102 protein-coding genes (2 of these 102 running past the window's edge) are annotated in these 113,126 nt (G+C 73.0%); 57 read left to right on the forward strand and 45 right to left on the reverse strand.

All coding sequences use genetic code 11. The features are described from left to right. The 4 genes from uraH to IE096_RS04980 all read right to left on the reverse strand — a co-directional run. Positions 1 to 139, reverse strand: partial view of a hydroxyisourate hydrolase gene (gene uraH / locus IE096_RS04965; protein WP_189448697.1) — the beginning only. It extends 212 nt beyond the left edge of the window; only the first 139 of its 351 coding nucleotides appear in the window; it begins with the start codon at positions 137 to 139; its stop codon lies beyond the left edge, outside the window. Then, the gene (gene uraD / locus IE096_RS04970) at positions 136 to 666 is read right to left on the reverse strand and encodes a 2-oxo-4-hydroxy-4-carboxy-5-ureidoimidazoline decarboxylase (protein WP_189448698.1); all 531 of its coding nucleotides are present in this window, start codon (positions 664 to 666) and stop codon (positions 136 to 138) included. Before uraD ends, uraH begins: the two co-directional genes overlap by 4 nt. Positions 667 to 737: 71 nt before the next feature. After that, positions 738 to 1,076 carry a helix-turn-helix domain-containing protein gene (locus tag IE096_RS04975; RefSeq protein ID WP_189449615.1) on the reverse strand — a complete coding sequence of 113 codons (339 nt, stop codon included), beginning with the start codon at positions 1,074 to 1,076 and terminating at the stop codon, positions 738 to 740. 44 nt (positions 1,077 to 1,120) lie between these two features. Further along, positions 1,121 to 1,381 carry a thiamine-binding protein gene (locus tag IE096_RS04980; RefSeq protein WP_189448700.1) on the reverse strand — a complete coding sequence of 87 codons (261 nt, stop codon included), beginning with the start codon at positions 1,379 to 1,381 and terminating at the stop codon, positions 1,121 to 1,123. 57 nt (positions 1,382 to 1,438) lie between these two features. Between IE096_RS04980 and IE096_RS04985 the strand changes: the two genes are divergently transcribed. The 4 genes from IE096_RS04985 to IE096_RS05000 all read left to right on the forward strand — a co-directional run bounded on the left by IE096_RS04985 (position 1,439) and on the right by IE096_RS05000 (position 6,047). Next, a complete protein-coding gene (locus IE096_RS04985) occupies positions 1,439 to 2,266 on the forward strand; it encodes a TIM barrel protein (RefSeq protein WP_189448702.1) in 828 nt (275 codons plus the stop codon). Between the two features lie 169 nt (positions 2,267 to 2,435). After that, positions 2,436 to 3,326: a 2-hydroxy-3-oxopropionate reductase gene (locus tag IE096_RS04990; RefSeq protein WP_189448704.1), complete on the forward strand. Its 891-nt coding sequence runs from the start codon at positions 2,436 to 2,438 to the stop codon at positions 3,324 to 3,326. A gap of 11 nt (positions 3,327 to 3,337) precedes the next feature. Next, on the forward strand, positions 3,338 to 5,125 hold the full coding sequence (gene gcl, locus IE096_RS04995; RefSeq protein WP_189448706.1) for a glyoxylate carboligase: 1,788 nt from the start codon (positions 3,338 to 3,340) through the stop codon (positions 5,123 to 5,125). 157 nt (positions 5,126 to 5,282) lie between these two features. Then, the gene (locus IE096_RS05000; protein ID WP_189448708.1) at positions 5,283 to 6,047 is read left to right on the forward strand and encodes a hypothetical protein; all 765 of its coding nucleotides are present in this window, start codon (positions 5,283 to 5,285) and stop codon (positions 6,045 to 6,047) included. Positions 6,048 to 6,288: 241 nt separating this feature from the next. On the opposite strand, the gene IE096_RS05005 is transcribed toward IE096_RS05000, so the two are convergent. Then, entirely contained in the window at positions 6,289 to 7,935 is a 1,647-nt protein-coding gene (locus IE096_RS05005) for an AMP-binding protein (RefSeq protein ID WP_189448709.1), read from the reverse strand. Continuing rightward, positions 7,932 to 9,629 (reverse strand): AMP-binding protein, encoded by a 1,698-nt coding sequence (locus IE096_RS05010; RefSeq protein WP_189449618.1) that lies wholly within the window; start codon positions 9,627 to 9,629, stop codon positions 7,932 to 7,934. Before IE096_RS05010 ends, IE096_RS05005 begins: the two co-directional genes overlap by 4 nt. A 530-nt stretch (positions 9,630 to 10,159) precedes the next feature. On the opposite strand from IE096_RS05010, the gene IE096_RS05015 reads away from it, so the two are divergent. Together IE096_RS05015 and lysA are read left to right on the forward strand one after the other, a co-directional pair. Then, positions 10,160 to 10,567 carry an SAV_915 family protein gene (locus IE096_RS05015; protein WP_189448712.1) on the forward strand — a complete coding sequence of 136 codons (408 nt, stop codon included), beginning with the start codon at positions 10,160 to 10,162 and terminating at the stop codon, positions 10,565 to 10,567. 209 nt (positions 10,568 to 10,776) lie between these two features. Next, positions 10,777 to 12,060, forward strand: coding sequence for a diaminopimelate decarboxylase (gene lysA / locus IE096_RS05020; protein ID WP_229819992.1), 1,284 nt, complete (start codon positions 10,777 to 10,779; stop codon positions 12,058 to 12,060). Positions 12,061 to 12,093: 33 nt separating this feature from the next. On the opposite strand, the gene IE096_RS05025 is transcribed toward lysA, so the two are convergent. Next, a complete protein-coding gene (locus IE096_RS05025) occupies positions 12,094 to 12,582 on the reverse strand; it encodes a DUF1453 domain-containing protein (RefSeq protein WP_189448714.1) in 489 nt (162 codons plus the stop codon). A 78-nt stretch (positions 12,583 to 12,660) separates the two neighbouring features. Here IE096_RS05025 and IE096_RS05030 point away from each other — a divergent pair, with 78 nt between their 5' ends. The 8 genes from IE096_RS05030 to IE096_RS05065 all read left to right on the forward strand — a co-directional run bounded on the left by IE096_RS05030 (position 12,661) and on the right by IE096_RS05065 (position 23,548). Next, on the forward strand, positions 12,661 to 13,281 hold the full coding sequence (locus IE096_RS05030; RefSeq protein ID WP_189448716.1) for a TetR/AcrR family transcriptional regulator: 621 nt from the start codon (positions 12,661 to 12,663) through the stop codon (positions 13,279 to 13,281). 292 nt (positions 13,282 to 13,573) lie between these two features. After that, on the forward strand, positions 13,574 to 13,801 hold the full coding sequence (locus IE096_RS32065; RefSeq protein ID WP_373298010.1) for a hypothetical protein: 228 nt from the start codon (positions 13,574 to 13,576) through the stop codon (positions 13,799 to 13,801). Between the two features lie 463 nt (positions 13,802 to 14,264). Next, the gene (locus tag IE096_RS05040) at positions 14,265 to 15,791 is read left to right on the forward strand and encodes an AbfB domain-containing protein (protein ID WP_229819920.1); all 1,527 of its coding nucleotides are present in this window, start codon (positions 14,265 to 14,267) and stop codon (positions 15,789 to 15,791) included. A 44-nt stretch (positions 15,792 to 15,835) separates the two neighbouring features. Beyond that, the gene (locus IE096_RS05045) at positions 15,836 to 16,393 is read left to right on the forward strand and encodes an RICIN domain-containing protein (protein ID WP_189448720.1); all 558 of its coding nucleotides are present in this window, start codon (positions 15,836 to 15,838) and stop codon (positions 16,391 to 16,393) included. Positions 16,394 to 16,428: 35 nt separating this feature from the next. Then, positions 16,429 to 17,100 carry an RICIN domain-containing protein gene (locus tag IE096_RS05050; RefSeq protein WP_189448722.1) on the forward strand — a complete coding sequence of 224 codons (672 nt, stop codon included), beginning with the start codon at positions 16,429 to 16,431 and terminating at the stop codon, positions 17,098 to 17,100. 123 nt (positions 17,101 to 17,223) lie between these two features. Next, complete coding sequence (locus IE096_RS05055) at positions 17,224 to 18,327, forward strand: hypothetical protein (protein WP_229819921.1); 1,104 nt, start codon at positions 17,224 to 17,226, stop codon at positions 18,325 to 18,327. 193 nt (positions 18,328 to 18,520) lie between these two features. Then, positions 18,521 to 22,879, forward strand: coding sequence for a polymorphic toxin-type HINT domain-containing protein (locus tag IE096_RS05060; RefSeq protein WP_189448724.1), 4,359 nt, complete (start codon positions 18,521 to 18,523; stop codon positions 22,877 to 22,879). Positions 22,880 to 22,912: 33 nt separating this feature from the next. Then, complete coding sequence (locus IE096_RS05065) at positions 22,913 to 23,548, forward strand: hypothetical protein (protein WP_189448726.1); 636 nt, start codon at positions 22,913 to 22,915, stop codon at positions 23,546 to 23,548. Positions 23,549 to 23,612: 64 nt separating this feature from the next. Here IE096_RS05065 and IE096_RS05070 read toward each other — a convergent pair whose 3' ends face one another. The 12 genes from IE096_RS05070 to IE096_RS05125 all read right to left on the reverse strand — a co-directional run bounded on the left by IE096_RS05070 (position 23,613) and on the right by IE096_RS05125 (position 37,759). Beyond that, positions 23,613 to 24,227: a LysE family translocator gene (locus IE096_RS05070; RefSeq protein WP_126916616.1), complete on the reverse strand. Its 615-nt coding sequence runs from the start codon at positions 24,225 to 24,227 to the stop codon at positions 23,613 to 23,615. 48 nt (positions 24,228 to 24,275) lie between these two features. Beyond that, positions 24,276 to 25,067 (reverse strand): indole-3-glycerol phosphate synthase TrpC, encoded by a 792-nt coding sequence (gene trpC, locus IE096_RS05075; RefSeq protein ID WP_189448727.1) that lies wholly within the window; start codon positions 25,065 to 25,067, stop codon positions 24,276 to 24,278. 4 nt (positions 25,068 to 25,071) lie between these two features. Then, a complete protein-coding gene (trpD, locus tag IE096_RS05080) occupies positions 25,072 to 26,133 on the reverse strand; it encodes an anthranilate phosphoribosyltransferase (protein WP_189448729.1) in 1,062 nt (353 codons plus the stop codon). Further along, positions 26,123 to 28,264, reverse strand: a complete 2,142-nt coding sequence (locus tag IE096_RS05085; protein ID WP_189448731.1) for an oxidoreductase — start codon at positions 28,262 to 28,264, stop codon at positions 26,123 to 26,125. Before IE096_RS05085 ends, trpD begins: the two co-directional genes overlap by 11 nt. A 138-nt stretch (positions 28,265 to 28,402) precedes the next feature. Continuing rightward, positions 28,403 to 29,116 carry a YggS family pyridoxal phosphate-dependent enzyme gene (locus IE096_RS05090; RefSeq protein WP_189448733.1) on the reverse strand — a complete coding sequence of 238 codons (714 nt, stop codon included), beginning with the start codon at positions 29,114 to 29,116 and terminating at the stop codon, positions 28,403 to 28,405. Further along, complete coding sequence (locus IE096_RS05095) at positions 29,113 to 29,877, reverse strand: B3/B4 domain-containing protein (protein WP_189448735.1); 765 nt, start codon at positions 29,875 to 29,877, stop codon at positions 29,113 to 29,115. The genes IE096_RS05090 and IE096_RS05095 overlap by 4 nt, the downstream gene beginning before the upstream one ends. 126 nt (positions 29,878 to 30,003) lie before the next feature. Next, positions 30,004 to 30,594, reverse strand: coding sequence for a pyridoxamine 5'-phosphate oxidase (gene pdxH / locus IE096_RS05100; RefSeq protein WP_229819922.1), 591 nt, complete (start codon positions 30,592 to 30,594; stop codon positions 30,004 to 30,006). Positions 30,595 to 30,640: 46 nt separating this feature from the next. After that, on the reverse strand, positions 30,641 to 31,876 hold the full coding sequence (locus tag IE096_RS05105) for a diaminopimelate decarboxylase (protein ID WP_189448739.1): 1,236 nt from the start codon (positions 31,874 to 31,876) through the stop codon (positions 30,641 to 30,643). A gap of 304 nt (positions 31,877 to 32,180) precedes the next feature. Next, on the reverse strand, positions 32,181 to 32,822 hold the full coding sequence (locus tag IE096_RS05110; protein ID WP_229819923.1) for a phosphoribosylanthranilate isomerase: 642 nt from the start codon (positions 32,820 to 32,822) through the stop codon (positions 32,181 to 32,183). Positions 32,823 to 32,928: 106 nt separating this feature from the next. Further along, positions 32,929 to 33,732 carry an MgtC/SapB family protein gene (locus IE096_RS05115; RefSeq protein WP_229819924.1) on the reverse strand — a complete coding sequence of 268 codons (804 nt, stop codon included), beginning with the start codon at positions 33,730 to 33,732 and terminating at the stop codon, positions 32,929 to 32,931. A 44-nt stretch (positions 33,733 to 33,776) separates the two neighbouring features. Further along, positions 33,777 to 36,527 (reverse strand): magnesium-translocating P-type ATPase, encoded by a 2,751-nt coding sequence (mgtA, locus tag IE096_RS05120; protein WP_189448741.1) that lies wholly within the window; start codon positions 36,525 to 36,527, stop codon positions 33,777 to 33,779. A gap of 557 nt (positions 36,528 to 37,084) precedes the next feature. Then, positions 37,085 to 37,759 (reverse strand): hypothetical protein, encoded by a 675-nt coding sequence (locus IE096_RS05125; protein ID WP_189448743.1) that lies wholly within the window; start codon positions 37,757 to 37,759, stop codon positions 37,085 to 37,087. A gap of 384 nt (positions 37,760 to 38,143) precedes the next feature. On the opposite strand from IE096_RS05125, the gene IE096_RS05130 reads away from it, so the two are divergent. Further along, positions 38,144 to 38,851 (forward strand): hypothetical protein, encoded by a 708-nt coding sequence (locus tag IE096_RS05130; RefSeq protein WP_189448745.1) that lies wholly within the window; start codon positions 38,144 to 38,146, stop codon positions 38,849 to 38,851. Positions 38,852 to 38,876: 25 nt separating this feature from the next. Further along, positions 38,877 to 39,446: a hypothetical protein gene (locus tag IE096_RS05135; RefSeq protein WP_189448746.1), complete on the forward strand. Its 570-nt coding sequence runs from the start codon at positions 38,877 to 38,879 to the stop codon at positions 39,444 to 39,446. A gap of 23 nt (positions 39,447 to 39,469) precedes the next feature. Here IE096_RS05135 and IE096_RS05140 read toward each other — a convergent pair whose 3' ends face one another. From IE096_RS05140 to IE096_RS05160, 5 genes are all read right to left on the reverse strand, one after another. Beyond that, on the reverse strand, positions 39,470 to 40,597 hold the full coding sequence (locus IE096_RS05140) for an XdhC family protein (RefSeq protein ID WP_189448748.1): 1,128 nt from the start codon (positions 40,595 to 40,597) through the stop codon (positions 39,470 to 39,472). An 11-nt stretch (positions 40,598 to 40,608) separates the two neighbouring features. Continuing rightward, positions 40,609 to 42,069 carry an NCS2 family permease gene (locus tag IE096_RS05145; protein WP_189448750.1) on the reverse strand — a complete coding sequence of 487 codons (1,461 nt, stop codon included), beginning with the start codon at positions 42,067 to 42,069 and terminating at the stop codon, positions 40,609 to 40,611. A gap of 190 nt (positions 42,070 to 42,259) precedes the next feature. After that, positions 42,260 to 44,638, reverse strand: coding sequence for a xanthine dehydrogenase subunit D (gene pucD / locus IE096_RS05150; RefSeq protein WP_189448752.1), 2,379 nt, complete (start codon positions 44,636 to 44,638; stop codon positions 42,260 to 42,262). Positions 44,639 to 44,642: 4 nt separating this feature from the next. Next, the gene (locus IE096_RS05155) at positions 44,643 to 45,122 is read right to left on the reverse strand and encodes a (2Fe-2S)-binding protein (RefSeq protein WP_189448754.1); all 480 of its coding nucleotides are present in this window, start codon (positions 45,120 to 45,122) and stop codon (positions 44,643 to 44,645) included. Further along, positions 45,113 to 46,000 carry an FAD binding domain-containing protein gene (locus tag IE096_RS05160; protein WP_189448756.1) on the reverse strand — a complete coding sequence of 296 codons (888 nt, stop codon included), beginning with the start codon at positions 45,998 to 46,000 and terminating at the stop codon, positions 45,113 to 45,115. The genes IE096_RS05155 and IE096_RS05160 overlap by 10 nt, the downstream gene beginning before the upstream one ends. A 230-nt stretch (positions 46,001 to 46,230) precedes the next feature. Between IE096_RS05160 and IE096_RS05165 the strand changes: the two genes are divergently transcribed. Both IE096_RS05165 and IE096_RS05170 read left to right on the forward strand, forming a co-directional pair. Then, a complete protein-coding gene (locus IE096_RS05165; RefSeq protein ID WP_189448758.1) occupies positions 46,231 to 47,913 on the forward strand; it encodes a PucR family transcriptional regulator in 1,683 nt (560 codons plus the stop codon). Between the two features lie 196 nt (positions 47,914 to 48,109). Beyond that, positions 48,110 to 48,922, forward strand: a complete 813-nt coding sequence (locus IE096_RS05170; protein ID WP_373298011.1) for a hypothetical protein — start codon at positions 48,110 to 48,112, stop codon at positions 48,920 to 48,922. Here IE096_RS05170 and IE096_RS05175 read toward each other — a convergent pair whose 3' ends face one another. Next, complete coding sequence (locus IE096_RS05175) at positions 48,923 to 50,485, reverse strand: IucA/IucC family protein (protein WP_189448760.1); 1,563 nt, start codon at positions 50,483 to 50,485, stop codon at positions 48,923 to 48,925. 42 nt (positions 50,486 to 50,527) lie between these two features. Here IE096_RS05175 and IE096_RS05180 point away from each other — a divergent pair, with 42 nt between their 5' ends. From IE096_RS05180 to IE096_RS05190, 3 genes are all read left to right on the forward strand, one after another. Further along, positions 50,528 to 52,033, forward strand: a complete 1,506-nt coding sequence (locus IE096_RS05180) for an IucA/IucC family protein (RefSeq protein ID WP_189448762.1) — start codon at positions 50,528 to 50,530, stop codon at positions 52,031 to 52,033. A gap of 91 nt (positions 52,034 to 52,124) precedes the next feature. Further along, the gene (locus IE096_RS05185) at positions 52,125 to 53,621 is read left to right on the forward strand and encodes an AlkA N-terminal domain-containing protein (protein WP_189448764.1); all 1,497 of its coding nucleotides are present in this window, start codon (positions 52,125 to 52,127) and stop codon (positions 53,619 to 53,621) included. A 2-nt stretch (positions 53,622 to 53,623) separates the two neighbouring features. Then, on the forward strand, positions 53,624 to 54,115 hold the full coding sequence (locus IE096_RS05190) for a methylated-DNA--[protein]-cysteine S-methyltransferase (protein ID WP_189448765.1): 492 nt from the start codon (positions 53,624 to 53,626) through the stop codon (positions 54,113 to 54,115). Between the two features lie 125 nt (positions 54,116 to 54,240). Here IE096_RS05190 and IE096_RS05195 read toward each other — a convergent pair whose 3' ends face one another. Further along, positions 54,241 to 54,801 (reverse strand): helix-turn-helix transcriptional regulator, encoded by a 561-nt coding sequence (locus IE096_RS05195; protein ID WP_189448767.1) that lies wholly within the window; start codon positions 54,799 to 54,801, stop codon positions 54,241 to 54,243. A gap of 275 nt (positions 54,802 to 55,076) precedes the next feature. Between IE096_RS05195 and IE096_RS31235 the strand changes: the two genes are divergently transcribed. Both IE096_RS31235 and IE096_RS05205 read left to right on the forward strand, forming a co-directional pair. Then, positions 55,077 to 57,557, forward strand: a complete 2,481-nt coding sequence (locus tag IE096_RS31235) for a protein phosphatase 2C domain-containing protein (protein WP_229819926.1) — start codon at positions 55,077 to 55,079, stop codon at positions 57,555 to 57,557. Positions 57,558 to 57,807: 250 nt separating this feature from the next. Further along, on the forward strand, positions 57,808 to 58,290 hold the full coding sequence (locus tag IE096_RS05205) for an ATP-binding protein (protein WP_229819927.1): 483 nt from the start codon (positions 57,808 to 57,810) through the stop codon (positions 58,288 to 58,290). A 75-nt stretch (positions 58,291 to 58,365) separates the two neighbouring features. On the opposite strand, the gene IE096_RS05210 is transcribed toward IE096_RS05205, so the two are convergent. Beyond that, positions 58,366 to 59,424, reverse strand: a complete 1,059-nt coding sequence (locus IE096_RS05210; RefSeq protein ID WP_189448770.1) for a DUF2637 domain-containing protein — start codon at positions 59,422 to 59,424, stop codon at positions 58,366 to 58,368. 349 nt (positions 59,425 to 59,773) lie between these two features. On the opposite strand from IE096_RS05210, the gene IE096_RS05215 reads away from it, so the two are divergent. After that, positions 59,774 to 60,520 (forward strand): GntR family transcriptional regulator, encoded by a 747-nt coding sequence (locus IE096_RS05215; protein WP_189448772.1) that lies wholly within the window; start codon positions 59,774 to 59,776, stop codon positions 60,518 to 60,520. Between the two features lie 281 nt (positions 60,521 to 60,801). On the opposite strand, the gene rsgA is transcribed toward IE096_RS05215, so the two are convergent. Together rsgA and IE096_RS05225 are read right to left on the reverse strand one after the other, a co-directional pair. After that, a complete protein-coding gene (rsgA, locus tag IE096_RS05220) occupies positions 60,802 to 61,899 on the reverse strand; it encodes a ribosome small subunit-dependent GTPase A (RefSeq protein WP_189448774.1) in 1,098 nt (365 codons plus the stop codon). A gap of 188 nt (positions 61,900 to 62,087) precedes the next feature. Continuing rightward, the gene (locus IE096_RS05225; RefSeq protein ID WP_229819928.1) at positions 62,088 to 63,269 is read right to left on the reverse strand and encodes a YihY/virulence factor BrkB family protein; all 1,182 of its coding nucleotides are present in this window, start codon (positions 63,267 to 63,269) and stop codon (positions 62,088 to 62,090) included. A 234-nt stretch (positions 63,270 to 63,503) separates the two neighbouring features. On the opposite strand from IE096_RS05225, the gene IE096_RS05230 reads away from it, so the two are divergent. The 12 genes from IE096_RS05230 to IE096_RS05290 all read left to right on the forward strand — a co-directional run bounded on the left by IE096_RS05230 (position 63,504) and on the right by IE096_RS05290 (position 74,921). Then, entirely contained in the window at positions 63,504 to 64,763 is a 1,260-nt protein-coding gene (locus IE096_RS05230) for a GAF domain-containing protein (RefSeq protein WP_229819929.1), read from the forward strand. Between the two features lie 24 nt (positions 64,764 to 64,787). Next, positions 64,788 to 65,384, forward strand: a complete 597-nt coding sequence (locus tag IE096_RS05235) for a GNAT family N-acetyltransferase (protein WP_189448779.1) — start codon at positions 64,788 to 64,790, stop codon at positions 65,382 to 65,384. 341 nt (positions 65,385 to 65,725) lie between these two features. Beyond that, positions 65,726 to 67,426 (forward strand): nitrite/sulfite reductase, encoded by a 1,701-nt coding sequence (locus tag IE096_RS05240; protein WP_189448781.1) that lies wholly within the window; start codon positions 65,726 to 65,728, stop codon positions 67,424 to 67,426. Beyond that, the gene (locus IE096_RS05245) at positions 67,423 to 67,599 is read left to right on the forward strand and encodes a hypothetical protein (RefSeq protein WP_189448783.1); all 177 of its coding nucleotides are present in this window, start codon (positions 67,423 to 67,425) and stop codon (positions 67,597 to 67,599) included. The genes IE096_RS05240 and IE096_RS05245 overlap by 4 nt, the downstream gene beginning before the upstream one ends. Then, the gene (locus IE096_RS05250; protein WP_189448784.1) at positions 67,586 to 68,269 is read left to right on the forward strand and encodes a phosphoadenylyl-sulfate reductase; all 684 of its coding nucleotides are present in this window, start codon (positions 67,586 to 67,588) and stop codon (positions 68,267 to 68,269) included. The genes IE096_RS05245 and IE096_RS05250 overlap by 14 nt, the downstream gene beginning before the upstream one ends. Next, positions 68,266 to 68,850, forward strand: a complete 585-nt coding sequence (gene cysC, locus IE096_RS05255; protein WP_373298012.1) for an adenylyl-sulfate kinase — start codon at positions 68,266 to 68,268, stop codon at positions 68,848 to 68,850. Before IE096_RS05250 ends, cysC begins: the two co-directional genes overlap by 4 nt. Continuing rightward, positions 68,847 to 69,758: a sulfate adenylyltransferase subunit CysD gene (gene cysD / locus IE096_RS05260; RefSeq protein WP_189448786.1), complete on the forward strand. Its 912-nt coding sequence runs from the start codon at positions 68,847 to 68,849 to the stop codon at positions 69,756 to 69,758. Before cysC ends, cysD begins: the two co-directional genes overlap by 4 nt. A gap of 2 nt (positions 69,759 to 69,760) precedes the next feature. Continuing rightward, a complete protein-coding gene (locus tag IE096_RS05265) occupies positions 69,761 to 71,086 on the forward strand; it encodes a sulfate adenylyltransferase subunit 1 (protein ID WP_189448788.1) in 1,326 nt (441 codons plus the stop codon). Between the two features lie 168 nt (positions 71,087 to 71,254). Continuing rightward, positions 71,255 to 72,358: an aliphatic sulfonate ABC transporter substrate-binding protein gene (locus IE096_RS05275; protein ID WP_189448791.1), complete on the forward strand. Its 1,104-nt coding sequence runs from the start codon at positions 71,255 to 71,257 to the stop codon at positions 72,356 to 72,358. Between the two features lie 55 nt (positions 72,359 to 72,413). Then, a complete protein-coding gene (locus IE096_RS05280) occupies positions 72,414 to 73,226 on the forward strand; it encodes an ABC transporter ATP-binding protein (RefSeq protein ID WP_229819930.1) in 813 nt (270 codons plus the stop codon). Beyond that, positions 73,213 to 74,145: an ABC transporter permease gene (locus IE096_RS05285; RefSeq protein ID WP_229819931.1), complete on the forward strand. Its 933-nt coding sequence runs from the start codon at positions 73,213 to 73,215 to the stop codon at positions 74,143 to 74,145. The genes IE096_RS05280 and IE096_RS05285 overlap by 14 nt, the downstream gene beginning before the upstream one ends. 11 nt (positions 74,146 to 74,156) lie before the next feature. Continuing rightward, positions 74,157 to 74,921, forward strand: a complete 765-nt coding sequence (locus IE096_RS05290) for a sirohydrochlorin chelatase (protein ID WP_229819932.1) — start codon at positions 74,157 to 74,159, stop codon at positions 74,919 to 74,921. On the opposite strand, the gene IE096_RS31770 is transcribed toward IE096_RS05290, so the two are convergent. Further along, entirely contained in the window at positions 74,911 to 75,039 is a 129-nt protein-coding gene (locus IE096_RS31770) for a hypothetical protein (protein WP_268248278.1), read from the reverse strand. The two genes, IE096_RS05290 and IE096_RS31770, sit on opposite strands and share 11 nt — an antisense overlap. Before the next feature lie 57 nt (positions 75,040 to 75,096). Between IE096_RS31770 and IE096_RS05295 the strand changes: the two genes are divergently transcribed. Next, complete coding sequence (locus tag IE096_RS05295; protein ID WP_189448794.1) at positions 75,097 to 77,883, forward strand: NACHT domain-containing protein; 2,787 nt, start codon at positions 75,097 to 75,099, stop codon at positions 77,881 to 77,883. On the opposite strand, the gene IE096_RS05300 is transcribed toward IE096_RS05295, so the two are convergent. After that, positions 77,880 to 78,512 (reverse strand): LysE family translocator, encoded by a 633-nt coding sequence (locus IE096_RS05300; RefSeq protein WP_189448795.1) that lies wholly within the window; start codon positions 78,510 to 78,512, stop codon positions 77,880 to 77,882. The genes IE096_RS05295 and IE096_RS05300 overlap by 4 nt on opposite strands. A 209-nt stretch (positions 78,513 to 78,721) precedes the next feature. Here IE096_RS05300 and IE096_RS05305 point away from each other — a divergent pair, with 209 nt between their 5' ends. Continuing rightward, positions 78,722 to 79,588 carry a phosphotransferase enzyme family protein gene (locus tag IE096_RS05305; RefSeq protein ID WP_229819933.1) on the forward strand — a complete coding sequence of 289 codons (867 nt, stop codon included), beginning with the start codon at positions 78,722 to 78,724 and terminating at the stop codon, positions 79,586 to 79,588. Positions 79,589 to 79,614: 26 nt separating this feature from the next. Here IE096_RS05305 and IE096_RS05310 read toward each other — a convergent pair whose 3' ends face one another. Continuing rightward, complete coding sequence (locus IE096_RS05310; protein ID WP_229819934.1) at positions 79,615 to 80,553, reverse strand: zinc metalloprotease; 939 nt, start codon at positions 80,551 to 80,553, stop codon at positions 79,615 to 79,617. Positions 80,554 to 80,740: 187 nt separating this feature from the next. Here IE096_RS05310 and IE096_RS05315 point away from each other — a divergent pair, with 187 nt between their 5' ends. The 3 genes from IE096_RS05315 to IE096_RS05325 all read left to right on the forward strand — a co-directional run bounded on the left by IE096_RS05315 (position 80,741) and on the right by IE096_RS05325 (position 81,908). Continuing rightward, positions 80,741 to 81,055, forward strand: a complete 315-nt coding sequence (locus IE096_RS05315) for a hypothetical protein (RefSeq protein WP_189448800.1) — start codon at positions 80,741 to 80,743, stop codon at positions 81,053 to 81,055. A 17-nt stretch (positions 81,056 to 81,072) separates the two neighbouring features. Continuing rightward, entirely contained in the window at positions 81,073 to 81,582 is a 510-nt protein-coding gene (locus IE096_RS05320) for a metallophosphoesterase family protein (protein WP_189448802.1), read from the forward strand. Between the two features lie 125 nt (positions 81,583 to 81,707). After that, complete coding sequence (locus IE096_RS05325) at positions 81,708 to 81,908, forward strand: hypothetical protein (protein ID WP_189448804.1); 201 nt, start codon at positions 81,708 to 81,710, stop codon at positions 81,906 to 81,908. A gap of 51 nt (positions 81,909 to 81,959) precedes the next feature. On the opposite strand, the gene IE096_RS05330 is transcribed toward IE096_RS05325, so the two are convergent. The 3 genes from IE096_RS05330 to IE096_RS05340 all read right to left on the reverse strand — a co-directional run bounded on the left by IE096_RS05330 (position 81,960) and on the right by IE096_RS05340 (position 85,064). Beyond that, entirely contained in the window at positions 81,960 to 82,838 is an 879-nt protein-coding gene (locus tag IE096_RS05330) for a DUF4190 domain-containing protein (protein WP_189448805.1), read from the reverse strand. Between the two features lie 111 nt (positions 82,839 to 82,949). Continuing rightward, complete coding sequence (locus tag IE096_RS05335) at positions 82,950 to 83,684, reverse strand: exonuclease domain-containing protein (protein WP_189448807.1); 735 nt, start codon at positions 83,682 to 83,684, stop codon at positions 82,950 to 82,952. A 129-nt stretch (positions 83,685 to 83,813) separates the two neighbouring features. Then, the gene (locus IE096_RS05340) at positions 83,814 to 85,064 is read right to left on the reverse strand and encodes a DUF5919 domain-containing protein (protein WP_189448810.1); all 1,251 of its coding nucleotides are present in this window, start codon (positions 85,062 to 85,064) and stop codon (positions 83,814 to 83,816) included. A 284-nt stretch (positions 85,065 to 85,348) separates the two neighbouring features. Between IE096_RS05340 and glgX the strand changes: the two genes are divergently transcribed. From glgX to IE096_RS05360, 4 genes are all read left to right on the forward strand, one after another. Further along, the gene (glgX, locus tag IE096_RS05345; RefSeq protein ID WP_189448812.1) at positions 85,349 to 87,496 is read left to right on the forward strand and encodes a glycogen debranching protein GlgX; all 2,148 of its coding nucleotides are present in this window, start codon (positions 85,349 to 85,351) and stop codon (positions 87,494 to 87,496) included. A gap of 125 nt (positions 87,497 to 87,621) precedes the next feature. Beyond that, positions 87,622 to 89,991 (forward strand): malto-oligosyltrehalose synthase, encoded by a 2,370-nt coding sequence (treY, locus tag IE096_RS05350; RefSeq protein WP_189448814.1) that lies wholly within the window; start codon positions 87,622 to 87,624, stop codon positions 89,989 to 89,991. Between the two features lie 44 nt (positions 89,992 to 90,035). Continuing rightward, on the forward strand, positions 90,036 to 91,775 hold the full coding sequence (treZ, locus tag IE096_RS05355; RefSeq protein WP_189448815.1) for a malto-oligosyltrehalose trehalohydrolase: 1,740 nt from the start codon (positions 90,036 to 90,038) through the stop codon (positions 91,773 to 91,775). 123 nt (positions 91,776 to 91,898) lie between these two features. Then, positions 91,899 to 92,195: a DUF3303 family protein gene (locus IE096_RS05360; protein WP_189448818.1), complete on the forward strand. Its 297-nt coding sequence runs from the start codon at positions 91,899 to 91,901 to the stop codon at positions 92,193 to 92,195. A 2-nt stretch (positions 92,196 to 92,197) separates the two neighbouring features. Here the strand turns inward: IE096_RS05360 and msrB are convergent, their stop codons facing one another. From msrB to IE096_RS31775, 4 genes are all read right to left on the reverse strand, one after another. Then, a complete protein-coding gene (gene msrB, locus IE096_RS05365; RefSeq protein WP_189448820.1) occupies positions 92,198 to 92,605 on the reverse strand; it encodes a peptide-methionine (R)-S-oxide reductase MsrB in 408 nt (135 codons plus the stop codon). A gap of 26 nt (positions 92,606 to 92,631) precedes the next feature. Continuing rightward, the gene (gene murC, locus IE096_RS05370; RefSeq protein ID WP_189448821.1) at positions 92,632 to 94,026 is read right to left on the reverse strand and encodes a UDP-N-acetylmuramate--L-alanine ligase; all 1,395 of its coding nucleotides are present in this window, start codon (positions 94,024 to 94,026) and stop codon (positions 92,632 to 92,634) included. A 68-nt stretch (positions 94,027 to 94,094) separates the two neighbouring features. Next, a complete protein-coding gene (locus IE096_RS05375) occupies positions 94,095 to 94,745 on the reverse strand; it encodes a response regulator (protein WP_308430315.1) in 651 nt (216 codons plus the stop codon). Beyond that, entirely contained in the window at positions 94,742 to 95,959 is a 1,218-nt protein-coding gene (locus IE096_RS31775) for a sensor histidine kinase (RefSeq protein ID WP_189448823.1), read from the reverse strand. The genes IE096_RS05375 and IE096_RS31775 overlap by 4 nt, the downstream gene beginning before the upstream one ends. 174 nt (positions 95,960 to 96,133) lie before the next feature. Between IE096_RS31775 and IE096_RS05385 the strand changes: the two genes are divergently transcribed. Both IE096_RS05385 and IE096_RS05390 read left to right on the forward strand, forming a co-directional pair. Beyond that, positions 96,134 to 97,198 (forward strand): ABC transporter permease, encoded by a 1,065-nt coding sequence (locus IE096_RS05385; RefSeq protein ID WP_189448826.1) that lies wholly within the window; start codon positions 96,134 to 96,136, stop codon positions 97,196 to 97,198. Further along, positions 97,195 to 97,872 carry an ABC transporter ATP-binding protein gene (locus IE096_RS05390; RefSeq protein ID WP_189448833.1) on the forward strand — a complete coding sequence of 226 codons (678 nt, stop codon included), beginning with the start codon at positions 97,195 to 97,197 and terminating at the stop codon, positions 97,870 to 97,872. The genes IE096_RS05385 and IE096_RS05390 overlap by 4 nt, the downstream gene beginning before the upstream one ends. Positions 97,873 to 97,893: 21 nt before the next feature. Here IE096_RS05390 and IE096_RS05395 read toward each other — a convergent pair whose 3' ends face one another. Together IE096_RS05395 and IE096_RS05400 are read right to left on the reverse strand one after the other, a co-directional pair. After that, positions 97,894 to 98,397, reverse strand: coding sequence for an indole-3-glycerol phosphate synthase (locus tag IE096_RS05395; RefSeq protein WP_189448840.1), 504 nt, complete (start codon positions 98,395 to 98,397; stop codon positions 97,894 to 97,896). A gap of 179 nt (positions 98,398 to 98,576) precedes the next feature. After that, positions 98,577 to 99,353, reverse strand: coding sequence for a pyrimidine reductase family protein (locus IE096_RS05400; RefSeq protein ID WP_189448842.1), 777 nt, complete (start codon positions 99,351 to 99,353; stop codon positions 98,577 to 98,579). Between the two features lie 128 nt (positions 99,354 to 99,481). On the opposite strand from IE096_RS05400, the gene zapE reads away from it, so the two are divergent. Next, a complete protein-coding gene (gene zapE / locus IE096_RS05405; protein WP_229819993.1) occupies positions 99,482 to 100,552 on the forward strand; it encodes a cell division protein ZapE in 1,071 nt (356 codons plus the stop codon). Next, on the forward strand, positions 100,549 to 101,445 hold the full coding sequence (locus IE096_RS05410; protein WP_229819936.1) for a polysaccharide deacetylase family protein: 897 nt from the start codon (positions 100,549 to 100,551) through the stop codon (positions 101,443 to 101,445). Before zapE ends, IE096_RS05410 begins: the two co-directional genes overlap by 4 nt. Here IE096_RS05410 and IE096_RS05415 read toward each other — a convergent pair. Next, positions 101,442 to 102,368 carry a GNAT family N-acetyltransferase gene (locus tag IE096_RS05415; RefSeq protein ID WP_189448850.1) on the reverse strand — a complete coding sequence of 309 codons (927 nt, stop codon included), beginning with the start codon at positions 102,366 to 102,368 and terminating at the stop codon, positions 101,442 to 101,444. The genes IE096_RS05410 and IE096_RS05415 overlap by 4 nt on opposite strands. A gap of 237 nt (positions 102,369 to 102,605) precedes the next feature. Further along, positions 102,606 to 104,024: a dihydrolipoyl dehydrogenase gene (gene lpdA, locus IE096_RS05420; RefSeq protein ID WP_189448852.1), complete on the reverse strand. Its 1,419-nt coding sequence runs from the start codon at positions 104,022 to 104,024 to the stop codon at positions 102,606 to 102,608. Between the two features lie 107 nt (positions 104,025 to 104,131). On the opposite strand from lpdA, the gene IE096_RS05425 reads away from it, so the two are divergent. The 6 genes from IE096_RS05425 (at position 104,132) to IE096_RS05450 (ending at position 109,062) form a co-directional block, all read left to right on the forward strand. Next, complete coding sequence (locus tag IE096_RS05425) at positions 104,132 to 105,073, forward strand: LysR family transcriptional regulator (RefSeq protein ID WP_189448854.1); 942 nt, start codon at positions 104,132 to 104,134, stop codon at positions 105,071 to 105,073. After that, a complete protein-coding gene (locus IE096_RS05430) occupies positions 105,070 to 105,792 on the forward strand; it encodes an aminoacyl-tRNA hydrolase (RefSeq protein ID WP_189448856.1) in 723 nt (240 codons plus the stop codon). The genes IE096_RS05425 and IE096_RS05430 overlap by 4 nt, the downstream gene beginning before the upstream one ends. Before the next feature lie 273 nt (positions 105,793 to 106,065). Then, positions 106,066 to 106,269, forward strand: a complete 204-nt coding sequence (locus tag IE096_RS05435; RefSeq protein WP_189448857.1) for a cold-shock protein — start codon at positions 106,066 to 106,068, stop codon at positions 106,267 to 106,269. A 168-nt stretch (positions 106,270 to 106,437) separates the two neighbouring features. Further along, positions 106,438 to 106,752 (forward strand): SCO5918 family protein, encoded by a 315-nt coding sequence (locus IE096_RS05440; protein ID WP_189448859.1) that lies wholly within the window; start codon positions 106,438 to 106,440, stop codon positions 106,750 to 106,752. Positions 106,753 to 107,294: 542 nt separating this feature from the next. After that, positions 107,295 to 107,645 (forward strand): MerR family transcriptional regulator, encoded by a 351-nt coding sequence (locus tag IE096_RS05445; RefSeq protein ID WP_189448861.1) that lies wholly within the window; start codon positions 107,295 to 107,297, stop codon positions 107,643 to 107,645. A gap of 160 nt (positions 107,646 to 107,805) precedes the next feature. Beyond that, positions 107,806 to 109,062: a polysaccharide deacetylase family protein gene (locus IE096_RS05450; RefSeq protein ID WP_189448863.1), complete on the forward strand. Its 1,257-nt coding sequence runs from the start codon at positions 107,806 to 107,808 to the stop codon at positions 109,060 to 109,062. A gap of 107 nt (positions 109,063 to 109,169) precedes the next feature. On the opposite strand, the gene IE096_RS05455 is transcribed toward IE096_RS05450, so the two are convergent. Then, entirely contained in the window at positions 109,170 to 111,281 is a 2,112-nt protein-coding gene (locus IE096_RS05455; RefSeq protein WP_189448866.1) for a transglycosylase domain-containing protein, read from the reverse strand. Between the two features lie 155 nt (positions 111,282 to 111,436). Between IE096_RS05455 and IE096_RS05460 the strand changes: the two genes are divergently transcribed. Then, complete coding sequence (locus IE096_RS05460; protein WP_126916543.1) at positions 111,437 to 111,841, forward strand: BlaI/MecI/CopY family transcriptional regulator; 405 nt, start codon at positions 111,437 to 111,439, stop codon at positions 111,839 to 111,841. A 25-nt stretch (positions 111,842 to 111,866) separates the two neighbouring features. Here IE096_RS05460 and IE096_RS05465 read toward each other — a convergent pair whose 3' ends face one another. Next, a complete protein-coding gene (locus IE096_RS05465; protein WP_189448868.1) occupies positions 111,867 to 112,532 on the reverse strand; it encodes a nuclease-related domain-containing protein in 666 nt (221 codons plus the stop codon). Positions 112,533 to 112,903: 371 nt separating this feature from the next. Between IE096_RS05465 and IE096_RS05470 the strand changes: the two genes are divergently transcribed. Then, positions 112,904 to 113,126: the 5' portion of a DUF4142 domain-containing protein gene (locus IE096_RS05470; protein WP_189448870.1), read on the forward strand. Its footprint extends 635 nt past the window's final position; the window shows 223 of its 858 coding nt (coding positions 1-223); the start codon lies at positions 112,904 to 112,906; its stop codon lies beyond the right edge, outside the window.

Here is a 113,126-nt window from a genome sequence, read left to right on the forward strand (position 1 = left end):
CCGCGTCGGTGCGCGCCGTGCCGAGCACGGCCCACTCGCCGTCCGCGCCGCCGCGTACGGCCAGTTCCACGCCGACGCCGGCGGCGGGGCGGCCGGCGCCGGTGTCGAGGACGTGGGTCGAGACCGTGCTGTCGCTCATGGCCGGGACGTTCCTTCGGTCTCGGGGCGGACGGCGAGCCGGGCCAGCCGGATGCGGTTGATCCTGCCCAGTTCCTCACGGACGATCTCGCGCTCGCGTTCCGGGGGGTTGTCGATCCTGTTACGGACGGAGTCCCGCATCTGTTCGGCGGTGAGGCCGGTGGCGCAGATGAGGAAGACGTGCCCGAACTTCTCCTGATAGGCGAGGTTGAGTTCGAGCATCTCGGCCTTGAGCCGGTCGGTGGCGCCCGCCATGCCGCGCTGTTCCCGGGCGGAGACCGGGTCGCCCGGCCGGGGGCGGCCGATGGGCGGGTGCGCGGCCATGGCCTCGGCCAGGTCGTCCGGCGTGAGCCGGGCGACGGCCGTGTCGCTGGCGGCCAGCAGTTCCCCGGCGTCGCGGTAGGGGCGCCGGGTGAGGATCTCCTCGGCCCACGCGGCACTGGCGCAGATCGCGCGCAGCGCGGCCCGCGCGGTGTCGTCCTCGGCCGTGTTGAACCGGGTGAGCCCCGGTGTGGAACTCGAAGTCACGGGAACCTCCGTGGCGCTTCTCGCCGCACTCGGATGAGCTGCGCATAGCTAACGCCTCCGGCGAACGCGCGTCAACAGTTTGTTGAAGAACCAGAACCGTTCGCGTCCCGTTCGCGGTTCAAGTAGTTGTAGATGGTGAACCGGCTGACGCCGAGCGCGGCGGCGACCGTCTCGACGCCGTGCCGCAGCGCGAAGGCGCCGCGCGCCTCCAGGTTCCGTACGACCGACTGCTTGGTCCTGCGGTCGAGTTCGGCGAGCGGGGCGCCGTGCCGGCGTTCGAGGTCGGCGAGGATGCTCTCCAGCGAGTCCGCGAGGTGCGGGAGGCGTACGGCCACGACCGGGCGGCCCTCCCAGCGGAGGACGACGTCGTCGCCCTCGGCCTGCTCGGGGTCGAGCAGCCGGCCGCCCATGGCGTCCACGAGCGGCCTGACGGCGGCGCGGAAGGCGTCCTCGCTCACGGGCCGTCCCCGCCTTCCGCGTCGAGGACGTTGACCTGCAGCGACACCCGTGTGGCACCCGCCTCCAGGGAGGCGCGCAGCAGGGTGTCCAGCGTCGCGAGCACGGAGTCGGCCCGGCCTTCGACGGTGTTGCCGAACGGGCCGACGTCGACGGCGTCCAACTCCGCCGCCTGGACGACGTCCCGGGCCGCCGTGGCGTGGGGCGGGGGCTCGTCGAGATCGAACGGTTCGGTCGTGAACTCCACTCTCAATCGCACACCGTCAACGTACCGGGCCCTTGACAGGACCGATGGGCGGGAGCAGCCTTCCTTGTCATGGAAGTTTCTTTCCGCAATACGGAATTCGACGTGAATCTTTCCATCCTCTTCACCGAACTGCCGCTGCTCGCCCGGCCCGCCGCCGCCGCTGCGGCCGGGTTCACGGAGGTGGAGCTGTGGTGGCCCTGGCCGGACGACCCGGAGCCGCCCGAGGCGGAACTCGCGGCGCTGCGCGACGCGTTGGCCGCCGCCGGAACCCGTTTGGTCGCCCTCAACTTCTACGCGGGCCGACTGCCCGGGCCGGACCGGGGCGCGCTTTCCGTGCCCGGCGAGGAGTCCGCGCGCTTCCGCGCGAACGTCGACGTCGCCGCCGGTTTCGCCGCGTCGGTGGGCTGCCGGGCGCTCAACGCGCTGTACGGCAACCGCGTCGACGGGGTGGCCCCCGGCGTCCAGGACGCGCTGGCGCTGGAGAACCTCGCGTACGCGGCGCGGGCGGCGGACCGGGTGGGGGCGATCCTGCTGATCGAGGCGCTCAACGCCGTGGAATCACCGGGGTATCCGCTGACGGACGTGGCGTCGGCCGTCGAGGTCGTCGACAAGGTCGACGCGGCGACGGGGCTGGGGAACGCGCGGCTGCTGCTGGACCTGTACCACGTGGCCATGGGCGGGGCGGACGTGCGGGAGGTCGTCGACCGGTACGCGGGGCGGGCGGGGCACGTCCAGATCGCGGACGTGCCGGGGCGGGGGGCGCCGGGGACGGGGGCGCTGGACTTCGCGGACCTGTTCTCGCGCCTGGACGCGGCCGGGTACGGCGGGCCGGTCGGGCTCGAGTACCGGGCCGACGGGCCGGGCGCGAACGCGTTCGGCTGGCTCGCCGAGTTCTGACGCCCCAGCCCCGCCCTTTCACCGTTTCCGAGGGGGCTCCGCCCCCTCGCACCCCCGCTGACAGCCCCTCCGGCGTTTGAGGAGCGGGGGCCCGGGGGCGGAGCCCCCGGAAGAAACGGTGAAAGGGCGGGACCGGGGCACAACCAACCACCCCGAAGGGAAACGACCCATGCCATCCCTCCCCCGCACCGCCTGGATCGGCCTCGGCATCATGGGCTCCCCCATGGCCGAGAACCTCCTCAAGGCCGGGTACCCCGTCACCGGCTACACCCTCGAACCCCACAAGCTCGCCCGCCTCGCCGCCGCCGGCGGCACCCCCGCCGCCTCCGTGCGGGAGGCCGTCGCCGGTGCCGACGTCGTCGTCACGATGCTGCCCGCCGACCGCGAGGTCGTCGCCGTCGCCCGGGGCGACGACGGCGTCCTCGCCCACGCCCGTCCCGGCGCCCTGTTCGTCGACATGTCCTCGATCAGCCCCCGCACCTCCGCCGCGCTCGCCGCCGAGGCGGCCGCTCGTGGCATACGGGCCCTCGACGCGCCCGTCTCCGGCGGTGAGGCCGGCGCTGTCGAAGGCACGCTGTCCGTCATGTGCGGAGGCGAGCGGGCCGACTTCGAGGAGGCCGCGCCCCTGCTGCGCGCGCTGGGCACGACCGTCGTGCACTGCGGCCCCCACGGCGCCGGGCAGACCGTCAAGGCCGCCAACCAGCTGATCGTCGCCGCCAACATCCAGGCGTGCGCCGAGGCCGTCGTCTTCCTGGAGAAGTCCGGCGTGGACCTCGTCGCCGCGCTGGACGTCCTCGGTGGCGGGCTCGCCGCCTCCGCCGTGCTCGCCCGGAAGCGGGAGAACTTCCTCAGCCGCGAGTACCCGCCGGGATTCCGGATCGAACTGCACCACAAGGACATGGGCATCGTCACCGCCGCCGCCCGCGAGGTCGGCGCCGCGCTGCCGCTGGGGACCCTGGTGGCCGCGCTCGTGGCCGCCGCCCGGGACCGGGGCGACGGGGCCCTCGACCACTCGGCCCTGCTCCGGGGCGTCGAGCGGCTGTCGGGAGCCGCCTCGTGAAGGTTCCCGCCATGCACGCCGTCGTGCGGATCCTCAAGGACGAGGGCGTCGACATCGTCTTCGGCTGCCCAGGCGCCGCGATCCTGCCGCTGTACAAGGCGCTGGAGACCGTCGGCGGCATCGAGCACCTGATCGTCCGCCACGAGGCGGGCGCCGCGCACATGGCCGACGGGTGGGCCCGTACCAACGGCCGGGTCGGGGTGGCGCTGGCGACCTCCGGGCCCGGGGGCACCAATCTCGTCACCGGGCTGTACACCGCCTTCGCCGACTCGATCCCCATGGTCTGCGTCACCGGCCAGGCGGTCTCCACCAAGCTCCACCAGGAGGCGTTCCAGGCGGTCGACATCGTGGGGATCGTCCGTCCCGTCACCAAGTGGGCGGTGCGGATCACGGAGGCCGCGCAGATCCCCTGGGTGTTCCGGGAGGCGTTCCGGATCGCGCGCGAGGGGCGGCCGGGGCCGGTGCTGATCGACATTCCGGTCGACATCGCCCGGCGCGAGATCCACTACGACGCGGCCACCGACACCCGGCTCCCCGTCCGCGTCCCGGTGCCGCACCCGCCGGGTGTCGAGGCCGCCCTGGATCTGCTGCTGGCGGCCGAGCGGCCGCTGGTGCTGGCGGGCGGCGGGGTGGTCCTGGCCGGGGCGGCGGACGAGTTGCGCGCGCTGGTGGAGCTGCTGGGCGTGCCGTTCCAGGTGACGCTGATGGGCAAGGGGGCCGTCGAGGACGACCACGAGCTCCACATGGGCACCACGGGTATCCAGACCTCGCAGCGGTACGCCAACGCCTCGTTCCTGGAGGCGGATTTCGTGCTCGCCGTGGGCGCCCGTTTCGGCGACCGGCACACGGGGGCGGACCTGGACGTCTACCGGGGCGGGCGGACCTTCGTCCAGGTGGACGTCGAGCCCACGCAGCTGGGCAGGGTCGTCGCGCCGGACCTGGGCGTCGTCTCGGACGCGAAGGAGTTCCTCGCGGCCCTGCTGGCCGCCGCCCGGCGGCGCGGGGTGCGGGCGGCCACCGGCCCCCGGCAGCCGGGACAGCCGTGGCAGCCGGGACAGCCGTGGCAGCCGTGGCGGGAGCGCTGCCGGCTGCTCAAGCGGACCCTCGTCCGGCGGGAGGACTTCGACACCGTCCCGGTGAAGGCCCCCCGCGTCTACAAGGAGATCAACGAGATCTTCGGCGAGGACACCTATTTCCTCACCGCCATCGGTCTGTACCAGATCTGGGGCGGCCAGCATCAGAAGGCCCACCGGCCCCGTCACTACCAGGTGTGCGGCCAGGCGGGCCCGCTGGGCTGGGAGGTCCCGGCGGCGATCGGGGCGAAGAAGGCGCTGGAGGGCATGGGGCGGGGCGCCACCGAGGTGGTGGGCGTCGTCGGGGACTACGGCTTCCAGTACACGGCGGAGGAGCTGGCCGTCGCGGCGCAGTACGGCATCCCGTTCGTCCTGATCATGCTCAACAACGAGTACCTGGGCCTGATCCGGCAGGCGTCCATCGGCTACGGGATGAACTACCAGGTGGACGTCCACTACGACGAGACGGGCACCGACAACGTCAAACTGATGGAGGCCTACGGCTGTTCGGGGCGGCGTGTCGTCGAGCCGGCGGACATCCGTCCGGCGATCGAATGGGCCCGCAAGGAGGCGGTCGCCACCTCCCGGCCCGTCCTCGTCGAGATCATGATCGAGCGGGAGGCGAACACACCGCACGGCGTGAACATCGACGCCGTTCAGGAGTTCGAGCCGATCCCCCAGGGGGATCTCCTGGCTTCACCCGCGCCTCCTGCTCCCCTCCCCTGACCTCCGGGCGGTGGCGCCGGTATCCATTCCGTTCGCGCCCCGGCGGCGCCGCCCGGAGCACTCCCCGCGCCCGCCTTGCCGATTCGCTCCCCCGCCGCGCCCACATCGTGGACGATGGGGTCCCACATCCCCTACGGACCCTACGCTGGAGCCGAAGATGGCCAAGAGCGTGCCGGTGCACTGCCCCACGTGTCACCGGGAGCACTCCTTCACCCCGCCCACCTTCCCCTGTGCCTGCGGCACCCCGCTGACGCTGCCGGTACCGCCCGACGCCAGCCCCGAGTTACTCGCCCACCGCACCTGGCGCGACTCCTGGGTGGCGGTGCGCTGCCCCTCCTGCGACCGTCAGGGCCAGTGGCCCCGGCCCGAACTCGGCTGCTCCTGCGGGACGGTCGTCCGGCTGCCCGTCCTGCCACCGCGCGACGCCGTGGAGACCCCCGAGCCCGAGGACGTCAAGGGCGTGACGGGCCCGGAGGAGTCAGCGCCCGAGGCGCCCTCCGACGCCGCTCCGCGCCCCCGCGCCATCTCGAAGCCGCCGTTCCGGCCGGTGGCCATCCGTACCGAGCGGGACGCGGTGATGTCCGCCGAACGCTATCTGCGCTGGCTGGGCTTCCCGGACGTACGCCGCCCCGGCAACTGCCCGGCGCCCGCGGCGAGCGGCGTGGACCTGTGCGCCACCGGCGTCGTCGCCCGCGTCGACCCCACGACCCTGCCGACCACCCTGCGCGACATCGAGTGCCTGTGGCTGTACGGCCTGCTGGACTCCGCGACGAGCGTCTGCTTCTCCCTGGCGGGCTACGCCGGGGACGCCCGCTGCCGGGCGGACGACCTGCGGCTCCCGCTGTTCGTGATGGACCTCACCGGCACTCCGCAGCCCCTCAACGAGTGGGCCGACGAACTGGTGCGGCGCGGCAGGAGGTGACCCGAAGCTCAATTCTTCCTCTGAACTTACCGCTCACCATGGCGACTTGGGCGCGTCAGGGCGGAGACTGGGCGCAGGGCCCGCGAGACACGGGGGACCGCCGGCCCGGCCACGGGGGAATATCGGGGGAGCAAGAGACCGTTCACGGGGGAACGGGGGATACGGGGGAACGGGGGGAACGACGGGGCGGGCCACCGTACGCGGCCCGCCCCGTCCGTCCGTCCGCCACTCATCTCATCCGTCAGCCCCGTACGGCGACGCCCGCGCCGTCGAGCAGCGCGGCGGCCTCCTCCCTCAGCTCCACCTTCCGCACCTTGCCGCTGACGGTCATGGGGAAGGCGTCCATCAGCCGCAGGTGGCGCGGCACCTTGTAGTGCGCGAGGCGGCCCCGGCAGTAGCGGGCGAGTTCGTCGCGCGTGAGGGTGTCGGCGGGGTCGCGCAGGATGACGCAGGCCATGATCTCCTCGCCGAACTTCTCGTCGGGGACGCCGATGACCTGGACGTCGGAGATCTTGGGGTGGGTGTGGAGGAACTCCTCGATCTCGCGCGGATAGACGTTCTCCCCACCCCTGATGATCATGTCCTTGATGCGGCCGACGATCCGGACGCAGCCGTCCTCGTCCATCACCGCGAGGTCGCCGGTGTGCATCCACCGGTCGGCGTCGACGACCTCGGCGGTGCGCTCGGGGTCGTCCCAGTAGCCGAGCATCACCGAGTAGCCACGGGTGCACAGTTCGCCGGGCTCGCCGCGCGGCACGGTGCTGCCGTCGGCCGGGTCCGTGATCTTCACTTCGATGTGCGGCAGCACCCGTCCGACCGTGCCCGTGCGGCGCGCCAGGTCGTCGTCGCGCCGGGTCTGGGTGGAGACCGGGGAGGTCTCCGTCATCCCGTAGCAGATGGCGACCTCGGACATGTGCATCTCCGTCACGACGCGCTTCATCACCTCCTCCGGGCAGGGCGAGCCCGCCATGATGCCGGTGCGCAGCGAGCCGAGGTCGTAGGTGGCGAAGTCGGGGAGGCCGAGTTCGGCGATGAACATGGTGGGGACGCCGTAGAGCGAGGTGCAGCGTTCGCGTTCGACGGCGTGGAGGGTGGCGGTGGCGTCGAAGGTGGGGGCCGGGATGACGACGCAGGCGCCGTGGGAGGTGGCCGCGAGGTTGCCCATGACCATGCCGAAGCAGTGGTAGAAGGGCACGGGCAGGGCGATGCGGTCCTGCTCGGTGTAGCCGAGGCCCTCGCCCACGAAGTAGCCGTTGTTGAGGATGTTGCGGTGGGAGAGGGTGGCGCCCTTGGCGAAGCCGGTGGTGCCCGAGGTGTACTGGATGTTGACGGGGTCGTCGCAGCTCAGCAGGGCTTCGCGGGCGGCGAGCCGGGCGGGGTCGACACCCTGGCCGACGCGGACGAGGCCGGTCCAGGTGGGGTCGTCGATGTAGACGACGTCGCGCAGCGCCGGGCAGCGACCGCGGACCTGTTCGACCATGCGTCGGTAGTCGCTCGTCTTGTACTCGACGGAGGAGACGAGGATGCTGATCCCCGCCTGGCGCAGGACGTAGGCCAGTTCGTGGACGCGGTAGGCCGGGTTGACGTTGACCATGATCGCGCCGATGCGGGCGGTGGCGTACTGGACCATGACCCACTCGGGGCAGTTGACGGCCCAGATGCCCACGCGGTCGCCCTTGGCCACGCCCTTGGCGAGCAGTCCGAGGGCGACCTCCTCCACCGCCCTGCCGAACTCCTCGTAGGTCCAGCGGCGGCCGCCCTGGACGTCGACGAGCGCCTCGCGGTCGCCGAAGAGCGCGACGGTGCGGGCCAGGTTGGCGCCGATGGTCTCGTCGCGCAGCGGGGTGTCGACGGGGCCTGCCGTGTGGGAGGGGGAGGGTGTGGTCACCGGTGGTCTTCCTCTCGGTACTCGGTCCCGCCGCCCTTCGCGGTGTGTTCGCGCAGTTCGATGCGGCGGATCTTGCCGGACACGGTCTTGGGCAGCTCGGCGAACTCCAGGCGGCGGACGCGCTTGTAGGGGGCCAGCACGGCGCGCGAGTGGGCGAAGAGGGCCTTGGCGGTGTCCGGGCCGGGCTCCCAGCCGGCGGCGAGGACGACGTACGCCTTGGGCACGGCCAGCCGCAGCGGGTCGGGGGCGGGGACGACGGCGGCCTCGGCGACGGCCTCGTGCTCCAGGAGGGCGCTCTCCAGCTCGAAGGGGCTGATCTTGTAGTCACTGGACTTGAAGACGTCGTCGGCGCGCCCGATGTAGGTCAGATATCCCTCTTCGTCCCGCGCGGCGATGTCACCGGTGCGGTAGTAGCCGTCCGCCATGACCTCGGCGGTGCGCTCGGGGTCGCCCGCGTACCCGGTCATCAGGCCGACGGGGCGGTCGCGCAGGTCGAGGGCGATCTCGCCCTCGTCTGCGGGCTCTCCGGTGCGCGGGTCGAGGAGGACGACGGTGAAGCCGGGGCTGGGGCGGCCCATGGAACCGGGCTTCAGGGGCTGGCCGGGCGGGTTGGCGATCTGGACGGTGGTCTCGGTCTGCCCGAAGCCGTCACGGATGGTCCGGCCCCAGTGGCGCCGGACGGCCTCGATGACCTCGGGGTTCAGGGGCTCGCCGGCGGCGACGACCTCGCGCGGCGGGTTGCACAGCGCGCCCAGGTCGGCCTGGATGAGCATCCGCCACACCGTGGGCGGGGCGCAGAAGCTCGTCACCCCGCAGCGGTCCATCTCGGCCATGAGGCGGGCCGCGTCGAAGCGGGTGTAGTTGTGGACGAAGACGGTGGCCTCGGCGTTCCAGGGGGCGAAGAGGTTGGACCAGGCGTGCTTGGCCCAGCCGGGCGAGGAGATGTTGAGGTGGACGTCGCCGGGGCGCAGCCCGATCCAGTACATGGTGGTCAAGTGACCGACGGGGTACGAGATGTGGGTGTGCTCGACGAGTTTGGGGCGGGCGGTGGTGCCCGAGGTGAAGTAGAGGAGCAGGGTGTCGTCGGCGTGGGTGGGGCCGTCGGGGGCGAACGCCTCGTCGGCGGCGTGGTCGGCGTCCTCGTAGGCGAGCCAGCCCTCTAGCGGCGCTCCGCCGACGGCGATGCGGGTGTAGTCGCCGGGGACGTCCGTGAACTTGCCGGTGTCCTCGGCCCGTACGAGCACGTGGCGGGCCCCGCCGCGTTCGATGCGGTCGGTGAGGTCGGCCGGACCCAGCAGCGGGGTGGCGGGGATGACGACGGCGCGCAGCTTCATGGCCGCCAGGGCGGTCTCCCACAGCTCGCGCTGGTTGCCGAGCATGACGACGATCCGGTCGCCGGCCCGTACGCCCCGCGCGCGCAGCCAGTTGGCGACGCGGTCGGAGCGGCGGCGCATCGTGTCGAAGGAGAGCTTCTCCTCGCGGCCGTCCTCCTCCACGATCCACAGGGCGGTGCGGTCGTTGTCGCGGGCGATCGTGTCGAACCAGTCCAGCGCCCAGTTGAAGGCGGTGGGCCGGGGCCAGGAGAAGCCTTCGCGGGCCGCCGCGTAGTCCTCGCGGTGCGCGAGCAGGAAGTCCCGGGCGGCCCGGAAGCCGTCCGCCGGTCCGGGTTCCGCGGTCACGTTCGCCGCCGTCACGTTCGTCGCCGTCACTTCGTTCTCCAGGGTCACTTCGTCCTCCAGAGCGCCCGGGGCTCGCCGCCCCCGCCGGTAAGCATCGTGCGGCAATGATCCACGTCTGACCAGCCCCGGAGGGGCCCGGTGCGCGCCCGGCGGGACTCGGGGCCGGTGGGGGTGCGCGCGGGGCGGATTGTTCCAAAGATTCCGGGCGGCCGGAGCCGGTGGTTCCGGGCCGGCGGTCTCTGAAACGTGCGGGTTGGTCGGGATGGCTGGGGCGGGTAAGGCGGCCGGTACGGCGGCGCGTCGGCGGATCGGACCGGCGCAAGGGCGCGTGGGAGCGCGAGGGCGGTTCCGGGTGCGTAAACGAGCCGTCAAGGGACTCCCGGGTGGGGTCAATGTGCTGTCAAGGAGGCGGTCGCCCGGGCGGGGGACGGGCATAGCGTGACCGAGGCACCTCACCGGGGTTCCTCGCCGACGCCTCCTCACCGACGCTTCTCACCGACACCTCCGCACCGAAACCTCCGCACCGAAACCTCCCAAGGACCGTCATGCATCTGAGCCGTACTCCCGCCGAGGCCGCGGCCATCGCCGCGGCGAACCGCCCCGACCGCCCCGACACCGCGGGGAGCCGCCCCGCCGACGACGGCGAGCCCTCCCATCCTGGCCCGGCGCGGCCGCTGTACATCCCTGTACGGCCCTGCCCCGTGGGCTTCGCCCTACGGGTCTTCCGCACCCCCCTCGGCGCCCGGACGGCCGTCGCCTTCACCAGCAGGCGGCGGCTTTCCGACTGTCTGGGGCCGGGTGTCCCCTCGGTCCGGCTGTCGCTGCCCGCCGTACGGGCCCTGGCCGCGCCGCTGGGCGTCGGGGAGGTGTCGGTCGACCCGCAGCTGACGGCCCGCCCCGCGCTGCCGGTGGCCGAGGACGCCGCGCCCCTGCTGCCCCCCTTCGCCGACTGATCCTTCCGGCCGGCCCTTCGGCTGGCCCGTCCTGCTGGCCCGTCCGGCCGGCCCTTCGGCTGACCCTTTCGGCTGACTCCTCGCGTCCCACCGATTTCCCCCGAAGGAGATCACCCGTGTCCCTCCCCCTCTCCCCCGCCGCCCTGTCCCCGCGGCCCGGGGAGCCCGTAGCGGACCCCGGTCCGTCGGACTCGGCGTGGCCGGGGCCCGTGTGGCCCGCGTCCGCCCGCGTCCTGCCCTCGGGCGGGCTGGCCGTCGGCGGGGTGCCCCTCGCCGAGCTCGCCGACCGCTTCGGCACCCCCTCCTACGTCGTCGACGAGGACGAGGTCCGGGCACGTGCCCGCGCCTGGCGCGCGGCGCTGCCGGACGCCGACGTGGCCTACGCCGGCAAGGCGTTCCTCACCCGGGCGATGGTCCGGTGGGTCGAGGAGGAGGGGCTCCACCTCGACGTCTGCTCGGCCGGCGAGCTCGAACTCGCCGCGCACGCGGGCTTCCCCGGCGAGCGCGTCGTCCTCCACGGCAACGCCAAGAGCCCCGACGACCTGCGGACCGCGCTGCGGCTGGGCGTGGGGCGCGTGGTCCTCGACAACACCGGTGAGATAGCCCGGCTCGCGGCACTGGTGCCGCCCGGTGCCCGGCAGAAGGTGCTGGTGCGCGTGGTGCCCGGCATCGAGGCCGGCGCCCACGCGGCGGTGCGGACGGGGGTCGAGGGCCAGAAGTTCGGGCTGTCCCTGGACGGCGGCGAGGCGGCGGACGCCGTCGCCCGCGTCCTGGGCCAGCCCCGGCTGGAACTCGTCGGCCTCCACTGCCACCTCGGCTCGCAGATCACCTCGGTCGACCCCTACCTCGCCGCCGTCCGCAAGCTGGTGCCCTTCCTGTCCGCCCTGCGGGACGTGCACGGCGTGACGTTCCCCGAGCTCGACCTGGGCGGCGGCTTCGGCATCCCCTACCGCGACGGTGAACCGACGCTCGACCCCGCCGAGTACGCGGCACGCGTCGCCGCCGAACTGGCGCTGCGCTGCGCCCACGTGGACCTGCCGGTCCCCCGGCTCGCCGTCGAGCCGGGCCGCTGGATAGCGGGCCCGGCGGGCGTGGCGCTGTACCGGGTGCTGGCGGTGAAGGTCTCGGGTGGCCGGACGTTCGTCGCCGTGGACGGCGGCATGAGCGACAACCCGCGCCCGGCGCTGTACGGGGTGCGCTACACGGTCCGTCTGGCGGGCCGCGCCGGGGCGGCGCCGACCCGGCCGATGACGGTCGTGGGGCGGCACTGCGAGGCGGGCGACGTGCTGGCGGAGGGCGTGCCGCTGCCGGGCGACGTCCGCCCGGGCGACGTCCTCGCGGTCCCGGCGTCGGGGGCGTACCACCTGTCGATGGCCTCGTCGTACAACCTCGTCGGCCGCCCACCGGTGGCGGCCGTGACGGACGGCCGGGCGCGGCTGCTGGTGCGCCGCGAGACACCGGCGGACCTGTGGAGCCGGGAGCTGCCGGACTGAGCTCTCGGGTGGTGTCCGGGCGGGCGCGGTCGCTCAGCGGCGTCGCCCGTCCCGCGCCTCCGGGGCGAACGGCACCCCTGCCATCAATCCACGCGCCCCCACCACCAGCGCCTCGCCCAGGAAGCCGACGCCGATCGAGAGCTGGACCGGGCGGGCCTGCGGGTGCATGCCCATCCGGCCGGCGAGCAGGCCGAAGCCGAAGGAAATCAGCGCGGACACCGCCATCACCGCGAACGTCCGTCCGGTGTAGCGCTGCCACAGCACGCCTTCCTTCTCGAAGACCTGGATGGTCAGCCCGCGCACCGCCCCCAGCGAGACGCCCAGCAGGACACCGCCCGCCACCCAGAACGCGTCCGCGACGCCGACGCCCTCGGCCTTCCACAGCGTCCACGCGCCGATGCCGGTCAGGATCAGCGGGGCGGCGAACAACTCGCGGGCGTTGAGGGGTTCCCCTCGCAGCCGCTTGACGACGACGGCCACGGCGACCGCGGCGATGAGGGCGGCAGACACCCAGGCGTTCACTAGGACTCCTCGCATGGCTCACTTTAATAGCTCACTCGTGCCAAATAGAATTTAGCCCGATCGTGCTATAACGGCAACATGCCAAAGATCGTCGACCCCGAGGCCCGCCGCCGGGCGGTCGCCGACGCCGTGTTCCGGGTCGCCCGGCGCGACGGCCTGGAGAACGCGTCACTGCGCAACGTCGCCCAGGAGGCGGGGCTCGCCGTCGGTTCCGTGCGGCACTACTTCGCCGACCACTCCGACCTGATGCTCTTCGCCATGCGGGAACTCGCCCGCCGCGTCGAGGGCCGAGTGCGCGACCACGCCGAGCGCCTCCTGGCCACGCCGCCCGCCGAGGACCGCGCCACGCTCGTCGAGGAACTCCTCGCGGAGTTCCTCCCCCTGGACCGGGCCCGCCACGACGAGGCCGTCCTGTGGCTGGCCTTCTGCACGGCAGCCCGCGTCCGCCCCGAACTCCGGCCCAGCGCGGACAGGATCCACACCGGCATGCGCGAGCTGATCGAACGCGTCCTGCACGAGGGCCGAAGCGCCGGCGGCTTCCCCGGGCACCTCGACACCCCCACGGAGGCCCTACGACTGCTCGCCCTCCTGGACGGCCTGACCCTCACGTCCGTCCTCCACCCGGACCGACTCCCGGCCGACGACATGCGACGAGTACTGCGCCTGCACCTGCGATCGCTGCGGGGCGAGAAGGACTGACCCCCGAACCGACGAAAGCCGGAACGGGGGATGCATGCCCTATTCCGCATCCCGCGACGAGCGAACGGGAGACAAACGATGCCCGAGCGCACTCAGCGCCACCGATCCGCCCCCAGGAAGCACGCATGACCGCGTGACCACCCCCACCTCGCCGGCCGAGACCTACCGGCGGCTGCGCGAGCAGCCCGACCGCATGGCCTGAATCGGCCTCCACCGCCCCCGAGGAGAAACTCCCCTCACTCACCGGGGAGTTGGAACTCCACCAGCTTCCCGACCGTCCGTCCGCCGCCGCATGGAGACCCCCCGGAGCTCCTCGCCCTCAGCCCTGAGGCCGTGCTCCACGCGATCGTCGACGCCGTCGTCGACGGCTACCGCCCCGGTCGTCGCGGGCGTCCAGAACGACCCCGACGAGATCGAGACCGAGGCCCTCGACCGCGACCCGGACCGCCTCGAACTCGCTCCCGACATCGTGGCGTTCAGCGCCCAACCCGATCCTTGGCCGGCATGCCGCACGGCCTGATGGCGGACTCGCCGACCACGTCGCCCACACCGGCGACCACCTACGGCGTGGACTTCGAGCAAATGCCGGAAACCGCACTGGGCGCTCGGCTACCCCTTCGCGATCCTGCTGATGGCGATGGTGTGCGTCAGCCTGAATTTCGTCTTCACGAAGCGCGACCGGCTCTGGCCGGACCCGACCGGAACGCAGGGTTCCACAAGACCTTCGGGCACATCACCCAATGCAATGTCAACCCACCGTTCCCCCAATTCCCCCTAAAGGGCAGGCCAATAGCGTCCGGAATCATATCAGGACACGGCCGGTTTGACTCCTATCCTCGGATCTTCAACACTGCGCCCAGACAACGCCCTCGTTCACCCGTTCGTCGGGTCACTCGAACGAGGCGCTACTGGGGGTACAACACAACATGCACAAGAGTCAGACCAACTCTGCGCGCACGCGAAAGATCCTTATGCGTGGGATCGTGACCACGACCGCGCTGGCCGCTGTCGCCGGCGTGGCCGCGCCGGGTCTCGCCGTCGCGGCGCCCACGGGGGCGGTGGCCGCGGCTGCCGGGATCGGGACCACCGACACGCAGCGCGTCGACGCCGCGGCCGTGGTCCACCTGGACCCGAGCCCGGACGTCCTGCTCCTCAGCGACCGCGACTTCGTCCACGCGCTGTGGCAGAAGGCACGGGACGGCGGCGAGCGGCTGGAGAACGTGCGCCTGGCCGCCGAGGGCGCCATGGTCAGTGGATCCGCCGAGGACCACGTGCGGTTCATCACCACCGGCATCCACGAGGCATACGAGCTCGACAAGCAGCGGGAGAAGGCCAAGGCCGACGCCGAGCGCGCGGCCCGCGACGCCAAGTCCCAGGCCCTGATCACGGTCGGCATCCCGAGCAGCCCCGACCTGCTGGGCCTCAGCGACGAGAACTTCATCCGCGCCGTGATGAAGCACGAGGCCGCCGGGCCGGAGGTCCGCAAGGCGGCCGCGAAGGCGCTGGCCGACGCCGACCCCAAGGCCTGGGAGGAGTTCATCAAGAACGGCGCCCGCGAGGCCCACAAGCTCGACGTGGCCAACGAGCTCAAGGAGCTCGAGCAGAAGAACCGCGAGGAGGCCGAGCGCCGCAAGGAGCTGGCAGCCCGCAAGAACGCCGCCGCGCTGTTCGGCGTCACGGCCTCCGACACGCTGCTGGCGCTGAGCGACGACAACTTCATCCGCGAGCTGCTGCGCGGCGTTCCCGCCGACGCGCGGAAGACCGAGCTCTACGCCGCGGCCCAGAAGGCCGTACTGAGCTCCAGCGCGGCGGACTGGAAGGAGTTCATCCACACCGGCGCCGAGCAGGCGTACAAGCGCGACGCCGAGGCCCTGCGCAAGAAGATCGCCGACGCCAACCGGAAGCTCGCGCTCCAGATCCAGGCATCGGCCGAGAAGACCGGGGTGAACCCGAACCTGGTCGCCGCGGCGAAGAAGGCGCTGGCCGGGACCGACGAGGCGGTCGCCGCGTTCCTCAAGGAGGAGAGCCAGTACCGGGCGAAGCGGCAGTCCTTCCAGCCCGCCAACGCGAAGCTGACCGGCTGGTACATCCGCCAGTCCAACGTGGACGCGGGCGAGGGCTTCATCGCCCCCCTCGACGCCAAGGACAAGCAGGCCGACCGTGAGGACGCCACCTGGGTCGTCGTGCCGGCGCTGGCCAACGAGGCCGGGTGCTACTCCTTCGAGTCCGCCCGCAAGCCCGGCCACTACCTGATCGAGAAGGACTTCCGGGTGCGGCTGGCCGCCAGCGACAACAGCGCGGAGTTCCGCAAGGACGCCACCTGGTGCGCCAAGAAGGGCCTGACCGGTTCCGGGACGTCCTTCGAGTCGGCGAGCCGGCCGGGCCGCTGGCTGCGGCAGTTCCAGGGCGATCTGTGGGCGGCCGACAAGAGCGGCAACCACAGCTGGGAGTCCGCGGAGGACTTCGCTCAGGACGCGACGTGGAAGATCTCCTCCCCGCTCGCGCGCTGACCCGCTCCCCGCGCAGTCCACTCTTGAGAAGAACGGAATTCCCCATGTCTCGGATCACCCGGGTCGCCCTCGCCATCGGCGCCGGTGTCGCCGCGCTCGCCGGCAGTGTGACCCCCGCCTCGGCCGACGAGGCCCCCCGCGCCGCCGCCCCCTCGGCCGTACAGCTCAAGCTCGAGCACAGCGGCAAGTGCCTCACCATCCCGAACGCCAGCTTCCGCAACGGCGTCGACGCCGTCCAGTCCACCTGCGTCGACGGCGCGGAGAACCAGCTCTTCGACGTGGTGTCCGCCGGCTCCGCCACCTTCGAGCTGCGGGCCAAGCACAGCGGCAAGTGCCTCGACGCGGAGAGCGCCGGCGTCAAGCCCGGCACCGTCGTCCAGCAGTGGTGGTGCGTCGACGCCGCACCGCAGGAGCGCTGGCGCCTGGTGATGGTCGACGTGGTCAACGAGCTGTACGAGCTGCGTCCCGCCCATGCTCTGGACAAGAACCTCTGCCTGGACATCTCGGGGGCGAGCAAGGACGACGGCGCGATCGCGCAGCTGTGGACCTGCAACGGCTCCGGCGCCCAGAAGTGGCGTCTCCAGCCGGCCAAGTCCGCCTGAGCACCCAGAACTTTCGAGAGGAAACCGATCCCATCATGTCTCGGATCATCCGGGCCGCCCTGGCCGTAGGCGCCGGCGTCGCCCTGCTGGGCGGCGCCGCGACCACCGCGTACGCGGACGGTGGCACCACCGCTGCCGCCGAGGCCGCCCGCCGGGCCACCGAGGCGGCTCGCGACGCGGCCGCCAAGTCGGCCGCGGAGCGCGCGGCAGAAGCGGCCCGCAAGGCGGCCGAGGCCGCACGAGCGGCCGCCGAACGCGCGCAGCAAGGGCCCCAGGCGGTCGTCACCCTGCAGCTCGCGGCCAGCGAGAAGTGCCTGGAAATCAACAACGGTGCCAAGGACAACGGCGCCAAGGCACAGCAGTGGACCTGCAACGGCGACAACGCCCAGCAGTGGCGCATGGTCCCCGCCGCGGACTCCACCTACGAGTTCCAGTCCGTGCCCAGCGGCAAGTGCCTCGAAATCCAGGACTGGGGCACCAAGGTCGGCGACGACGTCCAGCAGTGGGACTGCCACGGCGGCGGGAACCAGCGCTGGCAGGTCGTCCTGGTCGACCACGACAAGAAGCTCTTCCAGCTGCGTCCCCAGCACGTCCAGGACTATTGCCTGGACATCCCCGGGGGCAGCAAGGAGAACAACGTGAAGGCCCAGCAGTGGTACTGCAACCAGACCGACGCCCAGCTGTGGAAGATCCAGCCGGTCAAGTGACCTCGCGGTCCACGCCGCGCGGGTGCGGCGGATAGACAGCGCGGAGGGACAGCGTCTTGACCAGGGCGCTGTCCCTCTCCGTATGGGCGACTGCAATGAGTTACACGTTCTTGAGGGGGAAGAGTGAGTCGTCAGTGGTGGGTCGCGCAGGCGTTGGCGGTCGGCATGCTGACCGGCGGGGTCGCCGTGGCGGGGGTGGCGCCGGCATGGGCGGACACGCGTGTCGTGGCGGCCGTCGAGGCCGACCAGCCGACCGATGAGGCAGCGCTCGCGAAGGCCGCGGCGGCCCAGGAGGCACGTGACTACGTGCTCGGGCAGGCGAAGACGCATCCGGCGGCCGAGGTACGGACCTCGGCGTGGAACGCCCTGCGCAACACCCGGGGGGACGAGGCCATCGCGGAGTGGCTGGCGCCCGGCGGCGGCTTCGACTCCGCCAGACAGCGGGCGAAGGACACCCGGTCCCGCAACAGGGCCTTCTGCGAGCGGGTGGTGCGTACGCACACCGTGGAGTTCTCTCCCGAGGTGCGGTCGGCCGCCGAGCGCGCGCTGAAGGGTACGGCCGCCGACCAGGCGGCGTTCGTGAAGACCGGGTACGCGGAGGCGCAGCAGCGCGACCGGGCGGCCCGGGAGGCCGATACCCGGCACAAGCTGGAAGTCGCCGCGAAGGACCGGGGCTTCGTGTCGTCCGTCGCCGAGCACGACCCGGGTGAGCAGGTGCGGGTCGCGGCGCAGTGGGCCGTGCGACCCGGCGCCACGGACGCGGACATCGCGGAGTTCTTCGGCTACGGCTGGATGACGGGCGCGACGCTGGACGCGGAGGCCTTCCGGACGCGGATCGCGGATGCGGAAACGGTCCGGCAGGCCGCACTGTCGCGTCTGGTCAAGGAGGCCGACGCGGCGGAGAGGGCCGTGAAGGGGTCGGCGGACGCTGCGAAGGCCCGGGCCGAGGCCGAGCGGGCCTGGAAGGCCGTGGCCGACCACTCCGAGGCCGCGCGCAAGGCGTGGCTGGCCGAGCAGGAGGCGGCCGCGGCGCAGGCGGAGAACTGGAAGAACATCGCCAAGGCCGCCCAGGAGAGCTCCGACGAGCTCTGGAAGAACATCGGCCGGTCGGCCGAGACCACCCTGAGCACCTGGGCCCAGGGCCAGGAGGGCGCGCTCAAGTCGCTCACGTTCTGGCAGGGCATGTTCGACATCGCCCGCAGCGGCGAGGACCGCGTCAAGGGCTGACCTCTTCTTTTCATGTCTTCCGGCCGGCCTGACCCGCCGGCCGGATTTTCCCGACCGCTTCGGCGGCTTCGCCCTGCCCGCGTACGCGGGTTCAGGGGCATTTTCTGTTTCTTTTTTCCTATGGGGGGTTCTTCCCGTGATGGGCAGATTCCGGCCGAGGGCCGGACGGCTACGCGGTGACGTGGCCGGAGTGATGAGAAAGGCCGTTTCCACGGCCGTTGTCGTCGCGATATTGGGTGGTACGACGGGGGAGGCCACTGCGGCCACCAGGGCGCGTGCCGAGGCCGCGTCCGTATCGCCGAAGGAGGCGCTGGCGGCGCTGGACAAGCTGGCGGCGGCATTGCCGAAGCCGTCGTCCGGGCCGGCTCCCGCGCCGCGTACGGAGCTGGACAAGCTCAGTGCCGATCGTGACCGGCAGCTGGTCGAGGACTTCGCGGAGTTCGACGCGGAAGAGGAAGTCCGCGAGGCCGCGAAGAAGGCCCTCGCGAGCAGCGACCCGAACGCGATCCGGGAGTTCCTGGCGCACGGCGAGGCCGAGGCCCGCAAGCGCGCGAAGGAGAAGAAGGACGGCGCGGACGTCAAGAACCGTGCGGAGATCGAGAAACTCCGCGGGACGGGCGGCGCGTACTTCAACGCGGAGGTCGAGCGCGTCCTGGGACCGAAGGCGACCGCGAAGGACCGGGCCGACTTCCTGGCCTTCGGTGCGGCGATCGCCAAGCAGCGTGACGAGGCGGACAAGCAGAACGCGGCGAAGCGGGCCGAGGAGAACCGCAAGCGGGTCGAGATGCTCGCGGCCTCCGGTGGTCCGGAGGTGAAGAAGGCCGCGCAGGCAGCCCTGGACACCAAGGACGACGCGAAGATCGCGGAATTCCTGGAAAAGGGCTACCAGATCGCGGCCCAGAAGGACGCCGACGCCCGCGCGGCCATCGAAAAGGCCCAGAAGGAGGCGCAGGAAGCCGCGCAGAAGCTGCGCGAACTCGCCGAGAAGGCGGCGCGCGCGGCCGAGGCGCGTACGAAGCTGATCGCCGCACACGGCGATGCGGTCAAGGCGCTGAAGAACGCCTCGAACGCGATGACGCAGGCGGCGGCCGCCGCGCGGCAGGCGGACCGGATGCTGTCGGCCGACCGCGCCGGCAAGAAGCTGTCGTCCTACGACGACGTCAAGGCCGAGGCCGCCCGCCAGGTCGAGAACGCCGGTGTGGCGGCCAAGCAGGCGCAGGTCGCGGCCGCGCAGGCGAAGGTCCAGGCCGACGTCCTGGTCGAGACCGGCCTGACCTACGGCGCCCAGTGGTCCGAGGTCGCCTCCGGCATGGCCGCCGCCGCCGACGCGGCGGTGAAGGCGAGCGAGACCGCGCAGCACGCGGTGGACGCCACCGAGGCCGACGCCAAGGGCCTCAACGCCAAGAACCAGGCGGAGCTGCACGAGCAGCAGGCCAAGCAGTGGCGTGCCAACGCCGAACAGCACGCCGCCACCGCGGCGAAGCTCGCCGAGGCCGCCGAGAAGCAGGCCAGGATCGCCGCTGATGCCGCCGCCCGTGCGCGCACGGCGCGCATCGCGGCGGAGCAGGCCGAGGCCGAGGCGTGGGAGCACGCCAAGAAGACCCGCGAGGCCCGCCAGGAGGCCGAGCGCCAGGCGAGGATCGCCGCCGAGCAGCGCGCCATCGCCGAGCGGGAGCGCGACCTGGCGGCCGCGGCGCGTGCGCGCGCGGAGCGCGAGCGCGACATCGCGGCGGCGGCCCGGGCTCGTGCGGAGGCCGAGGCCCGTACGGCGTCCGCGGCACGGGCGGAGGCCCAGGCGGCCGCGGCCACGGCGGCGGCGGCCCGGGCGGACGCCGAGAAGCAGGACGGGATCGCCGCCACGGCGGACACGAACGCCCGCACTATGGAGACCGAGGCCCGCGAGGCCCGGGACCGGTCGTACGAGGCCAGGCGGAACGCCGACGCCGAGAAGTCCCGGGCCGAGGCCACCGCGTCGATGGCGGCTGCCGCCAAGGGCACCACGTACTCCGTCGAGGCCAAGGCCGCCGCGGCCGCGGCGCGATCGGATGCCGATACGGCCGAGGCCGCCGCCGGTCAGGCGCAGGGTGCCGCCGACACGGCCAGTGGTGCGGCGATCCGGGCGCGTTCCGCCGCGACGGAGGCCGCCGGTGCGGCCGCTCGTGCGCGTGCCGCGGCCGCCGAGGCCACCGCGCACGCCGCGCGGGCCAACGCCGCCGCCAACAAGGCCGAGGCCGCTGCCGCCGCCGCGAACGCGGCGGCCAACCGTGCCGAGGCCGAGGCCGCCGCCACCCACGCCGCCGCCCAGCGCGCGAACGCCCAAGCCGCCGAGGCCACCGCGCAGGAGGCCCGTGCCGGCGTCGCCGCCCACGAGGCCGCCCGTCTGGCCGGCCTCGCGGCGATCGAGGCGAACAACGCGCTGCAGGCCGCGAACCGCACCAAGGACGAGGCCGAGGCCGCCACCCGTGAGGCGGCGATGGCCCGTCTCCAGGCGGGCATCGCCGTTCAGGCGTCCACGGCCGCCAAGGCCAGCGCGGCGGGCATCGCCGACCCGGCGAACACCGCGATCGAGCTGACCGCGCCGTTCGCCGGCAAGGACGTCGACGCCGACTTCGCCGCCCAGGTCGCCACCGCCGCCCAGGAGATGGGCGCGGAGCAGGTCGCCTCCGCCCAGGCCAAGGCCGATGAGGCCGTCAAGGCGGCCGAGGCCGCCGAGGCCGCCGCCAAGCGGGCCAACGCCCAGGTGGCGCCGGCCTTCAAGGCCGCCGCCGACGCCGCCCGCTCCTCCGCCAACGCGACGCGCTCCATGGCAGCCGCCATGAAGTCCGCCGCCGAAGCGGCCGCCGACGGCGCCAAGGCCCGGGCCGCCGCGGCCCGCGCCAACCAGGCCGACGCCCAGGCCCAGGCCGACGCCAAGGCGGCCCGCGAGGCCGCCAACCGGGCGTACGCCGACGCGGCAGCGGCCCGCCAGGCCGCCAACGCCGCGGAGGCCGAAGCGGCCCGCGCCCGCGGTGCCGCGGCCGAGGCCGACCAGCACGCCGCGGCCGCCAACAGCGCCGCCAGCCTCGCCGAAAGCGAAGCCGCCACCGCCCAGGCCGCGGCCACCAAGGCGAAGGAGGACGCCGAGGCCGCGAACAAGCTCGCCGAATCCGCCGAAAAGCACGCCGCGTCGGCGAAGGAAGCGGCCGACAACGCCCTCAACTACGCCAAGGAAGCGGACGAGGTCGCCAAGAAGGCCGAGGCCGAGCAGAAGGAGCGTGAGCGCAAGGCCCGCGAGGAGGCCGTCAACGCCGACAAGGCCGGTGGAACCGACCTGACCGACGACGAGATGGAGGAGCTCGAGAAGGAGGGCATCACTCGCGAGGAGTACGAGAAGGCCCTGGGGCTCTCGGAGAAGGGCTTCGAGGACTTCCTGATGGAAATCGGCGGTGAGCTGCTCAAGGAGTACTTCGACGTCGACAACATCAAGAAGTGCTTCGGCGAGGGCAACGTCGAGGCGTGCTTCTGGACCCTGGTGAACAACCTCCCCTGGGGCAAGGCCCTCCGGGCGATCGAGAAGTTCCCGGAGATCGCCAAGGCCATCAAGCGCCTCGCCGGCATCGGCAAGATGATCGAGGAGTCCGCTGCTGCGAAGAAGCTGGTCAAGAAGGCCGATGACATCCTCGAAAAGGTCTACAAGAAGCTCGACTGCCCCAGGAAGCACAGCTTCCTACCCGGCACTCGAGTCCTGCTCGCCGATGGAACGCATCGCCCCATCGAGGACGTCCGCGTCGGCGATCGGGTGGTCGCCACGGACCCGGAGAACGGGCAGACCGACGCACGGCCGGTGACGAACTTCTTCACCACCGAGGACGACAAGGAGTTCACGCGGCTCACCGTCACCACGGCGCAGGGGTCCGCCACCATCACGGCGACCGCCAACCACCCCTTCTGGCTGATGGACCGCAAGGAGTGGGTGGACGCGGGCGAGGTGCGCGTCGGCAACAAGCTGCGCACCCCCGCCGGCTCGGCCCTCGCGGTGACCGGCGTCGTCAACTACCACAAGCGCCAGCGCACCCATGACCTGACCGTCGGGGAGTTCCACACCTACTACGTGGGTGTCGGAGCGACCGACGCCCTGGTCCACAACTGCACCGACATCGCGTCCGCCGAGCGCCGTTTCCCCGATCAGGCACACACCTACAAGGATCACATCAACCCCACCCCGGAGCGGATAGCGGCGAAGCTCGAAAAGGACGGCGTCGTCACCACGTGGGTGGACGAGAAGACGGCTCAGGATGCAATCATTGACGTCGTCAAGCAGAACTCGAAGTTCCTGCAGAACAACCTCCGAAAGATGCGTGACGGGGAAGTCAAGGCGCTACCCGTCAAGAATTACGGTGGAGATTCATTGGGTACCGTCATCAAGAAGGACCCCAATGATCCGACAAAGACGATCTCAACGCCGGCCGGCAGCCGGGTGCAGGTGCTCATCAAGAAGGTCGAGAAGGGTAAGTCACCGGACGGTAAGCCCGTCCCCGGCGGCTACTACATCTACACTGCCTACCCGGTGTAGCAAGAGCGGATGAGCACGAGAAAGGAACCGTCAGTGGAATTTGACTTCGGGTTGACAGCACTGGGGGAAAAGTTCCACATGGACTGGCGGTACGACGGGCCGAACCCTCAGGATGTGGTACGCCAGTGGGCCGGTCTCGTCGGAAGCGACGAGGCCGGTCTCGAGGAACTACGGCTTCTGCGGGAGGATGTACACCTGCTGCTGGCCTCGCCGCTCTCGGACGACGAAATCCATGCGTTGTGGAGAGTGTCGGCGATGTTCTACCCGTACTTTCCGGTGAACGAGGTGGAGCCCCCACGGGGCCGGGCATGGCTGATGGACATCGACCATGAGCTGCGGCCGTATGTACAGCGGTCGGCTGCCGAGTTCCCGACGACGGGAACGGCGCCTGAATCCGCGCGGTCCGCGGTCGTAGCGCTCGCCGAGAGACTGGCGCCCAGGGCGGAGCTCCCGCTCGAGCCCTTGTCCGTTCGGACCGTGATCGCGGCCGTCGGGCGTTGCGCGAGGGAAGTGAGTGCCGCACTCGCCTTCCGGTTCCTCTTGCGTGCCTACGCGGCATACGACAGCCCCGTGCCGTCGGATGCCTGGTCCTCTTTCGAAGCGCTCAATCATTCCTTCGGATACGGAGAGTTCGTACTCGAAACAATCGCGTTTCTCCGGGAGGTCTGACCCGCAGGAACAGCCGATGCCCCGCCGGATTCCTCCGGCGGGGCATCGGTGTTTTCGTTCGTCCTCAGATGTTCGTGAACGCCAGCTTCGCGCCCAGTGCCACGAACGCCCCCGCGAACGTGCGTCGCATCCACGTCATGACCTGCGGCCGGGATATGACGTGGTCGCGGACCGAGGCCGCGAGCAGCCCGTAGCCGATGAAGATGACGAAGGTCATCAGCATGAAGACCGCGCTCAGCTCGATCATGCGCGGCACCGGGTGGGCCTCGTTCGCGCTGACGAACTGCGGGAGGAAGGCCAGGAAGAAGATGGTCAGCTTGGGGTTGAGGATGTTGAGCAGGATGCCCGTCCAGATCACCCGCACCGGGGACGGCGGCTCGCCCGCCTGCTCCTCCACGCTGAGCGTGCCGCGGTCGCGCCAGGTGTTCCAGGCGACGTAGAGGAGGTAGGCGACGCCCAGGAACTTGAAGGTCTGGAAGGCCAGGGCGCTGGTGTGCATAAGGGCGGCCAGGCCCATGATGGTGGCCGCCATGTGGGGGACGATGCCCAGGGTGCATCCGAACGCGGCGACGATGCTCGGGCGGAAGCCGCGCGAGAGGCCGGTGGCCAGCGTGTAGAGCACGCCGGTACCGGGTGAGGCGGTCACGATTAAGGAGGTGACCAGGAATTCGATGCCCACGGGACATACTCCTCTTGCTGCTGTTCTGTGGCGAGTGACGATACGTTTCTACCGGGTCAGGAGGGCCCGCGTCGCCGCCTCGATGTCCGGAGTGCGCATCAGGCTCTCGCCCACCAGGTAGGCGGAGATGCCCACTTGAGCGAGTCGGGCCAGGTCGGCCGGGGTGGACAGACCGCTCTCCCCCACGATCACCCGGTCCTCGGGCACCTTGGGCGCCAGCCGTTCGCTCGTCGCGAGCGTCGTCTCGAAGGTGTGGTGGTCGCGGTTGTTGATGCCGAGGAGGCGGGAGCGCAGCCGGGTGGCTCGTTCCAGCTCCGCCTCGTCGTGCACCTCGACCAGGACGTCCATGCCGAGGTCGAACGCCGCGTCCTCCAGGTCCTTCGCCTCCGCGTCGTCGACCGCCGCCATGATGATCAGGATCGCGTCGGCGCCCCAGGCCCGCGCCTGGACGACCTGGTACGGGTCGTACAGGAAGTCCTTGCGCAACGCCGGGAGTTCCGTTGCCTCGCGGGCCGTCTTCAGGTGCTCCGGGCCGCCCTGGAAGGACGGCGTGTCGGTGAGGACCGACAGACAGGCCGCACCGCCCGCCTCATAGGCGCGGGCGATGAGCGGCGGGTCGAAGTCGGCGCGGATGAGGCCCTTGGACGGGCTCGCCTTCTTGATCTCGGCGAGCAGGGCGTACTCGCCCCGGGCCACGCGGTGTTCGACGGCCGTCAGGAAACCGCGTGGGGCCGGGGCGGCCGCCGCCTCGCGTTCGAGGGATGCGAGGGGGCGGTCGCGTTTCGCCTCCGCGATTTCCTCACGCTTGGCCGCTTCGATCCTTGAGAGGAAGTCCGGCATCCGATTAAGCCCCTTCGCTTCGGTTCGATTCCGTGCGGTTCGATTCCGTGATCAGTCGTTCCAGCCTGCGGTTCGCTTCCCCGCCGTCGATCGACTCCGTGGCGAGCTCCATGCCGTCCTTCAGGTCCTTCGCCCGGCCGCCGACCACGAGTGCCGCGGCCGCGTTGAACGCCGCGATGTCGCGGTACGGCCCCTTCTCCCCCGTGAGGACGCCGCGCAGCGCCTCGGCGTTGGCTCGCGCGTCGCCGCCCTTGAGCGACTCCGGGGCAACACGCGGCAGTCCGACGTCCTCCGGGCTCACGCGGAACACCCGCACCGTGCCGTTCTCCAGCGAGGCGACGGTGGTGGGCCCGGTGGTGGTGATCTCGTCGAGGCCGTCCGAGCCGTGGACGACGAAGGCGCGCTCCGAGCCGAGCTCGCCCAGCACCCGCGCCAGCGGCTCGACCCACTCCTCGGCGAACACCCCGACCATCTGGCGCCGGACGCCCGCCGGGTTGGTCAGCGGCCCCATCAGGTTGAAGACGGTGCGGGTGCCGAGCTCGACGCGGGTGGGGTGGACGTGTCCCGTCGCCGGGTGGTGGTCGGGGGCGAACATGAAGCCGATGCCGGCCACCGCGATGCAGCGCGCCACGTCCTCGGGCCGCAGGTCGATCCGGACGCCCAGGGCGCGCAGGACGTCCGCCGCGCCGCTGCGCGACGACAGCGCCCGGTTGCCCTGCTTGGCCACCGGCACCCCGGCCCCGGCGACGATCAGCGCCGCGCACGTGGAGATGTTGTACGAGCCGGACGAGTCGCCGCCCGTGCCGAGCAGGTCCATCGCCCCCGGCGGCGCCGCCACCCCGCGCATCCGCGCCCGCATGGCGATCACCCCGCCGGTGATCTCCTCCACGGTCTCGCCGCGCATCCGCATCGCCATCAGCAGCCCGCCCATCTGGGAGGGCGTCGCCCGGCCCGCCATCATCAGCTCGAAGGCGCGGGCCGATTCCTCACGGGTGAGGGTGGCGCCGGTGGCCACCTTCCGGACCAGGCCCTTGAACTCCTCGAACCGGGCGTCGTCAGCGTCCATGCCCCTGCCCCTCCCGCGGTCCCCGCATACCCCCGCTGCTCACCGGCAGCGGCTGGTCCCAGTCGAGCTCGACGTTCTCCCGCCGGTACGGCGTCTCATCGGTGATCGCGGTGTCCAGGGTGCGGGCGAAGAGGTGGCCGCTGTGGACGGCCGCCGCGATGATCCCCGGGCCCAGGCAGTCGCCCAGCCGGACGACGCGCCGGATGCCCGCCGCGCCCAGGACGTCCTCGCCGAGCGCGCGCAGCCCGGTGTACAGCTCGTCGCGCGGCACCATGCCGGTGACCATCACCAGCGCGTCCACGTTCACCGCCGTCTCGCGGCCCGTGTACACGCAGGCCAGCCCGGCCACGCCGGACTCGGCCCGGACGAGCGCCGTCGAGGTGTGCACGGCCGCGCACTTCTCCATCACGCGCCGCTGGACGCGCTTCTGCTCCGCCGTGAACTGTGTGAACGACGACACCAGGCTGTCCGGGGTGACGAACGTGACCTCGCAGCCGTGCTCGGCGAGACGCTCGGCGATCACCCCGCCCATGTAGTAGTGGTCGTCGTCGAAGACGACGACCCGGCCGGAGGGCAACCGGCCGGCCATGATGTCGTCCGGGGTGAAGACGGGGGTCTCCGCCGGTACGTCCATCGGGAAGCTGTGGTAGCGGCCCACGCCGTCCGCCCGCCACTCGGCGCCAGTAGCGACGGCGACGAGCGAGCACTCGGCCTCCAGGGCCATCTCCGCGGTGATCTCGTTGTCCGGCAGGAGCTGGACGTTGGGCATGCGGCGCAGCTGGGTGAGCCGCCAGTCGCGCACCCGCGCCCACTCCCCCAGCCCCGGCAGCCGGCTCTCCAGGGTGACGCGGCCGCCGAGTTCGCGGCGGCGGTCGGCGAGGAGCACGTCGTAGCCGCGCTGGCCCAGGGCCCGGGCGGCCTCCAGGCCGGCGGGGCCGGCACCGACGACGAGGACGGTGTCGTCCGTGTCCTTCGGCGGGATGTACTCGGGGTGCCAGCCGCGCCGCCACTCCTCGCCCATGGTGGGGTTCTGGGTGCAGCGCATCGGCACACTCGCCTTGTCGCCGGCGACGCAGATGTTGCAGCCGATGCATTCGCGGAGGTCGTCGAAGCGGCCTTCCTCGATCTTCCTCGGCAGGAAGGGGTCGGCGATGGAGGGGCGGGCCGCGCCGATGAGGTCGAGGGTGCCGCCCCTGATCATGGAGACCATGGTGTCGGGCGAGGTGAACCGGCCGACGCCGACGACCGGTTTGCTGGTGACGCTCTTGACGAACTTGACGTACTCCGCCTGGAAGCCCTCGTCGCTGAACCGGGACGTCTGGCCGTCGTTGTCGAAGTTGCTGAGGTTGACGTCCCAGAGGTCGGGGAGCTCGGCGAGCATCTCGACGACGTCACGGCCCTCGTCCTCGGAGCCGATGCCGCGCGGTCCCATCAGCTCGTCGACGCCGAAGCGGACGGCGACGGCGCAGGTGTCGCCGACGGCCTCCTTGGCGTCCTCGATGAGCTCGCGCAGCAGCCGGGCGCGGTTCTCCAGGCTGCCGCCGTACTCGTCGGTGCGGTGGTTGTGGCGCCGGGAGAGGAAGTGGACGGGCAGCGTCATGTCGTGGCCCGCGTAGATGTAGACGATGTCGAAGCCCGCGCGCTTGGCGTTGAGCGCGGCCGTGCGGTGCCAGCGGCGGGCGGCGCGGATGTCGTCCTTGTCCATGGCCCGGGCGGTGATGGGGAGGTTGCCCCGGACGGCCTTCAGGCTCGGGGCGATCGGTATGGTCCGGCTCTCCAGATTGCCGACGTAGGAGCCGTTGTGGGCGAGTTCGACGCCGGCGAGGGCGCCGTGGCGGTGGATCTCGTCGGTGGCCCGGGTGAGGTAGGGGAGGTCCTTCTCGTCCCAGATCCTGATCTCGCGCTGGTGGTTGCCGGAGTGGTGGATGTCGCACTGCTCGGTGACGACGACGCCCCAGCCCCCCTCGGCCTTGACGCCGCGCATCGCGGCCATCGAGCTGGGGAAGGCCCGGCCCATGCCGTTGCAGTGGGGTACTTGGTAGAAGCGGTTCTTCGCGGTGACCGGGCCGATCCGTACGGGTTCGAAGAGGACGTCGTAGCGGGCGGGGCGGCGGGGTGTGCGGTTCTCCATGCGGACGGTTCTCCAGGTGCCGGTGTTCCGTGGACGGAAGGGGCGCGGAAAATGGCGCGGAAAGGTTGCGGAAGGGACGCGGAAAAGGCAAGGTGCGGGCGGCCCGGTCAGGACTCGACCGGGCCGCCCGCATGCGCGTCAGGCCGTGACGGACCGGCCCGCGGCGGAAGGATTCAGCGGTGGCCTGGAGCCGAAGATCGCGCTGCCCACGCGCACATGCGTGGCGCCGTACTCGACGGCCGTGGCGTAGTCCGTGCTCATGCCCATCGAGAGCAGCTCCAGACCGTTGCGGGCCGCGATCTTCGCCAGCGTCGAGAAGTGCGGCTCCGGCGGCTCACCGGCCGGCGGGATGCACATCAGCCCCACGACGTCCAGGCCGTGGGTCTCCCGGCAGTCGGCCAGGAAGGCGTCCGCGTCGTCCGGCAGCACACCGGCCTTCTGCGGCTCCTTGCCCGTGTTGACCTGGACGAACAGCCGGGGCCTGCGCCCCTGCCGGGCGCACTCGCGCGCCAGCGCCGCGCTCAGGCTCGGCCGGTCCAGGGAGTGGATGACGTCGAACAGGGCCACCGCCTCCCGGGCCTTGTTGCTCTGCAGCGGCCCTATCAGGTGCAGTTCCAGGTCCGGACATCGGCCGCGCAGCTCCGGCCACTTGGCCTTGGCCTCCTGGACCCGGTTCTCGCCGAAGACCAGCTGGCCGGCCTCGATCGTGCGCTCCAGGACGTCGGCGGGCACGGTCTTGGACGCGGCGACGAGCGTCACGGAGCCGGGCTCGCGGCCCGCTCGTGCGCAGGCCTCGGCGACGGCCCGCCGTACGTTCTCGAGTCCGGTGGTGGGGTCGGGGTTCGGATTCATGCTGTCTCCTCATCTCCTCGCACGGAATCCCCTCGCCCGGAATCCCCTCGCGCGTACGAGAACTCCAGCCGGCGATCCGTGGTGTCGATCCGCCGCGCGGCCACGATCCGCACCCCGGCCTCCGGCAGCCCCGCCGTCAGCTCCCGCTCCAGCGCCGCGAGGTCCTCGGCGGCCGTGGGGTGCAGCGCCTCCGCCACGATGAGGGCGCGGTCCGTCTCCTTGGAGACGACGGACAGGGCGCTCTGGCGGAAGGTCCAGCGCCGGGAGTGGGCGTGGCCCGCCGCGTCCGTGAAGACGATCTCCTCGGGGGCGGGGTGCTCGGTCTCGCCCTGGAAGGTCCGGTGGACCTCCGAGCCGTCGGCGTGGCGGACCGTGATGCCGTCCGTGACCTTGTCGCAGTCGAAGACCGCGATGGGGATGGCGAAGGCCATGGAGACGACGTTGAGGTAGTCGACCAGCGGGTGGAAGCCCGGCAGGTTCCGCTCCTTGCGGTAGCGCCGGAGCAGCGCCTCCGAGGCGCACCGGTACTGGGTGGGCTTGAGCCCCATCCGGGAGAAGGCCTCGCGCCAGGCGGCGATCTCCGGCATCGCGGACTCGCTCGCCGCGGCCAGCCGCTCCTCGACGCGGGCGGTGAGCGCCTCCCGGCGCTCCCGGCCGCTCTCGTGGCCGCTGGTCATCGCGAGGACGCCGTCGACGGCCAGGGTGACCGCGCGCAGGCGCGGGTGGGCGTTCCAGACCGGATCGGCATGTGTGAAGTACATGGTTCTGTCCCTGCTCGCTGTACGGGGTGGAGCCGTACGGGTGGACCGGTGGGGCCGGAGGGCGGCGCCGCCGGTGGTCGCCGTCCGGGGACGGCGCCGCCGGCCGGCGCCCCACGGGTGTGCCCGCTACGGGTAGAACCGCTTCCGGTCCCACTCGCCCTCCGGCTTCTCCCTCGTGAATATCAGCCGGTCGTGCAGCCGGAACGGTTTTTCGGTCCAGAACTCCACGTAGACGGGCCGGACTCGATAGCCGAGCCAGTGCGGCGGGCGCGGTACCTCGCCGTCGCCGAAGCGGGCGCTCTCGCGGGCCACGGCGGCCTCGAGCTCGGCGCGGTCGGCCAGCGGCTGGGACTGGAGGCTGGCCCAGGCGCCGATGCGGCTGTCCCGGGCGCGGGACGCGAAGTAGGCGTCGGCCTCGGCGTCGGTGACCTGCTCGACGGGACCCCGGAAGCGCACCTGGCGGCGCAGGGACTTCCAGTGGAGGGCGCCGGCGGCCCGCATGTTGCCGGCGAGCTCCCGGCCCTTCTGCGACCGGCTGTTGGTGTAGAAGACGAACCCGTCGGCGTCGAACCCCTTGAGCAGCACGATGCGGACGTCGGGCAGTCCGTCGGCGTCGGTGGTGGCGATCGACATGGCGTTGGGGTCGTTCACTTCGGCGGCTTCGGCGTCCCGGAACCATTCGCGGAACAGTTCGATGGGGGCGTTCACATCGTGCACGGAATTCACTCCTCGGTTCATTCCTCGCCTCGCGGGAACGCGCGCGCTAGAGCTTCACTGCCTGCTTCTCGTCGAGCAGGTGGCGCCATTTGTCGAGGTCGCCACCGCGGGCGGTGATCAGGTGCGGCGTTCCGGCGGTGTCCACGAGGACTTCCGCCGCCGGCGGGATGTTGAGGAATTCCATGTGCTGCGTGGCGCAGTAGGCGCCGACGTCGAGGATCAGCATGTGGCTGCGGCCGTCGACGCCCTCGGGCACGAAGTACTCGCCGGGCAGGATGTAGTCGTGGCGCAGGATGCTGCGGCCGCGCAGCGCCGCGTTCACCCCGCTGGTGGCGTTCCCGGCGGGGATCTCCTTCATGTCCGCGTCGAGGAAGAGCACGTTGTGGCGCCGGTCGCGGAGCTGGGCGGAGGGCATCAGCATCCGGGAGCCGTCGGTGACGACGAGGCTGCCGACGGAGTTGGTGATGACGTTGCGCTCCACGCTGAGCAGGAGGGCCCCGGTGTCGGCCAGCACGTCCCGGGCCGGTTCGAAGAGGAACTTCACATGCTCGGGGATGCCCATCCGGTCGGCGCTCGCCCGCAGCGCCTTGAAGTACTGGCCCCAGTCGAAGTGCTTCTCCGTCTCGTCCCACTTCTCGTAGACGAAGCCGTGGCCGCCCGCGAAGTTGATGGAGTGGGCCTTGGGGAAGTGGGTCAGGAAGATGGTGAACATCGTCTCGATGATGCCGACCATGTCGTCCAGGGAGTTGCCGCTGCCGCAGTAGACCTCGAGGCAGTCGAGGTCGCGCCCGTGCCGTTCCAGCAGGTCCGCCAGGTTCTTCAGCTCGCTGAGCTTGATGCCGGGCTTCCCGGACTCGAGGCTGTCGATCCGGACGCTGATCGAGGGGGCGTCATTGCGCAGCGAGTGGGAGACCTCGTCCAGGCTGGAGAGGAAGGTGGGGTAGCCCGCCCGGTCCCAGAAGCTGATCTCGTCGTCGGAGACGTGTCCGGGGGAGACGATGAACTTGTCGAAGCCGAACTTCGTGAGGAGCTGGTACTCGCTGGGGAGCTGGAGCAGGACGCCCACGCCCAGGTCCTGGAAGGGGCGCAGGACGTGGGGGTTGGAGTTGGGGAAGAAGGGGACGTAGAGCTCGACGCGGGAGCCGATACCGGCCGCCTCCGCGGCGCTCTGTATCCGTCCTATGTTCTTGACGATCTGTGCTTCGCTGTAGAGGAAGACCGGTGTCCCCACTTGTTCGGCGATCGGTCGGAGATCGACCTCGCCGAGCCAGGTACCGGTCAATTTACAGTCGCTCTGACAGTCGTTCGCGGTCATGTGGCCGCCTCACTCTCGTGATACCGAAGTTCCTGACCGATGCTCTTGCCGTACACGGACGTGCGAAGTGCAAGGTGGTGCGAGGTTCTCTGGTGCTGGAGATGGTGAGCTTCCGGTTCGCGGACAGGCCGGAACCGCGCGGCGCGTCGAGGGCGCCGCGATCCGATGGAAGGTTGTCAGGGGAATATTCCAGGACAGGTGTTCGCACACCGCGCTGGCGTTCGAAGTCTACACGGGCAGGCCGGAGTTGGCCCTGTGCCGACGGCCGGAATCATTCCACCGAGCGGGCGGCCCGGATGAACTCCCTGATCAGACGCGGGTCCTTCACTCCGCGCCGGGCCTCCACGCCACTGGAGACGTCCACGCCCCAGGGGCCCGTGGTGCGAACGGCGTCCGCCACGTTCCCGGGGTGCAGTCCGCCGGCGAGGATCCAGCGGCCCGTCGGTGGGGTGAAGCTGCCGGCGGACCAGTCCCACGGCTCGCCGGAGCCGGGGGCCGGGGCGTCGAGCAGGAGGAGGTCCTCCCCCAGCTCGCCGAGGGCCGGCGACTCGCCCCGGCAGGAGGTGGCGCGGATCAGGGTCCAGCCGTCGGGCCGCAGCTCCGCGTAGTGCGCGGGCCCCTCGTCGCCGTGGAGCTGCACGGCCCGGACGCCCGCGGCCCGGGCCAGCTCGCGGACCTCGGCCACGGGCTGGCCGCGGAAGACGCCGACGGTCAGCACGTGCCCGGGCACCCGCTCGGCGAGCGGGCGGGCGAGGGCGGGGTCCACCGTGCGCGGGCCGCCCGGCGCGAAGACGAAGCCGATCGCGTCGGCCCCGGCCTCGACGGCCGCGTCCACGTCCTCGGCCGTGCGCAGCCCGCAGATCTTGACGAACAGCGGCGCACGCGACGCCTCCGACGCGCTCGAACCGTTCACGCCAGTCACGCTGCAACACTCCCATCGCCGGACCACCGCGAACGTACAGCACCCGGCGCCCGGTGCACAGGGCCGGACGCCCCCTTGCCCCCGGCCCCCACGGACGTCACCGCCCGGTGAAGAGGTTCCGCACCCGGCGCCCGGTCCGGCGCCCGGCCGGGTAGTCGTCGTCGCCGCCGTTGTCGTCGTCGTCCGGGCCCTGCAGCACGGTCCAGCTGACGGCGGAGACGGCGGGCTCCAGCGAGAGCCTGCTGACGGCCTCCTCCAGCAGGCTGTCGTCCCGGCGCTCGGTGCTCAGCTCCGCCGCGACGGTCACCTTCCCGGCCGTCTCCGCGTCCCGGCTGTGCACCGAGCGCAGGGTGAAGCCGGGCCGGGCCACGGCCTGGACGACGAGCGTCCGCACGTGCGCCTCCTCGGGCTCGGTGCAGACCACCTCGAAGTGGTAGTCCGTGACCACCTCGGCCCCGCCGGTGGCCCCCCGGTCCAGGCCCCGGGCGAGCGGGCGCAGCAGGGTGTTGGCCCCCACGACCCCGACCGTGCCGAGGGCGGCGATGACGTACAGCCCGGTGCCGGCGAGGGCGCCGACGGCGGCCGAACACCACAGCGTGGCGGCGGTGTTGAGGCCGCGCACGCTCAGGCCGTCGCGCATGATGACGCCCGCGCCGAGGAAACCGATGCCGGAGACGATCTGCGCGGCGACGCGCGAGCCGTCGTAGCCGGTGGTGCTGGTGGCGCTGCTGAAGCCGTAGGTGGAGAGGAGGACGAAGAGGGCGGATCCGGCGGCGACGAGCGCGTTGGTGCGCAGCCCCGCCATTCTGGCCCGCCACTGCCGCTCCAGCCCGATGATCGCACCGAAGCCCAGTCCGGCCCCGATGTTGGCCGCGAGCTGCCACTCGTGAACCATGGCCATGATCCGCCCCTCCTAGTCCGTTGTGTCGATCTCTTATCGGCCGCTCACAGCCAGGTGTTGAACCGGCGGATGTACCAGCTCTTCACCCCCTGGGTCAGCAGGCAGTAGGCGAGCAGGGTGCCGGCCAGCCACGGGAAGTACGTCAGGGGCAGCGCCTGCATCCCGAGCACCCCGGCGAGCGGGGAGAACGGCACCCACATGCCGAAGGCCATGACCAGCGCGGTCATCGCCAGCACGGGCGCCGTGGCCCGCGACTGCAGGAAGGGAACCTTCCGGGTACGCAGCATATGGACGACCAGGGTCTGCGTCAGCAGGCCCTCGACGAACCAGCCGGACTGGAAGAGCGCCTGGTGGGCCTCGCTGTTCGCCCCGAAGACGTGCCACATCAGCAGGTAGGTGGTGATGTCGAAGACGGAGCTGGTCGGCCCGAGGACGAGCATGAAGCGGCCGATGCCCCGGGCGTCCCAGGCGCGCGGCTCGCGCAGGTAGTCCTTGTCCATCCGGTCCCAGGGCGTGGCCAGCTGCGAGATGTCGTACGCGAGGTTCTGCACGAGCAGCTGCATGGCCAGCATCGGCTGGAAGGGGATGAAGGCGGAGGCGACCAGGACGGAGAAGACGTTCCCGAAGTTCGAGGAGGCCGTCATCTTGATGTACTTGATGGTGTTGCCGAAGGTCTGCCGGCCCTGGATCACGCCCCGCTCCAGGACCATGAGGTCCTTCTCCAGCAGGATGATGTCGGCGGACTCCTTGGCGATGTCGACGGCCGTGTCGACGGAGATGCCGACGTCGGCGTCGCGCAGCGCGGCGGCGTCGTTGATGCCGTCGCCGAGGAAGCCGACGGTGTGCCCCTCGGCCTGGAGGGCGCGGACGATCCGGGCCTTCTGCACGGGGTTCGCCTTGGCGAAGACCGTGGTCGCGGCGGCGAGGACGCGCAGCTCGGCGTCGTCCAGCCCGTCGACCTCCGCGCCGGTGACGACGCGGCCGACGTCGATGCCGACGTCCGCGCAGACCCGGGCGGCGACGAGCTCGTTGTCGCCGGTGACGACCTTGACGGCGACGCCGTTGTCGGCGAGCGCCTGCAGCGCGCGGGCGGCGTCCTTCTTCGGCGGGTCGAGGAAGGCGAGGAAGCCGATGAGGGTGAGCCCGGCCTCGTCGGCGACGGTGTACGTCTCCCTCTCGGCGGGCATCGTGCGGGTGGCGACGGCGAGGACGCGCAGGCCGAGCCGGTTGTTGGCCTCGGCGGTCAGGGTCGCCTCGCGGCGCAGCGCGTCGGTGAGCGGGACGCGGGCGCCGCGGTCGGTGATGTGGGTGCAGAGGGCGAGGACTTCCTCGACGGCGCCCTTGGTGACGAGACAGTGTTCACCAGCCGCGTGCTCGTCAGCGGACCCGTCGAGCTCGTTGCGCGCCAGCACGACCGACATCCGCCGGCGGGCGAAGTCGAAGGGGATCTCGTCGACCATCGTGAAGCGTGCGTCGACGACAACCTCCTCGGCTTCGAGTACGCGGTCGATGACGGCCTGGTCCAGCAGATTGCGCAGCCCGGTCTGGAAGTGGCTGTTGAGGTAGGCGTACTCCAGGACCTCGCTGTCCTCGCCGCCCCGGACGTCGAGGTAGCGGTCGAGGACGATGCGGTCCTCGGTGAGGGTGCCGGTCTTGTCCGTGCAGAGGACGTCCATGGCGCCGAGGTTCTGGATGGCGTTGAGGCGCTTGACGACGACCTTGTGGCGGGACATGGTGACCGCGCCGCGCGCCAGGTTGGTGGTGACGACCATCGGCAGCATCTCGGGGGTGAGGCCGACGGCCACGGCGACGGCGAAGGTGAAGGCCTCGGCCCAGTCGCCCTTGGTGAACCCGTTGATCGCGAAGACGAGCGGGACCATGACCAGCATGAAGCGGATCAGCAGGTAGCTGACCTTCTTCACACCCGTGTCGAAGCTGGTCTCCGGCCGCTCGCCGACGAGGGAGCCGGCCATCGAGCCGAAGTAGGTCTCCGAGCCGGTCGCCACGACCACGCCGGTGGCGGTGCCCGAGGTGACGGAGGTGCCCATGAGGGCGAGGTTGTCGGCCTCGACGGGGTCGGTGGTCGTGGACTGCCCGTAGTCGTGCGTACGCGTGTCGGCCTTGGGGGTGGGCAGCGACTCGCCGGAGAGCGCGGCCTGGCTGATCATGAGGTCCTTGGCCGTGAGCAGCCGCAGGTCGGCGGGGACGAGGTCGCCGGCGGCGAGCCGGACGACGTCGCCCTTGACGACCCGGTCCATGGGGATCTCGACGGTGGCGGGCGCGGCGTCCCGGCCGGCCCGGCGCTGGACGGCCGTGGTGGTGGTGACCAGGGCGCGCAGCGCGGTGGCGGCGGCGGAGGACCGGTACTCCTGCCAGAACCGCAGCAGGCCGCTGATCAGCACCATCGCGCCGAGGATGGGGATCTTGGGGTCGAAGGGCTCCTCGTCGGCGACCTGCAGCCACTGGACGTACATGATCACGACGAGGGCGGTCAGGATCAGGATGAACGGGTTCCGGAAGGCCCTGGCCAGCTGTGCGTACCAGCGGGGGCCGCGATCGTGGGCGACGACGTTGGCGCCGTCGCGCTCCAGCCGCTCCCCGGCCTCGTCCTGCCGCAGCCCCTGCGGGGTGGCGCGGACGTCCTGGAGCACCTGCGATCCGGGCAGGGCGCTGAACCGGGCGAGCCGCTCGGCGACGGCCCGGGTCCCGGCCTCGAGCTCGGCGGCCTTCCGCTCCCGGCGGGCACGGCCGCCCGGCGGGGCGAGCTTCTGGGGGGTGAGGGTGGTGTTGGTCATGGCGGAACCTCTCTCCGGGCATGACGGCATGGCGCGTGGCGACATGGCGGCATGAAGACATGGCCGAATGGCGGCATGGCGCGGGGACGTGCCGTCGCACGGAAAAGTGGACGTGAAGGTATGAGGACCCGACGCGCGGAGGGCAGCGGAAATCACCCGTGTCCGCGGGTTCAGGTGAAGAAAAAGGCCGACAAGGGCCGATGGAGAGGGGGAGTCACACGCGACAGCGGGGAGCGAACGGCCTACGTGTCAGCGGAAATACCGCGTCAACGAGCCGCGCGCGGGAGAGATGCGCTGTGGCGAGGACTTCCCTCGGGACTCCGACTGGTCATCCCGATCACCTCCTCGCTCGTACGGACAGCGCGGGTGCCGCCGACACCCACGTGGACGCAGGCCGAAGCGGCAGCACCTTCGGCACCCAGCATGCCACAGGTGCCCCAGAGGGCGACCATGCCCGGGCAATGGGCGCGCAAAGCCCGCCGGGGCGGCGGAGCGCCGCCGTCCGCCCCTCCGGAGGCCCGGTGGCGCGAGGCGCCGCTCCACGATCGTCCGTCCGATCACGAATGGGCATCACGGCGACGGGCGGAGCGGCGCGATCCGACGACGCCCACGATGACGCCCGGCACCGCCAGCACGAGCGCGAGGATCACGTCCACCACGCCCAGCTCGCCCACCAGGGACGTGTCCACGATCACGACGAACGGTGCGGTCAGCAGTAGCCAGGCACCGCCCAGGAAGGCCAGGGTCCGGCGGTGGGAAGCGATCAGCGCGCATATCGCCACCCCCGCGAGGAGCCACACGCCCGCCAGGCGCCACAGCAGTGAACTCCCGGCGGACGGGAGGAAGTCGGTGGTGTGGCCCCGGACCGTCACCCGGGTCACCGTGCCGTGCCACAGGCGGACGTCGGCCGGGGTGCCCCGCCGGGCGGCGTCGTACGTGCCGCCGTTCACCGTCAGCCAGACGGTGTCACTCCCGTAGCGGACGTGGAGTCGTTGCTCTTGGGGCGGGCAGCCGTCGCCGGGGCAGCCCCTGGTGGCCATGCCGACGACTTCGCCCTTCACCTGCTCGAAGCAATCGGCTCCGGCCGGGCGGCCGGCGGGGCACTGGGACGCCCGTTCGTACGCCGCCCGGTCCCGGTACGCGTCCTCCACCCACGACGGGGCGTGGGCGAGGCCGAGGACGGCGACCGCCAGAACCACCACCCGCACGCACCCCATGGCCCACTTGGGCATCGCTCGCCCCTCCCCCGTACAACCGATCACGCGACGCCGCTCAGCGTAGGAGAACATCTCCGGCCACCCATGGTGAGGTTTCGGCCACAGTCGAACATCCATCACTCCGCGCCACAACCATGGCCATAAATCGCCGTTACATGCGGCCTTAGCCCGCCCCTCCGCCGCGCCTCCACACCCCGCCCGCATCCGGAGGCCGTCGCCCCACCGGTGGACCGGCGCGCGAATCCCCCGGTGAGCGCCCCGCTTCGCTCCGCGCGCCACCACCGTTGCCGGAGCGACTTGTTCGGGCCCGTGCGGCTGGCCAGGGCAGCTGTCGGCTCGTAACGTCGCCTGCGCTCCGGAGCACGTCCTGTGGCAGCTCCGCACGAGGGGGAAAACGAGATGCAACCACTCCGAAGTGCCGTCGCGTCCGCCGTGGTGATGACCGCCTGCGCGATAGCCCTGGCACCCACCGCCGCCCAGGCGGACGAAGGACCGGCCGGCAAGGGCGACATGTCCTTCTCCGTCATCGACGCGAAGTCCGCCATCCCGCGTACCGGCACCTTCCAGCTGCGCGACCTGGCGCGGTACGGGGTCGAGCAGAAGGCCGTGAACCGGCTGGCCGAGGGCCGGACGTCCGGGGCGGCCGACACCGCAGAGAAGGCCGCACCCGCCGCCTCCGCCGCCCCCGCCGCACCCGACCCCGCCTACAGCATCGTGGGCGAGTGGAAGGACAAGGACGGCTGGGACACCACGATGCGCCAGGGCAAGTGGCCCGGCGGCGACTACGGCTTCGGCCTGACGAAGGTGGACCAGAAGCACAACCTCAGCCTGGCCGCCGTCAAGGCCACCACCAAGTACCCGCGTCCCACGGGCGGGAAGAAGCAGCAGGGCGGGACGAGCTACATCTACGTCACCGACGTGCTGCACGTGAAGTGCAGCGGCTGGTGGATCTTCCGCACGTGCCGTGTCGTGGACGTGAAGGCCGTCGACGCCGTGGTGAACTTCCGCACGTTGCGGGACAACAAGCCGTTCGGCGTGGTCACCGCCTACTGTGAGAACACGCCGGGCCGGTGCCCCGACTGGGTGCGGCAGGCGATCAACATCTGACCCCAGAGGTCGAGAGGGGTACGGCATGGGCGCCCGACCGGTACGACCGTCCCGCCGCTGGCCGGGGGCGGAGTGGTGGGCGCCCCTGCTCGCCGGCCTCGCCGCGATCCAGCGTGCCGGCGCGGCCTCCGGGCCGCTGCTGGCCGCCGTCGAGCTGACCGGCGAGGCTCCCACCGTCACCGCCGTGTGGCCGGACGGGAGCCGTACGACGGTCACCCCCGATCCGGAGGCGGACACGCAGGCCCTCCGGGACCTGCTGGCCGTGTCCGGGACGGACACGGACTACCCCACCCCCGGCGCGAGCGACCCGTTCCGGCTCAAGTACGCCTGGCTGCTGGAGGAGTTGAGCGGCGCGAGCGACGCGTGGTTCGCGTACACCGAGGAGCCGGTCCGTCTGCTGTCCGTACGTGCCGACGAAACCGCCGGCGCCGAGGACATCACCGTCGGCGTCGGGCGCCCCGGCCGGGGGGACGAGCTGAGCGTCGTCTTCCGGCTGGGGGACTGCGAGGACGTCATCGGTATCCCCTACGCCATCGCCGCGCAGGCGGCCGGCGCCGGACCGGTGCGCGTGGTGCCGCTCCGGCTGCCCGACTGACGCACCGGGGCCCGCCTCCCCCGTCACCGAGCCCCCGCCGGCTCGACGGCCGCGTCGTGGTGGATCGGAACCCCTCCTCCCGCCAGCGGAATCCCCGATCCCCCGCGTCGCAGCGCGATGATTTCCGCTGCGATGGAGAGCGCCGTCTCCTCCGGCGTCCGCGCCCCGAGGTCGAGCCCGATCGGCGAGCGCAAGCGGCACAGCTCCCTCTCCGACAGCCCCACCTCCCTCAGCCGCCCCAGCCGCGCCTCGTGCGTACGCCGCGAGCCCATCGCGCCCACGTACGCCACCGGCAGCCGCAACGCCCGTTCCAGCAGCGGCACGTCGAACTTCGCGTCGTGCGTCAGGACGCACACGACCGTACGGGCGTCCACCGCCACCCGGTCCAGATACCGGTGCGGCCAGTCGACCACGACCTCGTCCGCCTCCGGGAAGCGCTGCGCCGTCGCGAAGACGGGCCGGGCGTCGCACACGCTCACGTGGTAGCCGAGGAACTTGCCCGCCCGCACCAGCGCCGCCGCGAAGTCGATCGCGCCGAAGACCAGCATCCGGGGCGGCGGCACGCTGCACTCGACCAGGAGACGTACCGGCTCCCCGCAGCGCGAGCCGTCCGCGCCGACGTCGACCGGGGCGGTACGGCCCGCGTCCAGCAGGGCCAGCGCCTCCCGGGCCGCCGTCGCGTCGAGCGCGGGGCCGCCGCCCAGGCCGCCCTCGGCCGTGCCGTCCGGCCGGACGAGCAGGGCGCGGCCCGGCGTGCCGGGCGGGCCCGCCACCACCCGGGCCAGCGCCAGCGCCTCGCCGCGCGCGGCGGCGGAGAGCGCCGCGGCCAGCTCCGGGTGGCGACGTACCGGGGTCACCAGCACGTCGATCTCCCCGCCGCACATCAGGCCGACGGCGAAGGCGTCCTCGTCCGAGTAGCCGAACCGTTCCAGCACCGGCTCTCCCGTGCGCAGGGCCTCGCGGCACAGCTCGTACACCGCGCCCTCCACACACCCACCGGAGACCGAGCCGACGGCCGTGCCCCCGGCGTCGACGGCGAGGGCCGCGCCCGGCGGGCGGGGCGCGCTGCCCCGGACGGCCACCACCGTGGCCACCGCGAAGTCACGGCCCTCCGCGCACCACCGGTGCAACTCACCCGCGATGTCCAGCACGACAGAACCCCCTACTTCACGCCGAGCCACTGCTCGATCGGGTGCAGGGCGAAGTAGCCCGCGAAGACCAGGGTCAGCACCCACATGAACAGGCCCGGTTCGCGCCAGCGGCCCTGCCCGGCCTTGATGACGGTGTGGGCGATGACGCCGCCGCCGACGCCCACGGTGATGGAGTACGTGAACGGCATGAGCGCGACCGTCAGGAAGACCGGGATGGCGACCGCCCGGTCCGTCCAGTCGATGTGGCGGGCGTGGCTCATCATCATCGCGCCGATGACGACGAGCGCCGCCGCCGCGATCTCGCCGGGGACGATCCTCGTCAGGGGCGTGAAGAACAGGCACGCCGTGAAGAACAGCCCGGTGACGACGGACGACAGGCCCGTGCGGGCGCCCTCGCCCACGCCCGTCGCCGACTCGACGAAGACCGTCTGGCCCGAGGCCCCGGCCACTCCGCCGATCGCGCCGCCCGCGCCGTCGACCAGTAGGGCCCGGCTCAGGCCGGGCATCCGGCCGCGCTCGTCGGCGAGTCCGGCCTCGGTGCCCACGCCGATGATCGTGGCCATGGCGTCGAAGAACCCGGCCAGCACCAGCGTGAAGACGATCATTCCCACGGTCACCCCGCCGACCTTCTCCCAGCCGCCGAACTCGACCTGGCCGAACAGCGAGAAGTCGGGCATGGAGACGGCGCCTCCGGTGAGTTTCGGGGCGCCGTTCTGCCAGGTGCGGGGGTCGAGGCCGAAGGCCGCGTTCACGACGACGGCGAGCGCGGTGCCGGCGACGATGCCGATGAGGATCGCGCCGGGCACGTCGCGCGCCTGGAGCATGAAGATCAGCAGCAGGGTGACGCAGAAGAGCAGCACCGGCCAGCCGGCCAGCTCGCCCGCCGGGCCGAGGGTGACCGGTCCCCCGGCCTTCGCGGCGTGCACGAAACCGGCCTTGACCAGGCCGATCAGGGCGATGAACATCCCGATGCCCATGGTGATGGCGTGCTTGAGCTCCAGCGGGATGGCGTTCATGACGCGTTCGCGAAGCCCGGTGAGGACGAGCAGCATGATGACGACGCCGTAGATCACGCACATGCCCATGGCCTGCGGCCAGGTCAGCTGGGGCGCGACCTGGGTGGAGAGCACCCCGGAGACGCCGAGGCCGGCCGCGAGTGCCAGCGGAACCCTGCCGATCAGTCCCATCAGCAGGGTGGACAGCGCTGCCGCGAAGGCCGTCGCGGTGATCAGGCCCGTCCGGGCGAGAGTGTGCCGCCCGGCGTCCGGGCCGGAGAGGATCAGCGGGTTGAGCAGGAGGATGTAGCTCATCGCCATGAACGTGGTGACGCCGCCGCGCACTTCACGGGCGAGCGTCGAGCCGCGTTCGGAGATGTGGAAGTAGCGGTCGAGCGGGGACCGTCCGGCGGGCGGACGCGAGCCCGCGCCCGCGTCCTCCGCCGAGGTCCCGGGCCGCACGGGTGCATGGGTCATGGTGCCTGCTCCAGTCCAGATTCCGGTGGGGGCTGCACGACCCGGGGGACGGCCCGAGACGACGGGGGTCGCGCCCCTGAGGGGCGCGGGACTGCTTGCCTTGTGCGGCTCCGCCGCGTGGGCGCGACCAGCCACAGCCGGCCCGCAGGTGACGGAGCGCACGTCCCGCGGAACGCGTCCAGCGAAGCGTTCAGGTGCCGGTCAGGTGTTCCGGGCGGACCGGGACGCGGGTCAGGGCCAGGCCCGTGGCCTGCCGGATCGCCGCCACGACGGCCGGCGTCGAGGAGAGGGTGGGGGCCTCCCCCACGCCGCGCAGGCCGTACGGGGCGTGGTCGTCGGCGAGTTCGAGGACGTCGACCGGTATGGCCGGGGTGTCGAGGATGGTGGGGATGAGGTAGTCGGTGAAGGAGGGGTTGCGGACCTTCGCGGTCACCGGGTCGACGACGATCTCCTCCATGACCGCGAGGCCCAGCCCCTGCGTCGTACCGCCCTGGATCTGGCCGGTCACGGACAGCGGGTTGAGGGCCTTGCCGACGTCCTGGGCGCAGGCCAGCTCCACGACCTTGACCAGGCCCAGCTCGGTGTCGACCTCCACGACCGCCCGGTGGGCGGCGAAGGAGTACTGGACGTGCCCGAAGCCCTGCCCGGTGCGCCGGTCGAAGGGCCGGGTGGGGCGGTGCCGCCACTCGTCCTCGGCCTCGACGGCCTCGCCCTCCAGGACGTCCACGAGCGTGGCGAGGACCTCGCCGCCGTCGGTGACCACCTTGCCGTCCTCCAGCAGGAGTTCGGCGGTGGCCCACGCCGGGTGGTAGGTGCCGAAGCGGGCCCGGGCCAGCTCCAGGACCTTCTCCCGCACCAGCTCGCAGACGTGCTTGACCGCGCCGCCGGTGACGTACGTCTGCCGGGAGGCGGAGGTGGAGCCGGCGGAGCCGACGCGGGTGTCGGCGGGGTGGATCGTCACCCGGGCGACGCCGAGCTCGGTGCGGGCGATCTGGGCGTGGACGGTGACCCCGCCCTGGCCCACCTCGGCCATCGCGGTGTGCACGGTGGCCACGGCCTCGCCGCCCACCGCCTCCAGCCGCACGCGGGCGGTGGAGTAGTCGTCGAAGCCCTCGGAGAAGCCGACGTTCTTGATGCCGACCGCGTAGCCGACGCCCCGGACGACCGATTCGCCGTGGGTCGTGTTCGACAGGCCGCCCGGCAGCGCCCGGACGTCCGCCGCGCCGCCCGCCGACTCCCACTGACGGGCCGGCGGCAGCGGCATCGCCTTGACGCGCCGCAGCAGTTCGGCGACGGGCGCGGGCGAGTCGACGACCTGCCCGGTCGGCATCACCGCGCCTTGCGCCATGGCGTTGCGGCGGCGGAACTCGACCGGGTCCATGCCCAGGGCGGCCGCGAGCTTGTCCATCTGCGCCTCGTAGGCGAAGCACGCCTGCACCGCGCCGAAGCCGCGCATCGCCCCGCAGGGCGGGTTGTTGGTGTAGAGGGCGATCGCCTCGACGTCGACGTGGTCGACGACGTACGGGCCCACGGCCAGGGAGGCGGCGTTGCCGACGACGGCCGGGGAGGACGAGGCGTAGGCGCCGCCGTCCAGCACGATGCGGGCCGTCACGTAGAGGAGGTCGCCGTCGCGGGTCGCCCCGTGCTCGTAGCGGAGCTTCGCGGGGTGGCGGTGGACGTGGCCGAAGAAGGACTCGAAGCGGTTGTAGACCATCTTCACGGGCCGGCCGGTGCGCAGCGCGAGCAGGCAGGCGTGGGCCTGCATGGACAGGTCCTCGCGGCCGCCGAAGGCGCCGCCGACGCCGGAGAGGGTCATGCGGACCTTGTCCTCGGGCAGGCCGAGGACGGGGGCGATCTGGCGGAGGTCGGCGTGGAGCCACTGGGTGGCGATGTAGAGGTCGACGCCGCCGTCCTCGGCGGGGACGGCGAGCCCGGACTCGGGTCCGAGGAACGCCTGGTCCTGCATGCCGACTTCGTACTCGCCGGTGACGATCACGTCGGCGCGGTCCTTCACGGCGGAGACATCGCCGCGCACGATCGGCTGGCGGTGGACGATGTTGGGGTGGGGGACGTGGGGGGCGTGCTCGTCGGTGCGGCCGGGGTGGAGGACGGGGGCGCCGGGGGCGGTGGCGCTCGCCTCGTCGGTGATGACGGGCAGGGTCTCGTAGTCGACGTGGATCTTCGCGGCGGCGCGGCGGGCGGTCTCGGGGTGGTCGGCGGCGACGAGCGCGACGGGCTCGCCGTGGTGGCGGACGACGCCGTCGGCGAGGACGGGGGTGTCCTCGATCTCCAGCCCGTAGCGGGTGGCGGCGGGCAGGTCGGCGTGGGTGAGGACGGCGTGGACGCCCGGGGTGGCGAGGGCCTCGGCGACGCCGAGGGAGCGGATGCGGGCGTGGGCGTGCGGGCTGCGGAGCGTGACGCCCCAGAGCATGTCCTCGTGCCACAGGTCGGAGGCGTAGGCGAATTCGCCGGTGACCTTGAGGGTGCCGTCGGGGCGGAGGGTGGACTCGCCGATGCCGCCCTTGATGCCGCTCGCCTGGGTGAGCCCGGTGGGGGTGAGGTCGCGCATCGGGTCAGTCCGCCTCTCCGGTGCGGGCCGCCGCGAGACGGACGGCGTCGAGGATCTTCTCGTATCCGGTGCAGCGGCAGAGGTTGCCGGAGAGGGCTTCGCGGATGTCGGCGTCGGAGGGGTCGGGGCGCTGCCTGAGCAGGTCGTCGGCGGCGACGAGGAGCCCGGGGGTGCAGAAGCCGCACTGGACGGCGCCGGAGTCGACGAACGCCTGCTGGACGACGGAGAGTTCGCCGGTCGCCCGGTCGGCGAGGCCCTCGACGGTCTCGACCTCCCGGCCCTCGGCCTGGCCCGCCGCCACGAGGCACGCGCACACGGGGACGCCGTCGAGGCGTACCGTGCAGGAGCCGCATTCGCCTTGTTCGCAGGCGTTCTTGGAGCCCGCCAGGCCGAGCCGTTCGCGCAGCACGTACAGGAGGGACTCGCCCTCCCAGACGTCGTCGGCCCGCTGGGTACGGCCGTTGACGGTGAACGTCACGCGCATCGCGCTTCCCCCTCGCCCCTCGTGTACGTCTGCCACACCCAGCCGAGGGTGCGGCGGGCCATGACGCCGACCGCGTGCCGGCGGTAGCGGGCGCTGCCGCGCACGTCGTCGATCGGGTTGCAGGCGCCCGAGCACAGCTCGGCGAACTGCCGTACGGCGGACGGGGCGATGGGTCGCCCCGACTCCCAGAGGCCCTCCTCGTCCAGGACGGAGGCGAGGAAGTCCTCGGCGGCCCGGGCGCGCACCGGAGTGGGCGCCGCCGAGCCGATGCCGGTGCGGACCGTACGGCTGTCGGGGTGGAGGGCGATGCCGAGGGCGCAGACGGCGATGACCATGGCGTTGCGGGTGCCGACCTTGGAGAACTGCTGCGGCCCGGTGGCCTTGCGGACGCGGACGGCGCGGATGAGCTCGTCGGGGGCGAGGGCGTTGCGTTTGACGCCGGTGTAGAACTCCTCGACCGGTATCAGCCGGGTGCCGCGCACCGACTCCGCCTCCACCACGGCACCGGCCGCGAGCAGCGGGGGGTGGCTGTCGCCGGCCGGGGACGCGGCGCCGAGGTTGCCGCCGACGCTGCCCCGGTTGCGGATCTGCGGGGAGCCGACGGTGTGGGCGGCGAGGGCGAGGCCGGGCAGCGGCGTGCGGAGCTCGTCGAGGATGCGGGCGTAGGGGACGGCGGCGCCGAGACGGATGTCGGGGCCGTCCTCGTCCCACTCGTGGAGTTCACCTATCCGGGTGAGGTCCAGGAGGTGTGCCGGACGCCGGTGGTCGAAGTTGATCTCGACCATCACGTCCGTGCCGCCCGCGATGGGCACGGCCGTGGGGTGCGCGGCCTTGGCGGCCAGCGCTTCCTCCCAGGCGGCGGGGCGCAGGAAGTCCATGGGGGGTCTCTTCTCGAGAGGGCTGCGAGGGGAGCTCGGACCGGCTTCATGTGCTGTTCACGCGGCGCACCGCCAGTACAGCGACGCGTGACCGGGCCGGTGCAGTCACCGAAACCATGAAGCTGGTTGGCTGGCCAGGCCCCATGTCTTGTAGATTCGAACGAAAGACGGGATGCAGAAACCTCACTGCATTCCACGGGTTACCTGAGGACAGATCGGCGGCGACGAGGATGCGGCTGCGCGCACTGCTGGAGACGGACGCGCTGGGCCTTCGGCTGCTCGGCGGCGAGGACGAGCTGGACCGCACCGTGCGCGGCGTGATGACCACGGACCTCCGTGACCCCAGCCGCTATCTGTCGGGCGGGGAGCTGGTGCTCACCGGCCTGGCCTGGCGGCGCGAGCCGGAGGACTCCGAGCGGTTCGTCCGGATCCTCACGGCCGCCGGAGTGGCCGGGCTGGCGGCGGGCGAGGCGGAGATCGCCTCGACCCCCGACGACCTGATCGCCGCCTGCGCCCGGCACCGGATGCCGCTGTTCTCCGTGGACGAGACGGTCTCCTTCGCCTCGATCACCGAGCACGTCGTCCGGCAGGTCTCCAGCGAGCGCGCCGGGGACCTGGCGGCCGTCGTCGACCGCCACCGGCGGCTGATGACGGGCGGCCCGGCGGGCGGCGGCCCCGAGGTCGTCCTCGACCTGCTCGGCACCGACCTGGACCTGCGCGCCTGGGTGCTCTCCCCCACCGGCCGCCGGATCGCCGGCTCCGCGCCGGCGGAGGCGGGCCCCGGACTGTCGCCCGAGACGGGCGCCGTCCTCGCGGGCGAGCACCTGGCCGCCTCGCGCACCGGCCGGCGCGGCCCGCACCGGGTGACCACCGGCGGCAGCACGTACTCCCTGTTCCCCGTGGGCAACACCGCCCGCGCGGTGTCGGCGGCCGACGTGCGCGAGACCGTCCTGTCGGACTGGCTGCTGGCCGTCGAGGCCGACGCGGGCGACTGGCCGGCGGAGCGCCTGGACCTGCTCCACGGCGTCACCCAGCTGATCGCCGTCGAGCGGGACCGCCGCGACGCGGCCCGCACGGTGCGCCGCCGCCTCGCCCAGGAGGTGCTGGAGCTGGTCCAGGCGGGCGCCGCGCCCGCCGAGATCGCGGCCCGGCTGCGGGTGGCGGCCCCGGTGCTGCTGCCCGGCCTGGGCACCGCCCCGCACTGGCAGGTCGTCGTGGCCCGGGTGGAGTGGGAGGGCGGCGACGTCCCCGGCGGCCCGGTGGCGCAGGCGCTGCTGGAGGAGGTCCTGGTCGACCAGGAGAGTGCCGGCCCCGAGCCCACCGACCGGATCGCCGTCGCCCACACGGGTGATGAGGCGGTCGCGCTGGTGCCGCTGCCCGGCGTGGTCACCGGGCCCGACGAGCCGCTGACCGGCGCGGGCCTCCACGCCGACGCGCTGCTCGCCGCCGTCCGCGAGCCGCTGGAGCGCGGGCTCGACGGCGACGGTCGGCTCACCTTCGGCGTCAGCGCCGCCGTCCACTCGGCGGAGGGGCTGCGCGGCGCGCTGGAGGAGGCCCGGCACGCCCGCCGCGTCGCCGCCGCGCGCCCGGGCCGGGTGTGCGCCGCCGGTCACCAGGAGCTGGCCTCGCACGTGCTGCTGCTGCCGTTCGTCCCGGACGACGTGCGCCGCGCCTTCACGGCCCGGCTGCTGGACCCCCTGCGCGACTACGACCGGCGTCACCGCGCCGAGCTCATCCCGACGCTGGAGGCCTTCCTCGACTGCGACGGCTCCTGGACGCGCTGCGCGACGCGGCTCCACCTCCACGTGAACACGCTGCGGTACCGGGTGGGGCGCATCGAGCAGCTGACGGGGCGCGACCTGTCCCGCCTGGAGGACAAGCTGGACTTCTTCCTGGCGCTGCGCATGAGCTGAGGTCCCCCCTCTCGCGAGTCGCCCGGATGAGCGGACGGACGCTCATGAAGCCGATCTTCTTGGGTAGCCTTCGGGCCGGGAGTTTGTGAATTGGTTCACACCTGACCCTTGGCCGCGCGTGGTTCGCCGTGCTGTGATCGAGGCAGGCTTCCAGCTCGACGGCGCGCTTGGGGAGGGCACTGTGGCGGAGACCGCCATGCGGAATTCTGGGTTGTCGGAGCCACACGTCCAGGGGGAACCCGCCCAGGGGGAACCCGTACCGGGGGAGCACTTCCAGGGGGACGACCCCCTCGAACGCGCCGTCTGGCGGCTGCGGTCGCGGGCCTGCTGGGACGACGCGGCAGCGCTGCTCGCACCCCGCGCCGCGACCGAACCGGGGGTCGCGCTGCGGCGGACGGCGGTGCTGATCGAACGATGCCTGTTCACGGCGGAGGGCTGGGCCCCGGCGGAGGCCGCGCTCCGCGAGGCCGAGGCCCTCGCCGCGGACGACGAGGAGCGCGGCGCGGCCGCGTGCGAGCGCGGCCACCTCGCCTACGCCTCCACCCTGCTGGGCGTACGGGACCGGGCCGACGAGGCGCGGTCCGCGCTGGGCCGCGCGGCGGCCCTGCTGGCCCCGCACTCGCCGACCCGCCCGCTGCTGGACTTCCGGCGGGGCCTGATCGCCCAGCACCTGTCCGGCAACCCCTCCGACGCCACGGCCGTCTTCCAGCGCGCGCACGCGGGGGCCGCCGCCCACGGGCAGCACCTGCTGCTCTCCTTCACCTGGCGCCACGTGGCGGCGATGGCCGAGCACGACGGCGATCTCGCGGCGGCCCGGCACGGCTTCGCGGAGTCGCTGCGGATCCGCGAGGAGCTCGGCTATCTCGTCGGCATCGCCCCGGCCCTCGCCTCCCTCGCGGCGGTCGTGGCCGACCCGGAGGAGGCGGAACGGCTCCGGGAGGAGGCCCGCCGGCTGGTGCGGCTGCTGGGGGGCGTCCCGGGGTGGCTCGCGGAGCGGCTCCGGCACTGATCACGGCGTCCCCGGGCCGTCGCCCCCGCCGGGCGCCGGCCCGGCCAGCGGGTTGGGGAGGGGGACGTAGCGGGGCTCGGTGCCGTCCGCGTCGATCCAGCGGGAGAGCAGGCTGGCCTTGCACGGGACCGTCGGCGCGGCGAGCAGCGCCCCGGTCTCCGGGAGGCCGTGTTCCTTGTCGCACCGCTGGAACTCCCGCCTCGCCATGGGCCACAGGGCCCCGGCGGCCCGGGGGAAGCGGTGGGCGAGGACGTTCGCGATCTCGGTGAGGTTGTTGACGACGAGGCAGTACACCACGCGCTCCCAGGCGGCCTCGCGGGACGTCGCGGGAATCGCCTTGGCGCCCTCGGTGTCGCGGAAGACGGCCTGGACGGGCATGCCGTCCGGGCCGGCCGCGATCAGCGTGTTCTGCAGGTGGCACTCGACCGCGACGCCGTACCGGGCGTACGCCTCCAGCACGGGCGGGACGACGCGGTCCAGGTAGGCCGACCACCACGGCAGGGGGTCTGTGAGGCGGTCGAGCGGGTCGCCGTCGAAGCCCTCGGTGAGGGCCGCGGCCAGCACGGCGGTGGCGCCCGGCACCACATGGCGGTCCAGGCCGTCGCGGACGATGACGGGGAACGTCTCCTCCAGGCCGCGAACCGTGCGGTGCCCGCGTTCGCTCAGCCACGCCGCCGGGCCGTCCATGGCCCGGAAGGCCGCGGTGACCCGCGGGTCGGTGCGGCGCACATGGCGCAGCTCGTGCCGGCGGATCCGCCGGACGTCGTTGGTGATCTGCACTTCCAGGCTGAACTTCAGGAACAAGTCGCCGTCCGCTCCGGGCCGTTCGGGGCTGCCGGGGACGTGGACGGTGCGCACCGAGGCCGTGGCCCGGGCGTCCCAGGGCGTGTGGCCGAGGTGGACGAGGCGGCCCTCGGCGAAGGCGGCGCGCACGGCGGGCAGGTGGTGGGTGAGGTCGAGTTGCCAGGGGTGGACGGGTAACAGCCGGTGGCCGGGCGGGGCCTGGCCCAGGGCGTCGAGGGCGCGGGTGTCGCCGCCGTCGAGCACCGCGTCCTGGCGCACGCCCAGCAGGACGAGGGGGAAGCGGCCGTACGCCTCCGGCGCGTAGCGCAGCCAGGTGGGGGGCGGGCCGCCGCCGCTGCGGGCCTTGGGGGCCGGGTGGTAGGGGTGGCCCATGACCAGGGCCTGCTCGGAGCGCAGCCACGGGCTGTCACCCGGGGTGGCGCGAGCGCGGGCGGCCAGAAGGGCCTCGACGGCCTCGCGGCCGGCGGTCATCTCGGCGACCAGGGGGGCGTTGGAGCGTCCGGTGACCGCGCGCATCTCCTGGACGGTGAGGTCGACGAGGCCGCGGTGGCGCAGGGGGCGCCAGGTGCCGCCGGTTCGGAGTTCGGGTGCGGAGGGCCGGTGGCCGGTGCGGACGCGCAGCAGCCTGCCGGTGGCGCGCAGGCGGTGGACGGCCCGGCCGGCGACCGGTTCCCCGACCGGTGAGGATGCCTCCCTCAGCAGACAGTTGAGCAGGGGCACCACGGCCAGTGCGTCGGCTTCCTCGGCGAAGGCATTCATCGACCACCAGTATGTGTGTCGTGTGTTCTCCTGCGGTAGGACATGCGCGTGTGCGACACACCCGCCGAGCGGGAGCTTGCCGAGGAACTGGACCGCGTTCGCCCGGAGTCGGCGTCCGCCTACCTCGCCGCCCTGCCGGGGGCGCGGGCGGCGGTGCTGGCGCGGCTGTGGCGCGGGCTGGTCCATGAACCGCTGCCCTGGATCACGACCCGCTCCCCCACGAGGGACGGCGTCACGCTGGGGCTCGTCGACGGGCGACGGCTGCACGGTCCGCCGTCGGACCCGTGGGCGACGGGGACGGCGGTCGCCGCCGTGGAGCTGGACGGCGTCCCGTACGGCCATCCTGCCCGGCTGATGACGGCCCTGGGCGTACCGGGCGGCGGGCGACTGGCCGCCGAGCTCGATCACAGCGTCGCGTCCATGGCCCTGTCCCGGACGGCCCGACGTCCGGCGTCAGTGCCTTCGGTTCCCTGGGAGTGGGAGCAGCGGTCGCCGGACGGCCATCCGTACCATCCGGGCTGCCGCTCGCGGCCCGGCTTCTCGGCGGCCGAGCAGCTGGCCTACGCGCCCGAGCACCGGCCCGTGGTGGGCCTGCGGCTCGCGCCCGTGCCGGGAGCGACGGTACGGGGCCCGTGGCCCGCGGAATTACGGGACGGGGCCACCGTGCTGATCCCGGTCCACCCCTGGCAGGCCGAGCACGTCCTGGGCGACCGGACGCTGTTGCCGGGGCCGCGGGCTCATCCGCTGCTGTCCCTGCGGACCCTCGCCCTCGACACGGGACAGCACGTCAAGACCGCGCTGAGCACCCGGCTCACCTCGGCGGTCCGCGACATCTCGGCCTACGGGGTGGACCACGCCCTGACCACGTCGGACGTCCTCGAACGCGTAGCGGACCGGCTGGACGGCCGGCTGCACATCGCGCGGACGCTGACGGCGGCGGGCGCGGGCACACCCGACCTCGCGGCGATACTGCGGGAATCGCCGTACGGCTACGCCGGGACGGGGGAACAGGTGATACCCGTGGCCGAGCTGCCCGGGTACTTCGCCTCCCACAAGCCCCGCGAGCGGCCGGAGCGGATCACCGCGTTCGCGCGCCTGGCCCTCGGCGTGTGCCTGGACCTGCTCCGCCTGGGGGTGGCCCTGGAAGCCCACGGCCAGAACCTCCTCGCGGTCGTCGACGCGGACGGATGGCCCCTACGGCTGGTTTACCGCGACCTCGCCGACATACGGATCAGCCCGGCCCGGCTGACCCGGCACGGCTTCCCCGCACCGCCGCTGACCGGCCGGCTCCTCAACGACGACCCCACCGCCCTCCGCCGCAAGGTCCTCGGCTGTCTGATCACGGGCGCGCTGGGCCCCCTGGCCGGGAACACCGCGGCCCTGGGCGCCCTCCTCGAAGCCGCCGCCCAGGGCCTTCCCCCGGGCCCGGACCTTCGGGCGCTGCGCACGGAGGAGCTGCCGGTGAAGGCCCTCACGCTGATGCGGCTGTCGGCGGAAGGAGAACAGTGGGCGCTGCTGCCCAACCCGATGGCCGAGGGAAAGGAGTGAACGCCTCCGGGCTCCGGCGGGGGAAACGGGCCCCGAGGGCCGTGTCCGATTTCCGCCAGCCCGGCGGCGGGCACTCCCGCAGACTGGACTCATGGAACGCCCCGCGGACCACTCCGCCACCCTCGACGACGACACCCGCTACCAGGCCGTGACCAGCCGGGACGCGCGTTTCGACGGGGTGTTCTACCTCGCCGTCACCACCACCGGGATCTACTGCCGGCCGAGCTGCCCCGCCGTGACGCCGAAGCGGGCCAATGTCCGCTTCTATCCGTCGGCGGCGGCCGCCCAGCGCGCCGGGTTCCGGGCCTGTCGCCGGTGCCGGCCGGACGCCGCGCCCGGGTCGCCCGAGTGGAACATCCGCGCCGACCTCGTCGGCCGGGCCATGCGGCTGATCGGCGACGGCGTCGTCGACCGCGAGGGCGTCACCGGGCTCGCCGCGCGCCTCGGCTACAGCTCCCGCCAGGTGCACCGGCAGCTCACCGAGGAGCTGGGCGCGGGCCCGGTCGCCCTCGCCCGGGCCCAGCGGGCCCACACCGCGCGGGTGCTGCTCCAGACCACCGGCCTGCCGGTCACCGAGATCGCCTTCGCCGCCGGTTTCGCCAGCGTCCGGCAGTTCAACGACACCGTCCGCGCCGTCTACGCCCGCACCCCCAGCGAACTGCGCGCCCGCCCCGCCCAGCGGCACAAGGACGGCGCCGGCCCCGCGGGCGTCCCGCTGCGGCTCGCCCACCGGGGCCCGTACGCCGCACGCGAGGTCTTCGACTTCCTCCAGCGCCGCGCCATCACCGGCATCGAGGAGGTCCTCGCCACCCCCGCCGCCCGGGTCTACCGCCGCACCCTGCGCCTCCCCTACGGCACCGGCATCGCCGAGATCCACGAGCCGGCCCCGGCGGGCACCCGCCGGCACGGCGACTGGCTCGACTGCCGGCTGCACCTCACCGACCCCCGCGACACGGCCGCCGCCGTCCACCGCGTCCGGCGCCTGTTCGACCTCGACGCCGACCCCTTCGCCGTCGCCGAGCGGCTCGGCGCCGACCCCCGGCTGCGCCCGCTGGTCGAGGCCCGCCCCGGACTCCGCTCCCCGGGCACCGCCGACGGCGACGAACTCGCCGTACGGGCCGTCCTCGGCCAGCAGATCTCCGTCCCGGCCGCCGCCCGGCTCGCGGGCACGCTCGTGGCCGCGTACGGGAAGCCGCTGGCCGCGCCGGACGGCGGGCTCACCCATCTCTTCCCCGACGCCGCCACCCTCGCCTCCGCCGACCTCGCCGAACTGGGCATGCCCGACACCCGCCGGCGGACCCTGCGCACCCTCGCGACCGCCCTCGCGGACGGCACGGTCCGCCTCGACGCGGGCGTGGACCGCGACGACACCGAACGCGCCCTGCTCGCCCTGCCGGGCATCGGCCCCTGGACCGCCGGCTACATCCGCATGCGGGCCCTCGGCGACCCCGACGTCTTCCTCCCGGGCGACGCCGGAGTACGCCACGGGCTCGCCGCCCTCGGCGCCACGGCCGGCGACGCCGACACCTGGCGCCCCTGGCGCTCGTACGCCCTCCACCACCTGTGGAACGCACCGAAGGACTCCTGACCATGCTCTACACCCACATCGCCAGCCCCCTGGGCCCGCTGCTGCTCACCGGACGGCCCTCCGCCACGGCTCCCGGCGGCACCGCCCTGGCCTCCCTCACCGTGCCCGGCCAGAAGAACGCCCCGGCCGTCGGCCCGGACTGGCGCGCGGACCCCGCCGCGTTCGCGGAGGCCGAACGCCAGCTCGGCGCGTACTTCGCGGGCCACGTCAAGGAGTTCGAGCTCGAACTCGCCGCCGAGGGCACGGACTTCCGGCGCAGGGTGTGGGAGGCGCTCGCCACCATCCCGTACGGGGCCACCACGACGTACGGCGAGCTCGCCGCCCGGATCGGGGCCCCGCGCGCGGCCGTCCGCGCGATCGGCGGCGCCGTCGGGGCCAATCCGCTGCTGATCCTCCGGCCGTGTCATCGGGTGATCGGGGCGGACGGGTCCCTGACGGGGTACGCGGGGGGACTGGACCGCAAGCGGCTGCTCCTGGAGCTCGAAGGAGCGTAGCCGCGTGTTCCGGCTGCCGGCCGTAGGGTTTTCCGCGCCTTCGGCGCGGGTTCTACCCCACCCACCCGCCCGATTGCCCGGCACGGATCGCTCAGCCACGGGCATGGGGTGACGTGAGGGGGCGCTCAGCCCCGGAAGGGCTCGTCCGCCCCACCCTGCCCCCGGCCCCAGCCGCGCTCGGCGGCCTGCCAGCCCAGTTGGAGCCGGGTGGTCACCCCTGCCAGCTCCATCAGCCGCCGCACCCGGCGCTGGACGGTCCGCAGGCCCAGCCCGAGCTGTTTGGCGACGCTCGCGTCCGTCAGCCCCGCCAGCAGCAGGGACAGCACCTCCAGGTCGGTGGCGTCGGGCTCCCTCGCCCCCTCGGGCGGCCCGCCGACGGATCCACCGCCCGGCCGGAGGGGGCGGCCGTCGTGCCAGGCGTCCTCGAACAGGTCGATCAGCGAGTCCAGCAGCGCGCCGGAGTGGACGACCAGGGCGGCGGTGCCGTCGGCGCCCGAGGCGAGGGGCAGCAGCGCGACCCTGCGGTCCACGATGACGAGTTCGGCGGGTATTCGGTCGACCACCCGGCACGGGCCGGGCATCGGCGGGCCGCCCTCGACGACCGTCCGGTGGACCACCGCTCCCGGCTCCCCGGGAACGGGACCACCGGCCCGCTCCGTCAACACCCCTCCCCGGGCCGTCAACATGGCGCACACTTCTTCCACCGCGCCCAGCCGTAGCCCCGACAGCCGCCGGGCGACCGCCCCGGCACCCCTCACGACCTCCGCCGCACCCGCGCCGACAGGCTGCTCCGCTGGACTTTCCCCGGGTGCCGTCCGTTGTATGGCGTCCACATCCATGGAACCGAGCACGCGACTTTCCTCCCCATCCCCGCGACCGCGTCATGGCTCGGGACATCATCCCTGGGGTGGTGTTCGCCGTGCACTCTTCCCGTATGCCCCACAGTGTGGACAATAAGGGCATGAGTCAGCAGGGGGACCAGTACGCCGAACAAGAGGACGCCTGGTGGCGCGAGTTGTACGGCAGGAGTGAAGCCGACACGGGTGGTGTCGCCGCCGGCGACAGCCTCGACGAACGGTTCTCCTCCGCCTCGGCGATCGTGGGTCCGGAACCTCTTCGGCCGAGAGCGGAGCCGCGACGGCCCGAGCCGCCCCGGAGGGCGGCCGGGGGCGCGGACGCCCCGCCCGGCCCGCCCGGCGGCGGGCCGGGCGGGCTCTCGCCCGCCGTGTCCCGCGGGGTGCCACGCCAGACCAAACGCTGGACCCCGCCCGCCCCCTCCCCCGGCGGCGCCCGCGGCACGGAGCCCCCCACGGCGAACGGATCCAGCGGGCCCAACGGGTCCGGCCACGGCCCGTCCAGCCGCACGGCCGGTGCCGACGGCACGGGCGCGGCCCACGGGTCCGGTGGCGGCCTCCTCCCCGAGACCGGTCCCGGAGCGGACGGCGGCCCCGGATCCGGCGGCAGGCTCGGAGCGCGCGACGGCCTGGGACCCGACGCCGGTCTCGGCACGAACGGTGGCCCCGAACCCAACGGCGGCCTCGGAGCGAGCGACCGCCCAGGGGCCGACGGCGGATCCCGATCCAGCGGCGGCCTTGGAACCGACGCCGGTCTCGGGATGAACGGTGGCCCGGGGGCCGACGGCGGCCTCGGAGCGAGCGACGGCTTCGGACCCGACGCCCGTCCCGGAACGAACGGTGGTCCCGAACCCGACGGCGGGCCCGGAATCAGCGGCGGGCTCGAACCCGATGACGATCTCGGGTCGGGCAGCGGCCTCGGGCCCAACGGCGCCACCAGGTCGAACGGCGACTTCGGGCCCAACGGCTCCCCCAGGCCGAACGGCGGCTTCGGGACGAACGGCAGTCCCGGGCCGAACGGCTCCACCGGCCCCCACAGCCCCCACGGCTCAATCGACCCCCACGGCACCGGCGCCGCCCCCTACACCGGCGGAGCCCCCCGAACCGGTGGTGGGGCCAACGGCATCGGCGGCGGTGGAGCCGACCGCTCCCGGGGGTCCGCCCTGCCCGTTCCCGTCCGGCCCCGGCAGCGGCCCCCGGCCCCGCCTCCCGAGCCGTGCGCGCCCGTGGGGGCGGAGGGGCTTCCCGACGGGCCGCCGCCGCCCGATCCCAGGACGCGGGTCTCCCCGCCGCCCCCTCCGCTGCCGGTGCCGCCGGAGCCCCCGGGCGTCGCGGACCCGGACCGGTACGCGGGCCCGGCCGAGCGCGTGGAACGCCCGGAGCGCGCGGAGCTCACCAAACGCAAACGCGCCCCGGGCGCTCCCGCCGGCATCCCCGATGTCGCGGAGCCGCCCGGATTCCCGGAGCTGCCGGACCTCCCCGACCTGCCCGGGTTCTCCGGCATCCCCGGCCTCTCCCGCGCGGCGACCGCCCCCGGCACCGCGCTGGAGACCACCGAGGCCTCCGAGCTGCCCCCGCCCGAGCGGTCCCCCGTCGCCGGAACGCCGCGCCGGAACGGCGCGCGGCTGCGCACCCCCGAGTACGTGGGGCGGCGGCCGCCCACCTACGAGGCCGAGCCGACCTCCTGGCCGGCCGCGGACCCCGGCGGGCTGGAGGACCTCGTGCCCGACACCGTGCTGGACGGCGCCCGGTACGGGGCGCTGACGCTGCGGGCCGGCTCGCTGCGCGGGGACTCCGCCCGCTACCGCGGCGAGCCCCGCCGGGACGCCCTGCTGACCGCGCGCTTCGGCGCGGGCGACGACGCGCTGCTGCTCGTCGCCATGGCGAGCGGCGCCCGCGCGGCCGAGGGCGCCCACCGGGCGGCGCGGGAGATCTGCGTATGGCTGGGCGGCGCGGTCGGACGCAGCCACGCCCGGCTGGTCGAGGACATCCACGCGGGCCGCCGCGACGAGCTCAAGTCGGGGCTGCACCGACTGACGGACCGCACGTACGGCCGGCTGCGCGTCCGCGCGGCCGAACTGGGCCTGCGGCCGAGCGAGTACACGGCGGGGCTGCGCTGTCTGCTCCTTCCCGTGGACCCGCGCTGCCGGACGCGCGTGTTCTTCGGCGTGGGCCCGGGCGGGCTGTTCCGGCTGCGCGAGGGCGCCTGGCAGGACCTGGACCCGGAGCCCCGGGAGCCCGTCGCCGAGGCCGAGGCGGAGCCGCTGACGGGCTACGACGTCGCCGACCGGATCACCGTGGACCTCGGCATCCCCACGCCCGGCACGGCGCCCGTCATCGACCCGGCCGAGGTGCCCTCCGAGCCCTTCCGCTTCCGCGCCTCGATCGCCCGGCCCGGCGACACCCTGCTGCTGTGCAGCGCGGGCCTGGCCGACCCGCTGCGCGGCGAGGCGGAACTGGGCGTGCGGCTGGCGGAGCGGTGGGCCAGGGCGGAGCCGCCGGGGCTGGCGGAGTTCCTCGCGGACGTCCAGCTGAGGGTGAAGGGGTACGCCGACGACCGTACGGCCTGCGCGGTCTGGGAGGGCTAGCGGCCGCCCGGCCGGCTGCTCGGGTCGGCAATTCGCGCGCCACACAAGAGGCTTCGGGATTCCGGTCGTACAACCATGTTGATGCGTCAACAGGCGTCGACTCGGCAGCCTTTGGGCATGCATTTCCCGTGAGCGTGTTCGAGGCCGGGGCGCCGGGGAGGGGTCGGGTCGGCGAAGAATGAACAGGCGGACTGGACACTGGGCGGGCGCTGAACAGCGCGAGAGCAGGGGAGGGTCCGCGGAAGGCGGTGTGTCGGAGGGATCCGGCGAATCCGGTGCGGCGGCGGCCCCGGCGCCGCACTGGGAGAGGCGACTGCCGCGCAAGGACCTGGCGGCCGTCCACGACGTCCGCGCCGGGCTGCGCGCGCTGCTCGCCCGCTGGGGCGCCCCGGGCCGGGCCGACACCGCCGAGCTGCTGGTGAGCGAGCTGGTCACCAACGCCCTGGTGCACACCGACGGCGGCGCCGTCGTCACCGCCCGCCTCACCGGCGGTCCGGCCGCGTCCGTCAAGGGCCGGCTGCGCGTGGAGGTACGGGACTTCCTCTCCCGGCATCCCACGGTGCGGGCGCCCACCCCCGGCCCTCCGGGCCGGAACGGCGAGCGGGGCATGGACACGGCGGCCACCTCCGGGCGGGGCCTGCTGCTCGTCCACGCCCTCGCGGACGGCTGGGGGGTGCGGAGCCACGGCGTGGGGAAGTCGGTCTGGTTCGAGCTGGACGCGCGAGAGCCCTGAACCGCCTCCACGAGGCGGTTCAGGGCTCCTGGTCCGGGGCCGTCGCGACGGCTGTCGGCGGTCGTTCGCGCTTCGTCAGCCGAACTGCCGCTCGATCCGGGCCAGTTTCTCCTCCAGCGAGTCGAGCCGCGGGATGGCCTGGGTGTCGTCCTCCGCTGTGAGGTCGATGGGGACGGGCCTGTCCACCGACTGCAGCGGGCGGGAACGTACCGGAAGCTGCCCCGGCTCGACTATGGAGGGCTCCGGCCCTCCCTGCGAGCCGATCTGGGCGGGCTGCGGGGCGGCCGGCACGGCCGGGCCGGTCACCTCGACCTGCCGTCCGCCGCGTACCCGGCCCCACATCCGGTGCTGCCGGTTGTATGCCTTCAGCCGGGCGCGCTCCAGCTTGCCGGCCTCCCGGCGGCGCATCCGGTGCTGGGCCTGCTGGCGCTTGTCCTCGCGGACCTCCTCCACGGCCTCGTCCAGCGACCGCACACCCTCCAGGAGCATCAGCGACCAGGCGCCGAAGGTCTCCCGGGGCGCCCGCAGCCATCGCACTATCCGGATCTGCGGCAGTGGGCGGGGCACCAGGCCCTGCTCGCGCAGCGCCGCGCGGCGGGTCTGCTTGAGCGCCCGGTCGAAGAGCACGGCCGCCGACAGCGACATGCCGGCGAAGAACTGCGGAGCCCCCGCGTGGTCCAGCCCCCGGGGCGCGTGCACCCAGTTGAACCAGGCGGCGGCGCTCGCGAACGTCCACACCAGCATCCGGGAGCCCAGCGCGGCGTCGCCGTGGCTCGCCTCGCGCACCGCCAGCACCGAGCAGAACATGGCGGCGCCGTCGAGGCCGAAGGGCACCAGGTACTCCCAGCCGTCCGTCAGCCCCAGGTTCTGCTGCCCGAAGCCGACCAGGCCATGGAAGGAGAGGGCCGCGGCGACCGCGGCGCAGCAGAAGAGGAGTACGTACGAGGCGCTGCCGTAGAGGGCTTCCTTGCGGCGTCTGCGTTCCTCGTTGCGCTCCCAGGAGTCCGTGCCGGCGGCCCCGTCCTCCCTGGCGGTGTTCCGGCCGCGCGTGTACACCGTCACCGCCACCACTGCCCCGATGAGCGCCACGGCACTGGGGAGCGCCCAATTCAGCGGTATGTCGGTCACTCTCATCTTCGTCCCTTGCATGCAGTACGGCGTTTCGCGCGCCATCCTGACGGACTCGCGCCGGATGCCAAGGGGTTTCGCGGTAACTCACCGCCAATGGACGGCAAGGATATACGGAGAGCGACGAATGAATTCGAACGCCCGCCAGCGGCAGGTGAATTGAGTTCTAACCAATCCACTCGATCGAGTGGCTTAGCCGTTTTGGCCGGAAGGGGGTGCGGCCGGGGCCGCGGACGTCGAGAGGATGATCGAATCCCGATCATAAGGAGGTAAGCCTAACCTTACTCAGACGAATCGGGGTTTGAACTGCCGGATTCGCCGCCTATGGTTCCGATGGGACACCAGGAGGACCTCAATGGAGCAGGGCAGACCCCACAGCGCAGTATCGCGGCCGCATACCGGTGTACCCGCGCAGGCCACGCCGAGCGCGCGCGGGGAGCACACCCATGACGAGAGCGAGTACGGCTACGCCCCCGGCGCCCGCCCCGCGCCCCGGGTTCCCCAGCGCTACTCCGTCCGGGGGCAGGTGCTCGACGCCCTCCGCAAGGCGCTCGTCAGCGGGGAGCTCGTGCCCGGCGAGGTCTACTCCGGGCCCGCGCTCGGCGAGCGTTTCGGGGTGAGCGCGACTCCCGTGCGGGAGGCCATGCAGCAACTGGCTCTGGAGGGCGCGGTCGAGGTCGTCCCCAACCGGGGCTTCCGCGTCACCAGCCGCACCGAGCGCGACCACGCGGAACTCGCGGAGGTCCGCGCGCTGCTGGAGGTGCCCGCCCTGCTGCGGGTCGCCCGCGCGGTGCCGGCGGCCCGCTGGCGCGAGCTGCGGCCGCTGGCCGAGCGCACGGCCGCCGTGGCCGCCGAGGGCGACCGCGCGGCCTACGCGGAGGCCGACCGGGCCTTCCACCGGGCGCTCCTGGAGCTCACCGGCAACCGGCAGCTCGTGATCGTCGCGGACGAGCTCCACCGCCGGGCCCAGTGCCCGGGCGCGGTGACGGGCGGGCTCACCGCCCACGCCGCGGAGCACCTGCGCTTGCTGGACGCACTGGAGGCCCGGGACCTGACGGCGGTCGAAGCCCTGGCGACCCACCACTGCGCGGGCCCGTCGTAGGGGGGAGACCCCCCGGCCCGCCACCGCCGGGGGGCCGGGGCACAGCCCCGGGAAACGGTGAAAGGGCGGGACAGGGGCCCACCCCCCGCCGCGACGGCGATCAGCCACCGCGCCGGAGACCGGCGGTGCCGAACCACCCCCGCCCCGCCCGACACCAGCGACCCGCGCCGCAGCGGCTCGCCGCCACCGCGGCCCGGCCCCACCGCGGCCCGGCCCGCCCCGCCCAGGGGGCCCGCCCCGCCCGGGGGGCGGCAGACGCCCCGGGGGCCCACCCCCCGGCGTCAGCTGACCCCCCGCTTCAGCGCCACCGCCGCCCTCCCCTCCGCCTGCTTCCGCTTCCAGTCGCGGCGGATCTCCGCCCGCTGACGGGCGTCCGTGCGCGAGGCGATCCACGCGTTCTCGCGGAGGAGCTTGCGGTAGCTCTCCAGGCGGCGCGGCCGCAGCGTGCCGTCCTCGACCGCCGCGAGGACCGCGCAGCCCGGCTCCGTCGCGTGGCCGCAGTCGTGGAAGCGGCAGTCCGCGGCGAGGGCCTCGATCTCGGCGAAGGTCCGGCCGACGCCGTCCTCCGCGTCCCACAGGCCCACTCCCCGCAGCCCGGGGGTGTCGATGAGGACGCCGCCGCCGGGCAGCGGCAGCAGGTTGCGCGTGGTCGTGGTGTGGCGGCCCTTGCCGTCACGGTCACGCGTGGTCTGCACGGCCTGGACCTCGCCGCCGACGAGCGCATTGGCCAGCGTGGACTTGCCGGCGCCGGACTGGCCGAGGAGGACGGACGCGCCGCCCGCCAGCACGGCCGCGAGGACGTCGACGCCCTCCCCCGTCTCGGCGCTGACGGCCAGCACCGTCACGCCCGGCGCCGCCGTCTCCGCGTCGGCGACGAGGTGGGCGAGGGTGGCGGGGTCGGGGACGAGGTCGGCCTTGGTGAGGACGACGAGCGGGGTGGCGCCGCTCTCCCAGGCCAGGGTCAGGAACCGCTCGATCCGGCCCAGGTCGAGCTCGACGGCGAGCGAGACGGCGACGACGGCGTGATCGACGTTGGCGGCGAGGATCTGGCCCTCGGACCGCTTGGAGGACGTGGAGCGGACGAAGGCGGTGCGGCGCGGCAGCAGGGCCCGTACGTAGCCTCCGGCGAGGTCGACGGCGGCCCAGTCGCCGGTGCACATGATGTTCAGCGGGTCGCCGGTGGTGACGAGCGAGGTGTCGGCCATGACATGGCGTACGCCGCTCTCGCCGTCCGCGACGACCAGGTCGCAGCGGCCGCGGTCGACGCGGACGATCCGCCCGGGGACGAGCCCCTCGGCGGCGTGGGGAGCGAAGCTGTCAGCGAACCCGGCGTCCCAGCCGTAGGCGGAGAGGGGGTGCGCAGAGGTGTGCTCGGACAAGACGGTGGTCCTTCAGGAGGGAGGTGCGGATGGTCTTCTGAGCGCGGGCACGGCCCGTGGCGACGACAGTCATCGCGTGCTCACCTCCTGTGGAGTCGTTCGTCCTGACGGGATCGTCCTGACGAAAGCGATCGTAGAGACGAACGCCGACGGGCCGCGAGTGGTTTTCTCGCGGCCCGTCAGTGGTGCTATTCGCGTTTGTTGTTCGGTTTGGCGTGCTTGGGCGGTTGGTCCGGTCTATGGAGCCGGGAGCGGACGTCCTCGGGGGGCAGGAACTGGGCCCAGCGCTCCGGGAATTCCGAGGGGGGCTCCCGGTCCTGGCCGATGACGCCCTCCTCGGCCTCCCAGGGATCGTCGTCGTTCTCGTGGACCAGGGCCCGCGCGGCCCGCTCGGCGGCCGCGCGGGCGGCGGCGGCCTCGCGCTGCCGGTCGACCTCGGCGCGGGCGGCGGCGGTGGTGACGGAGGGCCAGACCCGGTCGATCGCCGCGTTCACGGCGGCGCCGACGAGCACCGCGAAGGCGGAGACGCCGATCCACAGGAGCACGGCGACGGGCGCGGCCAGCGAGCTGTAGATGGTGACGCCCTCGACGGTGTGGGTGAGGTAGACGCGCAGCAGGAGGCTGCCGAGGACCCACATGGTGAGGGCGACGAAGGCGCCCGGGATGTCCTCCGCCCAGGGGGACCGCACGGGCACGGACACGTGGTAGAGCGTGGTGAGGAAGGCGATGGACAGGAGGGTGACGACGGGCCAGTAGAGGAAGCGGACGGCGTCCGCGCTCCAGGGCACGACGTTCACCACCGTCTCCGGCCCGGCCACCATCAGCGGCAGCGCCACCGCCCCGATGACGAGGGCGACGACGTAGAGGAGGAAGGCCAGCAGCCGGGTCCTGACGATGCCGCGCTTGCCCTCCAGCCCGTACATGATCGTGATGGTGTCCACGAAGACGTTCACGGCCCGCGAGCCGGACCACAGGGCGATGGCGAAGCCGACGGAGATGATGTCCGGGCTGCCGAGCTTGAGGACGTCGCGGACCAGCGGCTCGGCGATCTCCTTGGTGCCCTTGTCCGACAGGACGGCGGAGGACACGGTGAGGATGCTCTCCTGGATGCCGAGGATGGTGCGGGTACCCGTCCAGTCGTCCAGGTAGCGCAGCAGCCCGAGGAGGGCGAGCAGCAGCGGGGGCAGCGACAGGAGGGTGAAGAAGGCGGCTTCGGCGGCCAGTCCCGTGACGCGGTACTCCATGCAGGAGTTGACGGTGTCCTTCAGGAGCAGCCACGCCATCCTGCGTTTGGAGACATTTCGGTACAGGGCCCTGGCCCTGCGGAGCCGGCCGACCTCCCGGCCCGAATGTTCTTTTGCTGCCTGCACGACCTAACCGTATCCGCCGCGGGCGGCTCGGTTCACCCTGCGGCCGGGCAGCGGGCCCGGCGGAACCGTTGCAGGTGGGAGGCCGCGGAGGGTGATGCTGCGCCGACTCGGCACCACCCTCCGGCCGCTCCCCTTCACCTTCCGCCCGGAGCGGGTGCGTTCGCAATGGTTGCAAGGCGTTGCAATATCGCGGATGACCCGGCGCGGAGCGGCTCGCGGCGGCACCATTGCAGCGTGAAGCGCATACCGATCGACGCGGGGCTGCTGCCCGCCATCCGGGAGGCCGCCCTCGCCGGCGCCGAGCCGCCCGTGCGACCGCGTCCGGTGATCGGCGAGTCGTGGCACCGGGTGCGCCGCCACGGCCTCGACCCCGACACCGGCGGGTCCGTCGCCCTGCTCTCGGTGGAGGAGGTCGAGCACCTGCGCCGGGCCTCCCCGCTGGGCGGGGTGCTGCCGCAGGTGCGGGAGGGGCTGCGCGAGGCGGTGGACGCCGTGCGGCATCTGATCGTGGTCTCGGACGCCGAGGGCCGGGTGCTGTGGCGGGAGGGCGGCGCCGGGGTGCGCCGGAGCGCGGACCGGCTGGGCTTCGAGGTGGGCGCGTCCTGGACCGAGGAGCGGGTGGGCACCAACGGGATCGGGCTGGCGCTGGTGGAGCGCCGGCCGGTGCAGGTGCACTCGGCCGAGCACTTCGTGCGGACGCACCACGCCTGGACGTGCGCGGCGGCGCCGCTGCACGATCCGCGCGACGGGCGGCTGCTGGGCGTGCTGAACGTGTCGGGGCCCGTGCCCGCGTTCAACCCGACGACGCTGGCCCTGGTGACGGCCGTGGCCAAGGTGACCGAGGCGGAGCTGCGCGCCCGGCACTGGGAGTCGGTGGACCGGCTGCGCACGGTCGCCTCGCCGATGCTGGCCCGGCTGGGCGGCCGGGCACTGGCCGTGGACCGCGACGGCTGGACGGCGGCCGTGACGGGGATGGCGCCGGTGAGCCGGGTGGTGCTGCCCCTGGAGGCGGCCCCGGGGCGGGTGTGGCTGCCGTCGCTGGGTCCGTGCACGCTGGAGCCGCTGCCGGACGGCTGGCTGGTCCGGCTGGACCGGGGCGTGGACGAGGACGTGCCGCCCGGGCGGCTGGTGCTGGACCTGCGCCGGCCGCGCACGTGGACGGTGAGCGTCGCCGGGGCGGCGGGCCAGTGGTCGCACACCCTCAGTCCGCGCCACGCCGAGCTGCTGTACGTGCTGGCCCGGCACCGGGCGGGGCGGACGGCCGCCCAGCTGGCGGCGGACCTCTTCGGCGACGCCTCGCGCACGGTGACGGTGCGGGCGGAGCTCTCCCGGCTGCGGCGCACCCTGGCGGGGGTGCTCAGCCACCGCCCGTACCGCTTCGCCGACGGGCTGGAGGTGCGTCTGCTGGAGCCTGAGGACCCCGAGGACCTGCTGCCCGCCTCGACGGCGCCGCTGGTGCTGGCCGCGCGCCGGGGGTCGGCCGTGGACCGCTGACAGGTGTGTGATGAGGTTTCGGCCATGAGCGACAGCACGACGACGACCGTGACCACCTGGTCGCTGGAGCAGACCTCACCGGCCGATCTCCTCCCGGCTCACGTTCCGGACGCTTCGTCCGGCATCCGGATCGAACGGGCGGCCGTGCCCTCCCCGGAATTCAGCCGTTTCCTGTACACGGCCGTGGGCGGGGACATCCGCTGGACGGACCGGCTGAGCTGGTCGTACGAGAAGTGGACGGCCTTCCTGGAGCGGCCCGGGACGGAGACCTGGGTGGCGTACGAGCACGGCACGCCGGCCGGGTACGTGGAGCTGGACGCCCAGCCGGAGGGGGCGGTCGAGATCGTGTACTTCGGGCTGGTCCCGCGCTTCCGGGGGCGGCGGATCGGGGGCCATCTGCTGAGCGTGGGGACCGCGCGGGCCTGGGACCTGGCCGAGCGCTGGCCCGAGCGGGAGCCCACGAAGCGGGTGTGGCTGCACACGTGCAGCCTGGACGGACCGCACGCGCTCGGCAATTACGAGCGGCGCGGCTTCCGGGTGTTCGATACCAAGGTGACGGAAGAGCCGGACGCGCCCACTCCGGGCCCCTGGCCAGGCGCTTACCCGGAGGGCACGGCCTAGCCGCAGCGCGCGGGACGACGGCGGGCGGCGGCCCGCGACCCCATGGACCATTCCATATCCCGGAATGGTCCATCTTGCTATTCGGACAACAGTGGACTGGCCGAAGACTGCCGTGCCACGCTGCCGTCATGTCCCGAGCTGGAATCGCCTTGGTGAGTCGGCGTCACGTCGACCTCGGCCGCATGTCCAGCGCCATCTGTCCGGCGGGCTGACAGTCACAGCACCACCGTTCCCTCCCTCCGTCGGCCGCGTGTCGCCGACGGGGTGGCCCTCGCTTCCCTTCGTATGCCGCGCCCGGCGCCTCCGCCGGTGACGCATGCGGATCTTAAGGACATTTCTCCATGGCTGACACCCCTTCCCGCTCCCCCGCCGCCGCCCCGGCGCGGCGCAAGTCCGGCCGCCACCGAGGTGAAGGCCAGTGGGCCGTCGGCCACTTCACCCCGCTGAACGCCAACGAGCAGGTCAAGAAGGACGACGACGGTCTCAATGTGCGGACACGCATTGAGACGATCTACTCCAGGACCGGTTTCCACTCCATCGACCCCGGCGATCTGCGCGGCCGGATGCGCTGGTGGGGCCTCTACACCCAGCGCAAGCCCGGGATCGACGGCGGCCGCACGGCCGTCCTGGCCCCGGAGGAGCTGGACGACGAGTTCTTCATGCTGCGGGTGCGCGTCGACGGCGGCCGGCTGACCACCGCGCAACTGCGCGTCATCGGCGAGGTCTCCCAGGAGTTCGCCCGGGGCACCGCCGACATCACCGACCGGCAGAACATCCAGTTCCACTGGATCCGGATCGAGGACATGCCCGAGATCTGGCGGCGGCTGGAGGCCGTCGGCCTGTCCACCACGGAGGCCTGCGGGGACACGCCCCGCGTGATCCTGGGCTCGCCCGTGGCCGGCATCGCCGAGGACGAGATCCTCGACGGCACCCCGGCCATCGAGGCGATCCACCGCCGCTTCATCGGCAACCCCGACTTCTCCAACCTGCCCCGGAAGTTCAAGTCGGCCGTCTCCGGCTCCCCGCTGCTGGACGTCGCCCACGAGATCAACGACGTCGCGTTCGTCGGCGTCCGCCACCCCGAGCACGGCCCGGGCTTCGACCTGTGGGTGGGCGGCGGACTGTCGACCAACCCCCGGATCGGGGTGCGGCTCGGCGCCTGGGTGCCGCTGGACGAGGTGGCCGACGTCTTCGGCGCCGTCATCGGCGTCTTCCGCGACTACGGCTACCGGCGGCTGCGCAACCGGGCCCGGCTGAAGTTCCTCGTCGCCGACTGGGGTGCCGAACGGTTTCGCCAGGTACTGGAGGACGAGTACCTCGGCCGCCGGCTCACCGACGGCCCGGCCCCCGAACAGCCCCTCCACCGCTGGCGGGACCACGTCGGCGTCCACCGGCAGAAGGACGGCCGCTTCTACGTCGGCTTCGCCCCGCGCGTCGGCCGGGTCGACGGCACCACGCTCACCAAGATCGCGGAGCTGGCGGAGCAGCACGGCTCGAGCCGGGTGCGCACCACGGCCGAGCAGAAGATGATCGTGCTGGACGTGCCGGAGGAGCAGGTCCCCTCGCTGGTGGCGGGCCTGGAGGCGCTGGACCTGCGGGTCGCCCCCTCGCCCTTCCGGCGGGGCACGATGGCCTGCACGGGCATCGAGTTCTGCAAGCTCGCGATCACGGAGACCAAGGCGCGCGGCGCCTCGCTCATCGACGAACTCGAGCGCCGGCTGCCGGAGTTCGACGAGCCCGTCACGATCAACATCAACGGCTGCCCGAACGCCTGCGCGCGTATCCAGGTGGCGGACATCGGTCTCAAGGGCCAGCTGGTCACCGACGAGCGGGGCGAGCAGGTCGAGGGCTTCCAGGTGCACCTGGGCGGGGCGCTGGGCCTGGAGGCCGGGTTCGGCCGCAAGGTGCGCGGCCTGAAGGTCACTTCGGCGGAGCTCCCGGACTACGTGGAGCGCGTCCTGCGGCGCTTCCAGGCGGAGAGAACCGAGGGGGAACGGTTCGCCCAATGGGCGGCCAGGGCGGACGAGGAGGCGCTGTCGTGAGTGAGCGCGCCGCCCCCTTCTACTGCCCGTACTGCGGTGACGAGGACCTGCGGCCCGGTGAGCAGGGGCACGGCGCCTGGGAGTGCGGCGCCTGCAACCGCGCGTTCAAGCTCTCCTTCCTCGGGCTGCTGACCCGGGGCCTGGTCAAGGAGCGGGCGCATGAGCGGACTTGAGCAGCTGGCCCTGGACGCGGGCCGGGAGCTGGAGGACGCGCCCGCCCTGGAGATCCTGCGCTGGGCGGCCGACACCTTCGGCGAGCGCTTCTGCGTGACCGCCTCCATGGCGGACGCCGTCGTCGCCCACCTCGCCTCGCGCGTCCGGCCCGGCGTCGACGTGGTCTTCCTGGACACCGGCTACCACTTCCCGGAGACCATCGGCACCCGGGACGCGGTCGAGGCCGTGATGGACGTCCGGGTCCTGACCCTCACCCCGCGCCTGAGCGTCGCCGAGCAGGACGCGGCGCACGGGCCGCGGCTGTACGAGCGCGACCCGGACCTGTGCTGCCGGATGCGGAAGGTCGAACCGCTGGCGGAGGGCCTGGCCGGGTACGACGCCTGGGCGACCGGCCTGCGCCGCGACGAGTCCCCGACCCGGGCCGGCACGCCGGTGGTGGGCTGGGACGCCCGGCGCGGCAAGGTCAAGGTCTCCCCGATCGCCCGCTGGACCGAGGCGGACGTGGACGCGTACGTCGCCGAGCACGGCGTGCTCGTCAACCCGCTGCTGACGGACGGCTACACCTCCGTCGGCTGCGCGCCCTGCACGCGGCGCACGCTGGCGGGCGAGGACGCGCGGGCCGGCCGCTGGTCGGGCACGGGCAAGACGGAATGCGGGCTGCACGGATGACGGAACCCCTGGCGAACGAGCTGCTGAACGAGCTGGAGAGGAACATGAGCGTGGGCGCCACCGTGTGGCTCACCGGCCTGCCGAGCGCGGGCAAGACGACGATCGCCCGTGCGCTCGCGGCCCGGCTGCGCGCCGAGGGACGGCCGGTGGAGGTGCTGGACGGCGACGAGATCCGCGAGTTCCTCTCGGCGGGCCTGGGCTTCTCCCGCGAGGACCGGCACACCAACGTCCAGCGGATCGGCTTCGTCGCCCACCTGCTGGCCACGCACGGCGTGACGGTGCTCGTGCCCGTCATCGCGCCCTACGCGGACTCCCGCGAGGCGGTGCGCAAGCGCCATCAGGCGAGCGGCACGGGCTATGTGGAGGTCCATGTGGCCACGCCGGTGGACGTGTGCTCCACGCGCGATGTGAAGGGCCTGTACGCCAAGCGGGCGGCGGGCGAGATATCCGGCCTGACCGGAGTCGACGACCCGTACGAGGTGCCGGCCGACCCGGACCTGCGGATCCCCGCGCACGAGCAGAACGTCGAGGAGTCGGCGGCGGCGCTGTACGCGCTGCTGGCGGAGAGGGGGTTGCTGTGACGACGGACAGCCCGTACGCCCTGACGCATCTGGACGCGCTGGAGTCGGAGGCGGTGCACGTCTTCCGTGAGGTCGCGGGCGAGTTCGAGCGGCCGGTGCTGCTCTTCTCGGGCGGCAAGGACTCCATCGTCATGCTCCACCTCGCCCTCAAGGCGTTCGCCCCGGCGGCCGTCCCCTTCGGGCTGCTGCACGTGGACACCGGGCACAACTTCCCCGAGGTCCTCGCCTACCGCGACCGCACGGTCGCCGAGCTGGGCCTGCGGCTGCACGTGGCGTCCGTGCAGGACTTCATCGACCGGGGCGAGCTGCGCGAACGCCCCGACGGCACCCGCAACCCGCTCCAGACGGTGCCGCTGCTGGACGCCATCGGCCGCCACCGCTTCGACGCCGTCTTCGGCGGCGGCCGGCGCGACGAGGAGAAGGCCCGGGCCAAGGAGCGCGTGTTCTCGCTGCGGGACGAGTTCGGCGGCTGGGACCCGCGCCGGCAGCGCCCCGAGCTGTGGCAGCTCTACAACGGCCGCCACTCCCCCGGCGAACACGTCCGCGTCTTCCCGCTGTCCAACTGGACCGAGCTGGACGTCTGGCAGTACATCGCCCGGGAGAAGATCGAACTGCCCTCCATCTACTACGCCCACGAGCGCGAGGTCTTCGCCCGCGACGGCATGTGGCTGGCCCCCGGCGACTGGGGAGGCCCCCGCGACGGCGAGCGGGTGGAGAGACGCCTGGTGCGCTACCGCACCGTGGGGGACATGTCCTGCACCGGTGCCGTCGATTCGGGCGCCGCCACCATCCACGCCGTCATCGCCGAGATCGCGGCGTCCCGGCTCACCGAGCGGGGCGCGACCCGGGCCGACGACAAGCTGTCCGAGGCCGCGATGGAGGACCGCAAGCGCGAGGGGTACTTCTAGCCATGAGCACCGACACCGCCACCGACCAGGCCACCTCGCTCCTGCGCTTCGCCACCGCCGGAAGCGTCGACGACGGCAAGTCCACCCTCGTGGGCCGGCTCCTCCACGACTCCAAGTCGGTCCTGGCCGACCAGCTGGAGGCCGTCGAACGGGCGTCCCTGGGCCGCGGCCAGGACGCCCCCGACCTGGCGCTGCTCACCGACGGGCTGCGCGCCGAGCGCGAGCAGGGCATCACCATCGACGTCGCCCACCGCTACTTCGCCACGCCCCGCCGCCGGTTCGTCCTCGCCGACACCCCCGGCCATGTGCAGTACACCCGCAACATGGTCACCGGCGCCTCCACCGCCGAGCTGGCCGTGGTGCTCGTCGACGCCCGCAACGGCGTCGTCGAGCAGACCCGCCGCCACGCGGCCGTCGCCGCGCTGCTGCGCGTCCCCCACGTGGTGCTGGCCGTCAACAAGATGGACCTCGTGGGCTACGCCGAGTCCGCGTTCGCCGCGATCGCCGGGGAGTTCGGCGCGTACGCCGCCTCGCTCGGGGTCCCCGAGGTCACCGCGATCCCGATCTCGGCGCTCGCGGGCGACAACGTGGTGACCCCGTCGGCGCACATGGACTGGTACGGCGGCCCGACCGTGCTGGAGCACCTGGAGACCGTGCCCGTCGGCAGCGACCCCACCGACGAACCCGCGCGCTTCCCCGTCCAGTACGTCATCCGCCCGCGAACGGCCGCGTACCCCGACTACCGGGGCTACGCCGGTCAGGTCGCCTCCGGCGTGCTGCGCGTCGGCGAACCGGTGACGGTGCTGCCCTCGGGGCGCACGAGCACGATCGCCGCCATCGACGGCCTGGCCGGGCCGGTGGACGTGGCCTGGGCACCGCAGTCGGTCACCCTGCGGCTCGCCGACGACCTCGACGTCTCGCGCGGCGACCTGATAGCCCCCACCGGCACGGCGCCCGGCACCACCCGCGACGTCGAGGCCACCGTCTGCCACGTGGCCGACCGCCCGCTGCGCGTCGGCGACCGGGTCCTGCTCAAGCACACCACGCGGACGGTGAAGGCGCTGGTCAAGGCGGTGCCGTCGCGGCTGGCCCTGGACGACCTCACCCAGCACCCGGACCCCGGCGAGCTGGCCGCCAACGACATCGGCCGCATCGTCCTGCGCACCGCCGAGCCGCTCGCGCTCGACGCGTACGCCGACTCCCGGCGCACCGGCTCGTTCCTGCTGATCGACCCCGCCGACGGCACGACGCTGACGGCGGGCATGGCCGGGACGGCGTTCGCGGCGAGGACCCCGGTGGCGGCCGCCGACGACGGCTGGGACTTCTAGCGATGACCGGGCAGGCGCAGGACGCCTTCGCGACGTTCGACAAGGAGGGCGGCCGCATCGGCAGCGGTGCCCTCGGCAGCGGGCAGGGCGGAGTGGGGCGATGTGCGGGCTGACGCCCGTCCCCGGCCCGGATACCGCCCATATCGCTGAACGAGAGGAACCCCCCTCGTGTCATCCCCCGCTCGCCGGCCACTGCCGGCGCTCGTCGCCGTGCCGCTGCTGGCCCTGGCTCTGGGCGCCTGCGGCTACGGCTCCCAGAAGTCCTCCGGCACCACCGCAGGCCCCGCGGCCGCCACCGGAGCGAAGCTCTCCGCCGGCACCGTGCGCATCGGCTACTTCCCCAACATCACCCACGCCACGCCGCTGGTCGGCGAGCAGGAGGGCATCCTCCAGAAGGAGCTGGGCACCACCAAGCTCACCTCGACCACCTTCAACGCCGGGCCGTCGGAGATCGAGGCGCTCAACGCGGGCTCCATCGACATCGGCTGGATCGGCCCCTCGCCCGCCATCAACGGCTATGTGAAGTCCAAGGGCCAGAGCCTGCGGATCATCGCCGGCTCGGCCTCCGGCGGGGTGAAGCTCGTGGTCGACCCCAAGAAGATCGGCTCGCTGGAGGACGTCAAGGGCAAGCGGATCGCCACTCCGCAGAAGGGCAACACCCAGGACGTGGCGTTCCTCAACTGGATCTCCGGGCAGGGCTGGAAGGTCGACCCGCAGAGCGGCAAGGGCGACGTCTCCGTCGTCCGCACGGACAACAAGGTGACGCCCGACGCCTTCAAGTCCGGTGCGGTGGACGGCGCGTGGGTGCCCGAGCCGACCGCCTCCAAGCTGGTCTCGGAGGGCGGGAAGGTACTGCTGGACGAGAGCACCCTCTGGCCGGACGGCAAGTTCGTCATCACCAATGTGATCGTGTCGAAGAAGTTCCTCGACGCCCACCCGGACGTCGTCGAGGCCGTGCTGCGGGGCTCGGTGAAGACCAACGCCTGGATCGCCGCGAACCCCGACCGGGCGAAGACCTCGGCCAACGCGGCGCTGAAGAAGCTGTCGGGCAAGGACCTGCCGCCGGAGATCCTCGACCCGGCGTGGCAGTCCATCCGGACGACGGACGACCCGCTGGCCACCACCCTCCAGGCCGAGGCGGACCACGCGGTCAAGGCGGGGCTGCTGGAGAAGCCGGATCTGGCCGGCATCTACGACCTGGCCCCGCTCAACAAGGTCCTGGCGGCCGAGGGCAGGCCCACGGTCGACGCGGCGAAGCTCGGCAGGCAGTGACGTGTACGCGGCAGTAGGGGCTCGTATGCCCGCTCCCCGACCAGGAGGTGACCGGATGGCACCGGCACTGAGCACGAATACGTCCGCCACGACCGCGTCCGCCACGGCCGCCGTCGGCGAGGACCGGGCACCGGCGACGGGCGTCCGGATCGACCACGTCCACAAGAGCTACGACGGCCGTTCGGTACTCGACGACATCACCCTCGACGTCCGCCCCGGGGAGTTCGTGTGCCTGCTGGGCGCCTCGGGCTGCGGCAAGTCGACGCTGCTGAACCTGGTGGCCGGCCTGGACCGGCCGTCGGCAGGCACCATCGAGGTGCCCGGCGGCCGCCCGGCGCTGATGTTCCAGGAGCACGCGCTGTTCCCGTGGCTGACGGCGGGCCGCAACATCGAGCTGGCCCTGCGGCTGCGCGGCGTGCCGAGGGCGGAGCGCCGGGCGGAGGCGGAGCGGCTGCTCCGGCTCGTCCGGCTGGGCGGCTCGTACGGCAAGCGCGTGCACGAGCTGTCGGGCGGGATGCGGCAGCGCGTCGCGCTGGCGCGGGCCCTGGCGCAGGACAGCCGGGTGCTGCTGATGGACGAGCCGTTCGCCGCGCTCGACGCCATCACCCGGGACGTGCTCCACCACGAGCTGACGCGCATCTGGTCGGAGACCTCGCTGTCGGTGCTGTTCGTCACCCACAACGTCCGGGAGGCGGTGCGGCTCGGCCAGCGGGTGGTGCTGCTGTCGTCCCGGCCGGGGCGGGTGGTGCGGGAGTGGACGGTGGACATCCCGCAGCCGCGCCGGATCGAGGACGCGGCGGTGGCCGACCTGTCGGTCGAGATCACGGAAGAGCTCCGGGGGGAGATCCGCCGCCATGGCAGGGACTGAGACCGAACGCCCCCGGACGGGAGAGGGCTCCCGGGCCGGGGATCTCGCGGGCGGGGATCTCGCAGGTGGGGATCTCGCGGGCCTGGAGGCCGGCCTCGACGCCCTCGACGCGGTGCCGGTGAAGCGGACGCCGCTGCGGGAAGTGCTGCTGCGCAAGGTGCTGCCGCCCGTGGCGGCCGTCGTCCTGGTGCTGGTGGTGTGGAAGCTGCTGGTCCTGGCGGGGGTCACGGACGACTACAAGCTCCCCGACCCGTCGGCGGTGTGGGGCGCCCTGCGCCGGCTGTGGCTGGAGGGCACGCTCTTCGGCATCGTCTGGACCAGCGTCTCGCGCGGCCTGCTCGGCTTCCTCGCCGCCCTCGCCATCGGCACGCCGCTGGGACTGCTGGTGGCCAGAGTGCCGCTGATACGGGCGGCGCTGGGCCCGGTCCTGTCCGGGCTCCAGTCCCTCCCGTCGGTGGCCTGGGTGCCGGCGGCCGTCATCTGGCTGGGCATCACGGACTCGGCGATGTACGCGGTGATCCTGCTGGGTGCCGTGCCGTCCATCGCCAACGGCCTGGTCTCCGGCATCGACCAGGTGCCCCCGCTGTACCTGCGCGCGGGCCGCACGATGGGCGCGACGGGCGCGCGGGGGGCGTGGCACGTGCTGCTGCCGGCGGCCCTGCCCGGATACCTCGCCGGGCTGAAGCAGGGCTGGGCCTTCTCGTGGCGATCGCTGATGGCGGCGGAACTCATCGCGTCCTCGCCGGACCTGGGCCTGGGCCTGGGCCAGTACCTGGAGAACGCCCGCACGGACTCGGACATGCCGGGGGTGCTGCTGGGCATCGTCCTGATCCTGTTCGTCGGCATCGCCATCGACCTGATCGTCTTCAGCCCGCTGGAGCGCAGGGTGCTGCGCTCGCGCGGCCTGGCGACGCGGTAGGGGCGCTGCTCGTGGTCCTCCTCCTCATCGCCCACGGCAGCCGCGACCCCCGGCACGCGGCGACGGTCGCCGCGCTGCGGCAGGCGGTCGCGGGGCGCCGGCCGGGGCTGCGCGTGGAGGTCGGCTTCCTGGACTTCTGCGCGCCGAGCGTGCCGCGCGTGCTGGAACGGCTGGCGGCGGAGGGCGTCGGGGAGGTGGTGGCGGTTCCGCTGCTGCTGACACGGGCGTTCCACGCGAAGGCGGACATTCCGGCGGTGCTGGCGGGCGCGGCAGCCCGGCTGCCTGAGCTGACCGTCCACCAGGCGCCCGTCCTGGGCCCGTCGTCCCTGCTGACGGACGCGCTGGAACGACGGCTGCGGCAGGCCGGGGTACGGGACGCCGACCGGAGCTCGACCGGGGTCGTCCTGGCCTCGGCGGGCTCATCGGACCCGGAGGCGATCGCGGTGATCGCAGAAATCGCGCGGGAGTGGCGGCACGCGAGTGGTTGGTGTGCCGTGCGACCCGCGTTCGCCTCCGCTTCCACCTCCACCTCCTTCCCGAGGACGGAGGACGCGGTGCGCGCGCTGCGGCGCGCCGAGGGCGTACGGCGCGTGGCGGTCGCGCCGTACGTCCTGGCCCCGGGCCGGCTGCCGGACCGCATCGCGGCGGGGGCGCGGGGGGCCGATTTCGTCGCGGACGTACTGGGGCCGGCCCCGGAGGTGGCGGCGCTGGTGCTGCGGCGGTACGGGGAGGCGGCACGGGTGGCGCCTCGGTTGGCTGTGGCCGCTACCGGGTGAGCAGGGCGAGGACGTTGACGAAGGCGGTCAGGAGCGCGGCGCGGTCGGCGGGGGTGGTGTCGGTGCGGGACAGGATCGCGGCGAACGCTGTGATGAGGGTGAGCAGTTCGAGGGTCATGGGCTGAACTTCCGCGATTCCGCGTTCGTCGGCGTTCGCGCGTATGAAGATGAACGGATGGGTGCGGATTCGGGGGCGCTGGGGGAACTGGCCGCGCGATTGCGCCGGTTGCGGTTCGAGCGCGGCCTGACGCATGTGGCGCTGGAGCGACGGGCGGGGCTCGGGCACACGACCGTCAGCCAGACCCTCAACGGGCGGAAGGTGCCGACGGAGGGCACGGTGGTGGCCCTCGCCAAGGCCCTGGGCGCCGACCCGGGCCCGCTGCTGGTGCTGCGGGAGAGAGCGGCGGAGGAGATCGTCGAGGCCGCTGTCCGGGCGGATGACATCCCGTTCGAAGAACGGTACTGCCGCTACGTCGTCGAGCGGCACAGCGATCTCACCGTCGTCGGCCTCGATCTGCGGGGATCCCATGCGGCGAGCTGGCCGCTGGAGCCCGCCTACGTCAGCCTGGAACTGACGAGCAGGCGCGACGGCTCCCTCACCGTCGTCGAACGTGCCGAGAAGGCCCTGGCCGGGCAGCAGCGAGCGCTGATCCGCGGGCTCGCGGGCAGCGGCAAGACCACGCTCGTCCAATGGCTTGCCGTCACCTCCGCCCGGCGTGGGAGCATCCCCTTCGTCATCCCCCTGCGCAGGCTCGACCTCAAGAGCGCCCCACCCGCTCCGGACCGTTTCCTGGAAGCCATCAGGTGCCCGCTCGCCCCGGCGCAGCCGCCGGACTGGGCGGACCGGGTCCTCAAGAGCGGGCGGGGGCTGTTGCTCGTCGACGGCATCGACGAGGTGCCCGCCCATCGGCGCGAAGAGACGAAGGAGTGGCTCCGCGACCTGATCGCGGCCTACCCCCGTGCGAGTTTCCTGGTCACCACGCGGCCGACAGCCGTACCCGAACGGTGGCTCGAAGTGGCGGGGTTCGCGGAGCTGACCGTACGGCCGATGAACCGGAAGGACGTCCTCGTCTTCGCCACGCGGTGGCACACGGCGGCCCGTACCGAGCCCGAACTCGAAGAGCGCTTCAAGGATGCCGTAAGGGCCCAGCGGCCCCTGGCCCAGTTGGCGACGACCCCGCTGATGTGCGCCCTGCTGTGCGCGCTCCACCGCGACCGCCGGGGCCGTCTGCCCCGGAGCCGGATGGAACTGTACGAGGCGGCGCTGGCCATGCTGCTGAGCCGGAGGGACGACGAGCGGGGCATCGAGGCACCCGAGGGGATCAGCCTCACACAGCACGAGGCGGTCCAGCTGCTGCAACGGCTGGCGTACTGGCTCATCCGCAACAGCCAGGCGGAGATGGAGGAGAGGACCGCCCTGGCCGTTCTCGAAGACGTTCTTCCCGCCATGCCGACCGTCGCGGGGCAGGGCGACGCCCGGCGGGTCCTCACCCACCTGGTCTCCCGGTGCGGGCTGCTGCGCAGACCGACGGCGGACACCATCGACTTCGTCCACCGCACGTTCCAGGACTACCTCGGCGCGAAGGCCGCCGTGGAGGGGCACGACCTCGGACTGCTGGTGCGGAACGCCCACGACGACCAGTGGGAGGACGTCGTCCGGATGGCCGTGGCCCACGCGCGGCCGGCGGAGCGGGCGACGCTGCTGCGCCAGCTCATGGCACGCGGCGATCAGGCCGCCGATCACCGGACGCGGCTGCACCTGCTCGCCATGGCCTGCCTGGAGCAGGCCACGGAGCTGGACCCGGAGGTGCGGGCGAAGGTGGAGCAGCGGGCGGCGGAGCTGGTGCCGCCAAGGCGCTATGCCGAGGCCAATAAACTGGCCATGGTGGGGCCGGTGATCCTCGATCTGCTGCCAGGTCCGCAGGGGCTGCCGGAGAAGGAGGCGGAAGCTGTCGTCCGCACGGCGGCGGACGTCGGCGGGGACGCCGCTCTCGCCTTGCTCAAGCGGTATCGCGGCTGTCGCGCCCCGCGCGTCATCAGCACACTGTCGGCGAGCTGGGACTCGTTCGACACCGAGGAGTTCGCGGAAGAGATCCTCAACCATCTGCCGGCCGAGTGCCCCGTCACCGTCCGCAGCCGCGCTGCTCTGGAACTCGTGCCAGACCTCCCGCAGCAGTCGGATATCCGCTTCTTCGGAGAATTCTCCGCAGAAGAAATCCTGGCGGCGGTCGCTCCGGACCGGTTGACGAGCATCAGCTTGTCCGCCAACCAGCGGCTGAACGATGTGGCCTTCCTCCGGTGCCTGCCGAGGCTGCGCAGGCTCTCCCTGGTCAGGTGCTCCGAGATCACCGACTTGTCGCCGCTCGACGGGCTGCCGCTCACCACGCTGCTGATCCACGACACTCGCCCGCACGACCTGCGTCGCGTGGCCGAGCTGCCGGAGCTGGAGGAGCTGAACCTCGACCTCCCCGTGCGCCGGTCGCACACCTCGTCGCTGCCCGCCATGCCCAAATTGCGGAGGCTCTACGTATGGCAGCGGAAAGCGTCACGATCCCTGACGGGACTGGAGGCGTTCGACGGGCTGGAATATCTCTCCATCAACGCCCCCAGATTCCCTGATGGGGATCGCGAAGAGCTCACGCGTCTCCCACGACTGACTCGCTTGGTGATCGTCGAGCAGGACATGTTCCGGCTCGCCATGGGTCCCGTACTCCCCCAGGTACGGGAACTCACGCTCGTACGTCCCTCGCACCCTGTCGACCTGACACCCGTGGGCAAGGTCTTCCCGGGCCTCCGGCTGCTCAGGCTCTCCTGCCACTGGTCGCATCAAACGGTCGTCGACCTGAGCACCCTCGCCACCATCGACCACCCCGACGTCGTCATCGCGGAGGCCAAAGACGTCCTGAACCTGGACCTCTTCCCGCCCGGCAAGGTCACCGTCGTCCCCGGCCCCCGCTATTAACCCTCCACCGCCGTCCCCACCCCCAGCGCCACCAGCACCCCGCCCGTGGTCCGCTCAAGGTTGCGGTGTACCCGGGGCCGGCGGAGCCAGCCCAGCAAGCGGGTGGCGCCCGCCGCCACCAACAGCAGCCAGACGCCCGCGACCGCCGCGTCGACCGCGCCGAACAGCAGCGTCGTGCCCAGCGCCGATCCCCCGCCCTCCGGGAGGAACTGCGGCACGACGGCCACGAAGAAGACCCCCACCTTGGGGTTGAGCAGACAGCTCAGCAGCCCCTGACGGAACGCCTCGCCCGCCGCCGGAGCCCGCCCGCCCTCGTCCGGCACCTCCACCGCCGCGGCGCCCGCCCGCCGCTGGGCCCACAGCACCTGCGCCCCCAGAAAGACGAGGTACGCCGCCCCCGCCAGCCTGACGGCCGTGAAGGCCGCGTCCCAGCGCTGGAGCGCCGCCGCCAGGCCGAGGGCGGCGGCGATGCCCCAGGCGAGGGAGCCGGCCGCCGCGCCGAGCGCGGTCGCGCTGCCCGTGCGGCGGCCGCCGCGCAGGCAGTTGCGCAGCACGAGCAGGGTGTCCGGGCCCGGGGCCATGGCCACCAGCAGGGAGAAGAGGGCGAAGCCGAGTATCGCGGCGGTCATGGGCGAAAGCTCCTCTCGCAAGATCACGCAGAACGTGGGGGGAGCTTATCGAGACGGCCGCCGTGCCCCGTGGGGGTTGGGCACGGCAGCCGATGGGACGCGACCGTACCAGGGGTTACGTGATCGGCCGAACTCCGGCGTGTCCGGATACCACCGCCCATGAGGGAGACTGGCGGCATCCTGGAGAGCGGATAAGCGGAAGGAACGGCGTGGCATTCACCGAACAGCGGGCACGGGAACTCCTCGCGGAGGCGGGCACCCCGCTCCCGGCGGCCGGCGCCGAGTTGCTGGCCCTCGGCGAGAACGCGGTGTTCGCCGCGGACGGTCTCGTCGCGAAGGTGGGCCGGGACGCGTCCCTCGTGGAGCGCGCCACCCGTGAGCTGCGGATCGCCGCCTGGCTCGCGGAGGCGGGCGTGCCGGCGGTGCGGGCGGCGGAGCCCGAGGTGCTGGTGGCCGACGGGCATCCCGTGACGCTCTGGCACCGGCTCCCGGCGGCGGAGCGCCCTGCCGGTCCCGCCGATCTGGCCGGGCTCCTCCGGCAGGTGCACGCTCTCCCCGAGCCCGGGTTCGGGCTGCCGCGGCGCGATCTGCTGGGCGGCGTCGAGCGGTGGCTGCGGCTGGCCGGGACGGCGATCGACCCGGCCGACGCCGATTATCTGCGCGAGCGCCGCGACGGCTTCGCCGCCGCGGCCGCCGCCCTCACCCCGCACCTGACGCCGGGGGCGATCCACGGCGACGCCCTGCCGCGCAATGTCCACATCGGGCCCGACGGTCCCGTACTCGTCGACCTGGAGACCTTCGCCTCGGACCTGCGCGAGCACGACCTGGTGGTGATGGCCCTCAGCAAGGACCGGTACGGGCTGGACCCGGACGCCTATCACTCCTTCGTCCACGCCTACGGCTGGGACGTCCGGGAGTGGGAGGGCTGCGCCGTGCTGCGCGGGGCCCGGGAGACGGCGAGCTGCGCCTGGGTGGCCCAGCACGCGCCGGGCAATCCGGCCGCCCTCGCGGAGTTCCGCCGCCGGGTCGCCTCCCTCCGCGACAACGACCCGGCGGTGCGCTGGTATCCCTTCTGACCGGCCGTCCTTTTCGGTTGGCGCGGCTACGCGCTGAGGAACGAGGAGCGAGGTCCGTCGAGGGTGGCGTTCATGCGGGCCAGCTGGCCCTCCGTGAACATGAACATGGCCGCGTCGTCGACGTAGTCCATGTAGTTCATGAACATGTCGCCATCGGGTGCGTTCTTGCACGTGACGCGGGGGAAGTTCGGCTTGCCGAAGTTGGGCCCGCCCTGGTTGGGGGTGTCGGCCACGAAGTCGGTGCCGTTGCAGGCCGTGCCGTCGTCGCCCCAGATGTGGAAGAGGTTCAGCCAGTGGCCCACTTCATGGGTCGCGGTGCGGCCCAGGTTGAAGGGTGCCGTCGCGGTCCCGGTGGTGCCGAACGCGGAGTGGAGGATGACCACGCCGTCGGTGGCGGCCGGTCCGCCGGGGAACTGCGCGTACCCGAGCAGCCCGCCGCCCAGTTCACAGGACCACAGGTTGAGGTAGCGGTCGGTGGGCCACGGGTCCTGGCCGCCGGTCGCCGTCGACTTCACGGCGTCGTCGGTGCCGAAACTCGCGGTCGCGGTCTGGGTGCGGGTGATGCCGTTGGTCGGCGCCCCGGACGGGTCGGTGGTGGCCAGCTGGAACTCGATGTCGCAGTCGGCCACCCGTGCCTGCCAGACGGCCGGGACGCCGGAGACGTCCGCATTGGTCTTGCGGTAGTCCCGGTTGAGGGCCTCGATCTGGCTGGCGACCTGTGCGTCGTCGATGTTCTGCGCGCCGTTCTGGTGCACGACGTGGACGACGACCGGGATGAGGGTCACTCCGGAACGCGTGGTCCGCTCGTGCCCCTTCTCGTAGGCGAAGGCCTTGTTCTCGAGGTCCGCACGCGCCCCCGCGTACGGAGCGTGTTCCGTGAGCAGTCTGCGGTGGACTTCCATGGTCCCGCACAGCAGGCTCTCGGGTGACCTCTCGGATGTGGCGTTCTGCCGGTTCTCGGGCATGCGGCACCTCCTCTGACCGCCGTCAGACGCGGCGAGTTACGGGAGAGAGTCGGGCCCGATGGCGTCTACGGTAGACCCGTAGAACGTGGAAAGAGACGGATATACCGGAATTCAATTCCAACCGTATGTCAACCTTCCGGATCCCGCCATTCAGGTGAATCCGGGTGATTGCTGAGGTGTTTGAGGAATGAACGAGCCACCCCCGGCTCTCTTCCGGAGCTGGATCCATTCCCGCGAAGAGGACTCTGCCGACATCTCCGTCTACCGGCCCGCCGACCATCCCTTCCCGCCCTCGCGAGGGCGGGAAGGGATGGAGTTCGCCGCCGACGGAACCTTCGTCGACCACCCCATCGGGCGCGGTGACGCCCCCGATTCCGTGCCCGGCGTCTGGCAGACCAAGGACGGCGTCCGGCTGACGATCTCCTTCCCGGCGGCCGGGCGGCCCGGACGGGAGCTGGAGATCGTCTCCTGCGACGAGAGCGCGCTCAGGGTACGGGGCTAGGGGCCGGGGTCGGGTTCATGCGGTTGCTCCTGACGTCCGACACCCACCTGCCCACCCGGGCCCGGAAGGTGCCGCCACCCCTTCTGGAGGCGATGGACCGGGCCGACGTCGTCCTCCACGCCGGGGACTGGACCGACATCGCGACCCTGGAGCTGTTCACCGCCCGCGCCCGCCGTCTCATCGCCGTCCACGGCAACAACGACGGCCCCGATCTGCGCGCCCGGCTGCCCGAGATCGCCCACGCCGAGCTCGGCGGACTGCGCTTCACGATCGTCCACGAGACGGGCCCGGCGCGCGGCCGCGAGGAACGCTGCGCCGAACGTTTTCCGGCCACCGACGTGCTGGTCTTCGGCCACAGCCACATCCCCTGGGACACCACCGCCCCCGGCGGCCTGCGCCTGCTGAACCCCGGCTCGCCCACCGACCGGCGCCGGCAGCCCTACCGCACGTACATGACCGCTCGTGCGGACGGCGGCGAGCTCACCGAAGTGACGCTGCACCGCATCGAGGCGGCGGAGGCGAAATAGGGACCGCGGTCGAGGGAGGGACCGCCGTTTCGTCGGCACCGCATGTGTGACCGGCGCCCGGGTACCCGGGGGGCCCGCCGCATCCGCGTAGTGGGTGCGCGCTCATGACCACGGAGGTGGCCGATATGGCTCGGCAGCAGCCCAGGAAGACGTCCGGGGACCCTTACGGGCGGGCACGCGACGGGAAGCCTTCCGGGCGCCGCAAGGCCGTTCCCCGGGACATGCAGGACCAGCAGGCGGGCACCGAGAACGTCAAGAACCTCGGCGAGCGGACCGGCGGTACGGGCGGCTCCGGGGAACCGCGGACGGACGAGCCCCCGGACTGAACACCGGGCTGAACCCTGGACTCAACCCCGGCGCAGCCGGCGCCCGACCGCTCAAGAGGTGGGGCCGGACCAGTAGGCGTACGGCAACCGCTTCCCATCGGGGCTGAACTCGACCTCGGCCTTGCCGGCCGCGTCGGACGGCAGCGAGAAGGCGTACTTGCCGACGGCTTCCTTGCCGGGCAGGACGTAGCCGGTGATGACCTTCTGGCGTCCGCTTCCGTCGATCACCAGCTCCGTGGAGGCCCCGTTGGCGTCGTTGACGTTGGGCAGCCCCGACTCGACCGCGATCCGCTCCGTGCCGGTGTTGACGACGGTGACCGTCACCTGCACGGCCTTGTTCCCCTCCGCGTGGCCGAACACGGGCTCACGCGGCTCGAACGGCTGCGGCTTGGCCACCGTGACCTTCAGACCGTTCTCGAACGTGTACGACTGACCGAACGACAGGTGCCTGGCCCTCTCCTCCGCCTTCTCCTTCTCTTCCTCGGCGGCGGCCGCCGCCTTCGCCCGCTCGGCCTTCGCACGGCCGTCGTCGGCGACCTCCTTCGCCACCACCACGAAGAACACGCCGACGCCGGCCGATATCAGGAGACCGGCCGCGCCCGTGATCACCCCGGCCAGCGCCATCGCCTTATTGGTCGCCAGGCCCCTGCGCGCGTAGCCGAGTCCGACGAAGCCGAAGACCACCGCCAGCAGGGCCGGCAGCCAGGACAGCCAGAACAGGATGACCGTCAGGCCGAGGACCACGCCGGTGATACCGAGGACCAGGGCCGTGATGCCCATGCCGTTGTTGCGCGCCTGGGGCACGGGTATCGGGTACGGCGGCCAGTACGCCGGGGCGGGTTCCGCCGGGCGGGGGCCCCACGGCTCCTGGCCGGCCGACGGCGCCTGGTCCACAGGATTCCGGTCGCCGGGCGGAGTGGGCATGCTCATGCAAGGTCCTTCAGGCAGGTCGAATCGGCGGATCAACGACATTACCAGCCGGTTTTACCGTTTCCTTACCTATAAGGGGGCGACTGGGCCCGGCCCCTACAAGGGGGCGGCTCAGCGCAGCGGCCACGTTCCCTCCACCACCGCCTCCGGATTCCCCTGCCGCCGCAGCCACTTCTGATAGTCGGCCGCCCACTCCCCGTACCACCGCGTCTGATCGCGGTGCAGCTCCCACAGGTCGGCCGCCGCGATGTGCGCGTACCGCCCGGCTATCGCGCGCGCCACGCGCACGGCCGCCAGGGCGTCCGCGCCCGCCTCGTGCGCCCCGTCGAGCACGACCCCGTACTCCCGGCAGGCGGCGGCCAGCGTGCGCCGGCCCTTGCGGAAGCGGTCGACGGCACGGTCGATGGTGAGGGGATCGACGACCGGGCCCACGACCGCCGGCGCGCCCGCACCGTCCCCGCCCAGCCGCTCGGCGCCCAGCCGCTCGGTCAGCGACCGCAGGCCGTACCGCTCCAGCTCGGCCGAGAGCAGGCTCAGGTCGAAGGCCGCGTTGTACGCGATGACCGGCACGCCCATCGACCAGTGGCCGGCCAGGGCGGTGGCCACCTCCTCCGCCACCTCGCGCGCGGGCCGCCCGCAGTCGGCGGCCCGCTCGGTCGTGATGCCGTGGATCGCCGTGGCCTCGGCCGGTATCGGCGTGCCCGGGTCGGCCAGCCAGAGCCGGCTCGCGACGACCTCGCCGCCCTTGGTCTCCACGACCGCCGCGGTGACGATCCGGGCCGTCGACGGGTCGGTGCCCGTCGTCTCCAGATCGAAGCCGACCAGACGCTCCTCGTGCCAGGCCATCGCGGTCCCCCCTGTCGGTAGTGCTTCCCCCGTCTGGTCCCCAGCGTCGCACGGCCCACTGACAACGGGCCGCGACCCTGGAACCAGGCGCCGCGAGAGAGGCTGTGAGAGACACCGTGAGGGATCCGCCTACGACACCGGCCTGGAGTCCTCCCACACGCCCTCGAACTCCTCGCGGTAGGTGTCGAAGAGCCCGCCGTCCGCGTCGGGGCGCCCCTCCCGGAGCACGCCCCGGCCGTGGCCGCCGCGCAGGACGAGCACCGGCGACTCCATGCCGCGCGCCTTGCGGAGATAGGACTGCACCACGGCGACCCCGTCCGAGCCGTCGCCGTTGACCAGGTAGGCGGTGAAGCGCGGGGTCTCGTCGAAGACGCGGATCTCGAAGGAGGACGCGTCCCGGAGCGCGGCGCGCACCCGCCGCATGTGGATGATGTTCATCTCCACGGACCGGCTCATCTCGCCCTTCTTGATCCCCAGTTCCCGCTCCCGGCGGCGCACGGCGCTGCTGGCGGGGTTGAGGAAGAGCAGCCGGGTGCGGCAACCGGCCTCGGCGAGGCGGACCATGCGCCGTCCGGAGTAGTTCTGGACGAGGAGGTTCAGGCCTATGCCGACGGCGTCGAGGCGGCGGGCGCTGCCGAAGAGGTCCTCGACGGGCAGCTGGCGCTGGAGCCGCACCCGGTCGGGGTGGACGCCGACGACGTCGGCGTAGCGGTCGCCGACGAGGTCCTCGACGGCGTCGATGGGCAGCCGGTCGCCGGAGGAGGCGCCCGCGCCGCTGCCGCTGCCGAGGATGTCCAGCAGCCTGGCCGAGGCGCGTTCGGCCTGGGCGAGGACGGTCTGGGAGAGCGCCCGGTTGCGGGAGACGACGTTGCGGGCCACCTCGAGCTCGTCCAGTACGAGTTCGAGCTCGCGCCGGTCGTCGAGGTAGGGCTCGAAGCACGGCCAGTGCTGGACGACCAGCTCGCGCAGCTGGGGCAGGGTGAGGAAGCTGAGGACGTTGTCGTCGGCCGGGTCGAGCAGATAGCCCTTGCGGCGGCTGACCTCGCGGACGGCGACGGCGCGCTGCACCCATTCCTGGCCGGCCGGGCCGGCGGCCGCGACGACCCATTCCTCCTCGCCGTGGACGGGCTCGTAGACCGGGCGCAGCACGGCGGCGACGACGGCGCGGAGCCGCTGCTCGACCAGGTTGAGCCATATGTAGGCACGCCCCGCCCGGCGGGCGCGTGTGCGCACCTCGCCCCAGGCTTCGGCGCCCCAGTCCAGTTCCGCCCCGATCTCCCTCGGGCGGGTCAGGGAGACCACGCCCGGAGGGGTGTCGGACGTGCCGTCCTCTTCCGGACAGCCGTCCCCAGGGGGCAGCTCCAGCCCGCCCGAGCTCACCAGCGCACCGCCTTCCGCCCCCGCTCCCAATGATCAAGGCAGACTACTGCGCGGGCGGGAGGGGGTGCACGCGCGTCCGTCGGGCCTGCGGTCAACTCTGCCGTCGGACGTGCCGGTTGTCCGATACCCGGGCGCCGGACGTGATCTGATTCATAGCCAGAAGTAGCCGGACGGGTGGCGGAAGGCTGCTGTCACCCGCTCGGCGGAGCCCTCGGGGCGGGCGGCGGACCGGCTTTTGCGGAAGATCTGCGGAAAGCGCGGCCGGGGGTGGAAGACTTCTGGGCATGCAGGTCTGGCCGGGACAGGCGTACCCCCTCGGTGCCACGTACGACGGCGCCGGAACCAATTTCGCGGTCTTCTCGGAGGCCGCCGAACGGATCGAGTTGTGCCTCTTGCACGAGGACGGCTCGGAGACGGCGGTGGAGCTGCGGGAGACGGACGCGTTCGTATGGCACGCCTACCTCCCGGGGGTGATGCCGGGTCAGCGGTACGGCTTCCGGGCGCACGGCCCGTACGAGCCGCGGCGCGGTCTGCGCTGCAACTCCGCCAAGCTGCTGCTCGACCCGTACGCGAAGGCCGTGAGCGGGGCGGTGGACTGGGGGGAGGCGGTCTACGGCTATCCCTTCGGGCGGCCGGAGAAGCGCAATGACATGGACTCGGCACCGCACATGATGACTTCGGTGGTGGTCAATCCGTACTTCGACTGGGGGGACGACCGGCCGCCCCGGACGGAGTACCACCGCACGGTCATCTACGAGGCCCATGTGAAGGGCCTGACGATGCGCCACCCGGAGCTGCCGGAGGAGATCCGGGGGACGTACGCCGCGCTGGCGCATCCGGCGGTGATCGGGCATCTGAGGGAGCTGGGGGTCACGGCGATCGAGTTGATGCCGGTCCATCAGTTCGTGCAGGACCACCGGCTGGTGGACGCGGGGCTGGTCAACTACTGGGGCTACAACACCATCGGGTTCTTCGCGCCGCACAACGCGTACGCGTCGTGGGGCGACCGGGGTCAGCAGGTGCTGGAGTTCAAGACGGCGGTGCGGGCGCTGCACGCGGCGGGCATCGAGGTGATTCTGGATGTGGTGTACAACCACACGGCCGAGGGCAATCATCTGGGCCCGACGCTGTCGTTCCGGGGGCTGGACAACGCGTCGTACTACCGGCTGACCGACGATCCGCGCTACTACATGGACACCACCGGCACCGGCAATTCGCTGCTGATGCGGAGCCCGCACGTGCTCCAGCTCATCATGGACTCGCTGCGCTACTGGGTGACCGAGATGCGGGTGGACGGTTTCCGCTTCGACCTGGCGGCGACGCTGGCGCGGCAGTTCCACGAGGTGGACCGGCTGTCGTCGTTCTTCGACCTGGTGCAGCAGGATCCGGTGGTCAGCCAGGTGAAGCTGATCGCGGAGCCGTGGGACGTGGGCGAGGGCGGCTATCAGGTCGGCAACTTCCCGCCCCTGTGGACCGAGTGGAACGGAAAGTTCCGGGACACCGTGCGGGACCTGTGGCGGGGCGAGCCGGCCACCCTGGCGGAGTTCGGCTCCCGGCTGACCGGCTCCTCCGACCTCTACCAGGGCGACAGCAGGCGCCCGCTGGCCTCCGTCAACTTCGTCACCTGCCACGACGGCTTCACCCTCCACGACCTCGTCTCGTACAACACCAAGCACAACGAGGCCAACGGCGAGGACAACCGGGACGGCGAGAGCCACAACCGCTCCTGGAACTGCGGGGCCGAGGGACCGACCGACGACCCGGGCGTCCTGGCCCTGCGCGAGCGGCAGATGCGCAATTTCATCGCCACCCTGATGGTCTCGCAGGGCGTGCCGATGCTCAGCCACGGCGACGAGTTCGCCCGCACCCAGCACGGCAACAACAACGCCTACTGCCAGGACGGCGAGGTGTCCTGGGTGCGCTGGCCGCGCCTCCCGGAGGGGGCGGAGGAGGACGTGGACGAGGAGACGGCACGGGCGCTGCGGATGCTGCGCTTCACCCGCTCGCTGGTCTGGCTCCGCCGCGACCACCCCGTCTTCCGCCGCCGGCGCTTCTTCCACGGGCGGCCGGTGCAGGGCACCCACGACGAACTATCCGATATCGCCTGGTTCACTCCGGAAGGGGAGGAAATGCGGGACAGTGACTGGCAGGTCGCCCACGCCAGGTCCCTGACCGTCTTCCTCAACGGCAGCGCCATCTCCGAGCCCGGGCCCCGGGGCGAGCCGGTGACCGACGACTCCTTCCTGCTGATGTTCAACGCGCACGACCGGCCGCTGGACTTCACCGTCCCCGTCGACCACGGCGCGCAGTGGCAGGTCGTCGTCGACACGGCGCGCCCGGAGGGCGTGGCGGCGGACGGGCCGAAGGTGCGGGCGGGGGAACGGTTGACTCTTGTCGACCGCAGTCTGGCGGTGCTTCAGCGGCCGGCCTAGCGTTCCGGCCGGCGGTCTGGTCACCTGCGGGCCGGTGGGGGCTTGTCGCGCCCACGCGGCGGCAGCCGCAGGTCGACACAGTCTCGCGCCCCTTACAGGGGCGTGCCGTGGGTACGTATGTTCCTGTGAAGCCCGACAGCCACGCGCCGCCTACCGCCACCTACCGGCTCCAGATCCAGCCCGGCTTTCCCTTCGCGGCGGCCGAGCGGGTCGTGCCCCGCCTCGCCGGGCTCGGCGTGTCCCATCTGCACCTCTCCCCCCTCCTGGAGGCCGTCCCCGGCTCCACGCACGGCTACGACGTCGTCGACCACACGGCGGTACGGGCGGAGCTGGGCGGGGAGGACGGGCTGCGCGCCCTGGCCCGTACCGCCCACGCGCACGGGCTGGGGCTGATCGCCGACATCGTGCCCAACCACATGGCCCTGCCCGCCGCCGGACGGCCGGGCGGTCCCCTGTGGCACGTGCTGCGCGACGGCCCGGCCTCCCCGTACGCCCGCTGGTTCGACATCGACTGGGCCGAGCACGGCGGCAAGGTCCTGCTGCCCGTGCTCGCGGGCCGGCTCGGCGACGAGCTGGAACGCTTCACCACCGCCGACGGGGAGCTGCGCTACGGCGACCACGTCCTCCCCCTGCGGCCCGGCACCGAACGCCTCCCGCTGCCCGAGCTGCTCGACGCCCAGTGGTACCGCCCCGCCTGGTGGCGGCTGGCCCGCACCGAGCTCAACTACCGGCGCTTCTTCACCGTCTCCGAGCTGATCGCGGTGCGCGTGGAGGACCCCGAGGTCTTCGCCGCCACCCACGCCACGATCCTGCGCCTGCTGCGCGAGGGCGTCCTCGACGGCCTGCGCGTCGACCACCCGGATGGCCTCGCCGACCCGCCCGCGTATCTGCGGCGGCTGCACGAGGCCACCGGAGGGCGGTGGACGGTCGTCGAGAAGATCCTCGCCGGGGACGAACGGCTGCCCGCCGACTGGCCCGTCGCCGGCACCACCGGCTACGACGCCCTGCGCCGGCTCGACGGCCTGTTCACCGACCCCGCCGGGCTCGGCGAACTCACCGACGCCTACCTCGCCTTCACCGGCTGCCCGCCCGACCGGGGCGGCGACTGGCCCGCGACCGCGCGCCGCGCCGCCCACCGGGTCATCGGCCACGAGCTGGCCGCCGAGACCGAGCGGCTCGTCCGCACCGCCGTCCGGCTCTGCGAGACCTCCCACCGGCTGCGCGACCACGCCCCCTGGGCGCTGCGCACCGCCCTGCGCGAGATCCTCGTCCGGCTGCCCGTCTACCGCCCGTACGTCACGGCGGGCCGGCCCGCCGCGCCCACGGACGCCGCCCTGCTGGAGGAGGCCGCCCGGGGGGCCCGGGGAGCCTTCGCCGTCCCCGAGGAGGCCCGGGCCGTGGAGCTGATCCGCGACGCCGCCCTCGGCCGCCTCGGCGACGGCCCCGACCAGCGGGACTTCTGCGCCCGTTTCGCCCAGACGGCGTCGGCGCTGCGCGCCAAGTCCGTCGAGGACACCGCCTTCTACCGCTACGCGCCCCTGCTGTCGGCGACGGAGGTGGGCGGCACCCCCGACCGGCCGGCGGTCGCTCCGGAGGACTTCCACGCCTTCTGTGCCCGCGCGCAGGACGACCGGCCCCACGGCGGGACCGTCCTGTCCACCCACGACACCAAGCGCAGCGCCGACGCGCGGGCGCGGATCGCCGCGCTGAGCGAGCACCCGGCCGGCTGGGCCCGGCTGATGGACCGGCTGTGGTCCGACTCCCCCGCCCCGGACCCCCACCTGGCGTGGACCGCTTGGCAGAACGCCTTCGCCCTCGGCGAGCCCGACCCCGACCGGCTCGTCCCCGCCGCCCTCAAGGGCGCCCGGGAGGCGGCGCTGCTGACGACGTGGACGGAACCGGACGCGGCGTACGAGGCGGCGGTGGCGGCCTTCGTCACCACCGGCCCCTGCGGGGCGGTGGGCCGGGAGGCCCTGGCCGGGTTCGAGGGCGAGGTCCGGGCCTCCATACGGGCCAACACCCTGGGGGCGGCGCTGCTCCACCTGACGATGCCGGGGGTGCCGGATGTGTACATGGGGACGGAGGGGCTGTACCGGGCGCTCGTCGACCCGGACAACCGGCCGGTCCCTCCCTTCCCCGACGGGACGGAGGACGGGCTCGCCGGCGAGAAGCTCCGGCTGACGCGGTCGGCGCTGCGGCTGCGGCGCGAGCGGCCCGAGTGGTTCGGGGCGGGGGGCTCGTACGTGCCGCTGTACGCGGAGGGCGCGGGCGCCGGGCACGTCGTGGCTTTCACGCGGGCGGCGCGAGTCGTCACCGTGGTGTGCCGGCTGGCGGGACGGCTGGCGGAAGCGGGTGGCTGGCGGGACACGGCCCTGGAGCTGCCCGGGGACGGGACGTGGCGGGATCTGCTGGGGGGCGGGGAGTGGCGGGGGCGGGTGGCGGTCGCGGAGCTGCTGGGGGCGGCGCCGGTGGCGCTGCTGGTTTCCGGGGGCTGATGTCGGCCCGTCCGGGGAAAACTTCCTCGTCGAGAGGAGCCGCCGTGCTGTTCGAGGTGTGGGCACCGCAGGCCCGGCACGTCGCCCTGGAGGCGGACGGCCGGACGTACGCCATGGAGGCCGACCCGGCCCGGCCCGGCTGGTGGCGGGTCGACGCCCCCGCCCGGCACGGCACCCGCTACGGCTTCGCCCTCGACGGCGGCCCCACCCGGCCCGACCCGCGCTCGCGCCGGCAGCCGGACGGGCCGGACGGGCCCAGCGCCGTCGTCGACTTCGGCCGCTTCGCCTGGCGGCATCCGTGGCCCGGCCGGGGGCTGCCCGGCGCGGTCCTCTACGAGCTGCACACCGGCACGTTCACCCCCGAGGGCACCTTCGACGCGGCGGCCGAGCGGCTGCCCCACCTCGCGGACCTGGGCGTCACGCACATCGAGCTGATGCCCGTCTGCCCCTTCCCCGGCCGGCACGGCTGGGGGTACGACGGGGTGGCGCCCTGGGCCGTGCACGAGCCCTACGGCGGCCCGGACGGGCTGCGGCGGTTCGTGGACGCCGCGCACGGCCTCGGCCTCGGCGTCGTCCTCGACGTCGTCCACAACCACCTGGGCCCGTCCGGCAACCACCTGCCCGCGTACGGCCCGTACTTCACCGACACCCACCACACCCCCTGGGGCGCGGCCGTCAACCTCGACGCGCCCGGATCACCGGAGGTACGGGCGTACCTCATCGGCAGCGCCCTGGCCTGGCTGCGGGACTACCGGCTCGACGGGCTGCGGCTGGACGCCGTGCACGCGCTCGCCGACACCGGGCCCCGGCACTTCCTCGCCGACCTGTCCGCCGCCGTCGACGAGCTGGCCGGACGGCTGGGCAGACCGCTGTTCCTCATCGCCGAGTCCGACCTCAACGACCCGGCCACCACCACCCCGCGCGACGCGGGCGGCCTCGGTCTCCACGCCCAGTGGAACGACGACTTCCACCACGCCCTCCACACCGCGCTCACCGGCGAGTCCCAGGGCTACTACGCCGACTTCGCCGCCGACCCGGCCCACGCCCTCGCCAAGACCCTGCGCGGCGGCTTCTTCCACGACGGCACGCCCTCCACCTTCCGCGCCCGCCGCCACGGCCGCCCCCTGGACCCCGCCACCACCCCGGCCCACCGGCTCCTCGGCTACGCCCAGACCCACGACCAGATCGGCAACCGGGCGCTCGGCGACCGCCTCTCCGCCCGGCTCTCCCCGGGCCTGCTGGCCTGCGCGGCCGCGCTCGTGCTGTGCGCGCCCTTCACCCCCATGCTGTTCATGGGCGAGGAGTGGGGCGCCCGGACGCCCTGGCAGTACTTCACCGACCACCCGGACCCGGCCCTCGCGGAGGCCGTGCGGACCGGCCGCCGCCGGGAGTTCGAGGCCCACGGCTGGCCCGCCGAGGAGATCCCCGACCCCCAGGACCCGGCGACCCGCGACCGTTCCTGCCTGGACTGGACGGAACCCGGCCGCCCCCCGCACGCCCGGCTCCTCGCCTGGTACCGGCAGCTGATCGCCCTGCGCCGCGCCGAGCCCGCCCTGACGGATCCGCGCTGGCGGTACGAGGCGCTGTCCGTGACCGCCGAGGGCCTCGTCTCCTTCCGGCGCGGCCCGCTGCACGTCGCGGTCAACCTCGCCGCCCGCCCGGCCGCCCTACGGCTGACCGGCCCGGTGGCGGAGGCCGTCGCGGCGTGGCGCCCGGTGGGCCTGCCGGACGGCCCCGACGGCGTGCTGCGGCTGCCGCCGGAGACGGCGGCGGTGCTGCGCTGATCGTGTCCGCGCGTTTGCGCGTTTGCGCCCCTCCGCGCGGCGGGCCGACCCTGGAAGTGAGGCGACCGCGCCCACTGAGCGGTCAGAGCGCTCGCGCGGCCGCAGCGGAGGGGGCGAGCAGTTATGCGCATGCTGCTCATAGCCCGGTTGGATACTCACACGTCGAACGAAGCCATCCGGAACGGCACAATGCCGAAGATGATCGAAGAGCTTCTGGAACACCTGAAGCCTGAAGCGGCCTATTTCACAGTGCTGGACGGCGGTCGTTCGTGTGTGATGGTCTTCAATCTCGAAGACCCCTCGCACATGCCCGCCATCGTGGAGAAGTTCTTCCTCGACATGGAGGCCGATGTCGAACTGCATCCAGTGATGAACACCGATGACCTGCGCAAGGGGCTTGCAGCGCTGGGCGGAGAGTGAGTTCAGTCCTCGTCCGGCCGCAGCCGCAACGAGATGGAGTTGATGCAATACCGCTGGTCCGTGGGCGTCGGGTAGCCCTCGCCCTCGAAGACGTGGCCCAGGTGGGAGCCGCAGCGGGCGCAGCGGACCTCGGTGCGGACCATTCCGTGGGAGCGGTCGTCCAGGAGCTCGACGGCGTCGGAGTCCTTCGGGTCGAAGAAGCTCGGCCAGCCGCAGTGGCTCTCGAACTTCTCCGTGGAGCGGAACAGCTCCGCGCCGCAGGCCCGGCAGGCGTAGACGCCCTCCGTCTTCGTGTCGGTGTACTCACCGCGGAAGGCGGGCTCGGTGCCCGCCCGGCGGAGCACCTGGTACTCCGCCGGCGTCAGCTCCGCGCGCCACTGCTCGTCCGTCTTCTCGACCTCGTACGCCATGCCGTACGCCCTCCGCGGTGTGTCGGTCAGTTCTCCAGGCGGGCCAGGATCTTCGGACCGAGGTCCGTGACGTCACCCGCGCCCATCGTGAGAACGAGATCGCCGGGGCGTGCCATTCCCGCGATGACGTCCGGGATCGCGGCCATGTCGTGCTCGGCGCGGACGTCCGCGCCGGCCTTCTCGGCCGCGTCGATGATCAGGGCGCTGGTGATGCCGGGGATCGGGTCCTCACGGGCCGGGTAGATGTCGAGGACCACGGAGGCGTCGGCCAGGGTCAGGGACCGGCCCATCTCGGTGCCGAGCTCCTGGGTGCGGCTGAAGAGGTGCGGCTGGAAGACGACCAGGACGCGGGAGCCGGCGGCGGCGCCGCGGATGGCCTCCAGGTCGGCGGTCATCTCGGTGGGGTGGTGGGCGTAGGAGTCGATGACCTGCACGCCGTTCGCCTCGCCCTTGAGCTGGAGGCGGCGGCCCACGCCGGTGAACTTGCCGAGCGCGGAGGCGAGGTTGTGCGCCGGGATGCCGAGGGCCACGCCCGCGGCGAGGGCGGCGACGGCGTTGTGGGCGTAGTGGCTGCCGGGCACGGAGACGGCGAAGGTGAGCATCTTGCCGTTCAGCAGGATGGTGACCTCGCTGGCCAGGCCGCGCGGGGTGACCTTCAGGACGCGCACGTCGGCGTCCTCGGCCGTGCCGTAGGTGACGATCTCGATGTCGTGGCGGCCGGAGACCCGCTCGGTGAGCTCGCGGGCGCCCGCCTGGTCGGCGGAGACGACCAGCGTGCCGCCGGGGCGGACGCGGCCGACGAACGTCTCGAAGGACTCGTAGATCTCGTCCATCGACGCGTAGTTCGCGTGGTGGTCCAGCTCCACGTTGAGGATGATCGCGACCTCGGGCGCGTACTTGTGGAAGCTGCGGTCGCTCTCGTCCGCCTCGGCGACGAAGATGTCGCCCGAGCCGTGGAGGGCGTTGGTGCCGGGGCCGTCGAGGTCGCCGCCGATGGCGTACGACGGGTTCAGGCCGAGGGCGTCCAGGGAGACGGCGAGCATCGACGTCGTCGTCGTCTTGCCGTGGGTGCCGGCGACGGCGATCGGGCGCAGCCCGTCCATCAGCCGGGCCAGCGCGTCGGAGCGGTGGACGACCGGGATGCCGCGCTCGGCGGCCGCGGCCAGCTCGGGGTTGTCGGCGCGGATGGCGCTGGAGACGACGACGCAGGTGGCGTCGGCGGCCAGGTGCTCCGCGGCGTGGCCGATGTGCACGGTGACGCCCAGCTCGCGCAGGGCCGCGGCGGTGGCCGACTCCTTGGCGTCGCTGCCGGCGACGGCCGCGCCGCGCTGGGCGAGGATCTTCGCGATGCCCGACATGCCGGCGCCGCCGATGCCGATGAAGTGCGGTCGGTCCATCGTCGTGGGGACGGCCGGTGCCATGTGCGGTGCTCCCTGGGTTTCGGTGCCGGTGTAGCTACAGGATTCTTGCACCCTGGCCGACCGCCCCGTCACACCGCCCGGATCAGCCCCGCCGCCAGGCCCGCCGCGACCGCCGCCGTGCGGCTGTCGACGCCGAGCTTGTCGTAGATGTGCACGAGGTGGGTCTTGACCGTCGCCTCGCTGATGAAGAGCCGCTTGGAGATCTGCCGGTTGGCCAGGCCCTCGGCCACCAGCCCCAGGATCTCCGTCTCGCGCGGGGAGAGCGCCGGCCGGCCCCCGGCCCGTACCCGGCCGAGCAGGCGGGCGGCGACGGGCGGGGCGAGGACGGTCTCGCCGCGCGCGGCGGCGTGGACGGCGGCCGCGACCTCCTCGGGCGGGGCGTCCTTGAGGAGGTAGCCGGTGGCCCCGGCCTCGACGGCGGCCAGGATGTCGGCGTCGGTGCTGTAGGTGGTGAGGATGAGCACGGCGGGCGGCCGGGGGCGCGCGGTGATGCGCCGGGTGGCCTCGACGCCGTGCATGCCGGTGCCCATCTGGAGGTCCATGAGCACGACGTCGGGCCGGACGCCCTCGTCCAGCAGCCGCAGCGCCTCGGCGCCGTCGGCGGCCTCGCCCACGGCCGTCACGTCGGGCAGGTCGTCGACCATGGCGCGCAGCCCGCGCCGCACGACGGGGTGGTCGTCGACGAGGAGGACCCCGATCACGTCGCTCGTCCCGCTCATGCCGCCGCTCCCACGGCGCGGAGGACCGTCGGCACCGTCGCCGCGATCGCCGTGCCCTCGCCGGGCGCGGACTCGACGGTGAAGGTGCCGCCCAGGCCGGCGATGCGCTCGCGCATGCCGTGGAGGCCGAAGGTGCGGCGGCCGTCGGCCGGGCCGTGGCCGGGGGTGAAGCCGACGCCGTCGTCGTAGATGTCGAGGGCGACCTGCCCGTCGAGGAAGGCGAGGGTGACGGCCGTGTGCTCGGCCCGCGCGTGGCGGGCCACGTTGGCCAGGGCCTCCTGGGTCAGGCGCAGCAGGGCCACCTCGGTCTCCACGGGCAGCGGGCAGGGCTCGCCGTCGAGGCGGAAGACGGCCCCGGGGACGGTGCGCGCGGTCACCCGGCGCAGCGCCTCGGGCAGGGGCGCGTCCTCCAGGGCGGGCGGGGTGAGGGCCTGGACGAAGCGGCGGGCCTCGGCGAGGTTGTCGGCGGCGGTCAGCCCGATCTCGCGGACCCGTTCCCGGGCCGTCTCCCGCTCGGCGGTCTCGGCGGCGCGGGCGAGCAGGACGATGCTGGACAGGCCCTGGGCGAGGGTGTCGTGGATCTCGCGGGCGAGCCGCTGCCGCTCGGCGAGGCGGCCCGCCTCGCGCTGGGCGGCGGCGAGCTCGTCCCGGGTGCGCACGAGGTCGTCGATCAGCCGCTGGCGGCGCTGGCCCTCGCGGTGGAGGGCGGCGTAGCCGTAGGCGGTGAGGATCGCGACGGCGGCCCCGGCGGCGGGGCCGATCACCTTCGCGACGGTGAGCCCGCCGGGCGCGGTGGCCTGGGCGGCGACGACGGCCGCCGTGGCGGCGGCGACGGCGGGGTGGGCCCAGCGGACGGGGAGGGCGCGCAGGAGGAGGAAGAACAGGGGGAAGGCGACGTAGCTGAAGCCGCGGTCCAGGGCGAGGAGCGCCAGCCACAGGGCGGTGACGGCGGAGAGCCAGAGTCCGGGGCGGCGGGCGGGGCGGACGGTCCCGGCCGCGTACACGGCGGCGAGCAGCGCGCCCAGCGGCAGCACGGCCAGGGGGCCCGCCGACGGCCGGCCGGCCACGGTGGGGGCCAGGGCGACGGCGAGCAGCGCGTAGAAGGCGCCGTGGAAGGCGAGGCGGACCAGGCGCAGCGGGGGCACGTCGGAGGCCTCGCGTCCGCGCGGGAGCGCGGCGGGCGCGCCGGGGTCGGAGGGACTCGTTCGGCTCATCCCACCGAGCGTACGGGCCCCCGCCGGGAGCTCCGGAACCGGCTGCCGTCAACCGTTCGATTGATTTTCGGGTGCATCGGACGGACGGTCCGGGGACCGTCCCGGGGCCCGATGGCGGAACGGTCCCGGGGCGGCAGCCTGGAGGCGTCCCGGTCCGGCTCCGGAAGGAATCCCTTGTTCGTCGCGCTCCGCGACATCCGTTTCGCCCGGGGGCGCTTCGCCCTCATGGGGACGGTCGTCGCGCTCATCACCACGCTCGTGGTCTTCCTCTACGGGTTGACCGACGGCCTGGCCCGGGAGGCGTCGTCGGCCGTGGCGGGGCTGCCGGCGGGCCGCGTGGTCTTCGGCGCCCCGGCGGGGGCGGCGCCGGAGGTGTCGTTCTCCAACAGCACCGTCGACGAGCGGCAGGCCGAGGCGTGGCGCCGGGCGCCCGGGGTGCGGTCCGCGGAGCCGTTCGGCGTGGCGATGACCCGGCTGACGGCGGGCGGCTCGGCGGAGTCGGTGAGCGTGATCGGCGGCAGCGGGCACCTGATGCCGGCGCTTCTGGCCGGCACGGCCCCCGGCGACGGGCAGGCGGCCGTGAGCCGGCGGATCGCCCGGGAGCACGGGCTGCGGCCCGGCGACCGGATCGTCCTCGGCACCCGGGAGCTGACCGTCTCCGGCGTCACGCCCGACCGGGGCCACGGCCACGCGCCGACCGTCTGGACGACGCTCGCCACCTGGCGCGAGGTGAGCCACCTGGCGCGGCCGACCGCGCTGGCCGTGACCGGGTCCGGCACGCCCTCGGGGGACGTCGCCCGCACCACGAAGGCCGTCGCCCTCGGCGACGCGCTGGACGGCATCGACGGCTACGCCGCCGAGCACGGCACGCTCCGGATGGTCCAGGGCTTCCTGTTCGTGGTGAGCGCGCTCGTGGTGGGGGCCTTCTTCACCGTGTGGACGGTGCAGCGGCGGCCCGACGTGGCGGTGCTCAAGGCCGTGGGCGCGAGCAGCGGCTATCTGGTGCGGGACGCGCTCGGGCAGGCGGCGGTGGTACTGACCGTCGGAGCGGCCGTGGGCGCCGGCGCCGGTGCGGCGGGCGGGGCGCTGGCGTCGGCGGTGGTGCCGTTCGAGCTGAGCGCGGCGGCGGTGGCCGTCCCGGTGGCCGCCATGGTCCTGCTGGGGCTGGCCGGCTCGGCGCTGGCCGTCGCCCGCATCACGTCCGTCGATCCGCTGACCGCGCTGGGAGCCACCCGATGACCGCCCCTTCCCTTTCCCTTGAGGACGCCGTCCTCACCTATCCCGACGGGGACCGCACGCTCACCGCGCTGGACCGGGTCTCGCTGGACGTGGCGGCCGGAGAGCTGGTGGCCGTGGTGGGGCCGTCGGGCTCGGGAAAGTCCAGCCTGCTGGCGGTCGCGGCGACGCTGCGCCGCCCCGACGCGGGGCGCGTGGTGGTGGCGGGGCGCGACACCGGGGCGATGGGCGCCAAGGAGCGCACCGCGCTGCGGCGCGACCGGATCGGCATCGTCTTCCAGCAGCCGAACCTGCTGCCGTCGCTGACGGCCGAGGAGCAGGTGCTGGCGGTCGCGCATCTGCGCGGCGCGTCCGTCCGGGCGGCCCGGGCGCGGGCGGCGGAGCTGCTGGAGTCGGTCGGGCTGGACGCGGCGAAGCGGCGGCGCCGTCCGCATCAGCTGTCCGGGGGCGAGCGGCAGCGCGTGAACATCGCCCGCGCGCTGTTCGGCGGCCCCGCCGTGCTGCTGGTGGACGAGCCGACGTCGGCCCTGGACCACGAGCGCGGCGAGCGGGTCGTCGAGCTGCTGGCCGAGGTCACCCGCCGGCACCGCACGGCGACGGTGCTCGTCACCCACGACCGGGGGCTGCTCGGCCGGGCGGACCGGGTGCTGACGATGCGCGACGGCAGGCTGGGGTGAGGGGGCGCCCGCCCGCCGGTTCTAGTCGCGGGTGCCGGCCGCGGCCTCCCCCTCCGCCGCCTCGTCGGCGTGCGCGTAGAGCTTGAGGACGGGCACCCCGACCTTGTGGCGGGCGCGCGAGGCCCAGTCGCGGTGGAAGAACTCCTCGACGAGGTGGGGCGCGGTCAGCACGATCACCTCGTCGGCGTGGGTCTGCTCCACGACGGAGCGCAGGAGGTCCAGCGGGTGGCCGTCGATGAGCTGGCCGACGGCCTCGCAGCCCGCCTCGCGCAGCAGGCGCAGCGAGTGCTCCAGGGCCACGGCGGCGGGCCGCAGGGCCGCCTCGCCCTCGGGCTCGTCGGCCTCGTGGAGCGCCTGCTCCAGCTCGCCGAGGGCCACGTCGTCGATGGCGCGCAGCAGCCGGTCCTCGTCGCCTCTGGGGCGCATGAGGACCACGAAGGACATGCTGTCGTCGTGGAGGGTCGTGACGAAGTCGACATCCGTCGCGGAGAGCGGCTGCTCGATCATCAATACGCTCGTGAACACGGTGGGAGCCCTTCTTCTCCATGGGCCACCGGGCCCCAACAGAAACCATCCTGCGCGGGCTCCCCGGGAACCCGCCTGTTTTGATCCTGTGCCCCCGGGGGAGCGTCTGACTCAATTCTGCCCACCCCGAGTTAAACCGGAACGACAAATTCCGCCGATTGTCAGACCCGCCGCGGCCGTCAGACCCGGCTGTAGCGGGTGAAGAGGAAACCGCCGTCCTCCAGCACCGAGCCGAGCGCGAAGCGCTCCGGCACCGCCAGCGGCGGCCCCGCCATGATCCGCGGCGCCGTCCCCGTGGCCACCACCGGCGCCAGCGACAGGCACATCTCGTCCAGCACCCCGGCCGCCGCGAACTGACCCAGCAGCCGGGGGCCGCCCTCGGTCAGCAGCCGCGTCAGCCCCCGCCCGGCCAGCAGCCCCGGCACCCGCGCCACGTCGACGCCCGGCCCCTCGCCCGGCACCACGAGCACCTCGGCGCCCGCCGCCCGCGCGGCGGCCACCCGCTCCGCCGGGGCGTCCGCCCCGGTCAGCACGATCGTCGGCACCAGCGGCGCGGTGAACAACGGAAGCGAGAAGTCCAGGTCGAGCCCCGCGCTCACGACGGCTATGACCGGCGCGGGCCCCTGGCCGAGCGCCGCCCGCCGCGCCGCGAAGACCTCCCGGGCCCGCGCGGGCCGGTAGCCCTCCTGCCGTACGGTCTGCGCGCCGACCACCACCGCGTCGGCCAGCCCCCGCAGCGTGCCGAAGATCCGCATGTCGGCGGCCGAGGACAGCGGCTGCGACCGGCCCTCGTGATGGGCCGCGCCGTCCAGCGAGGAGACCATGTTGGCCCGCAGCCACGCCGTCCCGGCGGGCAGGCCCGCCGGGTACGCGTAGAGGTCGGCGAGCTCGGCGAGCCCCCATTCGCGGTCGTCGAGGTCGGCGGGGCTGAGCGGGGAGGGGAACAGGCGTCGCATAGGCCGCAGTGTGACATGGCTCGCTCCGCGCGGGCGGGCCACCGCACTTTCAGGGGCTACGCTGGACAGCTGTGTCGTCCTCCACCGCATCACCCGCAAGCGCCACGGCCCCCGCCGCCCCCGGTCCGATAACCGGCGGCCCGTCCGGCACCCCCGTCGCGCTCACCTCGCGCGCCCCGCACGTCCCGGCCGACCGCCTGGTCGCCGAGATGGTGCCGCCGCCGCGCTTCGACGGGGTGCGCTTCGACACCTACATCCCCGACCCGAACCAGCCCAGCCAGACCGAGGCCGTCAAGATCCTCGCCGGCTTCGCGGGCGGGCTCGGCGGCGAGGCCGCCGGCGGCCGCAAGCGCTGGTTCCGGCGCGAGACGAGGCCCGCCGCCCCCGCCGGCCCGCGCGGCGTCTACCTCGACGGCGGCTACGGCGTCGGCAAGACCCACCTGCTGGCCTCCCTCTGGCACGCCACCCCGGCCGCCCCCGAGCGGAAGGCCTTCGGCACGTTCGTGGAGCTGACGAACCTCGTCGGCGCCCTGGGCTTCCAGCAGACCGTCCGGACCCTCAGCGATCACAAGCTGCTGTGCATCGACGAGTTCGAGCTCGACGACCCGGGCGACACCGTCCTCGTCTCCACCCTGCTGGGCAAGCTCGTCGACGCGGGCGTGGCGCTCGCCGCGACCTCCAACACCCTGCCCGGCAAGCTCGGCGAGGGCCGCTTCGCCGCCGCCGACTTCCTCCGCGAGATCCAGGGCCTCTCCGCCCACTTCCGCCCCCTGCGCATCGACGGCGAGGACTACCGCCACCGCGGCCTGCCCCAGGCCCCCGCCCCGTACGACGACGACACCGTCGAGCGGGTGGCGCACCGCACCGAGGGCGCCTCCCTGGACGCCTTCCCGGACCTCCTCGACCACCTCTCCAAGGTCCACCCGAGCCGCTACGGCGCCATGTGCGACGGCGTCCGGGCCGTCTGCCTGACCGGCGTCCGCGCCGTGCCGGACCAGTCGACCGCGCTGCGCCTGGTCGTCCTCGCCGACCGGCTCTACGACCGCGAGGTCCCGGTGCTGGCCTCCGGCCGGCCCTTCGACGAGCTGTTCAGCGAGGAGATGCTCAACGGCGGCTACCGGAAGAAGTACTTCCGGGCGATCTCCCGGCTCACGGCGCTGGCGCGCGACGCGAAGTCGCTCGTCGACACCGGCGAGTGACGGCCGCCGTACCCGGGCCCGTGCGCTCCCTGAGCAGATCTCTGGCACCCGCCGCCGCCCTGGCGCTCTGCGCCGGGCTGGCCGCCTGTGGAACGTCCGGCAAGGGCGGGGACGACAAGCCGCGCGCCGCCGGCCCGGCCCGTACGGCACCGGCGTCGCCCTCCGCCACCCCCTCCGTGTCCGCCGCGCCCACCCTCCCGGCGGGGCCGGGCGGCGCCGCGCCCGTCTTCTCGCACGGCGCCCGCGACGGCCGGAAGCGGGTGGCTCTCACCTTCGACGCCGACATGACGTCGGACCAGGGCCCGCGCGCGGCGCGCGGTGAGCGCTTCGACAACCCCGGGCTGATAGCGACGCTCCGGACCCTGAAGGTGCCGGCCACAGTCTTCATGACCGGCAGATGGGCCGAGCAGTACCCCGACGAGGCCCGCTCCATAGGCGCCGACCCCCTCTTCGAGGTCGCCAACCACTCCTACAGCCATCACGCCTTCACCACCCCCTGCTACGGCCTGCCGACCGTCGCGCGCGGCACCGCCCGCGCGGACGTCGAGCGCGCGTTCGCGGCCTTCCGCACCGCCGGGGTCGAGCACGTCGTCCCGTACTTCCGCTTCCCCGGCGGCTGCCACGACGACGCGACACTGCGCGAAATAGGCCCTGCGAAGGTCACGGCCGTCCAGTGGGACGTCATCAGCGGCGACGCCTTCGCGAAACAGGCCCAGCCCGTCGCCGCGCAGGTGCTCTCCCAGGTCAAGCCCGGCTCCGTCGTGGTGATGCACTGCACGCGCAGCGCGGCACCGACGACGGAGGACGCGGTGAAGAAGATCGTCCCGGAGCTGCGGGCCCGCGGGTACGAGTTCGTGCGGGTCTCGGACCTGGTGGGCTCCAGCCCCTCCTAATCCATCGGCACGAAATCGATCCGCTCCTGCGTCACCGGGTACCCCACCCGCGCGAAGGTCGCCGCCATCGGGGCGTTGCCCATGTCCGTCGCCGCGGCGATCCTCGTGGCGCCCCGCTCCGCCAGGTCGCGCGTGCAGTCGACGAGCAGGTCGTGGGAGTAGCCGCGCCCGCGCCGCTCGGGCACGACGCCGATGTAGCCGACGCAGGGCCCGGCGGGGTTGTGCGCGGGGACGTGGAGGCCGACGAGGGTGCCGTCCGGGGTGAAGGCCAGGCGCCACCATGCGCGGGGCGAGGGCAGCCAGTGGAGGAGGTCCATCATCTCGTCGGCGGCCGCGTCCAGGCCCGACCCGGCGATGGTGCGGCGGTCGTGGGCGTCCAGCGTGCCGTGCATGGTGCGGCGCACGACGTCGCGGAACGCCGCGTCGTCCGGCTCGGGCCGGTAGACCAGGCGGCCGGTGTGTTCCGGCAGCGGGCAGGCGGGCGTCCACTCGTAGCGGTACCGCTCGACGAGGAACCGCATCCCCGCCGCCTCGGCCGCCGCCCGGCGGGCCTCGACGGCGGCCCGGACGCGCGGCCGGTCGCGCCAGCCGGGCGGGGCGAGCAGGGCGTACTCGGCGCTCAGCGGGGCGGTGCGCAGCAGTTGGACGGCCGCCTCGCTCTCGCCGTCGGCGAAGTCGAACCAGTCGAGGGCCTTGGGCGCCTCGTCGCCGGGCCCGCCCCACCAGGCGGCGCGCGCGACGACGCGGCCGTCCCGCAGGGCCACCCACGTCCAGTCGGGGCGGTATTCGCCGCCGAGGTGGACGGGGGCGTAGGAGTGGCCGAAGGCCGCCCTGCCGACGAGGGCGGGGGTGAGGGCGGTGTCGAGGGAGGTGAAGAGCGCGGTGTCGTGCTCGGTGAGGGCACGGATGACCAGGGAGGTCATGGGGATCCTTCCGGAAGGGGTCGCGATCGCGCTCCCGGTCGGACGAGGTGTCAGACGGAGGACGCCCGGCGGAGGGGGCGGGAGCGCGGGACAGCGGTGACGGTGCTGTCGATGGTGCCGGTGCGGTTCATCTCGCCCCTCCTTTCCGGGTTCTCGGACGTCTGCGGGGACTTTAGGGGCCGCCGGACGCGGCCGTCCAACGGTTTTCCCGTCCCCTCATCCCCCGTCCCCCCGTCCCTACGGCTGGTGGAGGCCCCGGCCCGCCAGGGCGAGCATGACCTCGCCGACCGCCTCCGAGAGCGTGGGGTGCGGGTGGACGTGCTGGGCGACGTCGGTGGCCTCCGCGTCCCAGCCGACGACCAGTTGGCTCTCGGCGATCATCTCGGAGACGTGCGGGCCCACGAGGTGGACGCCCAGCACCCGGCCGCCGTCCCCTTCCGCGACGACCTTCACCATGCCGCCCTGGCCGTGCACCATCCCCTTGGCGGTGGCCGTCAGCGGCATGGTCACGGCCCGCACCGCGTGGCCGCGCTCCCGGGCCTGGTCCTCGGTGAGGCCCACGGAGGCGGTCTGCGGGCTGGAATAGGTGACGCGGGGTACGGCCGCGTAGTCGACGGGCCGGGGTGCGAGGCCCGCCAGGGTCTCGGCGACGAGCAGGCCCTCGGCGAAGGAGGCGTGGGCCAGGCCGAGGGAGGGCGGCGGCAGCAGGTCGCCGACGACGTGGATGCCGGGGACGGCCGTCTCCAGCCGGGACCAGTCGGCCGGGGCGACGAAGCCGCGGGCGTCCGTGGCCAGTCCGGCCGCCGCGAGGCCGAGCCCGTCGGTGACGGGTGCCCGGCCCACGGCCACCAGCAGCCGTTCCGCGTCCAGGGCGCGGAGCTCGCCGCGTGCGGTGCGGAGGACGGCCCGCACTCCCCCGTCGTACGGGCGCGCCTCCTCCAGCCGGGCGCCCGTCCGGACGTCGATGCCACGCTTCTTCAGACCGCGCGTCAGATGGCGGCCGACGTCGGAGTCCTCCAGGGGCAGCAGCCGGTCGGCGGCCTCCACGAGCGTCACCTCGGCGCCCATGGAGCGGTGCAGCGAGGCGTACTCGACGCCGATCGCCCCGCCGCCCAGCACCAGGACCGAGCCCGGCAGCCCGGGGGCGAACAACGCGTCGTCGCTGGTGACGACCCTGGCGCCGTCCGGCTCCAGCCCCGGGAGGGTCCGGGGCCGCGAGCCGGTGGCCAGGACGATCCCGCGCCGGGCCCGCCACTCGGCGCCCGCCTCGTCGCCGGTGCCGATCCGTACGGTGCGGGGACCGGTCAGGGCGGCCGAGCCGCGGACGACGCGTACGCCCGCGTGCGTCAGCCGGCCCTCCACGCCGCGGTGGTTGCGGGAGACGATGTCGTCGCGGGTCGCGGTCAGGGCGGACCAGTCGACGGATTCGAGTGTCGCCTTCACGCCCCACCGTTCGCGGGCCTCGGCGATGCCGTCGACGAGTTCCGCGGCGTGCAGCATCGCCTTGCTGGGGACGCAGCCGCGGTGGAGGCACGTGCCGCCGACGAGGTCGCGCTCCACGAGGACGACGCCGAGTCCGAGGGCGGCGGCGCGCAACGCCGTGCTGTAACCGCCGGTGCCGCCTCCGATGACGATGACATCTGTCTCTTCTCGCATGTCCTCTCGCATGTCCTCACCCTCCGCCGACCGGCCATGATGAGTCCAACGCAAGTTTTCGATGGTTTCGATGACGCCTTTTCATAGGCGGGCTGGGGGTGTGCGGCATGAGCCTGCGGCAGATGGAGTACCTGGTCGCGGTCGTCGAGGAGCGGTCCTTCAGCCGGGCCGCGCACTCCCTCAACGTCACCCAGTCCGCGCTCTCCCACCAGATCAAGGCGCTGGAGCGGGCGGTCGGCGGCCCTCTGCTCGAACGGCTGCCGCGCGGGGTCGGGCTCACGCCGATGGGCCGGGCCTTCCTGCCGCACGCCGAGCTCGCCGTGCGCAGCGCCGGCCGGGCCCGCCGCGCGGCCCGGGCGGCCGCCGGGGCGGAGGGCGGCGAGCTGCACGTCGTGACGCTGCACGCGCTGGCGGTCGGCGTTCTGCCAGCGGTTTTCGCGCGCTGGCGGGCGGAGTTCCCGGGGGTCGCGCTGCGACTGCACGAGTGCACCACGACGGACGAGTTGCGCGAGCGCATGGAACGCGGCGTCGCCGACCTGGCCGTCGGCCCGCGCCCGCAGAACTGGCCGGGTCCGGTGGTCTCCCTCGGCGACGAGGAGATCGTCCTGGTCGTCTCCGCCGGCGACCCCCTGGCGGGGCGTATGGCGCCGGTGGCGCTGGAGGAACTGGCGGGCCGGGCGTGGGTGCGATGCGCGCTGGAGCCGGTGGTGGGCGGGCGGCGATGGCTGGACGTGGTGTGCGAGGAGCGGGGTTTCGCCCCGGTGACGGCGGTGGAGACGGAGCACTCGTCGACGGCGGTGCGGATGGCCGCCGCCGGGCTGGGCATCGTGGCGGCGCCCCGGCACCTGGCCGAGACGACGGCCGGCGCGGTGGCGGTGGCCGTGGACCCGCCGTGGCGGCGGGAGCAGACGGTGTTCTCGCGGGTCGAACCGACGGGGGTGGCCGCCGCGTTCGTGGCGCGGTGCGCGGGGATCCTGCGTGGGCCGGGTGACCGCGCGCCGGACGGGCCGCGTGAGGCGTCCGGGGCGGCTGGCAGACTGGGGGCGTGACCAGCAACGACACCGTCCCGCACGACGAGGACCCCCGCGACCGCGCCCCCCAGTTCGTCCTGCCCCTCGTGGTGCGGATCGAGAAGGCCGCGCCCCCGGCGCGTACGGACGCGCTGGAGACGGCGGCGCGGGCGGTGCTCTTCCTGCTGTCGGACGAGCGGGCGGCCGGGGACGGCGAGTGGGCCCGGGCGGTGGCGGACTGGGAGGACGGCCGCATCCGCAAGGTCGTGCGGCGGGCGCGCGGGGCGGAGTGGCGCAAGGCGTCCGCGCTGCCGGGCCTGGAGGTCACGGGCGCGACCGCCGAGGTGCGGGTCTTCCCGCCCGTACCGCTCGACGGCTGGCCCAAGGAGCTGGTGAAGCTTCAGGTGTCGGGCACCGACCTGGACGACCCGGAGCCGCCGGCCTCTCCGGACCCCACCCGTCCGGTGCTGTGGCTCAAGCCGGGGCTGGAGATGTCGGCGGGCAAGGCCATGGCCCAGGTCGGGCACGGCGCGCAGCTCGCGTGGTGGGCCCTGGACGACGCGGCCCGGCAGGCGTGGCGCGAGGCCGGCTTCCCGCTGTCGGTGCGGACGGCCGAGCCCGGGCACTGGGCGGAGCTGACGGCGAGTGGGGTGCCGGTGGTGCGGGACGCCGGTTTCACGGAGATCGCGCCCGGCGAAACCGTCGCGGTCGAAGGGGGCGAGCGCTACTGCCCGCTCCCGCGCCTGCGACTCCCCTAGCCGGGCGACACGTACACGGCGGAAAAGGCCGCACCGCCAATAATCAATATCTGTTCCCGCGACATGAGAAATAGGTGCGGGGCCCGGAGAATATTCCTCGACCCCCGACCGGAGCGGAATTATCGACCGTGCAGGGCCGATCGCGCCGTGCTACTGTCGATCCCGGTTGCAGGTGTGGTTGCCAGAAGGTTCATTTCCGACGGGGTAATCATCACGGCGACACGGAATTCACACAGGGTGAATTCCTGACACCGTCTCCCGAGGAGAAATAACATGGCTACCGGCACCGTGAAGTGGTTCAACGCCGAAAAGGGCTTCGGCTTCATCGAGCAGGACGGCGGCGGCGCCGACGTCTTCGCCCACTACTCGAACATCAGCGCCCAGGGCTTCCGCGAGCTGCAGGAAGGCCAGAAGGTGTCCTTCGACATCGCGCAGGGCCAGAAGGGCCCGACGGCCGAGAACATCGTTCTCGCCTGACACCGGCGCTGCCGCATGCTTCGCAGCCGGGGCCCGCACCGCTGGGGTGCGGGCCCCGGCTCGCCGCTTTTCAGGGCGGCGAGATTCTCTGCGCACCCATCTGCGTCGGGAATTCTTTGCCCGGTCGGCCCGTCGCCCTTCTCCACCGCTTCTTCGTTGTGAGGCATCATGCGCTGTGTCATCGCCCGGTACCCGTTCGATCTGACCAAGGACGGGGTGCTCGCCTCGATGAAGGGCGTCGCACCCGAGCTCGTCACAGGCGAGTCCGTGACCATCGGCCGCCACCGCTACCCGGTCAAGCAAGTGGGCCAGGTCGTCACCCGACAGGACCGCCGCGACTTCACCAGCGGCGAAGTCGTCCGGGCCATGACCCGCCTCGGCTTCACCTGCCACGAGTACCCCGAGACCGCGCCGGTGGACGTCCCCACTCCGCTCCACACCGCGTCGGCACTGCTCGGAGGCATCGTCTCCCCGGAGGGGTGAGGGACAGGCGGGAAACCGCCACCAGAGACCCGGTGAGGGCCCTGCCGACGCGCGTCGGCAGGGCCCTCACCGCCGTTTCGCCGCCGCGGCGACTTGCCCCCCATCACCGCAGGCCAAAGGATATCTATGAGCTACGGACACAAAAATCTGCTCTTGCCAGAGTAGACATTCGCTCCCGGCGTGGTTAGCCTTTTCCCGTCGACATGGTCGAGAGAGACCCGGCAGACATGAACTGGCGGGTAGCAGTCGTAGTACCGCAGTACCCGTTCACCCAGTGGTTGGTTCGAAGGAAGGACGGAGGAGCAGACGCCATCAGGATCGCCCGGCCCGGAAGCTCCCGGTCCGGGTACCGCAAGACCCCCGATTGGATGGTGGTCCCCGGTCACGCAACCGCGATCCCCGCACCCCTCCCCCTCGGGGACCGGGTAGCGGAAACAGAAGGTCGGCACAGCATGAGGGCCGACAGATGGTGTTGAATTTCCTTCGGGGCCCTGGTGCCGTACGGCACCAGGGCCCCTCGACGCGTTGCACAACGAGGTGACATGACAGCAGACATCCCACTCAGCGATCGCCTGGACGACGATGACTACCCCGCGTACACCATGGGCCGGGCCGCCGAAATGCTCGGCACGACCCCTGCCTTCCTCCGAGCCATCGGCGAGGCTCGTCTGATCACTCCGCTGCGCTCGGAAGGTGGCCATCGCCGGTACTCCCGCTACCAGCTGCGGATCGCCGCCCGCGCCCGCGAGCTCGTCGACAAGGGAACCCCGATCGAGGCCGCTTGCCGCATCGTCATCCTTGAGGACCAGCTCGAGGAAGCTCAGCGCATCAACGCCGAGTACCGCCGTGCCGCGAAGAAGGCGTCCGACAGTTCCGGTCCCGGTTCGAGCTGATCACCCGGGCGCGGGCGGCCGGCCCGCACGCTCCCGCACTCACCTGGATCACGCCCGTCTCGCGCGCGGCCGTCGCGGACCACCCCTTGCTGCGGAACTGTCACACACGCCTGTGATACTGGCCGCCTGAACATGTATAGCGGCACCAGGGAGTACGGCGTTGTCGAAGAGATCCGTCTACGGTCCGACGGCGCTGGGTTCCATATGTGTGGTGGCGGCGCTGGTCGCCGTGCTGATGCAGGGCGACGGGGGCGAGGGCCGCAAGGGCAACGCCTCGTCGTCCGCCGAGCGGGCCGGCGGGGCGGGCGCGTCCGGTGACGGCAAGAAGCAGGAAGAGGAGCCCTGGGACGGCAAGGTCAAGGTCCTCGGGGACGGTTCGACGTCCTTCACGGGCCCGCAGCCGAAGGTGGCCAAGCCCGAGAAGCTGAAGCCCGGCGAGCAGCCCCCGCAGTTCGTCGTCTTCTCCTGGGACGGCGCCCTGGAGGGCGACGACCACCTGTTCTCCCATTTCCGGCAGGTCGCCAAGGAGAACGACGCGCACATGACGTTCTTCCTGACCGCCATGTATCTGCTGCCGAAATCGAAGGCGACCCTGTACAAGCCGCCGCAGCACAAGCCGGGCGACGCGGCGATATCCTTCGCGACCGACCAGCACATCCGGGACACCCTGAACCAGGTGCGCGGCGCCTGGCTGGACGGCAATGAGATAGGCACCCACTTCAACGGGCATTTCTGCGGCACCAAGGGCGGTGGCGACTGGAGCCCGGCGGAGTGGAAGAGCGAGATCGAGCAGTCGTATTCCTTCGTGGAGAACTGGAAGACGAACACCGGCTACAAGGATCTGCCCCCGCTGCCCTTCGACTACAAGAAGGAGCTGGTGGGCGGCCGCGCCCCCTGCCTGGAGGGGCAGAAGAACCTGCTGACGGCGGCGAAGGAGTTCAACTGGCGCTACGACGCCAGCTCGCCCGGCGACTTCCAGCTGTGGCCGTCCAAGGTGAACGACATCTGGAATTTCCCGCTCCAGCTGCTCCCGTACCCCAAGAGCGACAAACAGGTCCTCTCCATGGACTTCAACTTCCTCTACAACCAGTCCGGCGACAACACCAAGGGCGATCCGGCGAAGTACGCGGAGTGGCGGAAGCTGACCCGCGACGGCTATCTGAACGGCTTCAACCGGGTCTACAACGGCAGCCGCGCGCCCCTCTTCATTGGCAACCACTTCGAGGACTGGAACGACGGCATCTATATGAAGGCCGTGGAGGACGTCATGAAGTCGGTGTGCAAGAAGGACGGGGTGCGCTGCGTCTCCTTCAAGCAGCTGGCCGACTGGCTGGACGCCCAGGACCCCACGGTGCTGGCGAAGCTGCGCGGCCTTGACCCGGCACAGGCGCCGGACTGGAAGACGTTCCTGAAGTAAGCCCCGCAAGGGGCGCGGGACAGTGTCGATATGCGGCTACCGCCGCGTGGGCGCGCCAAGCCCCCACCGGCTCGCAGGTGACCGGCCCGCGCTCCCCGCGGAGGCGCTCAGCGCTTGGCCATGTACCGCGTCCAGATGTCCCCCGGGTACGCACTCCCCTGGAGGGACTTCGCCGTGCCGCCCAGCCCGTCCAGCGGCAGCAGTTCCTGCGACTTGGGGTCGATGCGGGAGAGCGAGACGGCCGTCGCCACCGTGCCCCGGTAGCCGGCGAACCAGGCGGACTTGTTGTCCGGGCCGGTGCCGGCCGTGGCCGCCGTGCCCGCACCGACGGTCTTGGCCGCGACCCCGTGCCCGTTCTGCACTCCGGCGCGCAGAGCGTCGTCCACCGCGCCGGCGACGCTCGCGGACAGCGCGCGCACGGCGACGGACTTCTCCACGGACACGGGGTCGCCGTTGCGGCTGACCCCCGTGACGGAGTACGGCTCGGCGTTCATGCCCTTGGCCGCGAAGGTGGCGTAGGCGGCGGCCATGCGGATGGCGCTGGGCCGGGTGGTGCCGAGGGAGAAGGCGGGCACCTGCGGGCCGAGGCTGTCCTCCAGGATCCCGCACTGGACGGCCGTGCGGCCGACCTTGTCCAGGCCGACGTCCATGCCGAGCTGCATGACGGAGGAGTTCACGGACTGGGCCACCGCCTCCCGCAGCGTGATCTTCCCCCAGGACTTGCCGCCCTCGTTGCGCCCCTTGACGATCTTCCCGGAGCGGTCCCAGTAGGGGCCCTCGGGCGTCCGTATCGCGATCTTGTCGTCGCCGTCGTAGACAGTGGCGGGGGTGACGGGTATCCGGGGGCCGCCGCGCTCGCGCTGGATGCCGTTGGTCAGGGCCGAGGCGTAGACGAACGGGGTGAAGGCCGTGCCCGCCGGGACGACGGTGGAGTTCGCGTCGTTGAAGCCCTGCTTGAGGTAGTCCGGCCCGCCGTAGAGGGCGACGATCCGTCCGTCGGCCATGACGGAGGCGGCGCCGATCCGGACGTCCCGGTCGGCTTCCCGCTTGTCGGGGTCGAGGCCCCGGGTGGCGTCGACGACGGCCTTGGCCAGGCCGTCGACCTTGGGCTTCTCGAAGGTGGTGTGGATCTGGTAGCCGCCGAGGTCGAAGTCCTTGTCGGAGACGTCGGTGTGGGCGAGGACGTAGGCGTGGGCGGTGTCCACGAGGTAGCCGGTCTGCCCGGTGAGCCCGGCCGGCTTGGGCGGGGCCTTGGGCTCGGGGAAGGTCGTGTACGTGGCCCGTTCCTGCGGCGAGAGCTTGCCGATGGTGACCATGCGGTCGAGGATCCACTTCCAGCGCTCCACGGCCCGCTCGTGGTTCTTGGGGCCGAGCGAGGGGTCGTAGAGGCCGGCGCCCTTGAGGAGGGACGCGAGGAAGGCGCCCTCGCTGGTGGTGAGCTCCGAGACGTCCTTGCCGTAGTAGGCGTGGGCGGCGCGCTGGATGCCGTAGCTGCCGCGCCCGTACCAGCTGGTGTTGAGGTAGCCCTGGAGGATGTCCGACTTGCTCATCTTGTTGTCGAGCTTGATGGCGATGAACATCTCGGTGAGCTTGCGCGTGAAGGTCTGCCGCTGGTTGAGGTAGGCGTTCTTCACGTACTGCTGGGTGATGGTGGAGCCGCCCTGGGTGTCCCCGCCGCCGATCATCCTGGTGACGGCGCGGGTCATACCGCTGACGGAGACGCCGCTGTCGGTGTAGAAGGTCTCGTTCTCGGCGGCGAGGGCGGCCCAGCGCACCTTCTCCGGGACCTTGTCCAGGGCGGTGTCCTGGCGGTTCACGGGCCCGGTGCGGGCCATCTCGCTGCCGTCGGCCCAGTAGTAGACGTTGTCCTGCTGGGTGGCGAAGGCGTTGAGGTCGGTGGGGATGTCGGTGGTGGCGTAGAGGACCGTCACCGTGGCGGCGAGGGCGCCGAAGAGGCAGCCGAACAGGCCGAGGGTCTGGCGCCACGAGGGTATCCAGCGGCGCGCGCCCTTCCGGCCCGGGCGGGGGTAGGCGGGCCGCAGCCGGGCCAGGCGAGCGCCGAGGGCGCCGAGGAAGCCCAGGGCACCGGTGGCGCCGGTGGTGCCCCGGCGGGAGCGGGCCCGCTGCCCGCGACGGCCGCGTACGGAAGCGAGGGGTTTGCGGGCACCCGCCCTGCTGTGCCGTTCACTCACCGCTGTGCCCCACCCTTGCCCGAACATCCGTCTTTGGCGCTGTCGCTCGATTACCGGGAGTCTGCCATACCCGGAATCTGAAGATCCGTTAGGTTACGCAGAGTTCGCCGAGTCCTTTACACTCCTGTAGAGGTCATGTGTACAGGTCATGACGCGGCACAGCGGAAGGAACGTCGGAAGAGATGGAAGCAGCCGCAGCCGCACCCGCTGTCGCCGTGCGCCGGGACCGGCGCCGTGCCAGTGGCGCGCTGGAGGGCGAGGTCCTCGCCGCGCTGCAGCGGGCGGGCACCCCGCTGACCCCCCGCGAGGTCCAGGCCACCCTCCCGGGCGAGCTGACCTACAGCACGGTGGTCACGATCCTCTCCCGGCTGCTCGTCAAGGACGTCCTCACCCGCACCCCGCGCGGCCGCGCCTACGCCTACGCGCCCCTCACCGACGAGGCCGGGCTCGCCGCCCGCCGGATGCACAAGGTGCTCGAGGGGCGCCCCGACCGCGAGGTCGTGCTGACCCGCTTCGCCGACGGCCTGGCCCCTGAGGACGCGGAGCTGCTGCGGCAGCTCCTCACCGGCATCCCCCGCCCCCGCTGACCCTTCCGGAAGAGGGCGGCTCCGGTCAGGCCCCGAGCCAGACGCGCCGGTTGCGCGCCACCGTGTGGATCCGGTCCACCCGCTCAGGGCGCAGCACGCCGCCCAGTGCGCCGAGCCCCGGTACGTCCCCCTCCCGCAGCACCCGTACGTCCGCCGGCGGCTCGGCCGTCTCGACCTCGATCTCGGCCGCGCCGACCAGCACCAGGACGGGCCGTGCCCGCACCGGGAAGCCGCAGCCGCGCGAGAGCACGAGCGAGGACCGCGCCGCGCCGTGCCGGATCCGCCGGACGTACGGCCGGGGGTGGCGCTCCCCCGCGTAGCGGACGGCGGTGCCGTCCACCGTGAGCCGTGCCCCGTGGGCGGGCTCGGGGGCGACGCAGAACACCCCTCCGGGCCCGATCAGCAGATGGGGGATCACGGCGTCCCCCGGCAGGACGATCGAGTGGACGACCTCCCAGCCGCCTGCCGTCAGCAGCTCCAGCGCCGACCCGACGAGCTGCTGGGCGGCCAGCTCCCGGCGCCAGGCGTCCTCCACGGGCCGCCGGCCGAGCAGCCGGGCGAGCATCAGCGCCACGCGCCCGGTCCGGGACCCGTCGAGCCGGGCGCGCAGGGTCTCCCCGGGCCGGTTCGGGGCGAGGTCGTCGTCGGGTGGGAGGAAAAGCCTCTCGGGGTCGTAAGCCTTTCCGTTCACGCTCCTCTTCGCTTCCGGCCGCTCGCGCACGCCCATCACCCCCACCCGCCATACTGCCGCAGAAGCGCGGGAACCAACCCAATCGGACGCCCGTTGAACCGGTAGAGGCCCCGCGGCGTCCCCCCGACCGCGGGGCCTCGTCCATGCCCGGGCCGGCGGCGGAAGCGCGCACCCTATCGGCGACGGCCGGCTCCTCGTGGGCCCTCGCCCCGGAAGTGACGCGGCACACAACCCCCCGCCGGATTTTTCCGGAGCGGCGGAGCCGCAGGTCGGCCGGGGGTTTTGGGGCCCGCCCGTCGGTGCGGCCGCCCGGAATCCCCTTGGCGATCAGCGCCGGGCCCCTAACGTGCGGTGCCGCACAAGGAGGTGCCATGCGATCCCCGAAAGGCGCCGTACGTTCCCTCGCCGGCACCGGTCTCGTCGTCACCACCCTGGTGGCGACGGCCGCCGCGTTGCTCTTCCCCCTCTGGTCGTACCGCGACCGCGCGGGCCCGGGCACGGGTGCCGCCGATCTCACGGCGGGCTCGGTGTCCACCCGCTTCGGGCCGCTGTCGGCGGCCGACCGCGACTTCGTCGCCCGGGTCCGCCAGGCCG

Origin of the sequence: Streptomyces abikoensis (assembly GCF_014648775.1) — a bacterium.
Lineage (GTDB): Bacteria > Actinomycetota > Actinomycetes > Streptomycetales > Streptomycetaceae > Streptomyces > Streptomyces abikoensis.

What these genes read in the sequence shown, in the direction of transcription:
- IE096_RS05285 (WP_229819931.1), top strand. Translation starts at nt 73,213, where the DNA reads ATGGCAGGGACTGAGACCGAACGCCCCCGGACGGGAGAGGGCTCCCGG.
- IE096_RS05195 (WP_189448767.1), bottom strand. Translation starts at nt 54,801, where the DNA reads ATGTTGACGGCCCGGGGAGGGGTGTTGACGGAGCGGGCCGGTGGTCCC.
- IE096_RS05030 (WP_189448716.1), top strand. Translation starts at nt 12,661, where the DNA reads ATGCCAAAGATCGTCGACCCCGAGGCCCGCCGCCGGGCGGTCGCCGAC.
- IE096_RS05175 (WP_189448760.1), bottom strand. Translation starts at nt 50,485, where the DNA reads ATGAATGCCTTCGCCGAGGAAGCCGACGCACTGGCCGTGGTGCCCCTG.
- IE096_RS05155 (WP_189448754.1), bottom strand. Translation starts at nt 45,122, where the DNA reads ATGCGCGTGACGTTCACCGTCAACGGCCGTACCCAGCGGGCCGACGAC.
- IE096_RS05455 (WP_189448866.1), bottom strand. Translation starts at nt 111,281, where the DNA reads ATGTTCGGGCAAGGGTGGGGCACAGCGGTGAGTGAACGGCACAGCAGG.
- msrB (WP_189448820.1), bottom strand. Translation starts at nt 92,605, where the DNA reads ATGGCGTACGAGGTCGAGAAGACGGACGAGCAGTGGCGCGCGGAGCTG.
- IE096_RS04975 (WP_189449615.1), bottom strand. Translation starts at nt 1,076, where the DNA reads ATGGGCGGCCGGCTGCTCGACCCCGAGCAGGCCGAGGGCGACGACGTC.
- trpC (WP_189448727.1), bottom strand. Translation starts at nt 25,067, where the DNA reads ATGCCGGACTTCCTCTCAAGGATCGAAGCGGCCAAGCGTGAGGAAATC.
- IE096_RS05320 (WP_189448802.1), top strand. Translation starts at nt 81,073, where the DNA reads ATGCGGTTGCTCCTGACGTCCGACACCCACCTGCCCACCCGGGCCCGG.
- IE096_RS05295 (WP_189448794.1), top strand. Translation starts at nt 75,097, where the DNA reads ATGGGTGCGGATTCGGGGGCGCTGGGGGAACTGGCCGCGCGATTGCGC.
- IE096_RS05445 (WP_189448861.1), top strand. Translation starts at nt 107,295, where the DNA reads ATGACAGCAGACATCCCACTCAGCGATCGCCTGGACGACGATGACTAC.
- trpD (WP_189448729.1), bottom strand. Translation starts at nt 26,133, where the DNA reads ATGGACGCTGACGACGCCCGGTTCGAGGAGTTCAAGGGCCTGGTCCGG.
- IE096_RS05095 (WP_189448735.1), bottom strand. Translation starts at nt 29,877, where the DNA reads ATGTACTTCACACATGCCGATCCGGTCTGGAACGCCCACCCGCGCCTG.
- lpdA (WP_189448852.1), bottom strand. Translation starts at nt 104,024, where the DNA reads ATGCGAGAAGAGACAGATGTCATCGTCATCGGAGGCGGCACCGGCGGT.
- IE096_RS05190 (WP_189448765.1), top strand. Translation starts at nt 53,624, where the DNA reads ATGCTCTACACCCACATCGCCAGCCCCCTGGGCCCGCTGCTGCTCACC.
- IE096_RS05330 (WP_189448805.1), bottom strand. Translation starts at nt 82,838, where the DNA reads ATGAGCATGCCCACTCCGCCCGGCGACCGGAATCCTGTGGACCAGGCG.
- IE096_RS05360 (WP_189448818.1), top strand. Translation starts at nt 91,899, where the DNA reads ATGCGCATGCTGCTCATAGCCCGGTTGGATACTCACACGTCGAACGAA.
- glgX (WP_189448812.1), top strand. Translation starts at nt 85,349, where the DNA reads ATGCAGGTCTGGCCGGGACAGGCGTACCCCCTCGGTGCCACGTACGAC.
- IE096_RS05090 (WP_189448733.1), bottom strand. Translation starts at nt 29,116, where the DNA reads ATGAATCCGAACCCCGACCCCACCACCGGACTCGAGAACGTACGGCGG.
- IE096_RS05375 (WP_308430315.1), bottom strand. Translation starts at nt 94,745, where the DNA reads ATGAGCGGGACGAGCGACGTGATCGGGGTCCTCCTCGTCGACGACCAC.
- IE096_RS05265 (WP_189448788.1), top strand. Translation starts at nt 69,761, where the DNA reads ATGAGCACCGACACCGCCACCGACCAGGCCACCTCGCTCCTGCGCTTC.
- IE096_RS04985 (WP_189448702.1), top strand. Translation starts at nt 1,439, where the DNA reads ATGGAAGTTTCTTTCCGCAATACGGAATTCGACGTGAATCTTTCCATC.
- IE096_RS05250 (WP_189448784.1), top strand. Translation starts at nt 67,586, where the DNA reads ATGAGCGGACTTGAGCAGCTGGCCCTGGACGCGGGCCGGGAGCTGGAG.
- IE096_RS05235 (WP_189448779.1), top strand. Translation starts at nt 64,788, where the DNA reads ATGAGCGACAGCACGACGACGACCGTGACCACCTGGTCGCTGGAGCAG.
- IE096_RS05160 (WP_189448756.1), bottom strand. Translation starts at nt 46,000, where the DNA reads ATGGACTTCCTGCGCCCCGCCGCCTGGGAGGAAGCGCTGGCCGCCAAG.
- IE096_RS05280 (WP_229819930.1), top strand. Translation starts at nt 72,414, where the DNA reads ATGGCACCGGCACTGAGCACGAATACGTCCGCCACGACCGCGTCCGCC.
- IE096_RS05000 (WP_189448708.1), top strand. Translation starts at nt 5,283, where the DNA reads ATGGCCAAGAGCGTGCCGGTGCACTGCCCCACGTGTCACCGGGAGCAC.
- IE096_RS05315 (WP_189448800.1), top strand. Translation starts at nt 80,741, where the DNA reads ATGAACGAGCCACCCCCGGCTCTCTTCCGGAGCTGGATCCATTCCCGC.
- IE096_RS05335 (WP_189448807.1), bottom strand. Translation starts at nt 83,684, where the DNA reads ATGGCCTGGCACGAGGAGCGTCTGGTCGGCTTCGATCTGGAGACGACG.
- IE096_RS05210 (WP_189448770.1), bottom strand. Translation starts at nt 59,424, where the DNA reads ATGAGAGTGACCGACATACCGCTGAATTGGGCGCTCCCCAGTGCCGTG.
- IE096_RS05045 (WP_189448720.1), top strand. Translation starts at nt 15,836, where the DNA reads ATGTCTCGGATCACCCGGGTCGCCCTCGCCATCGGCGCCGGTGTCGCC.
- IE096_RS05125 (WP_189448743.1), bottom strand. Translation starts at nt 37,759, where the DNA reads ATGCCCAAGTGGGCCATGGGGTGCGTGCGGGTGGTGGTTCTGGCGGTC.
- IE096_RS05460 (WP_126916543.1), top strand. Translation starts at nt 111,437, where the DNA reads ATGGAAGCAGCCGCAGCCGCACCCGCTGTCGCCGTGCGCCGGGACCGG.
- IE096_RS05415 (WP_189448850.1), bottom strand. Translation starts at nt 102,368, where the DNA reads ATGACCTCCCTGGTCATCCGTGCCCTCACCGAGCACGACACCGCGCTC.
- IE096_RS05180 (WP_189448762.1), top strand. Translation starts at nt 50,528, where the DNA reads ATGCGCGTGTGCGACACACCCGCCGAGCGGGAGCTTGCCGAGGAACTG.
- gcl (WP_189448706.1), top strand. Translation starts at nt 3,338, where the DNA reads ATGCACGCCGTCGTGCGGATCCTCAAGGACGAGGGCGTCGACATCGTC.
- IE096_RS31235 (WP_229819926.1), top strand. Translation starts at nt 55,077, where the DNA reads ATGAGTCAGCAGGGGGACCAGTACGCCGAACAAGAGGACGCCTGGTGG.
- IE096_RS05440 (WP_189448859.1), top strand. Translation starts at nt 106,438, where the DNA reads ATGCGCTGTGTCATCGCCCGGTACCCGTTCGATCTGACCAAGGACGGG.
- IE096_RS31775 (WP_189448823.1), bottom strand. Translation starts at nt 95,959, where the DNA reads ATGAGCCGAACGAGTCCCTCCGACCCCGGCGCGCCCGCCGCGCTCCCG.
- IE096_RS05425 (WP_189448854.1), top strand. Translation starts at nt 104,132, where the DNA reads ATGAGCCTGCGGCAGATGGAGTACCTGGTCGCGGTCGTCGAGGAGCGG.
- murC (WP_189448821.1), bottom strand. Translation starts at nt 94,026, where the DNA reads ATGGCACCGGCCGTCCCCACGACGATGGACCGACCGCACTTCATCGGC.
- IE096_RS05170 (WP_373298011.1), top strand. Translation starts at nt 48,110, where the DNA reads ATGCGGAATTCTGGGTTGTCGGAGCCACACGTCCAGGGGGAACCCGCC.
- IE096_RS05060 (WP_189448724.1), top strand. Translation starts at nt 18,521, where the DNA reads ATGAGAAAGGCCGTTTCCACGGCCGTTGTCGTCGCGATATTGGGTGGT.
- IE096_RS05185 (WP_189448764.1), top strand. Translation starts at nt 52,125, where the DNA reads ATGGAACGCCCCGCGGACCACTCCGCCACCCTCGACGACGACACCCGC.
- IE096_RS05325 (WP_189448804.1), top strand. Translation starts at nt 81,708, where the DNA reads ATGGCTCGGCAGCAGCCCAGGAAGACGTCCGGGGACCCTTACGGGCGG.
- cysC (WP_373298012.1), top strand. Translation starts at nt 68,266, where the DNA reads ATGACGGAACCCCTGGCGAACGAGCTGCTGAACGAGCTGGAGAGGAAC.
- IE096_RS05085 (WP_189448731.1), bottom strand. Translation starts at nt 28,264, where the DNA reads ATGGAGAACCGCACACCCCGCCGCCCCGCCCGCTACGACGTCCTCTTC.
- IE096_RS05115 (WP_229819924.1), bottom strand. Translation starts at nt 33,732, where the DNA reads ATGGCCATGGTTCACGAGTGGCAGCTCGCGGCCAACATCGGGGCCGGA.
- IE096_RS05240 (WP_189448781.1), top strand. Translation starts at nt 65,726, where the DNA reads ATGGCTGACACCCCTTCCCGCTCCCCCGCCGCCGCCCCGGCGCGGCGC.
- IE096_RS05400 (WP_189448842.1), bottom strand. Translation starts at nt 99,353, where the DNA reads ATGCGACGCCTGTTCCCCTCCCCGCTCAGCCCCGCCGACCTCGACGAC.
- IE096_RS05015 (WP_189448712.1), top strand. Translation starts at nt 10,160, where the DNA reads ATGCATCTGAGCCGTACTCCCGCCGAGGCCGCGGCCATCGCCGCGGCG.
- IE096_RS05145 (WP_189448750.1), bottom strand. Translation starts at nt 42,069, where the DNA reads ATGACCCATGCACCCGTGCGGCCCGGGACCTCGGCGGAGGACGCGGGC.
- IE096_RS04990 (WP_189448704.1), top strand. Translation starts at nt 2,436, where the DNA reads ATGCCATCCCTCCCCCGCACCGCCTGGATCGGCCTCGGCATCATGGGC.
- IE096_RS05390 (WP_189448833.1), top strand. Translation starts at nt 97,195, where the DNA reads ATGACCGCCCCTTCCCTTTCCCTTGAGGACGCCGTCCTCACCTATCCC.
- IE096_RS05300 (WP_189448795.1), bottom strand. Translation starts at nt 78,512, where the DNA reads ATGACCGCCGCGATACTCGGCTTCGCCCTCTTCTCCCTGCTGGTGGCC.
- IE096_RS31770 (WP_268248278.1), bottom strand. Translation starts at nt 75,039, where the DNA reads ATGACCCTCGAACTGCTCACCCTCATCACAGCGTTCGCCGCGATCCTG.
- IE096_RS05310 (WP_229819934.1), bottom strand. Translation starts at nt 80,553, where the DNA reads ATGCCCGAGAACCGGCAGAACGCCACATCCGAGAGGTCACCCGAGAGC.
- IE096_RS05215 (WP_189448772.1), top strand. Translation starts at nt 59,774, where the DNA reads ATGGAGCAGGGCAGACCCCACAGCGCAGTATCGCGGCCGCATACCGGT.
- IE096_RS05165 (WP_189448758.1), top strand. Translation starts at nt 46,231, where the DNA reads ATGCGGCTGCGCGCACTGCTGGAGACGGACGCGCTGGGCCTTCGGCTG.
- IE096_RS05130 (WP_189448745.1), top strand. Translation starts at nt 38,144, where the DNA reads ATGCAACCACTCCGAAGTGCCGTCGCGTCCGCCGTGGTGATGACCGCC.
- IE096_RS05435 (WP_189448857.1), top strand. Translation starts at nt 106,066, where the DNA reads ATGGCTACCGGCACCGTGAAGTGGTTCAACGCCGAAAAGGGCTTCGGC.
- mgtA (WP_189448741.1), bottom strand. Translation starts at nt 36,527, where the DNA reads ATGACCAACACCACCCTCACCCCCCAGAAGCTCGCCCCGCCGGGCGGC.
- IE096_RS05135 (WP_189448746.1), top strand. Translation starts at nt 38,877, where the DNA reads ATGGGCGCCCGACCGGTACGACCGTCCCGCCGCTGGCCGGGGGCGGAG.
- IE096_RS32065 (WP_373298010.1), top strand. Translation starts at nt 13,574, where the DNA reads ATGGAGACCCCCCGGAGCTCCTCGCCCTCAGCCCTGAGGCCGTGCTCC.
- pucD (WP_189448752.1), bottom strand. Translation starts at nt 44,638, where the DNA reads ATGCGCGACCTCACCCCCACCGGGCTCACCCAGGCGAGCGGCATCAAG.
- IE096_RS05050 (WP_189448722.1), top strand. Translation starts at nt 16,429, where the DNA reads ATGTCTCGGATCATCCGGGCCGCCCTGGCCGTAGGCGCCGGCGTCGCC.